Annotated in this window: 94 protein-coding genes, 1 tRNA gene and 2 riboswitches (2 of these 97 only partly in view); of the genes, 79 read left to right on the top strand and 16 right to left on the bottom strand. The window is 33.9% G+C overall.

Translation table 11 applies throughout. The features are described 5' to 3' along the window. From DW761_RS10180 to DW761_RS10145, 8 genes are all read left to right on the top strand, one after another. Window positions 1–111, top strand: the end of a protein-coding gene (locus DW761_RS10180; protein ID WP_117517992.1) for a hypothetical protein. The gene continues 456 nt to the left of window position 1, outside the view; the window shows 111 of its 567 coding nt (coding positions 457–567); its start codon lies beyond the left edge, outside the window; its stop codon occupies window positions 109–111. Next, window positions 68–787, top strand: coding sequence for a hypothetical protein (locus DW761_RS10175; protein ID WP_158553785.1), 720 nt, complete (start codon window positions 68–70; stop codon window positions 785–787). Before DW761_RS10180 ends, DW761_RS10175 begins: the two co-directional genes overlap by 44 nt. Window positions 788–934: 147 nt before the next feature. Then, a complete protein-coding gene (locus tag DW761_RS10170; protein WP_117517988.1) occupies window positions 935–1156 on the top strand; it encodes a hypothetical protein in 222 nt (73 codons plus the stop codon). Between the two features lie 296 nt (window positions 1157–1452). Then, window positions 1453–8094, top strand: a complete 6642-nt coding sequence (locus DW761_RS10165; protein WP_117517986.1) for an endo-alpha-N-acetylgalactosaminidase family protein — start codon at window positions 1453–1455, stop codon at window positions 8092–8094. Window positions 8095–8177: 83 nt separating this feature from the next. Next, window positions 8178–8840 carry a hypothetical protein gene (locus DW761_RS10160; protein WP_117517984.1) on the top strand — a complete coding sequence of 221 codons (663 nt, stop codon included), beginning with the start codon at window positions 8178–8180 and terminating at the stop codon, window positions 8838–8840. A 140-nt stretch (window positions 8841–8980) separates the two neighbouring features. After that, window positions 8981–10084: a DUF871 domain-containing protein gene (locus DW761_RS10155; protein ID WP_117517982.1), complete on the top strand. Its 1104-nt coding sequence runs from the start codon at window positions 8981–8983 to the stop codon at window positions 10082–10084. After that, window positions 10081–10983 carry an ROK family protein gene (locus tag DW761_RS10150; RefSeq protein WP_117517980.1) on the top strand — a complete coding sequence of 301 codons (903 nt, stop codon included), beginning with the start codon at window positions 10081–10083 and terminating at the stop codon, window positions 10981–10983. Before DW761_RS10155 ends, DW761_RS10150 begins: the two co-directional genes overlap by 4 nt. 121 nt (window positions 10984–11104) lie before the next feature. Then, the gene (locus tag DW761_RS10145) at window positions 11105–11398 is read left to right on the top strand and encodes a hypothetical protein (RefSeq protein WP_117455678.1); all 294 of its coding nucleotides are present in this window, start codon (window positions 11105–11107) and stop codon (window positions 11396–11398) included. Window positions 11399–11430: 32 nt separating this feature from the next. Here the strand turns inward: DW761_RS10145 and DW761_RS10140 are convergent, their stop codons facing one another. Together DW761_RS10140 and DW761_RS10135 are read right to left on the bottom strand one after the other, a co-directional pair. Further along, window positions 11431–12429, bottom strand: a complete 999-nt coding sequence (locus DW761_RS10140; RefSeq protein WP_158553784.1) for an alpha/beta hydrolase — start codon at window positions 12427–12429, stop codon at window positions 11431–11433. Window positions 12430–12507: 78 nt separating this feature from the next. After that, a complete protein-coding gene (locus tag DW761_RS10135) occupies window positions 12508–13662 on the bottom strand; it encodes an AraC family transcriptional regulator (RefSeq protein WP_117517976.1) in 1155 nt (384 codons plus the stop codon). A 149-nt stretch (window positions 13663–13811) separates the two neighbouring features. Between DW761_RS10135 and DW761_RS10130 the strand changes: the two genes are divergently transcribed. From DW761_RS10130 to DW761_RS10090, 9 genes are all read left to right on the top strand, one after another. Next, the gene (locus tag DW761_RS10130; protein ID WP_117517974.1) at window positions 13812–15128 is read left to right on the top strand and encodes a PTS sugar transporter subunit IIC; all 1317 of its coding nucleotides are present in this window, start codon (window positions 13812–13814) and stop codon (window positions 15126–15128) included. After that, complete coding sequence (locus DW761_RS10125) at window positions 15118–16263, top strand: GDSL-type esterase/lipase family protein (protein WP_117517972.1); 1146 nt, start codon at window positions 15118–15120, stop codon at window positions 16261–16263. The genes DW761_RS10130 and DW761_RS10125 overlap by 11 nt, the downstream gene beginning before the upstream one ends. After that, complete coding sequence (locus DW761_RS10120) at window positions 16260–17237, top strand: alpha/beta hydrolase (RefSeq protein ID WP_233513079.1); 978 nt, start codon at window positions 16260–16262, stop codon at window positions 17235–17237. The genes DW761_RS10125 and DW761_RS10120 overlap by 4 nt, the downstream gene beginning before the upstream one ends. Further along, window positions 17231–18628 (top strand): 6-phospho-beta-glucosidase, encoded by a 1398-nt coding sequence (locus DW761_RS10115; RefSeq protein ID WP_117517969.1) that lies wholly within the window; start codon window positions 17231–17233, stop codon window positions 18626–18628. The genes DW761_RS10120 and DW761_RS10115 overlap by 7 nt, the downstream gene beginning before the upstream one ends. A 28-nt stretch (window positions 18629–18656) precedes the next feature. Further along, window positions 18657–19538 carry an ROK family protein gene (locus DW761_RS10110; RefSeq protein WP_117517967.1) on the top strand — a complete coding sequence of 294 codons (882 nt, stop codon included), beginning with the start codon at window positions 18657–18659 and terminating at the stop codon, window positions 19536–19538. Window positions 19539–19692: 154 nt separating this feature from the next. After that, entirely contained in the window at window positions 19693–21357 is a 1665-nt protein-coding gene (locus DW761_RS10105) for an alpha-glucosidase (RefSeq protein WP_117517965.1), read from the top strand. An 18-nt stretch (window positions 21358–21375) separates the two neighbouring features. Beyond that, window positions 21376–22293 carry an AAA family ATPase gene (locus DW761_RS10100; RefSeq protein ID WP_117455658.1) on the top strand — a complete coding sequence of 306 codons (918 nt, stop codon included), beginning with the start codon at window positions 21376–21378 and terminating at the stop codon, window positions 22291–22293. After that, complete coding sequence (locus DW761_RS10095; protein ID WP_117517963.1) at window positions 22265–23293, top strand: DUF58 domain-containing protein; 1029 nt, start codon at window positions 22265–22267, stop codon at window positions 23291–23293. The genes DW761_RS10100 and DW761_RS10095 overlap by 29 nt, the downstream gene beginning before the upstream one ends. Next, entirely contained in the window at window positions 23286–25391 is a 2106-nt protein-coding gene (locus DW761_RS10090) for a transglutaminase-like domain-containing protein (RefSeq protein ID WP_117517961.1), read from the top strand. The genes DW761_RS10095 and DW761_RS10090 overlap by 8 nt, the downstream gene beginning before the upstream one ends. A gap of 40 nt (window positions 25392–25431) precedes the next feature. On the opposite strand, the gene DW761_RS10085 is transcribed toward DW761_RS10090, so the two are convergent. Continuing rightward, complete coding sequence (locus DW761_RS10085) at window positions 25432–25716, bottom strand: hypothetical protein (protein WP_117517959.1); 285 nt, start codon at window positions 25714–25716, stop codon at window positions 25432–25434. A 243-nt stretch (window positions 25717–25959) separates the two neighbouring features. Between DW761_RS10085 and DW761_RS10080 the strand changes: the two genes are divergently transcribed. Further along, window positions 25960–26211: a helix-turn-helix domain-containing protein gene (locus tag DW761_RS10080; RefSeq protein WP_117455650.1), complete on the top strand. Its 252-nt coding sequence runs from the start codon at window positions 25960–25962 to the stop codon at window positions 26209–26211. Between the two features lie 69 nt (window positions 26212–26280). Here the strand turns inward: DW761_RS10080 and DW761_RS10075 are convergent, their stop codons facing one another. Further along, complete coding sequence (locus DW761_RS10075; protein WP_117517957.1) at window positions 26281–26673, bottom strand: thioesterase family protein; 393 nt, start codon at window positions 26671–26673, stop codon at window positions 26281–26283. Between the two features lie 135 nt (window positions 26674–26808). On the opposite strand from DW761_RS10075, the gene DW761_RS10070 reads away from it, so the two are divergent. The 8 genes from DW761_RS10070 to DW761_RS10035 all read left to right on the top strand — a co-directional run bounded on the left by DW761_RS10070 (window position 26809) and on the right by DW761_RS10035 (window position 32927). After that, entirely contained in the window at window positions 26809–27462 is a 654-nt protein-coding gene (locus DW761_RS10070) for a manganese catalase family protein (protein ID WP_117517955.1), read from the top strand. 87 nt (window positions 27463–27549) lie between these two features. After that, window positions 27550–28605, top strand: coding sequence for a hypothetical protein (locus DW761_RS10065; protein ID WP_233513078.1), 1056 nt, complete (start codon window positions 27550–27552; stop codon window positions 28603–28605). A gap of 74 nt (window positions 28606–28679) precedes the next feature. Then, window positions 28680–29342, top strand: coding sequence for a deoxyribose-phosphate aldolase (gene deoC / locus DW761_RS10060; protein ID WP_117517951.1), 663 nt, complete (start codon window positions 28680–28682; stop codon window positions 29340–29342). Between the two features lie 37 nt (window positions 29343–29379). After that, entirely contained in the window at window positions 29380–30195 is an 816-nt protein-coding gene (locus DW761_RS10055; protein WP_117517949.1) for a YwqG family protein, read from the top strand. 65 nt (window positions 30196–30260) lie between these two features. Beyond that, on the top strand, window positions 30261–31598 hold the full coding sequence (locus tag DW761_RS10050; protein WP_117454849.1) for a hemolysin family protein: 1338 nt from the start codon (window positions 30261–30263) through the stop codon (window positions 31596–31598). Window positions 31599–31686: 88 nt separating this feature from the next. Further along, window positions 31687–32010 (top strand): helix-turn-helix transcriptional regulator, encoded by a 324-nt coding sequence (locus tag DW761_RS10045; protein WP_117454850.1) that lies wholly within the window; start codon window positions 31687–31689, stop codon window positions 32008–32010. Between the two features lie 117 nt (window positions 32011–32127). Continuing rightward, window positions 32128–32472: a helix-turn-helix domain-containing protein gene (locus DW761_RS10040; protein WP_117454851.1), complete on the top strand. Its 345-nt coding sequence runs from the start codon at window positions 32128–32130 to the stop codon at window positions 32470–32472. 128 nt (window positions 32473–32600) lie between these two features. After that, window positions 32601–32927, top strand: a complete 327-nt coding sequence (locus DW761_RS10035) for a helix-turn-helix domain-containing protein (protein ID WP_117454852.1) — start codon at window positions 32601–32603, stop codon at window positions 32925–32927. A 118-nt stretch (window positions 32928–33045) separates the two neighbouring features. On the opposite strand, the gene DW761_RS10030 is transcribed toward DW761_RS10035, so the two are convergent. Then, window positions 33046–33121: transfer RNA gene (locus tag DW761_RS10030), tRNA-Asn, on the bottom strand. Window positions 33122–33197: 76 nt separating this feature from the next. Then, window positions 33198–33497: an ArsR/SmtB family transcription factor gene (locus tag DW761_RS10025; RefSeq protein ID WP_117454853.1), complete on the bottom strand. Its 300-nt coding sequence runs from the start codon at window positions 33495–33497 to the stop codon at window positions 33198–33200. 164 nt (window positions 33498–33661) lie between these two features. Further along, window positions 33662–33840, top strand: a riboswitch (cobalamin riboswitch). A gap of 122 nt (window positions 33841–33962) precedes the next feature. Between DW761_RS10025 and DW761_RS10020 the strand changes: the two genes are divergently transcribed. From DW761_RS10020 to DW761_RS09945, 16 genes are all read left to right on the top strand, one after another. Continuing rightward, window positions 33963–35198 (top strand): hypothetical protein, encoded by a 1236-nt coding sequence (locus DW761_RS10020; RefSeq protein ID WP_117517947.1) that lies wholly within the window; start codon window positions 33963–33965, stop codon window positions 35196–35198. Between the two features lie 16 nt (window positions 35199–35214). Further along, on the top strand, window positions 35215–35946 hold the full coding sequence (locus tag DW761_RS10015; RefSeq protein WP_117517945.1) for a DUF4430 domain-containing protein: 732 nt from the start codon (window positions 35215–35217) through the stop codon (window positions 35944–35946). A 143-nt stretch (window positions 35947–36089) separates the two neighbouring features. Next, on the top strand, window positions 36090–36809 hold the full coding sequence (locus DW761_RS10010; RefSeq protein WP_233513077.1) for an energy-coupling factor transporter transmembrane component T: 720 nt from the start codon (window positions 36090–36092) through the stop codon (window positions 36807–36809). Beyond that, window positions 36785–38335 (top strand): ABC transporter ATP-binding protein, encoded by a 1551-nt coding sequence (locus tag DW761_RS10005; protein ID WP_158553783.1) that lies wholly within the window; start codon window positions 36785–36787, stop codon window positions 38333–38335. The genes DW761_RS10010 and DW761_RS10005 overlap by 25 nt, the downstream gene beginning before the upstream one ends. Window positions 38336–38454: 119 nt before the next feature. Next, window positions 38455–39000 carry an ECF transporter S component gene (locus DW761_RS10000; RefSeq protein WP_233513076.1) on the top strand — a complete coding sequence of 182 codons (546 nt, stop codon included), beginning with the start codon at window positions 38455–38457 and terminating at the stop codon, window positions 38998–39000. A 132-nt stretch (window positions 39001–39132) separates the two neighbouring features. Then, on the top strand, window positions 39133–40242 hold the full coding sequence (locus DW761_RS09995) for an AAA family ATPase (protein ID WP_117517937.1): 1110 nt from the start codon (window positions 39133–39135) through the stop codon (window positions 40240–40242). Continuing rightward, window positions 40229–40996 carry a hypothetical protein gene (locus DW761_RS09990; RefSeq protein ID WP_117517935.1) on the top strand — a complete coding sequence of 256 codons (768 nt, stop codon included), beginning with the start codon at window positions 40229–40231 and terminating at the stop codon, window positions 40994–40996. The genes DW761_RS09995 and DW761_RS09990 overlap by 14 nt, the downstream gene beginning before the upstream one ends. Before the next feature lie 297 nt (window positions 40997–41293). Then, window positions 41294–47197 carry a beta-N-acetylglucosaminidase domain-containing protein gene (locus DW761_RS09985; RefSeq protein ID WP_117517933.1) on the top strand — a complete coding sequence of 1968 codons (5904 nt, stop codon included), beginning with the start codon at window positions 41294–41296 and terminating at the stop codon, window positions 47195–47197. 180 nt (window positions 47198–47377) lie between these two features. Next, window positions 47378–48310: an ABC transporter substrate-binding protein gene (locus DW761_RS09980; protein ID WP_117517931.1), complete on the top strand. Its 933-nt coding sequence runs from the start codon at window positions 47378–47380 to the stop codon at window positions 48308–48310. Further along, entirely contained in the window at window positions 48297–49286 is a 990-nt protein-coding gene (locus DW761_RS09975; RefSeq protein ID WP_117517929.1) for a FecCD family ABC transporter permease, read from the top strand. Before DW761_RS09980 ends, DW761_RS09975 begins: the two co-directional genes overlap by 14 nt. Continuing rightward, window positions 49283–50293, top strand: a complete 1011-nt coding sequence (locus DW761_RS09970; protein WP_117517927.1) for a FecCD family ABC transporter permease — start codon at window positions 49283–49285, stop codon at window positions 50291–50293. Before DW761_RS09975 ends, DW761_RS09970 begins: the two co-directional genes overlap by 4 nt. Beyond that, the gene (locus DW761_RS09965; RefSeq protein ID WP_117517925.1) at window positions 50290–51069 is read left to right on the top strand and encodes an ABC transporter ATP-binding protein; all 780 of its coding nucleotides are present in this window, start codon (window positions 50290–50292) and stop codon (window positions 51067–51069) included. The genes DW761_RS09970 and DW761_RS09965 overlap by 4 nt, the downstream gene beginning before the upstream one ends. Window positions 51070–51191: 122 nt before the next feature. Continuing rightward, a complete protein-coding gene (locus DW761_RS09960; protein WP_117517923.1) occupies window positions 51192–51863 on the top strand; it encodes a response regulator transcription factor in 672 nt (223 codons plus the stop codon). Next, the gene (locus tag DW761_RS09955; protein WP_117517921.1) at window positions 51860–52870 is read left to right on the top strand and encodes a sensor histidine kinase; all 1011 of its coding nucleotides are present in this window, start codon (window positions 51860–51862) and stop codon (window positions 52868–52870) included. The genes DW761_RS09960 and DW761_RS09955 overlap by 4 nt, the downstream gene beginning before the upstream one ends. Before the next feature lie 84 nt (window positions 52871–52954). Beyond that, on the top strand, window positions 52955–53704 hold the full coding sequence (locus DW761_RS09950) for an ABC transporter ATP-binding protein (RefSeq protein ID WP_117454865.1): 750 nt from the start codon (window positions 52955–52957) through the stop codon (window positions 53702–53704). A 1-nt stretch (window position 53705) separates the two neighbouring features. After that, window positions 53706–55592, top strand: coding sequence for an FtsX-like permease family protein (locus DW761_RS09945; protein ID WP_117517919.1), 1887 nt, complete (start codon window positions 53706–53708; stop codon window positions 55590–55592). A 38-nt stretch (window positions 55593–55630) separates the two neighbouring features. On the opposite strand, the gene DW761_RS09940 is transcribed toward DW761_RS09945, so the two are convergent. The 3 genes from DW761_RS09940 to DW761_RS09930 are packed head-to-tail and all read right to left on the bottom strand — an operon-like array spanning window position 55631 to window position 58490. Further along, window positions 55631–56350 carry a helix-turn-helix domain-containing protein gene (locus DW761_RS09940; RefSeq protein WP_117517917.1) on the bottom strand — a complete coding sequence of 240 codons (720 nt, stop codon included), beginning with the start codon at window positions 56348–56350 and terminating at the stop codon, window positions 55631–55633. A gap of 39 nt (window positions 56351–56389) precedes the next feature. Continuing rightward, complete coding sequence (locus DW761_RS09935; RefSeq protein ID WP_117517915.1) at window positions 56390–56986, bottom strand: GNAT family N-acetyltransferase; 597 nt, start codon at window positions 56984–56986, stop codon at window positions 56390–56392. Window positions 56987–56996: 10 nt separating this feature from the next. Next, the gene (locus DW761_RS09930; RefSeq protein WP_117517913.1) at window positions 56997–58490 is read right to left on the bottom strand and encodes a carboxypeptidase M32; all 1494 of its coding nucleotides are present in this window, start codon (window positions 58488–58490) and stop codon (window positions 56997–56999) included. Between the two features lie 69 nt (window positions 58491–58559). Then, window positions 58560–58665: riboswitch (TPP riboswitch) on the top strand. A gap of 41 nt (window positions 58666–58706) precedes the next feature. On the opposite strand from DW761_RS09930, the gene DW761_RS09925 reads away from it, so the two are divergent. After that, on the top strand, window positions 58707–59360 hold the full coding sequence (locus DW761_RS09925; protein WP_117517911.1) for an HAD family hydrolase: 654 nt from the start codon (window positions 58707–58709) through the stop codon (window positions 59358–59360). Then, on the top strand, window positions 59345–60136 hold the full coding sequence (gene thiD / locus DW761_RS09920; protein ID WP_117517909.1) for a bifunctional hydroxymethylpyrimidine kinase/phosphomethylpyrimidine kinase: 792 nt from the start codon (window positions 59345–59347) through the stop codon (window positions 60134–60136). Before DW761_RS09925 ends, thiD begins: the two co-directional genes overlap by 16 nt. A 25-nt stretch (window positions 60137–60161) precedes the next feature. Here thiD and DW761_RS09915 read toward each other — a convergent pair whose 3' ends face one another. The 6 genes from DW761_RS09915 to DW761_RS09890 all read right to left on the bottom strand — a co-directional run bounded on the left by DW761_RS09915 (window position 60162) and on the right by DW761_RS09890 (window position 67078). Then, window positions 60162–61814, bottom strand: coding sequence for a J domain-containing protein (locus DW761_RS09915; protein ID WP_117517907.1), 1653 nt, complete (start codon window positions 61812–61814; stop codon window positions 60162–60164). Window positions 61815–61854: 40 nt separating this feature from the next. Next, window positions 61855–62727: a DnaJ domain-containing protein gene (locus DW761_RS09910; protein WP_117517905.1), complete on the bottom strand. Its 873-nt coding sequence runs from the start codon at window positions 62725–62727 to the stop codon at window positions 61855–61857. Between the two features lie 64 nt (window positions 62728–62791). After that, window positions 62792–63559: an ABC transporter ATP-binding protein gene (locus tag DW761_RS09905; RefSeq protein WP_117517903.1), complete on the bottom strand. Its 768-nt coding sequence runs from the start codon at window positions 63557–63559 to the stop codon at window positions 62792–62794. A 12-nt stretch (window positions 63560–63571) separates the two neighbouring features. Next, the gene (locus DW761_RS09900) at window positions 63572–64918 is read right to left on the bottom strand and encodes an ABC transporter permease (RefSeq protein ID WP_117517901.1); all 1347 of its coding nucleotides are present in this window, start codon (window positions 64916–64918) and stop codon (window positions 63572–63574) included. 114 nt (window positions 64919–65032) lie between these two features. Continuing rightward, window positions 65033–66427: a polysaccharide deacetylase gene (locus tag DW761_RS09895; RefSeq protein WP_117517899.1), complete on the bottom strand. Its 1395-nt coding sequence runs from the start codon at window positions 66425–66427 to the stop codon at window positions 65033–65035. 57 nt (window positions 66428–66484) lie between these two features. Beyond that, complete coding sequence (locus tag DW761_RS09890; protein WP_117454876.1) at window positions 66485–67078, bottom strand: LexA family protein; 594 nt, start codon at window positions 67076–67078, stop codon at window positions 66485–66487. 140 nt (window positions 67079–67218) lie between these two features. On the opposite strand from DW761_RS09890, the gene DW761_RS09885 reads away from it, so the two are divergent. Both DW761_RS09885 and DW761_RS09880 read left to right on the top strand, forming a co-directional pair. Next, the gene (locus tag DW761_RS09885) at window positions 67219–68475 is read left to right on the top strand and encodes a DNA repair protein (protein WP_117517897.1); all 1257 of its coding nucleotides are present in this window, start codon (window positions 67219–67221) and stop codon (window positions 68473–68475) included. Further along, window positions 68465–68809: a YolD-like family protein gene (locus DW761_RS09880; protein WP_117517895.1), complete on the top strand. Its 345-nt coding sequence runs from the start codon at window positions 68465–68467 to the stop codon at window positions 68807–68809. Before DW761_RS09885 ends, DW761_RS09880 begins: the two co-directional genes overlap by 11 nt. Window positions 68810–68812: 3 nt before the next feature. Here the strand turns inward: DW761_RS09880 and DW761_RS09875 are convergent, their stop codons facing one another. Continuing rightward, on the bottom strand, window positions 68813–69598 hold the full coding sequence (locus DW761_RS09875) for a C39 family peptidase (RefSeq protein WP_158553782.1): 786 nt from the start codon (window positions 69596–69598) through the stop codon (window positions 68813–68815). Window positions 69599–69861: 263 nt separating this feature from the next. On the opposite strand from DW761_RS09875, the gene DW761_RS09870 reads away from it, so the two are divergent. The 33 genes from DW761_RS09870 to DW761_RS09715 all read left to right on the top strand — a co-directional run. Next, window positions 69862–70686 carry an EFR1 family ferrodoxin gene (locus DW761_RS09870; protein WP_117517891.1) on the top strand — a complete coding sequence of 275 codons (825 nt, stop codon included), beginning with the start codon at window positions 69862–69864 and terminating at the stop codon, window positions 70684–70686. Between the two features lie 441 nt (window positions 70687–71127). Further along, complete coding sequence (locus tag DW761_RS09865; RefSeq protein ID WP_054322386.1) at window positions 71128–71955, top strand: ParA family protein; 828 nt, start codon at window positions 71128–71130, stop codon at window positions 71953–71955. Further along, window positions 71909–72853: a ParB/RepB/Spo0J family partition protein gene (locus tag DW761_RS09860; protein WP_054322385.1), complete on the top strand. Its 945-nt coding sequence runs from the start codon at window positions 71909–71911 to the stop codon at window positions 72851–72853. The genes DW761_RS09865 and DW761_RS09860 overlap by 47 nt, the downstream gene beginning before the upstream one ends. 220 nt (window positions 72854–73073) lie before the next feature. After that, the gene (locus tag DW761_RS09855; RefSeq protein ID WP_054322384.1) at window positions 73074–73787 is read left to right on the top strand and encodes a CAP domain-containing protein; all 714 of its coding nucleotides are present in this window, start codon (window positions 73074–73076) and stop codon (window positions 73785–73787) included. 76 nt (window positions 73788–73863) lie between these two features. Next, window positions 73864–78444: a SpaA isopeptide-forming pilin-related protein gene (locus tag DW761_RS09850; RefSeq protein WP_117517889.1), complete on the top strand. Its 4581-nt coding sequence runs from the start codon at window positions 73864–73866 to the stop codon at window positions 78442–78444. A gap of 94 nt (window positions 78445–78538) precedes the next feature. Then, complete coding sequence (locus tag DW761_RS09845) at window positions 78539–79102, top strand: YodL domain-containing protein (RefSeq protein ID WP_054322380.1); 564 nt, start codon at window positions 78539–78541, stop codon at window positions 79100–79102. A gap of 887 nt (window positions 79103–79989) precedes the next feature. After that, window positions 79990–80340, top strand: a complete 351-nt coding sequence (locus DW761_RS21850; RefSeq protein ID WP_082401695.1) for a TnpV protein — start codon at window positions 79990–79992, stop codon at window positions 80338–80340. Further along, window positions 80268–88256, top strand: coding sequence for a helicase-related protein (locus DW761_RS09840; protein WP_158553781.1), 7989 nt, complete (start codon window positions 80268–80270; stop codon window positions 88254–88256). The genes DW761_RS21850 and DW761_RS09840 overlap by 73 nt, the downstream gene beginning before the upstream one ends. Window positions 88257–88326: 70 nt before the next feature. After that, window positions 88327–88686: a hypothetical protein gene (locus tag DW761_RS09835; protein ID WP_117454883.1), complete on the top strand. Its 360-nt coding sequence runs from the start codon at window positions 88327–88329 to the stop codon at window positions 88684–88686. A gap of 56 nt (window positions 88687–88742) precedes the next feature. Further along, the gene (locus DW761_RS09830) at window positions 88743–89741 is read left to right on the top strand and encodes a DUF3991 domain-containing protein (RefSeq protein WP_207732762.1); all 999 of its coding nucleotides are present in this window, start codon (window positions 88743–88745) and stop codon (window positions 89739–89741) included. A gap of 14 nt (window positions 89742–89755) precedes the next feature. After that, entirely contained in the window at window positions 89756–89950 is a 195-nt protein-coding gene (locus tag DW761_RS09825; RefSeq protein WP_054322378.1) for a hypothetical protein, read from the top strand. A 295-nt stretch (window positions 89951–90245) separates the two neighbouring features. Further along, entirely contained in the window at window positions 90246–91598 is a 1353-nt protein-coding gene (locus DW761_RS09820) for an ATP-binding protein (RefSeq protein ID WP_054322377.1), read from the top strand. 36 nt (window positions 91599–91634) lie between these two features. Beyond that, entirely contained in the window at window positions 91635–92171 is a 537-nt protein-coding gene (locus tag DW761_RS09815) for an ATP-binding protein (RefSeq protein WP_317286378.1), read from the top strand. 91 nt (window positions 92172–92262) lie between these two features. After that, window positions 92263–92469, top strand: coding sequence for a hypothetical protein (locus DW761_RS09810; protein ID WP_054322375.1), 207 nt, complete (start codon window positions 92263–92265; stop codon window positions 92467–92469). A gap of 313 nt (window positions 92470–92782) precedes the next feature. Beyond that, complete coding sequence (locus DW761_RS09805) at window positions 92783–93013, top strand: hypothetical protein (protein WP_054322374.1); 231 nt, start codon at window positions 92783–92785, stop codon at window positions 93011–93013. Beyond that, window positions 93010–93336 carry a plasmid mobilization protein gene (locus DW761_RS09800; RefSeq protein WP_054322373.1) on the top strand — a complete coding sequence of 109 codons (327 nt, stop codon included), beginning with the start codon at window positions 93010–93012 and terminating at the stop codon, window positions 93334–93336. Before DW761_RS09805 ends, DW761_RS09800 begins: the two co-directional genes overlap by 4 nt. A 1-nt stretch (window position 93337) precedes the next feature. After that, window positions 93338–94747: a relaxase/mobilization nuclease domain-containing protein gene (locus tag DW761_RS09795; RefSeq protein WP_117454733.1), complete on the top strand. Its 1410-nt coding sequence runs from the start codon at window positions 93338–93340 to the stop codon at window positions 94745–94747. Next, window positions 94722–95495 carry a PcfB family protein gene (locus DW761_RS09790; protein ID WP_054322371.1) on the top strand — a complete coding sequence of 258 codons (774 nt, stop codon included), beginning with the start codon at window positions 94722–94724 and terminating at the stop codon, window positions 95493–95495. Before DW761_RS09795 ends, DW761_RS09790 begins: the two co-directional genes overlap by 26 nt. Window positions 95496–95498: 3 nt before the next feature. Beyond that, a complete protein-coding gene (locus DW761_RS09785) occupies window positions 95499–96398 on the top strand; it encodes a hypothetical protein (RefSeq protein WP_054322370.1) in 900 nt (299 codons plus the stop codon). A 9-nt stretch (window positions 96399–96407) separates the two neighbouring features. Continuing rightward, complete coding sequence (locus tag DW761_RS09780) at window positions 96408–96596, top strand: hypothetical protein (protein WP_054322369.1); 189 nt, start codon at window positions 96408–96410, stop codon at window positions 96594–96596. Further along, window positions 96583–98382: a VirD4-like conjugal transfer protein, CD1115 family gene (locus DW761_RS09775; protein WP_117454732.1), complete on the top strand. Its 1800-nt coding sequence runs from the start codon at window positions 96583–96585 to the stop codon at window positions 98380–98382. The genes DW761_RS09780 and DW761_RS09775 overlap by 14 nt, the downstream gene beginning before the upstream one ends. Window positions 98383–98491: 109 nt before the next feature. After that, a complete protein-coding gene (locus DW761_RS09770; protein ID WP_178695077.1) occupies window positions 98492–98809 on the top strand; it encodes a glutamyl-tRNA amidotransferase in 318 nt (105 codons plus the stop codon). Continuing rightward, window positions 98790–99401, top strand: a complete 612-nt coding sequence (locus DW761_RS09765; RefSeq protein ID WP_054322367.1) for an MT-A70 family methyltransferase — start codon at window positions 98790–98792, stop codon at window positions 99399–99401. Before DW761_RS09770 ends, DW761_RS09765 begins: the two co-directional genes overlap by 20 nt. Next, window positions 99382–100227 carry a hypothetical protein gene (locus DW761_RS09760; RefSeq protein WP_117454735.1) on the top strand — a complete coding sequence of 282 codons (846 nt, stop codon included), beginning with the start codon at window positions 99382–99384 and terminating at the stop codon, window positions 100225–100227. The genes DW761_RS09765 and DW761_RS09760 overlap by 20 nt, the downstream gene beginning before the upstream one ends. 21 nt (window positions 100228–100248) lie before the next feature. Then, the gene (locus DW761_RS09755) at window positions 100249–100518 is read left to right on the top strand and encodes a hypothetical protein (RefSeq protein WP_054322366.1); all 270 of its coding nucleotides are present in this window, start codon (window positions 100249–100251) and stop codon (window positions 100516–100518) included. Between the two features lie 92 nt (window positions 100519–100610). Further along, a complete protein-coding gene (locus DW761_RS09750; protein ID WP_117454731.1) occupies window positions 100611–100973 on the top strand; it encodes a PrgI family protein in 363 nt (120 codons plus the stop codon). Then, on the top strand, window positions 100966–103308 hold the full coding sequence (locus tag DW761_RS09745; protein WP_117454730.1) for a VirB4-like conjugal transfer ATPase, CD1110 family: 2343 nt from the start codon (window positions 100966–100968) through the stop codon (window positions 103306–103308). The genes DW761_RS09750 and DW761_RS09745 overlap by 8 nt, the downstream gene beginning before the upstream one ends. A 3-nt stretch (window positions 103309–103311) precedes the next feature. Then, window positions 103312–104079: a DUF6674 family protein gene (locus tag DW761_RS09740; protein WP_054322365.1), complete on the top strand. Its 768-nt coding sequence runs from the start codon at window positions 103312–103314 to the stop codon at window positions 104077–104079. A 38-nt stretch (window positions 104080–104117) separates the two neighbouring features. Continuing rightward, a complete protein-coding gene (locus DW761_RS09735; protein WP_207732764.1) occupies window positions 104118–104507 on the top strand; it encodes a DUF6075 family protein in 390 nt (129 codons plus the stop codon). 2 nt (window positions 104508–104509) lie between these two features. Then, window positions 104510–106180 (top strand): lysozyme family protein, encoded by a 1671-nt coding sequence (locus DW761_RS09730; RefSeq protein ID WP_117454729.1) that lies wholly within the window; start codon window positions 104510–104512, stop codon window positions 106178–106180. A gap of 256 nt (window positions 106181–106436) precedes the next feature. Then, window positions 106437–107048, top strand: a complete 612-nt coding sequence (locus DW761_RS09725) for a recombinase family protein (protein ID WP_117454728.1) — start codon at window positions 106437–106439, stop codon at window positions 107046–107048. 221 nt (window positions 107049–107269) lie between these two features. Continuing rightward, window positions 107270–107671 carry an RrF2 family transcriptional regulator gene (locus DW761_RS09720; RefSeq protein ID WP_054322364.1) on the top strand — a complete coding sequence of 134 codons (402 nt, stop codon included), beginning with the start codon at window positions 107270–107272 and terminating at the stop codon, window positions 107669–107671. Between the two features lie 23 nt (window positions 107672–107694). Next, window positions 107695–115343: the 5' portion of a Cna B-type domain-containing protein gene (locus DW761_RS09715; protein ID WP_117517885.1), read on the top strand. The gene runs 103 nt beyond the window's last position; the window shows 7649 of its 7752 coding nt (coding positions 1–7649); the start codon lies at window positions 107695–107697; the stop codon falls past the right edge of the window.

Here is a 115343-nt window from a genome sequence, read left to right as displayed (position 1 = left end):
ACACCAGGATATCCTTTAGTCACAAGAGGGATTTATTATGCAAGCAGACTGATATCAAGACAGAAAAATGCAGAAGACGGTTTTGCGTCATCAGAATTTAATTTTGTTTAAAGCAACGCTGCCGACAAAAAAAGGAAAAAAAGAAAGTGTGGGTATCTTTATCAATTTTGAGATACAAAAAGATGAAACACCGGGATATCCCTTAGTCACAAGAGGGATCTATTATGCAAGCAGATTGATATCAAGACAGAAAAATGCAGAAGACGGTTTTGCGTCATCAGAATTTAATGATCTACAAAAAGTATATTCGATATGGATATGTCCAAAGCATACAAAAGAAAAAAATGATGTGATCAATGTATATCATATCAAAGAAGAATGTTTAAAGAATGAATGGCACAATCAGGTAGAAGATTATGATCTGATGGAAGTGATCATGATGTATCCAGGAAATGAGTACAATTATGAAGATAAAAGTCACAGTGTATTAGAGATGTTGAATATATTGTTTACAACAAAGATGAAGGCAGAAGAAAAAAAGCGATTATTAGAGGAAAAATATGCTATAATAATGACAGAGAAGATGGATCAGGAGGTGGAGTTTATGTGTAATCTAAGCGAGAGCGTTTTGAAAGAAGGACTTGAACAAGGAGAAATCAAATCTGCAATCGAACATACAAAAAAACTAATGAAAAATTGTGATGTTGATGTAAACAAAGCATTAGACATACTTGAACTGCCAAAGGACATCCGAGAAATAGTCATCAAGGAATTAAAGAAGGAATAATATAAATGACGTAATCCAGTAGTTAAAGGGTTACGTCATTTTTTGTATACTATATGATGTCAAAAGATATACATTATAATGTGATGGACAAAAAAATAAGATTTGATACAATGATGATACAGAAGATAAATAAGGAGGTACACGTTTATGTGTAATCTTGGCGAGAGCATTTTGAAAGAAGGATTTGAGCAAGGTTTAAAACAAGGCTTAAAACAAGGCATCGAGCAAGGAGAAATCAAATTTGCAATTGAACTGACAAAAAACTTAATGGAATCAGCAAATATTGACATAAATAAAGCGATGAATATGCTGAAACTTCCAGAGAACATTAAAGAAGTAGTTATTAAAGAATTGAACAAATCTTCGTAAATGATATACTATAGATTTTCTAAACTTTTTATGGCAAATTTTAAATAAGTGTTTTTTTGCTTTTTTAAGTATTAATTTTCAATAATATATATTAATTTATTAAAATATCGTTTTATATATATTGTTTTGATTTATATAATAATGGTTTTTATTTTGTAACAATCTTGCAGAAATTTATAGTAATCTTAAGGATATGATTTGGAAACGTTTACAACACTATTTTTCAGGACTACACTCTGTAGTGATGGAACCTTATTCATTTGTTATTGGAAAGGTTTTAGAAAAGGAGGAAAGTTATGAAAAAAGTTGTAACGAGAGTATCCAAGGTGTTTCTTGTCATGGCTGTCGCATTTAGTGCTTTTTTTACGAGTGGCGTAGCAAATGTTTTTGCGGCATCATCTACAAAGAAAATGGCACATTTAGTATCTGGCGCTAACGATGCAAATGGACACTTTGGCAGTGTAAAACCTGAGGCATTTGTTTTATCTGATAAAAAAGATATTACAAACGAGAATTTTAGCTTTCAATTAAAACTTGAAAGTGAAAAGGCGGATACCCGATTGCGTTTTGTAACAAAATATGTGGATGATACCCATTGGGGTTATGTTGCATATGATGGCGCAACTGGATGGTTTTATGAATTTAAAAATGGTAATAAATCAGGATATCCGGGTTTAGATTTACCTGCTGTAAATAAAAACGATATCATCAATGTAAAGGGTGTTTATACCGATCAGAGTCTTACTGTTTCTGTGGAAAATACAACAACAAAGGAAACAAAAGAAGTATTGGTATCAAATACTGACTTCTTAGATCTAGCAAAACAGGCCGGACAAATTGGATTCGGTGCTGGTACCTATGGTACATCATACACGGATATTGATTTTTGCGATGTAACAATTGGTGATAAAACATATCAAGATGGTGATTATGACACATGGAAGCTGTATAAAACTACCGAGGGACAAAAATGGGAAACATCCATTGATGTTTTGATTAACGATGGAAAACCTGAACCAGAACCTTCTCAGCAAGGCAGAACATGGTATAGCATTACTGGCGGCGCAAACAATGGCGGAGGACATGCATATGGAAATTCTTCTGCGAAAGCGCCAATCTTATTGCTGGATAATGACAAACACTTTACAGATGGCTCAGTTTTATCGTTAACATTAAAGCCAAGTGATAACTGGGGTGTATTCCCAATTTATTTAGATGATAGTAACTGGCTGTATGTGGGTTATGATCCAACAAGTAAATGGTATTATCAATATAGCGTGAATGGAAAAGGAAATTATCCTAATATTTCTGGGTTGCCAGAACTAATCCCTGGAGAGGAATTAAATTTAAGCATTTCACTTGATCGTGAAGCATTAACAGTAATTGTGAATGGTACGAAAGTCACAAAGAATGATCAGAACCTTATGAAACTTGCGCAATTAGTACAGGATAAAAGTAGATTTGGTGTTAAGACCAATGGGTATTCTACAATTTCTTTTGCGGATATGACATTAAACGGCAAAGATTGTATGGAAGATAACTGGGTATTCTGTGCAGAACGTGATGGACAAAAAGTAGAAAAGAAACATACAGAACTATTCCCTGTGAATGGAACTGTTGTTGATAAAAATACAAAAAAACCAATTTCTGGTGCTGTTGTACGCCTGAATCTGAATCAGACAAAAACCGATGATCAAGGTAATTACAGCTTTGAAGCAATTGAACCAGGAGCTTATAATATGGCAGTCACAAAACCAGGATATCAAGCATATTCTCAAAGTGTTACGGTCAAAGAAGAAGCAACGGTATTAAATGTAGATTTAAGTTTAAAAGAAGAGATTAACTTAGATGATTATGATCAATTAAAGACAAGTGATATGACAGCTTATATTGGCAAACAGTTCCCATATGTAGCACGTTATATCATGAATGATGGTTCAATATTCCGTGGTAATGAAACGGCATTAAACAGTATCATGATCAATGGCAAAAAACTTACACCAACAGTAACTGTAAAAGAAACAACAGATACATCTAGAATATATTCTTTAGATGTAAACCAAGATGGTGTTAATCTTACAATGGATGTAAAAATCAGTCTAGATAAAAACACATTGACATGGCAGATTCTAAATGTTAATAAAAGAGATACTGAATTAAGAATCGAAACGATTGATATTCCTGATTTAAATTTATTAAGTGTAGATGCAGTAGATAAGAGTGCTAACTTTGCAGGGGCAAAAGCTTCTAATTTAACAACAGATACAGGAGATCGTTTTATAAGTTTTGATGAGGGATTTATTCCTTCTCAAAGTGATGGATATTTATATGGTATCTTAACAAATGATAAATTAAGTGCTGCTTTATTCAGCAACTCTGAAATTGAAGGCGACAAACGTATCATCTTAAATAATGGCGCAGATACTATGAGTTTGACAAGCGCTCCATATTATTATGAAGCAGGCGATAAGGGTGGAGCAAAACGTAATAATCTTCCTGCGTATCCAACCAGTGAATTACCAGTCATGAAAGTTGCAATCGCTGGAGATATCAATGGGGATAATGATGTAGACTGGAATGATGGTGCTATCGCATTCCGTGATATCATGAATGTACCTTATGGTTCTGAAGATATTAAAAATCTTGTAAACTATCGTATTGTTATGAATTTTGCAAGTATGGCACCAAACCCATTTTTGAAAACAGCTGACAATATTAAAAAAGTTTCACTAGCAACTGATGGATTGCCTCAGGCTTTATTGTTGAAAGGTTATGGCAATGAAGGACATGATTCCGCAAACTCTGAATATGCAGATATCGCAGAGCGTGAAGGCGGTGTTGAAGATTTCCAGAAATTAATCAAAATTGCACATGAGAATGACGCAGAAATCGGTATTCATGTAAACGCACAGGAAGCATATCCAGAAGCTAAATCATTTAATGAAAACATGCTTCAAAAACCATTTGCAGGTGGCTGGGGATGGCTTGACCAATCTCAGGTAATTGATAAGCAATGGGATCTTGCTACACAGGCAAGATGGAAACGTTTCGTACAACTATATGATCGTATCAATAATACACATCATTACGATCGTATATGGCCAAATGCTGTAGGAAATTCTCAAGGCAGCGTAGATGCTGATAAAGAAACGATTCAAAAGGAAGCAGAAAGTCTAAAGGACAACATGGATTTCATTTATCTGGATGTATGGTATCAGGATGCATGGGAAACAAGACAAATTGCGAAAGAAATCAATTCTTTGGGATGGAGATTCTCTACAGAATTCAGTTATGAAGGAGAATATGATTCTACATGGCAGCACTGGTCTACAGATGCTACATATGGTGGAGCAAGTGCAAAAGGATACAATAGTGATATTATCCGTTTTATCCGTAATGATCAAAGAGATTCACAAGTATTAAATTATCCAAAATTTGGCGGTACAGCAGATAACCCATTATTAGGTGGATATCGTTTATACGGCTTTGAAGGCTGGAGTGGTAATAATGACTTTAATAATTATATCAAACAGACATTTAATGAAAATCTTCCTACAAAATTCCTTCAGCATTATCAGGTAACAGATTGGGAAAATTATGCACCTGGTGAATCTCCTGTAGGAAATCACGAAAAACAAATCACTTTAAAGAACAAAGCAGGTGATACGGTTATCGTAAAACGTAATGAAAAACAACGTAAAGATTCTAATATTGAACGTAATATTACATTAAATGGTAAAACAGTATTGAATGATGTAACATACTTACTACCATGGACAGATGAAGATGGCAGTGTAAAACTATATCACTGGAATTTAGATGGTGGTACAACTACCTGGGATTTACCAGATGATTGGTCAGGATTAAGCAATGTTGTTATGTATCCATTATCTGATCAGGGTCGTGGAGAAGCAATTAATGTTCCTGTTGAAAATGGTAAAGTGACATTAAATGCGAAAGCAGCAACTGCTTATGTTATGACAAAAGGCGCAAGTACGAAAACAGTAAAAGCATTTGGTGAAGGCGATTATGTAAAAGATCCAGGCTTTAATGCGTATGCCAATGCATCAAAATTATCTCCAGAAGTATGGAGTGGCAATATTGATCAAAAAGGTGTACAGGTGGAAATAGCAAATACTGGCGATCAGCGTCTTGCGTTCAATTCTGTTGATACGAATACAGAAGTAACAACAACGATTTCAGGATTAACACCTGGAAGTGATTATGTCGCAGAAGTATATGTTGATAATGAAAGTGATGTGAAAGCCGCAATTACTGTAAATACAGGAAAAGACGCTGTCACAAATTACACTTTGCGTTCTATAGCGAAAAACTATGTACAATGTGATAATAAACATGGTACGAATATGCAGCGTATGCAGGTTGCCTTCAAAGCTGAATCTGATACAGCAAAACTGACACTATCAAGAGATGCCGGAGATGGTTCTACATATATGGATGATATTCGTATCGTAAAACAAAAATTAGACAACTTCCAGAAAGATGGCAGTTTTACGCAGGATTTTGAATCTGTCGTACAAGGATTATATCCATTTGTATTAGGACCAGCACAAGGAATCACAGATCCTGTGACACATTTATCTCAATTGCATGATCCTTATACACAAGCTGGATGGAATGGTAAACTTACAAGTGATGTATTAGGTGGCGATTGGTCATTGAAACATCATGGTGTAAATACTGGTATCATCTATCAGACATTACCTCAGAATTATCGTTTTGAACCAGGTAAGATGTATACGGTAGAATTTGATTATCAGGCAGGTGCAGATAAAGCATTTGCGATGGTAGTTGGAGATGGTAAAGAGTATAAAGTACCAACAAGTACACAATACCTTGCACAGGCACGTGGCACGACGCAACATGTGACAATGAACCTTATGACATCTGATAGTGGACAGACTTGGATTGGATTATATGAGAATGGAAATAAAGTCACAAAAGGCAGTAATGGTGAAATGGATTTCATTTTAGATAATCTGAAAATCTATGAAAACCAGAATGTAGAATTTGCGGAAATCGCTAATACGGATCTATATAAAGGTGAAACAAGCGCTATCACTGGCAATCATTTAGATAAGATTACATGGTCAAGTGATCATCCAGAGATTGCGAAAGTAGATACAAATACCATGCAGGTTATCGCATTAAGTGAAGGTACAGCTATCATCACTGCGACATTATCTGATGGAAGTAAGACGAATTTTAACATCACTGTAACAGATAAAGTAATTGAACATCTTGATAAAGATACATATGGTTCTTTATCAGTTAGCGCAAATACAGAAGAATTAACAGGAGAAGGTAAAGGTTCTGGTATCAAAGAAGCAGTTGTTGATGGTGATTTGAATACTTATTGGCATTCTAATTGGAGCGGTGAAGGCTTTGAGGTAAGTGTTGATCATCCAGCAATCATTTCTGTAACGATGGAAAATCCTTCTACAATCAATGCATTTGAATTTGTACAAAGACCTTCCAACGTGAATGGTTTAGTATATCAATACAGTTATCGTATCCTTGGTGAAGATGGCAGTGTTTTAGCAAGTGGTGAACACATACAAGTACCAAAGGATTTACAGGGAAATAAGTCTGTTATTACCGTTACATTAGATAAGAATGTAAAGGCTAAGACAATTGAATTAACTATTGAAGAAGGTCATAATAAGTTTGCTTCCTTAGCAGAAATTCGTCCTGTACGTATCGTTTCTGTAGCAGAAACAGCTACATTAAAAGATACAACAGTTATGGTAAATGAAACCAAGAAAATGGATGTTGAAATTCCTGACAATACAGTATTAAAGGGTATTGTATGGTCATCATCTGATGAAAACGTTGCGATTGTTTCTCAAGATGGTATTATTACCGGAGTACATGAAGGTGTTGCGACAATTACTATGCGTAATGCAATTGGATTACATTCAGAGGCAGTTGTGACAGTAGTCGCTGATACATCAAAATTATCCGCATTGATCAATGAAGCAAAAGACTATAAAGAAAATGAATATATACCAAAATCATGGTCTTTATTCATGAGCGTATTAAAGGATGCACAAAAAGCTGTGACAGATGCTTCTTCTACACAAAGCAAACTGGATGATATGTATACATCATTAAGCAATGCAATGAATGCATTAGTACATATCGCAGATACAACAGTATTACAATCCACAATCAAAGAAGTAGAAGCATTGAACGCAAAAGATTATACGGAAGCATCATGGAAAGCCATGTTGCAGGTACTCACAGACGCAAAAGCAGTTTTAGATGATAAAAATGCAACACAGGAAGCTGTCAATCAGGCAGTCATAAAACTACATGACGCAAAAGAAGCACTTGTAATTGTAGAACCAGAAACAAAACCAGACACGAAGCCTGATACAAAACCAGATGAAAAACCGGACACAAAACCAGTTGTGAAAGAAATGACGATTAAAAATCATACAGAAACCATCAGCGCAAGTGGTAAATTTGAAGAAGGTACACAGCTGATCACAAAAGAATTCACACAGAATGAGATTCAAAAACTAATCGATCAAATGAACGATAAGAGCTTGTTAAAAGATTATACCATTCAAAAAGCATTTACATTAGATTTCTTAAAAAATGGTGTAAACGTAAAACCAGATGGCAAGATGACAATCCGTGTACAAGTGGATGCGAAATTATTGAAGAAAGATGTAAAGGCAATCTTGATTGACAAAGATGGAAATGTCAGTGAACTGCCTGCACGCAAAGGCAAAGATTATATTGAATTTGATACTTCTCGTAATGGAACATTCGCACTTCTGTCAAAGGATACCTCAACTATAAACAACAATACAGATACAGCAGATCATACACATGCAGGATTGCTATTTGGCTTCTTATTACTTAGCGCAGGCGCTATCGTAGTTTTGATGAAGAAAAGAAAAGCTTAGTATAAACAAAAAGGAACAGTGATTGCTGTTTCTTTTTGTATCATTATCGATGAAAATAGTGTAAAATAAAACATGGTGATATTATGAAATATGTAAATGCAAATGAATTATTAATGTTTTTAAAACCTCCTGTGACAAGATTATCTGTTTTTGTCGCAGAAACAGTAGATGCCGCATTGATCATGTGTGCCAACGCCTTCCCAAAAATGGAAGAAGAATTTCAGACAACCATTGATTTTCCTACTTTCAAATTCCAGTTGTTGAAAACAATGAGTGAATTTATTGAAACATGCCGGGAACAGGAAGAAACAAGTTTAAAGAATCCCAGAGGACATGTGGAGGAAGCACGTTATGTAAATGCACATATCAATGTTTCCTTATGGCCAAAGCATATTCAGAAAAACAATGGAGAAAACTTCTTTATTATCGCTTATTGTACAGCGTATGGAGATATTATGTTTCGTTATTTGATGGATTGTGGAATTAAGGCAGAAACAGCACAACAGCTTGCCAGCCAGTCTTTATTGTCATTAGCGAAATGGATTGATGAAAACTGTATTAAGAAATGTGAATACGAATGTATTCGACGTAATGAGTCCAACGGATATTGTGCATTATGTTCCTTTATGATTCAGCCAATGCCATGTCCAAAGAAAAACGAAATCAGTTATATACGCTGTGGCTTATCAGAGGATGAGATCAATTGTAAACGTGAAGAAACGCTGATTGATAAAGTTATGATGTAAGAAATATGATATCTATAAGAGTGCGAAAGCTTCTGTAGATATCATTTTTTCTTAATTTCTTAACATAAAGATTAAAATTATGATAAAGTAAAAACGCTTTCTTTTTTATACTGTATATAGAAAGAAAGCGAGGATGTTTTATGAGAAAATTAGGCATAGCATTGTATCCTGATAAAACAGAGTTAATTGAAGATCAGGCATATCTGAAGATGGTAAAAGACATCGGATATGAAAGAGTATTCATGAGTTTTCTACAAATCGATGTAAATAATCCCATGCGTTCCATTCAACGTATCAAAGAAAGTGCGAAACTTGCACATGATATGGGGTTTTCTGTAACTTTGGATATTCATCCTATGGTATTTACATATTTGAAATGTAAGGAAGATGATCTATCTTATTTTCATGCTATGGGAATTGATGTATTACGTTTGGATAAAGGATATGATGGTTATACAGAAGCTATGATGAGTCATAATCCATATGGTATCATGATTGAAGTAAACATGAGTAATCATACACATTATCTGCAACGTATTCTGGATCATCAACCAGATACAGAGCATCTGTGTGGTTCTCATAATTTTTATCCACAGCGTTTTACCGCTCTTTCTTTATCCACATTTCAAACATGCAGTGAGATGTTTCATCGTCATCATATACATAGCGCAGCGTTTATCACTTCAAAGCATGCTTCTATATCTCCATGGCCAATATCTGAAGGCTTATGTACGTTAGAGTGTCATCGTGATTTACCATTACGCATACAGGCACAACACATGAAGATGTTAAATGCTGTGGATGATATTATCATAGGAAATGCGTATGCATCAAAAGAAGAACTAGGTGAAGTAAAACAGGTATTTGATACATCAATAGATGAACTTCATATTCATCTGCATGAGGAAACAACACCATTAGAAAAAGAATTGTTATTTCAGGGTGTACATGAATATCGTGGAGATGCCTCTGCATATGTAATCAGATCAAGTAAAAACCGAGCAAAATATCATACATACAGTTTACCGGCGCATGCTGTGACAAGGGATATTCATAAAGGTGACATTTTGATACTAAATGAAGCTTATGGACAATATAAAGCTGAATTACAGATTGCTTTATGCGATCGTTTAGCAGATTCTAAAATTAATGTTGTGGGACATATTGTGGAGGATGAAATGATATTGTTAGATGCCATGTGCCCATTTCAAAAGTTTCAGTTAAAGGAGGAAATTAAGAAATGAAATATTATGCAGGAATAGATATCGGTGGCACACGAATTAAAATGGGGATCATCGATGAAACAGGGCATGTTTGTGTACAGGAAAATGAAGCAACACAATCAACACGTTCTGATCTGATGAAACAGATTGGGGATTTTATCGAACAACATCAGGAATATACGATGGAAGGTGTAGGCATCAGTATGCCAGGCATTGCGAAAGATGATGGCTTTATGCAAACGAGTGGGGCAATTAAATGCTTTTTAAAACACAATATGAAACAGGAAATGGAAGCATATTTAAAATTACCTGTTGTGATTGAAAACGATAGTAAATCAGCATCAATTGCGGAAAAATGGATAGGTGAAGCAAAAGATTTAGATAATTTTGTATGTTTAACACTTGGAACAGCTGTTGGCGGAGCAATCTATATGGATGGAAAGCTTGTACGTGGCCTTGGTGGTATGGCAGGTGAATTTGGGATAGCGTTATGTGGAAAGGAAAAAGGTAATTATAATGAACAGTCTTTTTCTTACAGTGCAGCAGTGGTGGCAGGATTATGCCGTAATTACAGCTATCGTGTGAAAGAGCGTGTATTGGATGCGAAAGAAATTTATCGTCGTGCGCATGAAAATGATCAGGATGCAATAGCGTGTATTGAACAATTTTATCATGATGTAGCGTTGTTGTTAATCAATACTGCTGTCATTATAGCACCAGATGCTATTTTGATAGGTGGAGGCATCAGTGCAAATGAAGAAGCAATGCATGGAATCATTTCTGCTTATGAAGAAATCATACAAGACTATCATGTTTTAAGTCTTGTGGAAATGCCAAAAATCTTAGCTTGTAAATTGAAGAATGAAGCCGGAATGATTGGCGCAGCACGGAAATTGATGTTAATGAAAGAAAAGATCTAATTAATGAAAAAGATCTTTTTTTATGTAATATAGAAAAAACGTCCAGATGGGCTTTGATTTTCTACATACCTTATTATTGAGATACGACAACAGCGTATCTTAGAAAGATGAGGGATAACTTATGTGTAATCATGTATATTTAAACAATGAAGGATTGGAGTATAACGATTTTGACAACAGAGGTTTTGAAGGACGCGGATTTGATCGCGGTCACAAAGGATGTAGCTGTAACTGCAATTGTAACTGCAACTGTGGATGCAACAACGGATGTGGCGATTCAGGATATGATGATCGTGCATTTGAAGAAGCACAGCGTATTATCAATCAGGTAGCACGTCGTAGAGGCAGAGAAAACCGTTGTGCTCGCCAGTTTGTTCGCTGTATGAGAAGCATCAACAACAACTGCAACTGGTAATAAATAAAAGGAAGCGTCGAATAGACGCTTCTTTACATAGTTTGATCATATAAGAAGGCAACCACTTCATCAAATGTGTTTAAAGCCTGTGGTCGTTCTAATTGAAATTGATATTCATGTGGCAGTAGAGCATCTGGATAAACAACAAGTTTACAAGATACATCTAAAGTATCTAAAAAAGCTTTCATAGCTTCTGCCTGAGGCAAGAAGGAATCAACAGCACCATCTGTGAAAAAGGAGGGTGGAAAATCAGAGGTGATCCATGGTTTAAAATCAGCCTGCTCCATCAGCTTTGATGTTTTCCAATGCTTTTCATCGAAGTAAGCCCATGCACTTTGATCATATAGAAAGTTAGAGAACCAGCTGTCTGTATCATCATATGCTTTAATATCCAACAGACCACAAAAGGACAGGAAGCCTTTAATTTGTGAAGGCTTTAGACATGCTTTGATACCTGTAAATTCCTGATATTGTGGATTGATTTGTAAGGTGGTAAATTCACCAGCAATATGTGCACCAGCAGAATCTCCACCAATCAATATTTTCTGATAGTCTATAGGATATTTTTTCGTTTGTATATCTTGTATCAATTCCATCATTTGATAAATTGGAGTGGGGTAACTTTGTTCAGGAGCTAATGCATAATTCATAGAGATTACCGTATATCCATGGGATGCGATCATTTCCATATACGTACGATTATCACGCTTATCCCCTCCGACAAAGGCACCGCCATGTACCCATAGCAACAAAGGGTAATGGCTTTTTTCTTTTGGATAATAGATATCGTATGTATTTTGATCGTATTGTGAGGAATAAACAACATCCAGCTGTTTTTCTATTTGATGTATGCGTGTATCATATTCTGGATGATGGGTGTATTGTACACCGTTTTCTCCTGCGGAAAAACCTTTTCGTGTAAGCTTTGTGACAGGGATACAGGTAAACTGTATGATTATCAGACAAGTGATGATAGCGATAATCATCATGGTAAAGAATATACCGACACCAATACATATTTTTCTTTTCATAAAATCCTCCGTTTTTCTTTTAATATAAGAAAAATAAGAAAACTTTGTTATCATGAATTTTATGTTTGTGTCAGATATTTAATATTGAAAATTTTTATCCCGGAACGCTTTCGGTGTCTGTCCACATACTTGTTTGAAGCGCTGAGTAAAATGACTTTGACTGGTAAAGTTTAATAAAGAACTGATTTCCTGAAAGCTGTAATCTGTAAACAGCAGTAGATGTTTGGCTTCTTCTATTTTCTTTTTCAAAACATAATCACTAAGCGACTCTCCAACTTCCTTTTTAAACCGTGAGGAGATATATACAGTGGATTTACCCGTGGTGATACTTAAATCTTCTAATGTGATTTTTTCATATAAATGAGCATCAATATAACGCAGACATTGATTGATCAAGGTAGAACATTGCTTTGCCTGTGATTGAATCAGATCACAGAATTGATAACTGGCATATTTCATATAACGGATGCATTCTGGCACTGTATGGATATTCTTTAATCCCTGAATCAAAGCATCGGATAAACTAAAAGCACTGTCTAGGGGAACGCCACAGGCAATTGCCTGTCTTGTAAGCAGGGTCACAATCGTCACAAACTTCAGCTTGGTACTTTCAAAGAAATCCTCTGCCAGATGGACTTCATAGGTTTTATTGATTTTAGAAAAGATCCAGTCAATTTTTTCTTTTTGTCCTTTTTTCACATATTCTAAAAACCGCAGTTCAAATTGATAGGAATCATTGGTGGCATCATGACTTCTTCTTTCATACAGGTTTTCTTCAAAGGTTTCTTCTGGAAGTTTTTCCAGCTTTTCTTTATGCAGATATTGGATAGGGATTTGATGAGAATCTATCGTCTGTAATGTGATTAATTCATACAGCATCACACAATAATCCTTAAAGCTTTCTAATGTTTCACTAGATATATAAGCTTTGATATCAAAAGGAAAGCTTGAAGTAATTGATGCATTTAACAGTGCACAGGGACCAATCAAAATACGATAACGTTTTTGATCACTGGTATATAAAAAGGAAGCACCCAGCATTTCATAGGTATTTACGATATGTAAAGGAAATTCATCATTCACAAATAAATATTCAAATTTTTCTTTTAAGGACATAATCGGAGAATACCTTGGAAAAATCAGGCTACCTGCGTATTCATCTAATAAAGTGACAGGTACATACGTACGATGATATAAAGTGTCTATAGCGTGAATTAGATCAGATTGATTCATAAATACCTCCTGTGTTAATAATTTAACATAAATATTAAAATTATGATAAAACCATTGTGTAAATCATTATATAATAGCATTGTAACAAAGTAAAGCGGTTACAACCTTTGGCCGAGGTTACAAAATTGAAAAAGAGAAAGGATGTTAGTATGAAACGTTTTGAACAACTGTTAAATGACAAATTAATGCCACTTGCAGAAAAATTAACACAAAACAAAATATTGGGTGCATTGATGGAAGGATTTATTCGATGCTCTCCTATTACACTAGGTATTGCTTTTATCACGATTATTGGAAACTTTCCAGTTCCTGCTTGGACAAGATGGCTGACAGAAATTGGATTAATGCAGCATGTATCTGCGATTACCAATGGGGCAACAGGTGTTTTAACACTGTATGTTATCTATTCCTTATCTATGGCATATGCGAAACGCATTAATATCAATGAACGAAATTCCGCACTCATTTCCTTGGCGTTCTTCATTATGATTATGCCACAAACCATTACCACATTGGATGCATCTGGAAAAGAAACCATAGTCAATGCATTAAAGTTAGATTATCTGGGTGGTCAGGGTCTATTTATCGGTATGATCATTGCTCTTGTCATCACAAGGCTGTATGCTTACTTATCAAGTAAAAACCTGTCTTTTAAACTTCCACCAAGTGTACCTGCCATGGTATCACAATCATTATCTCCAGTATTTGTTGTAACGATTATCTTCGTTTTGGCATTCATTGTACGAGTAGCATTCTCCTATACTTCCGCAGGGGATATCATCAACTTCTTTATTCAGGTGATCAACGCACCATTAAATTCTGTGGTTGCCAATCCTCTAACGATTATTCTGATTATCTCTTTCATGGGATTGTTATGGTTCTTTGGTATTCACAATGCCGTTTTACAAGGACCTTTAGGCGCTATATCTTTAACCATGTTAGCGGGTAATATCACTGCATTTCAAAATGGAGAACCACTTCCATATTTAATGCCGGCGGTTGTTTATGCTGGTATGTCATCTGCTGGTTTTATGGGTATTATAGTTGGCATGATGTTTAAATCAAAATCACAAAAATATAAACAAATTGCGAAGTTATCCTTTATTCCATCCTTATTTAATATTACGGAGCCTATTATGTTTGGGATGCCAATCATTATGAATCCAATTTTCTTTATCCCACAGGTATTTCCACAATTGATTGCAGGATTTGTGACATGGGGATTAGCTTCCACAATCCTGCCAGTAACAATGAATCCATATATGTCATTAATGCCATGGACCACCCCAACTTTTATCAAGATGCCTTTGCTTGGTGGTGTAAACTTCACGATTATTATGATTATCTGTTTCGCCATTTCTATTTTGATTTGGTATCCATTCTTAAAGGTTGCAGATCGTCGTGAATATGAATTAGAACAACAAGCACAAAAAGCATTAGAAGAAGGTGAGGACAATGAAAACTGATTCATGGATTACATGCTGGAGTCATGCGCAAAGAGGATGCGGTCTTGTGCAAAAAAATGATGAATCCCATCAACGAATAGAAATTCATCATCTGCCTCACGCTTTCGCTATTCGCTTTCGCTTTTCCAATTTCTATGATATTCAGACAATAGAAATACAACATGCGAAAATTACATGGAGAAATAAAACAATCCCCCTGTATTTTCAACATGCATCAGCTTATCATTTGGCAAGTGATGAAACAATTTTAAGTAATCCATTAGATATTAATATCACATCATCAGATGTTTTGGTATTAGAATATGATATCATCTCAAGTCAGCCTTGTACATCAGGAATTGATGTATCAAGAGATAAGAACATTTCCACAAATGGAACACTGGTATATGTATTCCATGGAATCGATATTGTATCAGATGAGATAAAAGGCTGTATCTGTGTCTTTGGTGATTCTATTGTAGAACTGGATCAATGGACACAGGTACTTGCACCGATGCTAAAAGAAAAAGGCTATATTTTAATTAATCAGGGAATCAGTGGCAATCGGATACTACGTGATTTACAACATATCAAAATAGATGCATCTCATGCTTCTATCTTAGAAGGCACAACTGCTAAGCAGGAAATAAAAGAAACAGTTGTTTTTGACCAGATTCCTATTACCAAGCAGTGTTTTGGAAAGCCTGGGATCAAGCGCTTAAAGAAAGAAATCTTAGATACCCATTGCCATATGCGTGCTATGATCTGTGCCATTGGCGTAAATGATCTATATCAACCGGGAACCTTTTGCGCAGATATGTCAGAACTTCCAACATTGTTAGAATTGCAACAGGCTTATACATATATGTGGAAAGAAATCAAAGATGCAGGAAGTATTCTTTTGGCGGCAGGCATTACCTCCTTCTTAAAATCAGATGGTGGAAGTGAAGAAAAAGAAAGAATGCGTCAGGATATCAACACATGGATGAAACAAAGTACATTGCCGGATGGCTTTGTGGCATTTGATGATGTCTTATGTGATGAACATCATGTATTGCTGGATGAGGTTCATGATGGAGATCATCTACATCCCAATGTAATTGGAGGTAAGAAAATGGCAAAGAAAATCTATGAACAACTGGAGCGGTTTTTATGATATGGCTATGTGTAGGAATCATTATACTTGCGATTTTATGGTTTATCATCATGACACCATGGCCTTTTGTTTTATTGTTGCGTCATAAAAAAGAAGAGCCAAGAGAAAAAGGCAGAAGTGATCAAAAACAAATAGAAGAGCATTTAATGATGAAAAAAAGTCTGTCTTATCCATCTTCTTATCCAACATCCACTTATGATGTATACTATGATCCAACAACGCCACCTACTAGAGTTATGGTATGGGTACATGGCGGTGCTTTTATCGCAGGAGATAATCAAGGCACAAAAAACTTTGGGCCAATGATGGCAAAACAAAATACCATCTTTTTCGCAATCAATTATGCCTTAGCACCTGCGCATCATTTTCCTGATCAGATTCTTCAAATCGATGATTTTCTAAAAGAACTGCCTCAATTATTATCCAAAGAAGGACTCACGATGCCATCTTATCTATATCTAGGCGGAGATTCGGCTGGCGCCAACCTGGTCGCAGAATATGCGTGCATGAAATATAATTCTTCTTTATGTGAAAAAAGTCATGTGAAGCTTCAATCACCATTTGATATTACAGGTTTATTGTTATATTGTGGCCCATACGATTTTGCGGAAGATTTAACAAATCCAAAACTAAAAGATTTTGTGAAGATGTTTCATTATCTTGGCTGGTCTTATCTTGGGAAAAAGAGCTGGGCAAAACATGAAGAAAAATATCTTGCCTCTCCTTATCATCAGGTAAATGAAGCCTTTCCACCGGCTTATTTATGCGATGGGAAAAAATATTCCTTTTTATGGCAGGGAAAAAAGCTGGTAGAAAAACTCTCTAACATGCAGGTGTATGTGAAATCTGACTTCTATGAGGATATGCCACATGAATTTCAATTTGATTATGTCAAATATTCCAAAGAAGCGATGGAAGTATTTGAAAACAGTTGTGCATTTATGAAGGATATAGAAAGGAAAAAGAAATGTTAAAAAAGGATTTTTTATGGGGTGGTGCTGTTGCGGCCAACCAGTGTGAAGGCGCATATCTGGAAGGTGGAAAAGGAATGTCCATCATGGATATCGTTACTGCAGGAGATAAAGATCATCCACGCCGTTTCACTCCTGTATTAGAAAGTGATGCCTTCTATCCCAATCATGAGGCAATTGATTTCTATCATCATTATAAGGAAGATATCGCAATGTTTGCGGAAATGGGTTTTCGTTGTTTTCGTACATCGATTGCATGGAGCCGTATCTTTCCAAATGGAGATGAAGAAGAACCAAATGAAGAAGGACTTGCATTTTATGATCGAATATTTGATGAATTAAAACGTTATCATATAGAGCCAATTATCACAATATCACATTATGAAATGCCATTACATTTGGTAAAAGCGTATGGTGGATGGAGAAATAGAAAATTGATTGATTTCTATGTGAAATACGCCAAAACATTATTTCAAAGATATCGTGGAAAAGTAAGATACTGGATGACCTTTAATGAAATAAATTCCACAATCCACGTTCCTGCCATTGCTGGTGTGATTATATCAAAAGAGGAGGATAAAAAACAAGTAAGTTATCAGGCCTTACATCATCAATTTATCGCAAGTGCTCTGGCAGTGAAAGCAGCACATGAAATAGATTCAGATAATAAAGTTGGATGTATGGTCATGACAACGGTAGGCTATCCTAAAACATCGCATCCTCTAGATGTAGAAGCTGCCCAGCAATACTTACGAGATGGTATATTATTCTTTTGTGATGTGCAGGTAAGAGGTGCTTATCCATCCTATTTCCACAGCTATGGAATAGATATTCAAATGAAAGAAAACGATACACAGATATTAAAGGAAGGCTGTGTAGATTATATTGGATTCTCTTATTATTCATCCAATGTGGTAGCACATCATATGGAAGGGGAAATATGTGATGGCAACATTGTGAAAGGATTGAAAAATCCTTATTTAAAAGCGAATGCATGGGGCTGGCAGATTGATCCGGATGGATTAAAATATCTCATGCGTACACTTTATGAACGTTATGAAAAACCATTGTTTATTGTGGAAAATGGTCTTGGATATGCGGATGAAATCAGTGATGATGGAAAGATTCATGACGATTATCGTATCGCATATTTGCGTTCCCATATACAGGCAATGAAAGAAGTAGTAGAAAATGAACATATTGATTTATTGGGATATACAGCATGGGGCTGTATTGATATCGTTTCCGCTGGTACCGGAGAAATGAAAAAACGATATGGCATGATCTATGTGGATCGAGATGATGTTGGGAATGGCACCAATCAACGAATGAAGAAAGATTCGTTTGCATGGTATCAAAAAGTCATCTCATCAAATGGAGAAGATTTATCATAATGAAAGTTAATAGAAAGGACATCGGATTATGAAAATTGCTGTTTTTGATGTAGGTGGAACATACATCAAATATGCTTGCAGTGATGAACATGGAAATCTCACGCAAAAAGATAAACTAAAAACACCGCAAACGCATGAAGATTTTTATACTTGTATCAAACAGGTTGTGGATAAACTTGGAAAGGTAGAAGGATTAGCCTTCTCTTTACCTGGCTTTATTGATGCGAAGCAAGGGTATATATCGGTAGGAGGATCACTTCGTTATCATGATAACTGTCATTTTGTGAAAGATATGCAAGAACGCATGCATATACCTGTATCTATTCAAAATGATGCGAAATGTGCCGCACTGGCACAATTATGGAAAGGTGGAAAAGTTGATGAAAATGCAGTTGTACTGGTATTTGGTACCGGTGTAGGCGGAGCATTGATTCAGCATGGAAATATCTATAATGGCAGTCATTTTATGGCAATGGAACTGTCCTGTATCTTACAGGGAGATATCAAAACACATGGTTTAAAAGCGACACTGGGCAATCGTTTCAGCATTCCTAATCTTATGGATAGAATCGCAGATAAACTACAATTAGAACATATCGAAGGTGAAGAAGCCTTTACACGATTACGTGAAGGAAATCAGCTTGTGAAAGAAGAAATGATGGCTTATTATCAAATGCTTGCGTTACAGTTGTTTAACTTCCAATGTTGTTTTGATCCTGATGTGTTCTATATCGGTGGTGGTATCTCTGCACAGCCAGAATTTGTGCCATCTATTCAATATGCAGTGGATGAATTATTAAAACGTATTCCCTTTGCTTTACCTCAGATTCAGGTAAAACAAATGTGCCATCAGGCAGACGCTAATCTAATTGGCGCAGTTTATCAATATATAAACTATCATGAATCATAAATAGTGAATCAAATCTAAAATAATATAGGAAAGGATGATGCGAATCATTCTTTTTCTTTTAGAAATCAAACTTTTAAAAAAGCAATATTTCTAATGTATATTATATAGAAAACATGATACAATGAAGAAAACTAAAGAAAAGGGGTAACAAGATATGAAACAATGGTGGCAAAAAGAAGTGGTATATCAAATATACCCAAAAAGTTTTTATGATAGTAATCATGATGGCATTGGCGATGTGAAAGGTATTATTCAAAAACTGGATTATCTAAAGGAATTAGGTGTGACAATGCTTTGGATATGTCCAATTTATGCATCACCTATGGATGATAATGGATATGATATATCTGATTATTATGCGATTCATCCTCAGTTTGGGACAATGGAGGATGTAGATGAACTGATTCAAAAAGCAAAGGCTATGGGTATCAAAATCATTATGGATTTGGTTGTTAATCATACCAGTGATGAACATCAATGGTTTCAGGAGGCATTAAAGAATCCAGACAGCCCATATCGTGATTTCTACATATTTAAAGAAGGAAAAGATGGTCATGCGCCAACAAACTGGCGTAGTATCTTTGGTGGCAGTGTATGGGAGAGGGTGCCTAATGAAGATAACATGTATTATTTCCATGCATTTCAGAAAAAACAACCAGATTTAAACTGGGAAAATCCAAAGATGCGTCAGGCAATATATGATATGATCAACTGGTGGCTGGATAAAGGGATTGCTGGGTTTCGTGTAGATGCGATTAATTTTATTAAGAAGAATCAGGCATATCCAGATGGTAAAGTGGACGGTGCAGATGGATTATGCAGCTGTATTGATTATAGTCGTAATCAGGAAGGTATTGAGGTTTTCTTTCAGGAGCTACGCAAGAATACCTTTGATCAACATGAATGTATGAGCGTTGCGGAGGCATGTGGTGTACCATATCGACAATTAGCACCATTTATTGATGAAAAAGATGGCTGTTTCTCTATGATGTTTGATTTTAATTATTGTGATTTTGATATTGGAGAGCATGAAGAATGGTTTATCCGCAAGGCATGGACACCAAAGGAATATCGGGATATGTTATTTCTAAGCCAACAGGAAGTGAATGCTTTGGGATGGGTCGCAAGCTTTTTAGAGAACCATGATCAGCCAAGAAGTGTAAATAAGTTAATACCAGTGGATGAAGAACGAAATTACTTTAGTAAGACAATGCTTGCGGCTATGTATTTCTTCTTACGTGGTGTACCATTTATCTATCAGGGACAGGAAATCGGTATGGAAAATGCTTGTCGCCACAGTATAGAAGAATTTGATGATTGCAGCAGTATCAATCAATATCACAGAGCATTAGAAGAAGGTTTTACTGAAAAAGAAGCCCTTCATTTTGTGAATATGCGAAGCAGAGATAATGCAAGAACACCAATGCAGTGGAATGATACAACATATGCAGGATTTAGTGATACAGCACCATGGCTTGCGTTAAATGATAACTATCATATGATTAATGTGGAAAAAGACAGACAAGATGTGCATAGCATTTTTAAGTTCTATCAGGCGATGATTCGACTACGTCAAAATAGTGAATATAGTGATATATTGACATATGGTGATTTTAAAGGAATGAAGTACCAGGATGAAATACTAGCTTATCAAAGAAGTTATGAAGGACATGTTGTAGAGGTTATTTGTAACTATTCAAATACATCGCAAAGTGTGAAGTTGAATGGAGATATTCAGGTGTTATTAAGCAATGATGACAAGATTGATGAAGGGTTGCATTTACGTCCTTATGGATGTGTGGTTGTATCCATCAAATAGAAAACGAGGTGTGAAGGCATGAATCTGGCAAATCAGATTTTAACGGAAGTAAAAAAGGCAGTTGTGGGAAAAGATGAAGTATTAGAGAAAATATTAATGGTGATTTTATCCAAAGGGCATATTCTGCTGGAGGATATCCCAGGTGTTGGCAAGACGACCATTGCGGTAGCATTCAGTAAGGCAATGTCTTTGGAAACAAGAAGAATTCAGTTTACTGTGGATGTTTTACCAAGTGATGTTGTGGGATTTACAAGTATTGATCATGAAACGGGAAAGCTGCGCTTACATCCTGGAGCGGTATTTTGTAATATCTTTCTAGCGGATGAAATCAATCGTACCAGCTCTAAAACACAGGCCGCCTTATTAGAAGTTATGGAAGAAGGCAATATCACAGTAGATGGATATACGCAAAAGGCGAAAGATCCTTTTTGTGTCATTGCGACACAGAATCCTTTTGGTTCTGCGGGAACACAGCTGTTGCCAGAAAGTCAGCTGGATCGTTTTATGATACGTTTAAGTATTGGATATCCCAGCCTTGCGGATGAAAAGGATATATTAAAAAGAAAAAGTGAAAGAGATCCAATGCTGGAGGTACATGCGGCAGCAAGTCGTGAAGATATCATCCAAATGAGCAAAGAGGTAGAACAAGTTTATGTGCATGAAGATATATTAGATTACATTGTTGCGCTGATTGATGCGACAAGACATCATACTTCCATTTTACAAGGTGCCAGTCCCCGTGCAAGTATTTCCTTAATGCAGTTATCAAAGGCCAATGCCTACCTGCATGATCGGGATTATGTTGTGCCAAAGGATGTACAGGATATTTTCTTTGATGTGATTGGACATCGTGTGATCATGGGCACGAGTGCTTCAGAAACCAAAGATGTATTGATGGGAATTCTACATGAAACGAAAATCAAAAAATCGAAATAAAAACGGACTGGCATTTGCCAGAATCCGTTGGCTGTTTCTGTGGCTGGCAGCTTTTGTATTCTACTTTTTCTATCAAAGTTATTTAACCTTATATCTGTTTGTGATTGTAACATGTCTGCCAATCTTGTCACTTCTTTTAATGTTGTATAATTCATCTCGTCTTTATTTGGATTTATCATTTACAAAGCAGGAAATCACACAGAATATGCGTAGTGAATTTATTATGAAAATACAATCAGAGAATACACCTTTTGGTATATTGAAAGTAGATTATCAAATTGAAAACATATTCTATGAAAGTAAAAAGGTATATACAAACAGCTTGTTATGTACATCAAAACAAAAAGTGAAAAAAGCAATTACATTACCATATTGCGGTTGTTATAGTGCAAACATTACGCAGGTTACATTATTTGACATTTTGGGTTTATGGAAGAAGAAATGTAAGTGTGAGGGAAACCGTAAGCTATATGTATTACCCGTTTATAAAGAAGATACTTCACTGATGAAAACGATAAGTGATGGTCTTGAAAAAGAAACAGAAACATGGAAAAAAACTGGACTCATGTCAAATGACAGTTATGAAATACGGGATTATCAGGAAGGTGATTCTTTAAAATATCTACATCATAAAATGAGTTATAAACTGGATAAACCAATGGTACGTCAGTTTGCGTCTTTACAACAGGCGCATATGTTGATGATTTTGGATTTACAAGGCGATATTGATACTGTTGAACAGACATTGCAGACCTTTTATTCTATCGCAAAAACAATGCTTAAGCAGGGGGTAATCATCAAATGTGGATATATGGCAAAACAACATGCCACGATTCAGGAAATCATGACCCCCTTGATGCTGCAACAGGTGATGAAGGAAATTCTTTCTTATCCTAGATCTCAGGAAAAAGGAAACTGGCATACGCAGGAAGATGTTGTTTATCAGATTCATGGTGTGGATTGTCAGAAAATAGAAGATAAGGGGGTTGCTTATGAATAAGAAAAACGTACCTTATGATATGCTGCTGATTCTGTTTGGCATTATTTCTATTTTATTATGTTATGCCTTTGCTTTTCCACTTACGATAGATATTATATTTCTATTTGTTGGCGTGATGGTTGTATTTCTATTATTGTCGTGGATCATCAAAAGTGGCAATAAGAAAGCATTTTATGCCTTTTTGATATTGTTTATTGTGTTTCTGGTAATTACCCGTGATTCGCTGGTCATTGGTTTTCAAAATTTATATAACCAGATGACAGAGGTTTATTCTACTTATGATAACTATTATTTTCAGAAATATAATTTAGATAGATATACCAATTATCAAATGAGTACACAGTGGTGTATATTATCTGTGTTTACCATTTATATTCTTGCAGCATGTATCACCATCTTTGAACACAAAGGATATTTATTGAATTTTTTATTAAGTTTTGTATTATTCATACCTACGATTATGTATCATATACCCCAGAATTTTATTATTGATGCTCTGATCTTTATCTATTGGATTCTGCTTTTCTTTCATCATACGATGCAGAAAAAAGGTGTACAGATACAGCTGAATCAAACATTTATCGTGCGATTGATGATTGTATTACTGTTATTTGTATTTAGTTTTCAATTGGTATATCCACAATCAAAATTCGTGAAAAATGCTGCAATTGAACAGGCAAGACTGGATTTAGAAACCAAATATCGCCAGAAGATTCAAAAAGCATTTAGTGATAAAACAGGGGAAGTTAATTTGAATAACGCCAAAGATCGTTACTATTTTGATACCTTGCAAATGAATCTGTACAGTGAACAGCCGGATGATTATTATATCAAGACCTTTAGTGGTTCTGTTTATGAAGATAATACATGGAAGCTGTTAGAGGAAAGCAGTTATCACGAACGTAATTTAAATTGGCTGGATGTCTTTACATGGTATACAAGAATTCATCAACTTAACCCATCTATGCACAGCAATGAAATATATACATTGAAGATTGAAGATAAACGTGAAGCTAATGATTATGCCCCAATACCATACAATACAGCAGTATTACCAGCTGGCTTTTCTAACCAGTATGATGCTTATGGAATTGGTAAAAAAGATAGTTATATATATGATGTCTGGAATTCATATGAAGCATCTTCATATATTGATATTCCAATGGATTATGTGGCATTTGTGAATGCTGAATATTTACAGGTGCCACCAAATGTAACACGATTCTTTCAGAAAAAAAGTATATATATTAATCTTGAAGGTAATGATGTAAATGAAATCGTGGAGCATGTAAAAGATTATTTATCACACAATACCTCTTATACATTAAAGCCTGGGGCAACACCAACGGATGAAGATTTTGTGACATACTTTTTAGGAACCAATAAAAAGGGATATTGCGTACATTATGCCAGTTCTGCGACTTTGATGCTTCGCTATATGGGAATACCAGCACGTTATGTGGAAGGATTCCATGTGGATAAAACAAAGTTTGATGAAGAAAACGAAGCAGCCATCACAGATCGTGAAGCACATGCATGGGTAGAAATTTTTGACATAAACAAAGGCTGGATACCTGTTGAAGTAACACCTGCTAGTAGCCAGACTTCTACCACAACACAAAAAACAGAGGGCAATGAACAAAATAAGCCACAGAATACACAAAAACAAGAAACACCCAAAGAACAGACGAAGCAGGAAGAGCCTGTAAAAGAAAAAACTGATATGGAAAAAACAAAAGCAATTCATATGAACTGGAATGTGATCTTGTTTGGCTTTAGTACAATTGTTTTGGCAATCCTGATCTTATTGATTCATAAAATACGCTATCACAGATGGATGAAGGCGATGACACAGCGTAATTATAAAGCAGCAGTAAAAGCCTGTGATACATATTATCAAAAATGGATACCATATGGTATGCATATCTCATCCAGAAGTAAAGATATCATTGATAAAGCTAGATATTCTCAACATGATTTAACACAAAAAGAATATCAGGTTGTGTATTCTGAGATGATGAATGGTGTATACAGAATCTATAAATCTTTGAAGTTTTATCAAAAACTTTATTTGATTTTTATTCTTGGTATAAAGTAAAAAAATACAAAGAGTATCCCAATTGAGTTGGGATACTCTTTTAATAAACGATTTCTTCTTTTAAATACTTTTTCAACATATCAATGCATTTCCTTAATTTATTCTCAATTCTAATATTTACAGGATGCAATTGAGCATATGTAATATTACATTCTTTATCAATTATCAGATAAAACGTCGCAAGCCATTCATCATCAATCTTCATGATGACGCTTAATTGATAATGCTTATCCATACATTCTATGCTCACAATCTTTGCGTCAAATAAAAACAAAACAACATCATTAATCTTATCTTTGTTTAGCAACGATGACTTCAGCTTCATAATCTCATCTCTCTTCTGTATTGGACAAGCTTAATCTTAAAAATAAGTGTTTTATGATGGAATTTTAAATAGATATGAAGCAGGATATTAAATCTTTTTATTTTGTTTCATAAATAGTTGAAAAAATCTAATACTATTATAGAGCAATGCACTTCAAAATACAATAAAAATCGGAATATTTTATTCCGTTTTACAGTCTGAAAAGAAGGCCTCTTTTATAATGGTTTTATAGGTGGTGAGCGTGTGAGGTTAGATAGGTTAAGAGAATTACGCCAAGATAGAGATATGAGTTGTGCTAAACTTGCACGAGAGTTGGATATTTCAGAAAGAGTATTACGATATTATGAAAATGGAGATCATACAATGCCATTAGAGATTTTGATTAAAATCGCTGATTATTTTCAAGTATCCACAGATTATCTACTTGGCAGAACAAAAAATAAACGTGTATATAAACATGAACCAATGGACCATGATCGATATCTTTCTGAATGATTTTCATCATAAGACATTGATTCATCTTAAAATAAGAGCCTGCCCAAAATTATGGACAGACTCATTTTCTTATTGTAGTTTTGATTGTGCTTTTGCTTCAAATTTTTCTTTTACAACCACAAAACGATCGTGACTTGCTTTACCAATTATATCTTTCTCATCCTTTGCGATAATTGAAAAACTTACTTTTTTACGATCTACTGCAGTTATTTCTGCAGTAACACTGACCTTCATACCTGCAGGTGTTGCGGCATCATGTGTCGTATTCATCATCACACCCACACTTGTTTCACCTTCATCTAAAAATGGATTTAAACATTCACAAGCGGTATTTTCCATTAATGCTATCATCATAGGTGTGGCATAAACGTTCACAATGCCACTGCCAACATGGCATGCTAATAAATCATCTGTGACAGTTATTTCCTTTGTAAGAACACTCCCGATTTTTATCTCTTTCATAAACTACCTCCATAAGTCTGTTTCATTATATCATAGGAAAAGTTTCGATGTATATGGTGAGAAAAAGAAATTTTAGAAAATAAGATATAGAACAACCCAGCATGTGCATACTATAAGAGAATGGAGGTAATAGATATGTTTTTATATAATGAAAAGCTGCCGATTGATGTGAGAATTGATCGACCTGATCCACAAAGTTATTTTCTGTTAGATTCAACCTTACATGGTACTCATGCGGGATTGACGCAAGCTATGGTATATGTACGACAGGCATTTATGATTCATAATGAAACGTTTTCTAAGATATTGATGCGACTTGCGGCGAAACAGATTACAGATATGGAAATACTTGCTAAACTCATTCATTTAGAACATGGAGAAGATGATCGCTATTATGATGAATCTAATGATGATACACCAGTTTTTGAATATATTATGAGTGATGAGCGAAAAGCAGAAATCATGAAGGAGCATGAAGTTGAGCATCATGTGAATAATGATTTAACAGCAGCGATGATGCGTGATTTAGAATTTGAAAATATGCGAAAAGAGCTGTATGAAGAATTAGATAAAAAACTAAATGATGAAGGCGCAAAAAAAGTATTCGCTCATTTGATTGATAGTACGATGAAATCAATTGATATTTTAAAAAATACGTTAAATATCTTAACAACCCATACAGAATTGAAAGAGTTTGGTGAAGGCGATACCCATGAATCATGGGATTTAGATACCGGAAATTATTTCGATAAACCCAATCCTTATTTCTTATCCCCTGATAAAAAATAAATGGTCCATGGTGACTGTTTATTTTTTTTGTATTATTACCTGGGAAATATTATATATATCAGAAAGTAATTCATGTATAATAGAGTCATGAGAAAGAAAGTCACAAAAGAAAATTATCGATATATGCAAAGAAAAGGTCGGCAGAATTTAAAAGTGCTGCTGATTCTCTTTTATATGTTCTTATTATGTTATAGTGTAATCAATTATTTTATGGTAAAAATGTTATTTGTGCCAAAAGAAAAGGACGCAATGCTGATATTTATGGTGAAAACAATCAGTATGCTTCTCATATGGGGTATTATCATTCGCATGCTTTGGCGCTTTCGTAAGGTTGGAAGGACACTGTTTGCGGCATTTACTATCATTTCTTTATATACACTGGTCGATATGTTACAGGTATTAGAATATCCAATCGTTGATAAAACAGATAATATATTGCGATACTTATTTGCTATATTGCTTGTGTTGAAAACCATTTTAACGTGCAGCTGTATGTTAAAAATGCGCACAGACCCTACAATGCGCTGTATCTGGAGCAGATATATCATCTATGAAGATGCCTTGGATGAAGATGAACAACTACCTAATGATGATGAGGATGAAAATCCTATGCAGGGAATACCATTTCAAAATGATGAAGCGATCCCGTTGATATTACGACTGCCACAGAGAAGCCCTTTGATCATAAGAGCGAAAAAGCGTATACGTATCAATGCATTCCTGCTTGTGATGTTATGCTTTGGTGGATTTCTGTTTTGTTATTTGTTTCTATATCTGATGCATTTAAATAATCGTCATGATGCTGGTATTCCATATATTCAGCGTATGTTGATGCTGTCTACCTTGTATTCTATTTTGATCTGGATGTTTCCTATGGTAACCATGTTTTTCTATCATCGTATCACAAAGCCTTTACTATTTATCGCATGGCTGTGTGAGTTGGTACGTCAGGTGGCAATGCTGCCAGAAATTATTCAGACATGTATATCACAAAAATATTCTATGTTATGTATTGCTTTATTATTGATTATGGAAGCTGCACGATATCTTTGTTTCTATCGCTTAACCATGCGTTTATTAAAAGATCCCTTCATTCATGCCTATTGGTCTGGGCGCTTTAAAACAAAGGAACCATATGAATAAGAAAAACGATTTCATTATGGATGATTGTGTAAGATAATGCTATACTGATAGTAGTAAACAGGAGGATTTTTATAATGAAAATGAATAAATATATTGATCATACATTGTTGAAGGCAGATGCGACGTATGACAAAATAAAAGTGCTTTGTGAAGAAGCAAAAGAGTATGATTTCGCAAGTGTTTGTGTGAATGGATATTGGGTATCAGCCTGTAAGGAATTATTGGCAGGAAGTGATGTTATGGTATGCACTGTCATTGGTTTTCCATTAGGTGCAATGAGCAGCGATGCGAAAGCATTTGAAACAAGAGATGCCATCAATCATGGTGCCAATGAAGTCGATATGGTATTAAATATTGGCGAGATGAAAGCTGGACACTATGATGTTGTACTTGAAGATATAAAAGCGGTTGTAGAAGCGGCGCAGGGACATACAGTAAAGGTGATCTTAGAGAACTGTTTGTTAAGCAAAGAAGAAATCGTAAAGGCATGTAAGCTTTGTGTAGAAGCTGGCGCAGCATTTGTGAAAACCTCCACTGGTTTTTCTACAAGTGGTGCGACTGTAGAAGATGTACGATTAATGAAAGATACAGTAAAAGATGCATGCAAAGTCAAAGCAGCTGGTGGTGTGCGTACATTTGAAGATATGGAAAAAATGATTGAAGCAGGAGCCGATCGTATTGGCACGAGTGCTGGAGTAACACTAATGCAAAGAAAAACAAGTGAAGGCGGATACTAAGGTCAGAAATGACCTTTTTCAATTAGAGGAAACAAATATGGAAAAAAGAGAAGAAGCATTTGATGCAAAACAGATTTATGAGCATTTAAAACAGGCAAGTGTACGCCCTATCATACGCTTTGAAGTTGAAAAGAAAAATGAGATAAGTCCATTTGATATGAAGATTGGTGGTGCATATTATCTTCCAGAAGGTGAGAAGCCACCAGTGAATATAGAAACAGGAAAAGAATTGTATCTATTGGCACAATTAGATTTTTCTAAAATACCGCATATACAGGACTTTCCGCAGAAAGGTATTCTTCAAATATTTATTGCTGGGGATAATGATATGGCAGGTATGAATTGTGATGATCCATTTGATCAAACGACATGGTGTATACGATATTATGAAAATGTGGAACATCCGGATATCCTGAAAGATGTACATCACACCAATTGCGATGATTCAGATATATCACTGCCTTTTTCACCTTCTAATACCTATGCACTAACGCCTTATCTGGATGAACAGGTGATTAGTTTGAGTGATTATCGTTTTAATGATGTTTTAAAAGAAAGCTGTAAAGATATCTTGCCTGAAGATGTCACAAGATATTATGATTTAGATGATGACACTTTGGACCAGCTGTATGATATGTTAGAAACCTGCAATTGTCAGATGGGTGGATATCCTTATTTTACACAATATGATCATCGTGCAGGTATGCCGGAATATGATGTTTTGTTATTTCAATTAGATAGTATAGAAGACATCATGTGGGGAGATTGTGGAGTAGCAAAATTCTTTATGACATGGGAAGCTTTAAGGAAATGTGATTTTTCAGAAGTGATGTATCAGTGGGACTGTTGTTAAGGTACTTTACTTTTATATTGAAATCTGATAAAATTCATTCAAAATGAAAAAAGGAGAGATGATTTATGGATGACCCCCAAGGTTCATCGATCATGGTACAATTATTACTTATCGTTATATTGACGATGATTAACGCATACTTTGCCGCAAGTGAAATGGCAATCGTATCCGTTAGTAAAACAAAGATTCACCGTTTGGTGGAGGAAGGCAATAAGAAAGCGGAGCTGGTAGAAAAACTTCTACAAGAACCAACTGCCTTTTTGTCTACTATTCAGGTGGCAATCACATTAGCAGGTTTCTTTAACTCTGCCAGTGCTGCGACAGGAATTTCCCTTCGCTTTGCGACGGTTTTAAAGCAATGGCAAGTGCCATATGGAGAAACAATCGCAATCGTTGTGATTACTATTTTATTATCCTTTGTGACTTTGATTTTTGGTGAATTGGTACCAAAGCGTATCGCCCTTCAAAATGCAGAGAAATTCTCAATGATGTGTGCGAAGCCAATTGTTGTGGTATCAAAAATCGCATCACCATTTATTAAAATATTGTCATGGTCCACAAAGTTTGTCTTGCGCTTATTTGGTATGCATGATGAAAATGTAGAAGAATCTTTATCACGTGAAGAAATTCGTTCCATGGTAGAAAGTGGACAGGAAAATGGTGTGTTTAATGAAACAGAAACAGAGATGATCAACAGTATCTTTGAATTTGATGATATTCAGGCAGAAGATGTCATGACACCGAGAACAGAGGTTTTTTGTATTGATATCAATGACCCATTAGATTCTTATTTAGATGATTTAATGGAAATGCATTATACACGTATTCCTGTTTATGAAGATACGGTAGATGATATTATTGGTATTCTACATATTAAAGATTTCCTAATAGAAGCACATAAATATCATTATGATTATACAAAAGTGGATATCCGAAAGATTTTAAGAAAACCATATTTTGTATTAGAAACGAAAAATATAGATGAACTGTTTAAAGAAATGCAGAAGAAACGCCAGCATTTAGCAATTCTGGTGGATGAATATGGTGGCTTTTCTGGTATTGCCACAATTGAAGATCTAGTTGAAGAAATCATGGGTGATATCGAGGATGAATATGATGAAATCGAAGAACCCCAGTTAAAGAAACTGGATGAACATACGTATCTGATTGACGGCTTCATGAATGTAGATGATTTAAATGAAGAATTATCTTTAGATTTGGAAAGTGAAGATCATGATACCATTTCAGGCTTCCTGTTGGATTTATTAGGAAAAATTCTGGAAGATGGTTCAAAAACAAGCGTGGATTATAAGAATCTTCATTTTGATATATTAGAAGTAGAAGATAAACATATTGAGAAAATACGATTAATCATTCAACCAGAAGAAAAAACGGAAGAATAACTCTTTTAAGGGTTATTCTTTTTTTGTGAAGAAAAAGTAACTTGCAAATTTTAAATTATGTGATATCCTTAAAAAAAAGGAGGTTATTATGAATCATAAATCTGATGTTGAAGCGTGGGCGACAGCACTGATATTAAAACGTTTGCGTAGCGCAAAGGGTTTAAAACAATATCAATTTGCGGATGAAATACAGATGAGCTTACACAAATACAATCGTATAGAAAACGCAAGAGGAAAGCTGTCACAAGAAGATTTAGAAAAGATTGCAGAGTATTACCAGATGAGTGTAGAGGATTTATTTCTGAAAATTCATAAAGAAATAAAAATCTTGCAAGGTGAAGAAAAAGAATACTTCGCTAAAGAGAAAATAAACTATTTGAAGATCAGAGATGAAAGATATCAAAACAAATGATTTTTTTTGACCATGAAGTTTAGTGTTACGAAAACTATATACAAAAATGTATATTATCACTAAAATCGTATATCTAAAATTTTCTGATAACTCTATAATTTTATCATGAGGTAAAATATGGAAAATTTTGGAGAGTTAATACGTCAAAGATTAAAAGAGCTGAATATGACACAATCGAAGTTAGCTTATAAGCTTGGCGTTAGTAAAAGTCAGATATCGCATTATATCAGTGGGCATAATGAAGTGCCTTTTCAAAATGTCGCAAAGATATGTAAAATATTAAATCTGAATTTAAATAAATTATATGGAATATACGATGGCAGTATGAATGATGATGAAATGCGTATGGTTGAACTGATGAGATATCTAAACGAAGCAAACAGACAAGAGCTTGCTGACTACATGAATTATTTACTTTATAAACAAAGAGAGAAAAATGATTTCCATCAAAATAAGAAATGATTTTTCACTCTTTTTTGATGTATTGGTAAAGTATAAATTTACTTTTATTTTTCTTAGTAACTTATCAAGTTATGTATATATCTTAATCTTTTGGTACATCCTATAATAAAATTGAGGTAGATTAGAATATGAATACAAAAGATTTTGGTAAGCTGATAAGAAAAAAATTAAAAGAAAAAAACATGACACAGGCGAAGCTTGCTGAGAAATTAAATGTCAGTAAAATGCAAGTATCACATTATTTAAATGGGCAAAATGATATCCCTTACCAGAATATGGTGAAAATATGTTCTATATTGAATCTTAATCTGAATGCGTTTTATGGCATATATGACGCAAAGGTTTCTAATCAGGAAATGATGTTGATTGAATTATGCAGAAATCTTAGTGCGGAGGAAATGAATGAAGTGATTTCATTTGCGACATACTTGGCATACAGGCGTAAGAAAACATAATGTTTTTCTTTTCATGTTTCTTCAGAAATCATTTATATGAGAGATATTGATACATTGTCACATTGTCTAGAATTATACAAAAAAACCATTGAAATATTTCAATGGTTTTGTTTTTCAATGGCGCCTTAAACAAGACTCGAACTTGTGACCTGCCGGTTAACAGCCGGATGCTCTACCTACTGAGCTATTAAGGCATCTTTCTGAATGCCTTTTTATAATATCATATCTTTTTCATTTTGACAATATCAAAAATGAATTTTCTTGAAAAATTTATTTGCAGCAGGATGGGATACGTTCTTTAGTATCTTCAAAATAATGAATCAGCTCGATTGCTTCTTCACAGCCTGTTTTATTGATGCGATAATGCATCCATTTTCCATCTTTTTTAGATTCAACGATTCCACTGTCAATCAAAATTTTCATATGATGGGATAAAGTAGACTGACTGATTTGCATTTTATCTAATAACTCACATGCACAATGTTCTCCCTCTTTTAATATTTCAAGAATTTCCACACGATTTTCATCACAGAAAGCCTTGAATATTAACGCAATTCTACGATTATTCATACAACATACTCCTTCCTTGCCCCTTTTTCTATTATAATCATAGAAGAGTAACGATTTTTTGTCAATCATAAAAAAATAATAACAAAATAAAACTTTCTTATGGAAGTCATGTGATAAACGATGGCGCAATAAAGATAAACATGATACAATACACATGCTCATTGAAAAATGATAAGGATAATGGTTCACAATTTAGTGATGAAAAAGGAAGCAGGTGAAAGACCTGCGCGGTCCCGCCGCCGTAATAGGGAGTCTTATTCAATTGTCACTGTATAACTTATGGGAAGACGAATTAAGATGTTGAACTAGAGCCGGAATACTTGCCATTATCTATATGGATGTGATTAACGAGAGATTAAGCACACCATGATTGAGAAAGATAAGAAACTCTTTTCATCATGGTAAAAGAGTTTTTTTATTCAGTATCCTTATCTTTTTCTTGTGTAAGAAAAGAGGAGAAAGAAAATGAAGAAATTAATGAGTATCGCATTTGCGGCAGCACTTGCCTTTGGAAGTTTATGTATGCCAGTAAATGCACAGGAAACAAATGTAGTGAATGAAGCAACAAGCAATCCGATTGATTGGATTGAAGGTAGTTTTACTTCTTTGCAAGACGGTAGTATTCCATTATATACAGGAGATGATGCATTTATCGCATTATCTCAGACAGCTTATGGAATGAATGAGGAACAGCTGCAGAAAAGTGAAGCAAAATTTATTCCTTTAACACAGAAAAAAATAGAAAATCCAAGAGCAACGGCTAATGATGTTGAAAAGATGATTATGCTGGTAGAAGCTTATGGATACGATGCATCCGCATATGAAATGAATGGTAAGATTGTGAATCTTTATGATATGTTATCTGAATTTGAATTATCCTTCACAAACGATTATGTATTTGCATTAGAAGCCTTACATAGTGGAAATTATTCACCTGCAAAGGACAGTAAACTGGATAAAGACCAGTTAATCAAGGATTTGATCGCATTAAGAAATCCAGCAGATCACGCATGGAATTATACTGGAGATTATACAGGGACTTGGGGATCTTCTGATACAGACACGACCACAATGGTATTAACGGCACTAGCGCCATATTATAACCTGCCAGAAAGTGAAACAGGTATTTCTAAGGAAACCAAGGATGCTGTAAAACAGGCAGTCGAAGAAGGCTTTACATATCTAAAAGATTTCCAAGAAGAAAATGGCGCGATGAAAAGTGTTTGGTCAAATGGCAATTCTAACACAACCGCAATGATGATTGTCACTATGGCAGCATATGGAAAAGATATGAATACAGAATTTGTGGTAAATGGTAATACATTGATAGATGGATTAATGAATTTTGCTTTGGAAGATAAAAAAGGTTTTGGTAGTACCGATAAGAATGATTTGGATGGTTATGGTACGGAGCAGGCTGTTCGTGCATTGATTGCTTATAAGAATGCGAAAGTAGGTGTGCCATATTATTTATATCAGGCTGGAGTAAAACTAAATGAAAATCGTTTTCAGGTAAATCAACCAACCGTTGATGAAACGATAAATGAAAAAGATGATGTGAATACACCAGATAAAGAATTACAAAATGGTAATAAACAGGAACCGGTTATCAAAGATACCAGTAAAGGTATGAACAGTTCTTTATTTGTATTGGCATTATGTGCAGGTGCCGGCCTGGTGCTTGTAAGAAAAAAAGCTTAAGAAAGAAGGTAAGGATATGTTGAGCGATAAAAAGAAAAAACGTTACATACAAGGAATATTATTAGGTGTGATAGCCCTCATATCCTTTTCTTTTCTGTTTATATATGCAAAGCAGGATGATAAAAAAACACCTGTTGGTATATCTTCCATAGAGAATAAATTATATCTGGAATCAAAGCATACGGATACAGAAAAGAAATCTTCAAAGGAAGATACAAAAAAGGAAAAGCAAGAAGAAGTAGCATCAGATAAACAAAGTAATAAAGTACCTGATAAACAGAACCCTTCAGAAGATAAAAAAGAAGAAAAGCCTAAACAGGAAACCTCTACACAGAAACCACAAACAAATAAAGGAGAAACACCAGTAAAACAGCCTGAAATTCAGACTGTGACCTTTTCTATTGATATGAAAAATATTTTAGATCATAAAGGTGAAGTAGATCCCCGTTTTCAAAATTTTATACCAGCAGATGGTGTGCTGGTTGCACCTGTAAGTGTAGAAATACAGGATGGTGATACTGTCTATGATCTTCTTTCCAGGGTATGTGAACAACAAGGCATCCCTTTAGATGCAAGCAATGGATATGTAAAATATATAAATAATATAGGAGAATTTGATGCAGGGAAAAGTTCTGGATGGCTGTATGCAGTGAATGGGACAGTTTGTACGATAAGCTGTGCACAGTACAAAGTAAAAGCCGGTGATGTGATAGAGTGGCGTTATACAGTCAAAGTGGGTGATATCTGATGCTTGAGCTGAAACGATATCATCCTTTTGTCATTACCCTATTTGTGTTTACACTAATTGCATGGGATACCATTATTTCACATCCCTTGATTCATATACTTTTGTTTATCATGAGCTGGATATACATACTGGAATTTCCAAATATGAAAGTAAAAAGTATCCTAAAACAAAATATATTTTTGATGATTCTGATGGCAGTCAGCAATCCGTTTTTTCAACATCGTGGTATTTATATCTTATGCTTTATCTGGAATACCCCAATAACGTGGGAATCTATTTTATATGGCCTTGATTTAGGAATTATGCTTGCAGGTATCATGAATTTATTTCGTATATATTCCCATATGATTTATACGGATCAGATTTTGTATATGATCACAAAGATTTCTTGCAATGCCGCAATCTTATGCTCCTTAAGTTTACGTCAATTATCCAGCATCAAAAAACAATATGAGGATATTCGTTATGCAAGAAGTCTGATGATAACGAAGCATAACTGGTTTTCATCTATTAGAGAAAACATTGCGGTTGTATCCATGCTCATTACCTGGTTAATGGAATCAGGTGTAGAAACATCTTTATCTATGCGATCACGTGGCTATGGAGAACGAAAACGCAGTATATATCAAAGATATCCCATAGAGAAAAGAGATCGATGGGTGTTACTTTTTAACGTTGTCTGTATCATTTTGAGTGTGATTGGAATACATGGCATATCTTTCTGGTGGTATCCAAGTTTTTATCAAGAATTATCCATTCTGCAGGCGGCTTTATTTTTTATCGCATGTATAGGTTTATGTGCATTACCATTATGCTTATTTCAAAAGGAGGTGCCGGCATGGGAAGATATCGAATCGATATAGATTCACTTTCTTATATCAACGCAAAACAGCCAGTATTGCATGATATCCATATCACATTACCCATTGACAGCTTTGTGGTGATTGCTGGTAAAAGCGGATGTGGAAAAACAACACTGTTGAGAATGTTGAAAAAACAGCTTCGCCCTAAAATGGATGTAAAAGGAACAATTATATGGGAAAATCAAACAAAGACTTTAATTGAAGAAATGAACGATTTAGAAAGTGCCGCATCCATTGGCTATGTATCCCAGCAGACAGATTTACAGCTTGTAAGTGATCAGGTCTGGCATGAGCTGGCATTTGGATTAGAGAATCTGGGTATGAAAAGTGAAGATATCCACCAACAGCTTGCGGAAGTTGTATCATTTCTAGGATTGGAGGATATTTATCATACTCCTATTTCGCATTTAAGCGGTGGACAGAAGCAAATTGTTCAGCTAGCGGCAGTACTGGCGATGAAACCAAAAGTAATTTTATTAGATGAACCAACCAGTCAGCTGGACCCTATCGCAAAACAGCGATTCTATGATCTTTTGATACGTATTCATAAAGAGTTTGATATTGGAATTATTATGGTAGAGCATCAGTTAGAAAGCCTATTGGATGTATGTGAACGTATAATCTATCTTGAGGAGGGTACGATTGCATATGATGGAAAACCAAATTATTTATGTAAAGGACATATCACTTATGATGCCTTATTACCTTATCCTGCACGTTATATACAGCAGATGTATCCCGAAGAAAAAGAAAATCCAGTGACAGAAAAACAAATGCGTCAAATGATAAAAACGGTAAATATAGCTTTACCAAAAATAAAAGAAGATACAAATACCGTATTACGATGTGAACATGTTTATCTGCGTTATCAAAAAGATAGTCCGGATGTATTGCGTGATTTTTCTGTTGAGGTAAAGGAGCATGAGATTTTATGTTTATTTGGAGGAAATGGCAGTGGGAAAACAACATTCCTAAAAATGTTAGGTAGCAAATATGCGAATAAATTTGGAAAAGTAGATATCAAAAAAAGATTATTATATCTTCCACAAGATCCCAGAATATTATTTGTGAAGGATAGCTTGAAGGAAGAATATGCAATGTTTTCTAATCGTGATACATGGATCAAATGCTTTGACTTGGAAAAGCTGTTACTTATGCATCCTTATGATCTATCAGGAGGAGAGCTACAGCGTGCAGCACTGGCTTTATTATTGATGCATTGTGATGATGAATGTATTTTATTGCTGGATGAGCCAAGCAAGGGCTTAGATATGTATTATCGAGAACAATTAGCGAAGATTTTAAAAACATTAACAGAAAAACATACAATCATTATGGTATCTCATGATGTAGAATTTGCGGCATTATGTGCAGATCGTTGTGGCTTCCTATTTGATGGCACCATCACAGCATTAAAGCCTGTTCGCTCATTTATGATGGATAATAACTTTTATACGACCTATTGGAGAAGATGTACACGTCATCTGACGCCTTGTGCAATCACATATGAGGATATGATATCATGACGCATGTGTGGAAAAGAAGAATAGGTTTTCTGGGATTGCTATGTACATTTATACTTTTTCTTTTATATGGGTTTGAGGAACATTTTTTATTCTATGCTAATCTTGGGGCAATTTGTATCTTGTTTTTATGCTGGAATCAATATGATAAAAGAAGTCCAAGATTAAGTGAACTTGTATTATGTGCATGTATGATCACAATGGCTGTCGCAGGACGTGTTTTATTTTTGTGGGCACCCGGCTTTAAACCACTTACTGGAATCGCCATTATCGCAGGAGCCTTATTAGGCGGTTGGAATGGATTTTTATGTGGCAGTTTATCTGCATTACTGTCGGATTTATTTTTCGGAATCGGTCCATGGACATTTTTTCAAATGCTTGCATGGGGGATCATTGGACTAGGTGCAGGATTCATACATAAATGTTTTAAAAAACGTACCATACGGATCGTTTACGCATTATTTTCTGGAGTATTCTTTAGTGTGTTTATGGATATTTATTCCACAATGGCCGCAGGAAGTTTTGAATTTCAACGCTACATCGCCTTATTGATAACATCATTGCCTTTTATGGTTATTTATATGATTTCAAATGTGTTATTTGTGGAAATATTGTATCCCATTATGCATAAGAAAATTGAAAGAATACGCTTGAAATATGATTTATAAATTTTTAGTTTTTATGTATGAACGAAGAGAAATCATCTAAGATAATAACATATACCGTAATTTTTTTACGGTATGCGTTGAACTTAAAGCAAATATATGAGACAATGAACGAAGAAGATGAGGTGATTTCTTATGTTGGCGCAATTTAAAGTTAAGAATTTTAAGAATTTTAAAACAGAAATAACAGTGGATTTAGAAAGAATAAAAAACTATGAGTTTAATACGGATTGCATAAGGAATGGATTAGTTAATAAAGCTTTGATATATGGGCCAAATGGTTCAGGTAAATCAAATTTAGGACTTGCAGTTTTTGATATTGTTCTACACTTAAGTGATAAAGAAAAAACGATAGCGAAATATATTCCTTATTTGAATTTAGAAAGCGGTATGGATTATGTAGAATTCTATTATAAGTTTAGATTTGATGATCACGATGTTGAATACAAATATCAAAAAAGAAATTATGATGATTTAAAATCTGAAGAAATGTTCATTGATGGGAAGCAAATTTTATCATACGATTATGACAAAGGAAGTGGAGATGTCTTATTACAAGGTACGGAAAATTTAAACAAGACATTGCCAGATTCCAAATTATCATTTGTGAAATATGTGAGTAAAAATAGTGTTTTGGCAAAGAATGTAGAAAATGAAGTATTTATGCGATTTATTCAATTTATTGATGGCATGCTGTTATTTTATAGCTTATCAGATCGCATGTACCAAGGATTTACTCTTGGATCTGAAAGTATATCAAAAGGTATTATTGAATCAGGACATTTAAAAGATTTTGAAAAATTTCTTTCTGAATCCGACATTGAAATGCATCTTATTGAAAAAGAAATCGATGGGGAAAAGAATATCTATGTAAAATATCCTCATGGGGAAGCAAGTTTTTTCAAAGTAGCCTCTACTGGAACAAGTACATTGGCTTTATTTTACTATTGGTATATCAAAATGGAGCAAACCTGTTTTGTGTTTATTGATGAATTTGATGCATTTTATCATTTTGAATTATCTGAAAAAGTAATTAATTCTTTAAAAGTTCTCACAAATACGCAAATAATTCTAACTACCCATAACACGGATTTAATGAATAACGACTTGATGCGCCCTGACTGCTATTTTGAAATTGAAAATGGTGAATGTAATTCATTAGCAAATCGTACGAATAAAGAATTAAGAAAAGCACATAATCTACAGAAAATGTATAAAGCGGGTGCATTTAGTGGAAAACGGTAAAATTGCTATTATCGTAGAAGGTGCAGTTAGGGAACCAATGATTTTTCGTAATATCAACAGGGAATTTTTTGCATTTACTGAAATGGAAATTGTGACTTTATCAGCAAATCAGAATATTTATATGCTATCACAAAGGTTGAAAAATGATGAATTTGATACGGATATTATCGAAGTTATACGTGAGTACGATGACCATATGAGAAAAAAATTAGAAGGTTATACAAGAAGGTCATTTCAAGAAATATATCTATTTTTTGATTTTGATGCGCATACGAATAATCTGAATAAACAGATAAATATGATGGAACAATTGGAAGAAATGATAGATATATTTGATAATGAAACAGAAAATGGCAAGTTATATATTAGTTATCCAATGATTGAAGCGTTAAGAGATATTCCTACTGATGAAATGGGTTGTTTTCAACGATGTGTATTCAAAAATGAAGAATGTAACTCTTATAAGAAAAAATCTTCATATAATATAAAGTTCACTCAATTTAACAAATATGATAAAAGAAGTTGGAATTCTATCATACGATATTATTTAACTAGGTTGAATTGTTTGTTCCCTGAGAAGAATGTTAAAATGATTGAAGAAGCAAAATCTTTATCAACACGTGATATTTTTGAACAACAGTTGGGGTTTTTTTTCAAAAAAGAACTGGTATTCATTCTAAGTGGTATTCCTCAATTTATACTAGATTATTTTGAAATCAGTTTTCTCAATGATTATATTTCAAATATTGATTAAGTCTTGTGATTGCTTTGTTATTTGAATGATGGGTATCCTTAACTGGATACCTTTTTATATATATAATTATTAATATGTTGCTATTAATATATAATAAAATAAGCTGATTTAATTATATATTATAAAATTACTAAAAGGTGCACAAACAATACTAAAAAGTGCAAAGACGAAATGATGGATGAAATAAATACTAATAAAGTAGAAAGAGAGCGCTTTCTTATCACAATATTAAAAAAGGATGTGATACAGCAATTATTTGAAGAATATAAAGATTAATAGTATGGAAAGGAGAAAACTATGTTAAAAAAATTTGCTGCATGTTTTATATCATTCATGATGGCATTTACAGGCACGCTGCCTTTTTCTGTGCATGTATTCGCAGAAGAAGCTACGAATGATGAGGCATATAAAATATATCCTACTGTTCATTCCATAGAATATCAGGATGGTGGATATAACCTTCAAGAAAATGTAAATGTGATTTATGATAAGGAGATTGATGATGCCACAAAAGCTCGAATGAATGAGGTGGCGGCTTTAAAAAATTTAACCATTCAAACATCGGATCAGGCAAAATCTGGTATGACGAATATCTATGTCGGTGTTTATGGTTCTAAAGGCTTCGCTGATGCATATATCCGTCAAAATAATGAAATAGATCCATCATTATTTGAGAAGAATGATGCATACTTTTTGAAAAGCAATCAACAAACAATTGCTATTTTGGGTAAGGATAGTGATTCTGCTTTTTATGGTTTGACAACGTTGTACCATATATTTGCACAAATGGAAAGTTATCACATTAGAAATTTCACAATCAATGATTATGCAGATATTGTCAGTAGAGGCTTTATCGAAGGCTATTATGGTAATCCATGGTCAACACTGGATCGTATAAATTTAATGAATTGGAGTGGATATTATAAATTGAATTCATATTTTTATGCACCAAAGGATGATCTTAAGCATAATAAAATGTGGAGAGAACTATATAGTGATGAAGAAATCAATACAAAAATTAAACCATTAGCCGAGGCAGGAAATGCTTCAAAATGTCGTTTTGTTTTTGCCTTGCATCCATTTCAATCAGACCCTATTCGCTTTAATACAGATGAAAATTATAATGCAGATTTAAAGGTACTACAGGATAAGTTTAAACAAACCATCGAAGTTGGTGTACGTCAAATCGCAATCTTGGCAGATGATGCAGGTAATTCTGGTGCAGAAAACTATACAAGACTTCTAAAAGATATGACAGCATGGTTGAAAGAAATGCAGAAAACCTATCCGGATTTAAAACTTACACTGCCATTTGTAACTGCTGAATATATGCACTATGGGGAAAACTATTATCATGATTTTCCAGACAATGTTCAAATCGTTATGACTGGTGGTAAAGTCTGGGGCGAAGTATCTAATAACTTTACTCAGACCTTCACAAAGAATGCAGGTCGTGGACCATACTTATGGATTAACTGGCCATGTACCGATAATTCTAAAAAACACTTGATTATGGGTGGATATGATACATTCTTAGAACCAGGTGTAAAACCAGATAACATTCAGGGAATTGTATTAAATCCAATGCAGCAATCAGAACCAAGTAAAGTAGCCATCTTTGGTAATGCAGAATATTCATGGAATATCTGGCAATCTAAAGAAAAAGCAAATGAAGCATGGGAAGATTCTTTCTCTTTTGTAGATCATAATAATGCTTTAGCAAACGATGCTTCTAATGCTTTAAAGGAACTGAGTAAACATATGATGAATCAAAATATGGATACAAGGGTAAAACCTTTACAGGAATCTGTAGAATTAAACAAATTGTTAGCGCCATTTAAGGAAAAATTAGATAAACAAAAACCAGTCAGTATCGAAGAAACAAATGCTTTGATTCAAGAATTTGAGAAGCTGGCAAAAGCCTCAAAAACTTACAGAAATCATGCAGGGAATGAAGCTATAAAAGATCAGATGATCTATTGGTTAAACAGTTTTGATGATACAACAGCTGCGGCAATCGCATATTTAAATGGTGTAAAAGCTACATTACAAAATGATACCGCAAGTGTCATGGAGAATATGGCAGCTGGAAAAAAGGCATTTGAAAAATCTAAATCCTATGGTTTCCACTATGTAGATCATACAGAATATGCTGAAGTAGGCGTTCAACATATCGTTCCATTTATCGAATATCTGGATTCATACTTAAGCAAATATACAAAAAGTGCAGTGGATCCATCTATCGTCACAAAGCGCTTTATCACAAGCCGTCAAGATACACCGATAGGAAATATAAATAATGTGTTTGATGGCAATGTAGATACCAGTATAAGTTATCAACATCCAAACCTTATCTATCAGGGAGATTACGTTGGCGCAATGTTCTCTAAAAAGATATCTATCACGTCCATGAAGTTTATTTTGGGCGGTGGAAAGAATCATTTTGAGGAATGTAAGCTTCAATATACACAAGATGGAAAAACGTGGGTAGATTTAAATAATCAAACATATACAGGTGTTTTAAATAAGCTGCAGGAAATATATGTTGAAAATTTAGATATAGAAGCCATGGGTATTCGCTTGATTGCCACCAAAGATAATCTAAATGATGCTTATTTAAATGTGAATGAAATAGAAATCAATGATGAACATGAAAATTCAGATGTATGGGGTTATCATGTAATTAAGTCTTCAAGTTGGAATGTATATGCAGGTAGTGCTGCGGAAAGTGCATTGTATGATGGTAATGACAATACATTTGTGTGGTATTCTGAACCAGGAGATACCACATATGCAGGTGATTATCTTGGATATAATTTTGGTAAAGTCATTGAACTAAAGAGTTTACATTTAGTCGTCGGAAATAATGATGGCGATAAACTTGACAATTATAAAATTGAAACATCAGTAGATGGCAATACATGGGAAAGTGTAGAAGGATATGATAATTATCAGGGTGTCGCAAGTGGAAAAGATGTTTTAGATATTGATTTACATAATACGAAAGCAAAGTATATTCGTGTTGTGAATTTAAAAGATAAAAGGGCATGGTTAAAATTTTCTGAATTTACTGTAAAAGAGAATCAGACAGGGGATTTAAAACATGTATATACAAATATAACAGATAATCATATTTCATCAATAATAACACCACAAAAAGCGGCTTTGAATGATGGTTCGCTCGTATTGAAAAATCAAGAATATATAGGATTACAACTAGATAATATTAAGCATATTACAGATATCCATATCGAACAGATTCCAACCAATGTAGTATTGGAAACTTCTTTAAATGGTATTCAATGGACACCAGTAGAAAATACAAAGGATTCCTTCGATGCGAAATATATCCGTTTAAGAAATACGAAAGATACCGTAACAATGGAATTAAAAGATTTTTATGTAACATTGTATACAGCTCCTAAAGCAAAATTATTAGAATGCAATACACCAATTGCAGGTGGATGGGGACCAGCTGAAGATATGCGTTCTTTAGGCAATGATTTTAACATATTCGATCAGAATATAAATACAGGCGCAGAAATCGGCGGTTTTCCACAAGCTGGACAATATGCAATCTTTGATTTAGGGCAAACATATGATATTCATGATTTCCGTTACTATGTTGTGGAAACACAGCCAAACTACCTGCGGGATGGTGTTTTTGAAATCGCTGCAGCTCCTGATGCAAAGGATGATGAATGGACAGAATTATTGAGCGTTGGGGATGGCAAAGAAAATACAGAGCCAGAAGATGCCAGCAATACTGCCAAGAATTATTCTGAATTAACACATGACAGCAGTCATCCGGGCAATATGTATAAAGAAGCAACCAATCTGCAGGCATCAGGTCGTTATCTTCGTTTACGTTTTACAGCCTCCAATAACCATCGTGCAGTATACATGAATGAATTATTGATCAATGGTGGAGTTTATGTATCACCAGAAAATAACAGAGATGTTGTAGCAAGCGTAGTTGAAGAAAAAGGTAAAATCCCAAGCAATATGTTTGATGGTAATTTATCTACCACATACAAGCCAAGTGAAAAAAATGGTGAATTTACCTATCGTTTATCAAAACCTGAAAATGTAAAAACCATTCGTATTGTACAATCTGGTGAAATGTCAAATGCTGTTGTGCGTGCGATACTTGCTAATAAAAATGATTTGAGTAAAACGACAACTGTAACACTAGGAACATTGAACCTGCCATTAAATGAATTTGTTATTCCAGATGATCAGTATCTTTTAAGTATACAGGTACAATGGACAGACAAACTTCCGGAAATATCTGAAATGTTAACATTAGATAAAACAGAGGCTATTGATAAAACAGAACTGCAAAAAGTACTACAGGTACCTTTAAATGAGACGTGGACATCTGACACAAAACAAAAATTTGAAGATGCTAAAGCAAATGCTAGCGCAATATATGAAAATACATATGTATCTCAAAATAGTATTGATATGGCTGTCAATGCATTACAAAGTGTAATAAAAAATGCATTGATTCAGGCAGATACAACGGCCTTAAAAGCTTATGTCAAAGAAGAAAAACCATTTATGATAGATGATGTACAAGTCTATACAGGAACATCTTATGATCGTTATAAATCAGCATTAAACAATATCAAAGATGCTTTAAATGATGAAAAGAATATCAGTGAAGAGGATGCGCAAATATTGGAAACAGCAATCAAAGATGCGAAAGAACATCTGGTGTATTCTACCATGCAATCAGAATTAGCAGAGAATACATTAGTGAATGATGAAGGAAAGTTTATAGAAGCAAATTATTCTGTTGTGACTTACCAAGCATATCAAAAAGCTAAAGAAGATATGACAAATGATATTCAAAACAGTACAGATCCAGTCAATATGGCTAAGGCAAGAACTGCATATAAAGAAAGCGTTAATCAGCTTGCGGATATCACAGAACTACAAAATCTACATCATGATTTCAATAATTTGAATAAAGATTTATATGAAGCAACAACATATCAGGCATATGAAAAAGCAGTCAATGAAACAAAAGAACTGTTTAACACAGGAACCATTGATACTGTAAAGAAAGCAATTGATCGTTTACAGGAAGCAAAAGCAGGACTATTGTTTAAGGATAATGCAATGATGATAGATATGATCAAAGAATTAGAGAAAATTAGTCCAGCGGATTATACAAAAGCTTCATTTGAAGTATTAAGCAATGAAATTGAACTTGCAAAAGCTGATGTGAATAATTCTAATGCTGATATTATCCAGGCACATATTCAAAAGTTAAAAGAAGCACAAAAACAATTGGTGGATATCAGAAATTATCTACATGCTGTAGAAACAACAACAGCTTATCAAAAAGCAGATTATACGAAAGATTCCTTTAATGCTTTACAAAAAGTATTGCATGACACTGCAATCGTTAAGCAGAAAGCAACAGCTGCAGAAGTAGAAAAAGCATGTCAGGATATCCAGAATGCATTAAAAGCATTAGATCCTTTAGCAAAAGATTTAGAATCTTATCGTACAGCTCTAACAAAAGAAAAAGCGGATGTTTATACAGAAAGTACATATCAATTATATGCACAAGCTTATCAAAAACTTATGGCACTTGATGCAGAGAATACAAATATTATAACGTTCTTAAACGCAAAAGATGCTTATGAAACTGCTTATTCTAATCTGGCATTTAAACAGGCAGATTATCAAAAAGTAGATGCCGCAATACAAAAAGTTCCAACAAATTTAAGTGTTTACACAAAACAAAGTGTCGCAGCTTTACAAAAAGCAATCGATGCTGTACATTATGGATATATGATTCAGGATCAAAACAAGGTAGATCATTTCGCAGAAAGTATAGAAAGTGCTGTAAAAGGCTTGGTTTACCTGGATGGCGATTATACCAAAGTACATCAATTAATGGATCAGGTACCATCTGATTTAAATAACTATACAAGTGATTCTGTAAAATATCTAAAGAGTGTAATCCATGATATTGATTATCATAAAAATATTCTGGAACAGAATCAAATTGATGCTTATGCAAAAAATCTACAAAAAGCAATCAACAATCTTGAAGTAAAAACAGATGTACAGAATACACCTGATACTTCAGATCACAGTAATCCATGGATGGCATTTATGGCATTGTTAATTAGTGGTGGCGTATGTATCGGTTTATGGAAAAGAAATAAAAAACACGCATAAGTTATAAAAGGCTTAATTGGATAATTATTCCATAATTAAGCCTTTTTTTATGTTTAATAAGCGAGAAAAGGGGAAAACTATCTTATGGATTAGTTTTGGCTAACATAATGGTTGACAGCATAAAACAGGATATGGTAATATCTTAAAGCATTAGCTTAAGCTAACTTATTAGGAGGACATATGAAAAAGACAATATTTACATTATGTATGATGATTTCTTTATTAACATTAACTGCGTGTGGCAGTACAAATAACCATTCTAATACAGAAATGATAACAGTAAAAGATGTAAGAGGCGAAGTTGAAATACCAAAAGAAGCCAAACGAATAGTAGATTTAAGTGGAAATAGTGATATTCTATCTATCCTTGGATATCAGGTAATTGGCACAGCGAATAGCGATGCCTATGATTATACGAAGTTTCCAAGTTACCTAAAAGATACTTTAAAAGGCGCAAAGATTCTTGGATACAGTATGCAGGATACCATGGATATTGAGGCAGTGATGAATTTAGAACCAGATGTCATTGTGATTTCTACCGTACAAGAAAAAATGTATGAACAATTAACAAAAATTGCACCTACGATTATGATTCAAAATGAAGCCTTGGATTGGAAAGAAAATATTCATCACATGGCGGAAATCTTCCAGCGTACAAAACAGGCAGAAACTTGGTTATCTGCTTATGAAACAAAAGTAGAAAAACTATCTCAAAGCATCAAAAATAAATATGGAAAAGATACCAGTTATCTATCATTTCTTGCAAGTGGTGGACAGTTCTTTGTGTTCTCTGATGCTGGATTTGGAGATGTGCTATATAACGATTTAGGCCTTGCAAAACCAGAAGGCATGCCAAAACAAAGTGATATATCTTTACCAGTTGTGACTTATGAAGGTTTGGCTGAAATTGATGCGGATTACATCTTTTTGATCACAACGGATGAAATGCAGAAAGAACTAGAAAACAACCGTGTCTGGAATAATCTACCAGCAGTAAAAAATAAACATGTGATCACACTTCCATCCTCACCATATTTCAATCAAGGATACAGTCCTATTGGACGTGAAAAATTATTAGATGAAATTGAAGGGATGCTAAATGAAGCAAAATAAAAGATTTTGGATATGTATCCTGATATCGATCTTCTTATTGATCACTGGTACTTATCTTGCCTTAAAATCAGGCGCTAAAACCATGAATCAGGAAACGATATGGAATGCTTTATTCCATTATGAAGATGTGTTAGATCATCAATTGATTCGGGATGTCCGTTTGCCACGGGTAATTGCTACTATTTTGGTCGGAGGACTATTGGGAATATGTGGTGCGATGATGCAGGCAGTAACACGCAATCCAATCGCAGAGCCATCCATTCTTGGCATATCACAGGGGGCGACGCTGGCGATTAGTCTGTTATATATCCATGCAGCATGGGTAACGACAAACAATATCGTAATTGCATCTTTCATTGGCGCTTTATTAAGTGGCTTGCTTGTGATGTTCACTATGAAGAATCCTTCTCGTACATCTATGGGAAAACTATTGTTAGCCGGAACAGCCCTCAGTACATTTTTCCTATCCCTTTCCACGGTGATTTCCTTACTCACAAACAATTCACAAATGATTGCTTTTCTGGTTGGGGGCGGTTTTCGTAATACCGGCTGGCATCATGTCATACAATTAATAATCGCTACAACGATTGGTATGATCTGCGCAATGTTGTTATCCACAAAAATCAATGTATTATCCCTAGGGGATGATGTATGCATCTCTTTAGGTGAAAAGCCATCTCATATTCGCTTTTTTACACTATTGTTGATTATTCCCATAAGTGCGATCTGCGTCGCAGTTGCGAAAAATATCAGCTTTGTTGGGCTTATCATACCACAGGTGATATCACGTATCATAAAAAAAGATATGCGTTTTCTATTACCTTTAAGTTTTTTGGCAGGTGGAGTTTTACTGGTATTTGCGGATATATTAGCACGCATGCTGTTAAGTCCCTATGAAACACCAATTGGTATCTTTACATCTTTAATGGGGATTCCATTCTTTCTATATCTTGTTAGAAAGGAGCGAAGCCAATGAAGAAGAAAATAAAATACACATGGATCATCTTGTCTGTAATCTTATTGATTACGATTGTTTTATCCCTTGGCTGGGGAAGCTACCAAATAGCGTTTTCAGATATATGGAAAATACTTATCGGACAAGGTACTAAAATGCAGAATATTGCAGTATTTACCTTACGATTACCAAGAATAATAACAGCAATGCTGGTAGCTACAGCCTTATCTATCGCAGGTGCATTACTTCAAGGTATCACGAAAAATGATTTGGCAGATGCAGGTATCATAGGTATCAATGCCGGCGCATCCCTTGCTGTTGTGTTATTTATCTTTTCCCAGGGAAGCTTATATTATCAGGCAATGGGAAATGCATCCATCATGATATTGCCAATCATCGCATTGCTAGGTGCCTTTCTATCCGCAGGATTGATTTATTTCATATCTTCCTCACGTGGCCTTCATCCACAAAGATTGTTATTAACTGGGATTGGTGTGAATATCGCCATCAATGCCTGTATTATGTTTCTAACATTTCAAGGCAGTACACAGGATTATAACCGTGTATTGGTTTGGACAAGTGGAAGCTTATGGGGAAGTGGATGGATATATGCATTATCTATTTTACCAATTGTGATAATTGTGACAGGACTTGTCATGTATCATCATAAGACATTAGATATCTTACAGTTGAAAGATGAGCTTGCGATTAGTTTAGGAGTTTCTGTGGAAAAAGAACGAAAGCGATTCTTATGTTATGCAATCATACTTGCAGGAGGTGCAACAGCTGTCGCAGGAAATATCAGCTTTTTAGGATTGTTGGGTCCTCATATCGCAAAATCCATGGTTGGCACAAAGCATAAACATTATCTTCCTGTGTCCATACTGATTTCTATGATCATCATTGTTGTCGCAGACAGTGTATCCAGAAATTTGTTTTCCCCAATAGAAATACCAGCAGGTATTACCATATCATTGATTGGTGTGCCTTACTTTATATATTTGATGTTAAAGGAGAAGTCATTATGAATGCAATTTCTGTAAAATCATTAACAGCCGGATATGAGCATCGTATAATTTTAGAAGATATTCATGTGGATATACCAGAAGGAAAAATCACTGTGATGATTGGTCCTAACGGATGTGGAAAATCCACACTTCTAAAAAACATTGCCCGTATCCAGAAGCCTAAAAAAGGTCAGGTTTTCTTATATCAAGAGGATATGCAGAAAATGCATTCTAAGCAGATTGCGAAAAAACTAGCAATGCTGCCCCAAAGTCCTGTCACACCAACAGGATTATTAGTAAAAGAATTAGTAGCTTATGGGCGATTTCCATATCAAAAACCTTTAGGCTCACTATCAAAAGAAGATTATGAAATTATCAACTGGGCAATGAAGGAAACAGGTGTATATGATCAAAGAGAACAATTTGTGGAAAACTTATCCGGCGGACAACGCCAGCGAGTATGGATTGCCATGGCATTAGCACAACAAGGAGATATACTGGTATTAGATGAACCTACAACCTATCTCGATATATCTTATCAATTAGAAATATTAGAACTATTGAAAACACTCAATCAAAAAAAGAAACAAACCATTATTATGGTACTCCATGAATTACAGCTTGCATGTCGCTATGCTGATCATATCATCGGAATGAAAGAAGGTAAAATCGTATTTGAAGGTCATCCAAAAGAAGTAATTAATGAAGCACATTTGCAAGAATTATATGGAATCAAAGCACAGCTTCATTACGATAAAGATAAAAATTATCCTGTGATTATGGATTATCATATTTAGAGTCAATCAACAAGGATTTCCTTAGATTGACTTTTTTAATAGTATTATCTTATGTATTTCTCACAAAAATGTTAGATACAAGTAAGCAAACATACTTTATAATTATAGTAGAGGGTGATAATATGCGGATAATGATAATTGAAGATAATCGAGTATTAGGAAATGAGATAAAGCTTTATTGTGAAAAATGGGGACTAGAAGTCGTATGCGCCACAAAATTTCATGACTTATGCAAAGAGGTAGAGGTGCTACAACCACATTTGATTTTATTAGATATCAATTTGCCATATTTTGACGGCTTTTACTGGTGTGAAAAAATACGTAAAAATTCCACAGTTCCAATTTTATTTATATCTAGCAGAGATGGCAATCAGGATAAAATCATGGCCATCACAACTGGCGGGGATGACTATATCCAAAAACCATTTGCGTTAGATTATCTCATGGCAAAAATTCAGGCAATGCTAAGAAGAACCTATGAATATCAGGACCATGTACAGATGCAGTTATCCAATGATCTGCAGTATGATTTCTCACAGGGGCTTTTACGTTATCATCATGAAGTGATTGAATTAACAAAGATGGAAAACCGTATACTTGCGATTCTTTTAAAGAGTAGAGGGAAAATCGTTAGTCGTGAAGAATTGATGATGCAGATATGGAGTACAGATGAATTTATTTCTGATGGCTCTTTAACAACCAGTATCTCACGCTTAAAATCAAAGATACGACAGGAAACTGGTGTTGAGGATATCATTATCACAAAGAAAGGACAAGGATATTTAATACCATGAAATCATATATTAAACAAAAATGGATGTTGTTACTTGGCATTGTGATTGTCTGGATGATGAATCATGTGTATTATGTTTATTTGAGTCCTGTGCATATTCAACAAAGTGATATATATTATATGGATTTTTTAATAGCAATCATAATCTTAGGACTTATAGTTATTGATTATTATAGAACATGGAAACATCATAAAGAAATCGATGACCTTTTAGAATGTCAGGAGTATATCGTTTGTGATGATTTACACCAGCCTTTATATGATCATGAGGCGTTATTTATACATAATGAACAGATTTATCATCAGGATATTGAAGACAGCTATCAAAAACTTTGCGAATTACAGGAGTATATTTCCCGCTGGTCACATGAGATAAAATTGCCACTTGCCGCACTTCATATGATGAATGAGCGAAATGATGATGTCACATTGCGTATGGAAATCAAGGAACAGTGTGAAAAGATGGAACAATTATTACATACGATGCTGACAGGCTGTAAAACATGGAATTCTCATTATGACAAAAAGATAGAATTGTTAAGTTTAAAAGGAATTGTGGATAAAAGTATTCGCCATCAATCGTTTTTTCTAATCAAAGAACATTTTGAAATTGATAATCAAATAACGGATGAAAAGGTGTTAAGCGATGAACAATGGCTGGTCTATATGTTAGATCAAATCATTCATAATGCAATAAAATATCACAAGGAGCAACCAAAGTTATCTTTATATACAGAAATGAAAGGAAATCGTACGATTTTACATATTCGTGATAATGGAATCGGGATATGTAAAGAAGATATATTAAGTGTTTTTGAAAAGGGATATACAGGTAATAATGTTAGAAATGGTGAATATAAATCCACAGGAATGGGACTATACTTTGTAAGACAAATTGCCCGTATGTTAGAACATCAGATTGAAATAGTATCCATACCTCAGGAGTATACAGATGTATGTATTATTTTTGATCATCATCTTGATTTTTTCAATATTACTGAATTGTAAGGATATCATGGTATCTGTAAGGTGGATGAAAGGATTTTGGCTTTCATCTAAGGTATGCTATAGGTGTCAAGGAGGTATCAGTAAATGAAAGAAATCATGCAGGTAAAAAATATTAGTAAGGAATATGGCAAAAAAGGAGTCAAAACAAGGGTATTAAACAATGTGAGCTTAGAGATTTATGAAGGGGATTTTATCGCAATTATGGGACCAAGTGGTGCTGGGAAAAGTACACTTCTGAATTTATTAAGTACCATTGATAAGCCAACACATGGCTCTATCCTTATGGAAGGTGTGGATATCACAAAAATTAAAAATGATAAATTGAGTAATATCAGAAAGAAGCATATCGGATTTATTTTTCAAGATTATAACTTATTGGACAATATGACATTGATGGATAACATTGCACTGCCACTTTCCATTAATGGGAAAAATCCTAAACAAATTGTGGAAAAAGTTAAACAGTTGGCGGATTTATTTGGCATCAAAGAGCATTTAGAGAAGTATCCATACCAATTAAGTGGTGGACAGAAACAAAGAGGTGCTGCGGCCAGAGCTTTGATCAGTGATCCGGATATCGTGTTTGCGGATGAACCAACCGGAGCACTTGATTCTAAATCTAGTAAAGAACTGTTGATGAGTTTGAAGAAAATTAATGAACAAAAGAATGCGACAATTTTAATGGTTACACATGATGCCTTTTCCGCAAGTTATGCCAAACAGGTATATTTATTAAAGGATGGGGAAATTTCATGTAAGTTGAATGCAGGCGATTCCCGTAAAGAATTCTATGATCGTATCTTACAACTAATGGCATCCTTAGGAGGTGAGTAGCATGCGTGTCATGCGATTAAGTCTTCAAAATCTGAAGCGAAATTTTACTTCTTATCTGGCTTTTATATTCTCTTTATCCTTTTGCAGCTTTATTTTATATAACTTTTTAAATCTTATGGATTCAGGAGCATTGGATATCCTGGGTAAAAAAAATCAGGAATTCAGTGAAATCATCATTGCGGCAATCTCTGTTGTATTGGTATTCTTTGTTTTCTGTTTCATATGGTATGCTTCTAATGTATTCCTTGGGCAACGAAAAAAGGAAATGGGTACCTTTATCTTTATGGGTTTAGATAACAAACAATTAGGTAAAATGTATTTCTTTGAAATGATGATGGTAGGTATGATATCCATTGCTTCAGGGATTTTGGCAGGTATTGCCTTTTCAAAACTGTTTGGTATGTTGTTTTTTAAATTAAGTGATATTGAAGCATCTATTCCTTTTGATTTTCAATTTATCACGGCAATAAAAACCGCTTTGATCTTTCTGGTATTGTATGCGTTTTTGATGGGAAAAGGATATTTTAATATCGTACGCACCAGTGTAAAAGATATGCTTTCCGCAAACAGACAAAGTGAATTTAAGAAAGCCAATGGCTTTATGACTTTTTTTAAGGCATGGATATCTTTACTGATATTGTGTGCTGGATACTATTTTGCATTACAGATTGGAGATATATCAAGCTTCATTTACATGCTTTTAGCGACTGTTTTTGTAATCGTTGGTATCTATGGTTTATATGATTCCCTAATGCCCTTTGTCCTTACAAAGCTTTCTGATAAGAAAACGTTTCTATATAAAAAAGAACGAAATTTGTGGATCAATCATTTGATTTTTCGTGTGAAAAAGAATTATCGTACCTATGCCATTGTCACCATTATGATGTTATGCTGTGTGAGTGCATTGGGCGCTGGTCTTGCGATGAAACAACGCTATGATGCAATGAATCATTCTCAATCTCAATATGTATATTCATTTATGGGTGATCAAATACCAATTGATAAAATCAATCAAACGATTGAAAAAAATAATACGATGAAACAGAAAGCATCGATTCCATTCTTTTTCCATCAATATCGTGTTGAGAAATATACAAATGATCAGCTTGCTTTTGTGGTATCCTATTCAGATTATATCAATTTCTGTAAAGAAGCCGGGTTAACACCATTAAAAGCAAAGCCACAGGACTTAGAAGCAATAGAGCTTCATAAAAAATACCTAATATCTTTGTCAGATGATACATTGGGAAGTGTTCCTATAGATCAAAAAGAATTAAAGATTATTGCGGCTGAGGATACAGCTTACTTTGGTATGATGCAATATAATATGAATGCATTGATTGTAAATGATAAAACTTTTGCGTCACTTTCAAAAGGTAAAATGATGATGGATTTATATGTGGTAAACATTACGGATCAAAAAAATTATAAGGCAGGTATTGAAGAGCTTAAAGCATTCAATAGTGAGCATACACAAGTGATGATCGCAGATTTAGATAGTGGAGAAATTGTCTTTATCCGTGTTATTTATTCCTTATGTATCTTCATGTTTGCGGTATTTGCGTTCTCTTGCGGCGGGGTATTGTTTATGAAAACTTATAATGATGCTAGTGATGATCGCCAGCGATATATTATATTGAAAAATGTAGGTATCTCTAAACGCAGTATGCATCATGCAATTCAAAAGGAAGTAGCATTCACATATATTCTGCCAATTGCGATAACGGCATTCTCCAGTTATTTTATTATGAGTGCTTTACAGAATCTGATGAAAAGTGATCCTTTACGATTGATCACAATAATCAGTATTTCAGTTTTAGCAGTATTATTTTTCATTCTATATATCATTTCAGTGAAATCATTTGAGAAACGCTGTGAAATAGATTAATAGGATACAAACAAAAACAGGGCATGTGGCATGTCCTGTTATTCATATCGTTTTGCACATACGATGATGGGAATAAAAAATGTTGATAATACGATGATACAGATCATCGTTTTTTGTGTAATTAGGATATCTGAAAATGAAGTGTTTAAAGATATTCCAAAAAAGAAAGGGCAAATGATCATCATGAGGATGGACCAGATGACAATCGTCATACTGATGCGAAACCAGTTATTATTGTTGAAATGAATACCTGGCATATTCATACGCATGATACCGGTGGATATAAAATGTATTTGATTTTTATCATAATAATCCGGAAGCTGTTTTGGTGTGAAAAATACGAAGTAGCCTCCCATGACAATCGCAATCACAATATAGGTAAAATAATCTATCCGTTGTAAAGTATCCATGGTATATATATGTATCAAATACGCTGTAGCAAGTAGGCAAAAGGCAGTTGTGAGTATATAAATCATACGCCAATGCTTTCGCTTACTTTGGGAAATCTGTTTGATTTTCTGAATAACTTCATCATCCTGTTTAGAATCAAGAAGCTTTCCTTCCAATAATTCATTTACGCTTACATCTAATATATCCGCAAGTGGCTGGATCAACGATATATCAAATAAACAAATATTACGTTCCCATTTACTGATGGCTTTATCTGATACATAAAGTTTTTCCGCAAGTTGTTTTTGTGTAAGTCCCTTTGCTTTTCTTCGTTCTGCGATAAAATTTCCAATGTCTTTATGCTCCATTTGTGCACCTCCTGATATCAGTATACAGAGGTTTTCTTTTTATTGCACTCGACCTGTGGTAGAATCACTATCATCTTCCAGATTTTCGATTCTATGAGGATACATATTCCAATATTTTTGATAAACGAAATCACTTCCATCAAAGTTCATTTGATACATACGAAAGTTTACATCTATATCTTTTGGCATCCAGTGTTCTGTATACGTATAACAATACTTCATGCCAATCGCTTTCATCACATGACCACTTCTTGGATTCAAGACATCATGTGTCGCTGTGATATAAGGAATATTTGTTGTTTTCAACATTTCTATAAAAGCGTTTGCGGCTTCTGAAACGATGCCTTGACGCCAGAATTCTTTGCGTAATGCATAACCAAAATCAAAGCTGTCACCATCACCAACATGAATATATCCAATGGGCTTGTTGTCATCTTTTAAACAGATCGCATAGCGAAAGCCTTCCCCCTGATAATCTAAATAAAAGCTCTTTAAATATTTCTTTGTTTCTTCAAAACTTTTAAAAGGAAACCAAGGTAAAAAAGTATTTACTTCTTTATCTTTCATAATTTCAAATAAAGCTTCTGTGTCTTGTTCATGAAATGGGCGTAAAATTAATCGTTTTGTTTCTATCATAAAAATTCTCCTAAAGTTGATATAATGTACGATATTTATTCATTAAATAATCGATGTAGTATTGGGCACGAAAGGTGTCACCTGTTGCTTGTTTTAAAACTTCATTAGCGTTTTGATAGGCACCAACATAGTGGATATTGTCTTTTAACCATGCCGCGATTTTATCAAATTGATTGTTTCTTAAATAATCTGCCACTGGCAGCTGTTTTTCCATAGCACTATAAAACTGTGCTGCATAAGCACTTCCTAAGGCGTATGTTGGAAAATATCCAAAATTGCCACCGCCCCAGTGCATATCCTGTAAAATTCCTTCACGATGATTACGTGGACGAAGCCCCAGATATTTTTCATATTTATCATTCCACATGGTTTCTAACTGATCAAGAGGAATAGAACCATTGAAAATTTCTTTTTCTAATTCATAACGAATTAAAATATGTAATGGATAGGTCAATTCATCTGCTTCTGTTCGTATAAAAGAAGGTCGTGTAATATTGATCATACGCATGAAATCTTCAAAGGATACATGAGAAAGTTGTTTTGGGAAATAGCTTTGAAGGATAGGGTATTGTACCTGCCAGAAAGCTGGATGACGCCCGATATGATTTTCCATAAAGCGGGATTGACTTTCATGCATAGCGTAACCAATATTATCTTTTAAAGCAGTTCCATCATATTCTGGTTTTACCTGTAACGAATATAAAGCATGACCATATTCATGCATTGTGGAAAAGATGCCAGACATAACATCATGTTCATAATAATGTGTGGTAATACGTGCCTCATTCTCACTAAAGAAATCAGTAAATGGATGTTCCGTTAATCCCATAATGCATTTTTCTCGATCTATTCCTAAATAATCTAGTAATTGCGCATTGTATTTTGCCTGTTGATCAATATCAAAACTTTGATGTAATACGGAATCATCGATCTGTTCCTTCTGTTCATTAATTTTTTTGATGAAAGGTACCAGTTGTTCTTTGATGGAATTAAAAAATGCATCATATTGTTTCACATTCATCCCATCTTCGTAGCGATCTAATAAATAATCATAGTCTGTACTTTCTTTTTGTACATACGTCAGTGCTTCTTTTTGTTTTAGAATCACATCTTTTAAATAAGGTGCGAAAGATGCATAATCATCCTGATCTTTTGCGATATGCCATGCGGCTTCACTGTCGTTGATGCTTTTCTGCATTGCGACATATACATCTTTTGGCAATACCCGATCATATTCCATACCTTTTAGAAACAACGTGATTTCTCTTTTTTCTTCTGTGTCATTTGTGATTTTTCCTAATTCTTCAATCATCGCAAGAGCTTCCTTATCGGTTGCCTTACTGAATGCTTCACCACTTAAATATGCCATTGCTTCATTACGTTTGGCAATTCCTTTCTTTGGCGCAATCGTTGCGATATCATAATACATTGTACTCAATGCGAGTGTGTAGGCCTTTTGGATATCCTTATATTCTTGAAAAGCTTTTCTTAATGTTTCTACCATAATGTTCACCTCTATGCGAATATTGTAACATATCTGCTTTCATTTTTCGTCCCTTTATGCTATGATTACCATGGAAATCACGGGAGCTGGTATGACCGGCTGAGAGGAAGTTGAAAACTTCGACCGATACCTGATTTGGATAATGCCAACGTAGGGAATAATCATTAGTTATTGGAATATTCTCATGTTGGGGATATTCTTTTTTTTGGAGGGTCTATGATAAAAGGATGTATTTTTGATTTAGATGGCACACTGTTAGATAGTATGCATGTATGGGATGATTTTGCATTTTCTTATTTAATCAGTAAAGGAATACAGACAAATGAAAATTTAGATGAAGTATTTTCTACTTTACGCATGGAAGAAGCAGTCGCATATCTTCAAAAACATTATGTACAAAAGGAATCATTAGAGACAGTGCGTGATGAAGTTTATGCTTTATTGAAAAAACGATATATCCATATGGAGTTAAAACCTGGTGTAAAGGAATGCATACAGAAGCTTTCTACAATGCCAGTGACTTTATGTGTATTAAGTGCCAATCATAAAGAAGTGTGTGAAACAGCCTTGAAAAAACATGGACTATCAAATAAATTCTCCTATATCTTAAGTTGTGAAGATATCCATTTATCCAAAGATGATCCGGCTTGTTTCTATTACGCCTGTGAAAAGATGCAATTAAAACCAGCGGAGTGTGTCGTCATTGAAGATGCATTGCACGCTGTATCAGGTGCAAAAAAAGCAGGATGCTATGTGGTAGCCGTGAAAGAAAAAAGCCAGCAGAAAGATGAAGAAAAAATCAGAAGGATGGCAGATGCATACATAGAGGATATGCAGGAACTGGAGGAGGTATTATGCAGAAAGTTTTAACAATTGCAGGCACAGACCCAAGTGGTGGGGCAGGGGCACAGGCAGATTTAAAGACCTTTATGGCACATAAGGTATATGGGATGAGTGTGATCACCGCATTAGTTGCGCAAAATACATGTGGTGTACGTGATATTATGAATGTAACACCTGCCTTTTTAAAGGAACAGTTTGATTGTGTATTTGAAGATATTTTCCCAGATGCAGTAAAAATCGGGATGGTATCACAACCGGAATTAATCGAAGTCATTGTGGAAAAGCTGAAACAATATCAACCTAAAAATATCGTGGTGGATCCAGTGATGGTATCCACCAGTGGTGATCGGCTATTAGCGCAAAAAGCATTAACGATGCTGCAAAAAGAGTTGTTGCCACTGGCACAGATTATTACACCAAATATTCCAGAAGCAGAAGTATTATGTGAATTTTCTATTGAGTCGAAAGATGATATGGTTAAAGCAGCACAAAAGATTGCCACAAATTATCATGGCTATATTTTGATTAAAGGTGGACATTTTGAGGATTGTGCAGATGATTTATTGTATCATGATGGAGAAGAAGTCTGGCTGCCTTGTGTTAAGATACAAAATCCTAATACCCATGGAACCGGCTGTACCTTATCCAGTGCAATTGCCAGTAATTTAGCATTGGGTTATGACATGGTAAACAGTGTAAAAAATGCAAAGGCATATATCACAGGTGCATTAAAAGATGGCATGGATTTAGGAAAAGGCAGTGGACCTTTAAATCATTGCTGGAACTTGATGAATAAAGCATAAAAAGTCGCAAATCGCGACTTTTCATTTACAATAATTTTTTTACCAAAGACACATCAATATAAGGGGTAGTGACGCCATTTCCTATCATTTGCGTCGTGTTTTTTGTATACCATATCAAGCTATCATCATACAGCTTTTGGATATTCAAATCTAAATGTAAAGCCAAACGATAGAAATTGCCAATAGAAAGCTTATCATTCTCGACATGTACATCATTGTAATGCTTACCTAATATATCAATGCCGGAAGCATCATGAAGATATTTTTGTACATCGTCTTGATATTTTTCAGGTTGCCACAGTGTAAAATCTAAACGATAAGCAGTGATACTGAAAAACAACCAGTCCTTGATTTCTTTTTCATTCAGCTTTGATAATTCTTCGATTGTTTTTGAATATCTGGCATAATGTGCAAATTTCGCATGTTCTGGCAATCCATAAAACCGGATATCTTTACATATTTCATACAAAGGGGAAGCACATACTTTTTGTACTAGCAAATACAATTCCTTCGCCATCGCATCACCATTTTCCGCAGTAACTTTAATATCAAAACCTTCTGCGTTATCATACATGCGGCTGATAGGATAAATATCCTTCTGATGAACTGTAAAATTGATGTTCAACGAAGAAACAAAAGCCCCGGAAAGGGTATCTTCAAATACAGTTTCCCCTTGTTCATTTTCCTTTTCTTTTAGATAGAATGTGACATCATTTTCTTCATCATAGCATTTATAGATTTGGGTATCTTTGTACAAAGGATTATCTGTTTCTATTTCTTGATTCAATATTACATGATTACCATAACGCTCGCGTATTTTCTGGTCAATAGGAAATTCATAAAAATAAAGGTTATTTATATTCAGATTTCTAGCTTGAAAAACAAATATTAAAACTACGATAACAACCAACATTATTTTGATTTGTTTTATCTTATGTTGATTTGCTCTATTTAAATAAAGAAGAAAAGCACCTAAAATGATTAAGGTTATCATCATGCCAAAAGATCTGCAGATCCAGGCTAAATAGCAAAATATCAAGTATACAATAAAGACTAAGATTGCACGAATATTTTGAAATCGCTTGCCAACAATATCTTTTCTTCTTTGCATCAGCAGGTCTAATAATTTCAGTAATTGTTGTGTTTCTAGTGAAGAATCATCTAAATCGGTATAGTATTTATAAAAAGCTGTATTGGCTTCTGGAGATATTTTGCGATCAGATATGATTTCGTATAAGATATCTTTGAATAAAGTATCTTCTGCGACATAGACAAATTTTATATCCTGTGTAAATTCTAACCATTTGGTATAGGAAGTTCTTTCATCTAATAATGTGCAAATCTCCTTTAAAACAGTATTTCTAAGGTTCTCTTTTTGTTGTTCATTCAAATGATTCCCTTCTTCAAACAAAGCTTCAAAATCAAATTCATTTGATGTATCTTCATTGGTTTCCACAGGGGATACCTTGATGATATCCGATGGAACAAAGAAAGTTTGTGTATCCTGATGTTTCGCAATTGCCATCGCTTGTTCATATGCATCATGAAGTTGCATAAATTCTTCCGGATGATCTTCTGGATGTATTTCTTTAGAACGTTTTGCGTATGCACGTTTGATGTCTTTGATTTGATCAGTTGCTTCTATGCCAAGGATTTTCCAACAAGGATGCTGCCACATAATTTCACCGCCTTTTTTTGAAGTTGAAGGTCAATAAGCTTTATTTTATGATATTTTGATGCATAAGAAAGAAATAAGTTGAAAATAAAACAACAAGAGATAAAAGAATGGCAAGATAAGATAATGGATTTTTTAATTTCCTGTTTCCTACGCGTTTCTTTGAGAAAAACTTAATATAACAAGCATATAAACAGAATATGATCATGGAGGTAAGATGAAATGTTTCATTTTGAAATAAACAGGATAAGAATGCTCCCACAAACATTAGCATTGAACCACTAAAAAAAGCTCTTATTAAAGGTTTTTCAGCTTGTCTTTCCTCCCAATAGGTAAGTTGATGATTTAGTTCTTCTAGCAAATGCTTATAACGAGAAGATTCATCATATTGAGATAATTCACTAAAAAAGCGATGGAGAACTCTTGTGGATAACATGGAGAGTTTGTGTTTTTTTATGTATGTGCATAACTGTTCTAAAAATTCATCATCATTACTTGAAATATAGTAAAAAGAATCCTGTTCTATAAAATGCAGCCAGTCATCTAATGTAGCTGATTTATTTTTAAGTAATACGCATAATTCATGAAATACATGATCTCTTAATTGCTTAATTTGTTGTTTTTGTAAATGTTCAGATTGTTTGAAAATTGTATTGAAATCAAAATCATTAGATGTATCTTCATTGGTTTCCACAGGGGATACCTTGATGATATCCGATGGAATAAAGGAACTTTGTTTTTCTTCATGTTTTGCAAATGCCATCGCTTGTTCATATGCATTATGAAGCTGCATAAATTCTTCCGGATGATCTTCTGGATGTATTTCTTTAGAACGTTTTGCGTATGCACGTTTGATGTCTTTGATTTGATCAGTTGCTTCTATGCCAAGGATTTTCCAACAAGGATGCTGCCACATAATTTCACCGCCTTTTGTTTATTATAGCAAAAAAGCCCTGAAGATGAACAGGGCGATATTTCATTTATTGAAACAACAGTTCCATGGATTCCTTGCTGTTAGCCTGAACGATTTTGTAGAAATATTCCTTTTGATCAAGGCCTTCTCGTTCGATGACTTCATCAATGACGCCATCACGGATAAACAATAAACGCTTAGAGTAGCTAGCAATCATCGCATCATGGGTAACCATAATAATCGTCACATGGTCTTGTTCATTTAAATTTTTTAATAAGGCTAATAAATCATGAGAGTTTTTAGAGTCAAGATTGCCTGTTGGCTCATCTGCCACAATTAGTTTTGGATTGGTCACAAGGGCTCTAGCAACAGCACATCGCTGACATTGTCCACCAGAACATTCCGCAGGATATTTATCTAACAAGGCATTTATTTCAAGCTTGTTTGCGATTGCTTCTACACGTTCTTTGATTTCATCTTTTCCCACTTTCGCAAGTGTCAAAGGTACCGCAATATTTTCACGTATGGTCAGTGTATCCATCAAATTGAAAGACTGGAAAACAAATCCCAAATTTTCATAACGAAATTTTCCGGTTTCTGTTTCCATCATTTTACTTACACTTTTTCCATTGATGAATACAGAACCTTTTGTTGGGGTATCAATGGTGGAAAGATTATTGATCAAAGTAGATTTACCTGAACCAGAAGGTCCCATGATACAAATGAAATCTCCTTCATAAACTTCTAAAGATATACCGTGTAAAACTTCAAATTCATTTTTTGTATTGCGATTATATGTTTTCACAATATTTTTTGCTTCTAATATTTTTTTCATAATGGTTCCTTTCTATTCTTCATTTACGATTGGTTTATCTATTGCTTCTTTAAATATCAGATTCACATAAATGCGATACATGACAACACCTGCAAAGGAAATCATTGCCACAAATATCAACAGCATTCCAGCCATAAATGCCGGAGTAATGGTATCGAATAATACAAACATGAAAGATATAATAAACAATAATGGGAAACATGTAAGGATAATCAAAAAGAAGAATCCTGCCATTTCCTGAAGGATAATTGTTTTGATATCCGATTTAAGATATCCAATAGAAATCATATTGTGGAATATTAATTTCTTATTTAAAGCATCGGAAGATAATTTATAACCAATACATACACAAATCAATACCAACGATACAATATAAGACAGAAGCACAACCATAAAGGTAGCTGCATCATGTCGAAATTTACATAAATAGAAGAATAAAATAGATACATCAATTAATATAATCGTCACAAGCATACCACTGGTAATAATGCTATAACGCAGGTTGCCCGTAGATATTACACGATGATGATCTGTCGGAAATAATTTGTTTTTCACCCATGTGACTGCTTCTGGATAGATATATTTAAAAATGTTGGCAGGTCCACATGCAATACCAACGGACACATAAATCATGAAAAAGAAGTTCACATGTGTGAAGTCCAGTGTGCATAAAAAATATAGAATATATGCATAAATGACAACATAAAATATTTTAAAATAAACACTTTTTGATTTACCAATCGGATTCATTGCTTTTTTTGCTTTTAGTAATGAATTTAAATCCATACGATATACAAATCCAGCATCGACTAAAATCAACCAGAACCCAACCATGAACAAGGTAGTCACACAATATACCATTGCGTCCATACTAAATGCAAATAATGGTGCCGATATGGCCATTTCTTTATAGATCAAATAATTAATCATGGGGTGTAAGCCAAACCCGACAAGAGCACCAATAGGTGCAGATATCAAAAGCACAATAAAATTTTGAACGATTAGAAAATATCCCAAGCGTATGACGTTACAGCCACTAATCATCATAACACTGATATCTTCAACTTTTGATATCAAAAAGAATTTGTTGGAAAAGAATACCGTAATTACACAAATAGATATCATCATGAGGGATAATATCATTGCGAAAATACCGTTTCCAATTCCTCCATCAAAATCTGCTGAGCCAATCGCATAAGTTACATAATCAGACATGGAACTTATACCATAATAAGGATTACCCAATATTGAAAAAAACAAGGTAATCACTGCGGATGCTACGATAATCGAGAACGCAAAAAAATACGCATTTTTGGGATTGCGTTTCAGATTATCGTAAGCGAACCTTACGATTTCCATAAATCTCTCTCCTCCTAGTAAAAAAAAACTTTAGCCACAATAACGATATCACATTTTAGTTTGATTCACAAGTTATTTATGCATACGCTTACAAAAAGGCGTGGTTTCCCATGCCTAGTTATTGATACCATGATGATATCCGTTTGTATTTACATCAATTGTTTCAAATGTATATCCTAAATTTTGATAATATGAAATAATTTCTGGAAGAGCTTCAACGGAAGAATGACTTCCTGAATGATCATGAGTCAGCATCATGACAGAAGGATAATTTCCATATGATTTTGCAGTTTGTATCAAAGTGGATGCTGGCAGAGCACTGTTGCCATCACCACTTGCCGCATTCCAGTCAAAATATTGATAACCTTTATTCTGGACTTCTTTTGACAAACGACTCATGATGCCAGAATTATAATTGGCGGAAACAGTATTAGAAGAACCGCCTGGGAAACGAATGATATGAGAACGTACACCTGTTTTCTCATAAACAACGTCGCTAATTGCCTGTAAATCACTAAAATATGCAGCTTCATTTGCATAAACTTGCGCATAATTATGAGAATAGGTATGTAGGCCAATCGCATGTCCTTTCTCATGCGCAATCCGGATATAATCAAGATAACCAGGGGATTGTGCTGTCACAAAGAATGTTGCTTTTACATTGTATTGATCAAGGATATCTAAGATTGCCGGTGTATTTGCGCTGGGACCATCATCAATCGTTAAATAAATCACTTTTCCTGAAACTGATTGTGGTTTTGTGACTGTGACAGTAATTGTTTTTTCAGATCGATTATGATGTTTATCTTTTGATTCATATGTCACATGATACGTACCAGCTTTTTCAGTATCTACATCATTTTTTATGACAGTGATTTTCACTTTACCATCACGCGCATCATTGGCACTTACCCCATATAATGCATCAAAAGAATCACCTGCCTGTAAAGTGATATTTTCTGCTTTGATGACAGGGGGCGTTTTATCTTTTTCTTGTATTGTTAGTGGTATAGTGGCGATTGTTTCATTTCCGCCTTCATCTTTTACGATGATATCGACATTTTTCTTACCAGTTTTATCAAAAGCTTCATCTTTATTTTTCAATACAACCGTTGTTTTTGTATCATCTTTTATTTCTTTGATACCATCTTTTAAATCAAAAGCTTCTCCAATTTCAATAGAAACAGGTTTCGTTGTGACTTCTGGCTTTTTCGTGTCTTTTACCTGTACATCTAATGCAAAAGTTTGATCTTTGATTGCATATAATATTTGATAGGTGCCCAGCTTTTTATTATTTACTTTGTCATCTTTCACAGATACTTGTTTAATATCACTGTGTTCTACCTTTTTAATAAAGGACATCGCATCATATTTAGAATTGATTTCAATAATTTTCGGCTCATGAGAGAAGATGATATTTGGTGTAGTGAAATATAGATATCCCATAACAGCCAGTGCACAAGCAATGATTATGAGTAAAATATAGATGATGATGCGTTTCTTTTTCATAAAGAACACCTCTTTTCTTTATGGTACCATGAAAAAATCAAAAAAAGTAAAAATATGTTAGAGATAATGCTTCACAAATAAAACTTTGCCGATGACTTTAACAGGCAGCATTTCTGCTTCTTTACTAGTAAATACTCGTGGTTCAACTGTAGGGTTTTCCGCAACCAGTTCTACCTTTGTTCTGTCTTTATAATAACGTTTTATCGTGACTTCATCACCAATACGAATTAATGCGATATCACCATTTTTTACCGTTTCACATTGATGAACATAAATATAAGAACCATCTACAATACCAGCATTGATCATGGAATCACCTTCAACTTTTAGAAAATAATCTCCACGTTGATATTCTTCTAGAGATACACTTTCTTCACCGAGATAATCATTTTCAAGAAACATATCATAACCAGCCTTCGCCATGCCAAGAACTGGCTTTTTCAAAGTGATGGCGGTTCCCTGCAAAACAGATTGCACATCATAACCAAGCACACGACTCATATTTTGTGCGGTTTCTTCCTGTATTGTTTTAACCTCACCACGCAGCCATCGTCCAACTGTGATATGTGTCACATGAAACTGTTGTGCAATTTCTTTATTAGACAGCTGATAACGATTTTTGTAATCTAATATGATGTCTTTTAATTCCATAGTTACCACCTCTATTTTGATTATACCGTATTTTATTTCAATTGAAAAGCGATTTTACCAGAAAAAGGAAACATAGTATACATAATTTTGTTGATTATGTATATTTTTGGTGTTAAAATACAATTACGGAGGTGGCAGGAATGGAACGAATCTATCTATGCATTGATTTAAAAACATTTTATGCATCGGTGGAATGCGTGGAACGTGGACTTGATCCTTTTCAAACGAATCTTGTTGTGGCAGATCCATCCAGAGGCAAAGGTGCTATTTGTTTGGCAATATCACCAAAATTAAAACAGCAGGGCGTACGCAATAGATGCCGTATTTTTGAAATTCCAGATACAATCGAATATATCACAGCACTTCCCAGAATGAAATTATATATGCAATATGCCGCAGATATCTATGGAATCTACTTAAAATATATATCTAAAGATGACATTCATGTATATTCCATTGATGAAGCATTTCTGGATGTGACAGAGTATCTGAAATTATATGAAATGGATGCGAAAAGGCTTGCGAAAAAACTGACAGATGATGTATTTGATACAACAGGAATCACTGCAACTGTTGGTATTGGCACAAACTTATATTTGGCTAAAATAGCTTTAGATATCACTGCTAAACATACCCCTGATCATATGGGATATCTGGATGAGGAAACGTATAAAAGAACGCTGTGGCATCATCGGCCACTAACTGATTTTTGGCAGGTAGGCAGAGGGATTTCTAAACGGTTGGAGAAATATGGATTTGTAGATATGTATGATGTTGCCCACGCACCAGAAAAGGTTTTATACAATGAATTTGGGGTTAATGCAGAATATTTGATAGATCATGCACATGGTATAGAGCCAACCACCATCGCAGATATAAAAAAATATATTCCCAAAACGAATTCAATTTCTAATAATCAGATTCTTTTTGAAAATTATGAATATGAAGATGCGTATCTTGTGATAAAAGAAATGGTGGAATTGAATGTTTTAGATTTAGTAGAAAAACATGTGGTTTGTGATCATATTGGGTTATATGTTGGCTATGCTGAAGATGACGTTTCCTCAACCGGAGGCATGCGGAAGTTATCTGTTGTGACAAACTCATATCAAATTTTGTTGAAGGAATTTTTAAAGTTATTTGAAGAAACCACAAACAAAGAAGAACTGATACGTCAGATTGGTATAACATTTGGTAATGTTGTAGATGAAACATATGAGGCTTATGATATATTTACGGATTATGAAGATATCAAAGAAGAACGAAAGCTTCAAAATACACTTGTGGAAATTAAACAGAAGTATGGGAAAAATGCAATCTTAAAAGGAATGAATTTATGTGATGCAGCGACAACGATGAAAAGAAATAAATTAGTAGGTGGTCATAATGCAGAATAAAGCAGATAAAGCGATGCGGGCAAAACAGTTTCTGCCATTTGAATCTTTAAAAGGTTTTCATGAGTATTTGAAAAGCAAAGAACGGGTTGTTGTGGAAAGAAAACAGCTTTCTAGTGATGAATATGAAGAATTAAATAGGAAAATTCTTCAAGTGAAAAAAGGAATGATGATAAAAGTGATTTATTATGAAGGTAAACAAGCCATTGAAGTTGAGGGGATGGTCACTAAAATTGATTTAGAATTTACAAAAACAATCAGAATTGTGGATAATAATATCCTTGTGAAAGATATTGTGGAAATCAGTGGGAAAGATATTGTGGAAAAAATCTTATAGCTTTTACCAGATATAGGCAGGTTCTTCATTATGAATAATTGCCTGATAAAGCTCATGACGACCAACGATTTTTAAGCCACCATATATTTGATCTTGTACTGTATAGGAGGGATCAATGATATAGTAATAATCAATGACATCATTCGTAGATGCATAACCAATCACAATAATCATATGATTGCCATGATATAAATCAGGATAAAGTCCCATTACATCAATTGCGGTAAATACTGGATCATGAGAAGCAATATCTGATTTCACACGTTGTTCAAATAAGGCCTGGCTTTGAGAACTTTGGTCATTAATCGCAAGTGTCTGTACACGATAGCCTGGTTCGTTTCCTTCAATATGCTGTTTGTGGAAAAGATATGCATTTAAGGTATTTGCTAAATCAATGTATTCCGTACCTGTAACCGTATCTGTATGCATTTCTTTTGATAACTGTGTCTGGCTGACTTCTATATCATGATAACGTAAAACCATTTGTACGCATGCAGGAACACAAAAATAATTATTCTCTTGTACACTTTGTGGAACATCAAGTTTTATAACATTTTGTTTATCCTGTTCCTTATGTTGTGGCTGCTCATCTTGCTGATTAGGGTCTGTGATAATTATTTGTGTGTTTGTATGATCATCTTTATTTGTTTTATCATCTTTATCAGGTGTTTGTTGATCTTGTTTATTTTCAATTGGATGATCCTTTTGCTTCTGATCAGACTCATTTATATAGTAGAAAGTGCAGCCAATCACAATGATGATTATAATACTTACCAATTTGAATTTCATACACTTCACCGCCTTCATTTATACAACGAAAAAAGGAAGATGAATATTTCATACGACAAAGAAAAAGATGATTTTCCATCATCTTAGCTGATATGATCATTTCTAAACTGTTTCATAACTGTCGCTATCACGTTCTAGGATTTTACCAGCTGCATCTTTCACAACATGTGGCTTATTTATAAAATTAATGCTTGGTATCATCATAGCTTTTTTGTCTATGTTTGGCTATAATAAAAGAAATAAAGATACTATGGAGGATACATATGAACATAAGAAAAGTCTATGGTTTATTTTTCAGCCCAACAGGAAATACAGAAACAGTAGTGAAAACTTGTACTAATCAAACAGGCAAAGAATTAAATGTCACTATCGAATATGTAGATTTTACATCACCTCAGCAACGCAATATGGAATACAGTTTTTCATCAGATGATTTTGTAATCATAGGAATTCCTGTATATGCGGGAAGAATTCCTAATAAACTATTGCCATTTATTCAAACAAAGCTAAAAGGAAATAAGACTTTAGTGATGCCTGTTGTAACTTATGGCAATCGCTCATTTGATAACGCATTAAAGGAACTTTCCAATGAATTAACAGCACATGGTTTTTATAGTATTGCTGCTTTAGCTGTGCCATGTGAACATGCTTTTTCATCTCGAATCGCAACAAATCGCCCTAACAAGGATGATTTAAAATGTTTAGAGTCTTTTGTTGAAGAAGTAGTGATGAAGTTAAAAACATCAAAGAATCTTCCTGCATCACTTTCTATACCTGGAGATGATATAATTGATGCTTATTATACACCATTAGGTATTGATGGAAAGCCAGCAAAATTTTTAAAAGCCAAACCAAAGACAAAGGTGGAAAGTTGTACATCCTGTGGAATTTGCGCAAATAATTGTCCAATGGGTGCAATATCCTTTGATAATTTTATAGATGTTCCTGGCACTTGTATCAAATGTCAGGCATGTATAAAAAAATGTCCTACTCATGCAAAATATTTTGACGATGAAGCATTTTTATCTCATGTGAAAATGTTGGAACAAAATTATAAAAGACGCTTAGATATTCAATGCTTTTACTAAATAGAAAATAATACGTTTATAATCGTTGCTTATATATAAAAAAAGAGGCTTTTTCAGCCATTCCTGATATTCTTATCTAAATTGGCGCCCTCTGCAGGAATCGAACCTGCAATTAAATCTTAGGAGGGAAAAAATCACGATTTTACCTCATCTTCCCTTTTCGTCTAAAATCACGAATTATCCTTTATTTATGGGCTTTTTTTGAATTGGTGAACACTTTTTTCTTTCCTAATTTTCCTTTAAATATTAGCTATTTTTTAAGGTCAAATTAGCAAGTCATTAGCAAAACTATTCAGTAACCATCAGTGTTTTTTAGCACTTTTAAAAAACGAAATTAGCAAATCGGGTACTTTTTTAAAAATTTTGTGTAAAACTACATGAAATAAGACCTTTTTACATATCCATTCCATGCGATTGGTTATGTAGAAAGGAGGTTTTTTTATGCCATATGGAAAAATTATTGCTATCGCAAATCAAAAAGGCGGTGTCGGTAAGACCACAACATCTGTTAATCTATCTGCAGGATTATCATTAAGAAAAAAGAAAGTTCTTTTAATTGATTTTGATCCACAGGGTGATTCTGCAAAAGCGTTGGGTTATACAGAGCCTAATAAGATGAAAGATACAATATCTAACATCATGCTTGAAATGATTGTTTCTGATGAATGTGATATTGAAAATCGAATTATTCATACAGAAGAAGGATTTGATTTAATTCCTGCTAATGAAAAACTGTCAAATATTGAAAAGACGCTAGAAAACATTGAAGATAAAGAAACGGTTTTAAAAGATGTTTTGAAACCAGTTAAAGACAAGTATGATTTTATTATTATTGATTGTAGACCATCTTTAGGTATGCTTACCATCAATGCCTTTACTTGTGCAGATAGCGTAATTATCCCCACACAGCCTGAATATTTATCCGCAACAGGAACACAACAGTTATTGAGTAGAATACAAAAGACGAAAAATGATCAAAATCCTCAATTAGAAGTTGAAGGAATCTTAATAACGATGACTGATGAAAGAACATTATTGGGAAAAGAAATCAACAGACAGATTCATGAGAATTATGGAAAACATTTTCATGTATTCACAAATAAAATACCTCGTCGTGTATCCATTGCAGAAAGTTCAGCAGTAGGAAAAAGTATTTTTAAGTATGATTCTAAAAGTGATGGTGCAAATGCCTATCATGTACTTGCAAGGGAGGTGGACTTAAATGCCAAGAGAGAGATTAAACGGCATAGAGATTCCATCGCTCGATGATGATGTGTTTGAAAGTGATGACAAGAAAGCATTAGATCAAGCAGAAAAGGTAATTGAAATCAAATTAAATAAGATTGTTGATTTTCCTAACCACCCTTTTCAAGTGAGAGAAGATGAAGAAATGTTAGAATTGATTGATTCTGTCGGTAGAAACGGTGTACTTATGCCTGCGATTGTTCGCCCAACAGAAGATGGCAAATATCAAATGATTGCAGGACATAGACGAAAGTATGCGAGTGAAAAGAACGATAAAGCAACTATGCCTGCTTTAGTAAGAAGTTTAACTGATGATGAAGCAACCATTATAATGGTGGATACGAATTTACGTCAAAGACAAAATATACTTCCGTCAGAAAAAGCATTTTCATATAAAATGATGTTAGATGCATTAACTCATCAAGGAAAACGCAATGATTTAACTTCGGTCCCACTGGGTCCGAAGTTAAGAGCAAATGAAGAACTTGCTCAAAAAGTAAAAGAAAGTCAAACACAAATTAAAAGATATATTCGCCTAACCTACCTATCAAAAGAATTGTTAGAGTATGTAGACAACAACAAAATTGCACTTCGTCCAGCAGTTGAAATCTCTTATTTAACACAAGAAGAACAACAATCTTTACTCTACTACATTCAATTAAATGATTGCACACCTTCACATGATCAAACAATCAGAATGCGTAAAATGCACGATGATGACACACTTACTGATGATACAATTCGTAACATCATGGAAGAAGAAAAACCAAATCAAGTTGAGAAATTCAGAATTACTAAAAATCGAATTGAAAAGTTCTTTAAGCCTTCGACGTCAGCTAAAGAAATGGAAAACGAGATTATAAAAGCACTTGAATATTATCAACGATATAAAAATCGCAATAAAAACAGAGGCGAGAGATAAAATTATGACGTACAAGGGGTTAGTGTCGATGATAGATGATAGCCACTTTTTTGCTTCTCCCCCTTTCCACACCTAACCCCCTATACCAACTCTTATTACCAACTCAAAAAGAAATATGGGGATATATCTTAATACTATATAGAGATGTAATATAGTAAATAGTACATTTGTTTTCAATTTCATTCATTGATAAACTGAATGCAAGAAACGAGGTGTGTGTATGAAAAAGAAAATTCTTTATGTTATTGCTTTAATTCTGTTATGCAGTGCAGGTTGTTCCAATGCTCAAGAAAAAGATCATCCAAACAAAGAAACAGTAAAAGACAAAGTTACAGTAACAAATCAAACAAAAGAAGATAAAACAACGCAACAAGAAAAAGAAGAAACAAAAAATGAGGATAACGATGATACAAAGAAAGAAGAACAGCCATCATCAACTAAGCAACAATCTTCATCTAATACAAAAAAATCTTCCCCTAAAACAGAAGTGCCTCAAGTGAATCAACCTAGCAAGGAGAATACAAAAGATACTTCAAAACCAACAAACAAACCAAGTAATCCACCTAAACAGGATATTCCTGAAACTCCACCAAAAGAGGAAGTTAAGAATACACCTGTCAAACAGTCTGCAATGGAAGTGGAAGTTTTAAACAAAATCAACAATTACAGGGCAGATAACGGATTACAACCTTTAAGCAGTTCTCAGTATTATCAAGAAAAAGCCAATGCTCATGCATATGCAATGGCAGAAAAAAGAGCATTATGGCATGAAGATAATGGTGAGTGTATTACCAACTCGCCTGATCCATTTACTGCTTGGATCAATTCATCTGAACATAAAAATATTGTCCTTACTCCAAACAATACCGTTGGTGTTGTCGCAATCTATTATGTAGATGGATATTATTATTCTGTATTTAGAACTTATTGGTAATAAAACAAAAAAATATATGATCAATCAAGGCACGAAATAACATCGTGTCTTTTTTTTGTGAAAGGAGAAAAACAACATGAAAAAAATGATAAGAAAACTCACGCTTTGTTTTGCGACTTTTGTCTTAATGTTTACTTCTGTTTTTTCAAATATTGCAACACCTGTTTATGCAGCAAGTGAAACAACGTTTTTTGAAGTAAACAAAGCAGATGAAGTGATTAACGAAGCAAAGAAACATATTGGTAAACCATATGTATGGGGTGCAAGCGGTCCAAACAGTTTCGACTGTTCAGGATATGTTAGTTATGTATTAAAACAAACGGGATTATCTTTAGGTGCAGACCGTATTACAACCTCTAGTGCTATTTCATTTTTAAATGGAAAAGGAGTTACTGCTTATCAGTATCCTACCAATGAAGCCAATCCAAAGAACGCTAAAAAAGGAGATTTAATTTTCTATTTTGATGCAAGTGGTGAGGCTATTCATATGGGAATTTATATGGGAAATGGACAAATTATTCATTGTGCAGCAAGTATGCCTAGTGGTCCTCAAGATCAAGTTATGATTAGCGGTGTTGATGAACTAGGAACAAAACATGGTACAAGCATTGTTACCTATAAAGTCTATCGTGTCTTTCCACAAGACGGTGGAATGCGAATTAAAAAAGTTAATGAAGATGGACAACCACTTGCAGGCGTTGTATTTGAAATTACCATGCCTAATGGTACAAAAAAAGATGTAACAACAAACAGCAGCGGTATTTGGGATAGTGATGAAGCTGGTGTTCGTTTAGAAGTTGGAACTTATACAGTAAAAGAAAAATCAACGATTCAAGGATATTTATTGGATAGTTCAGTCAGAACGGTAGAAGTCAAAGCAGGACAAAAAGCAAGCGAAAATGTTTTAGTCGTAACAAATAAAGCACCTACTGGAGAAATTACGCTCACAAAATACAATGATGATAAAAGTGCAACTGTTGCAGGTACAACTTATCATGTAACAAGTAATACAGGCTATGTGAATGATGTAACAACGAATGAAAGTGGAAAAATTCATTTAACCGGATTAAAATTAGGAACTTATACTTTTGTTGAAACTCATGCTGCTGATGGGTACTTGTTAAATGGAGAGCCTATCACAGTAACTCTATCTTATAAAGATCAACATACTGCAATCATTACAGCTTCAACAGAACAAATCAATAAAGAACCGACAGCAAGCATTTCTTTGAAAAAAGAGGATAACGAAACAGGTAAAACACCACAAGGCGATGCGACACTCCAAGGTGCTGAATATCAACTTATTGCCGGAGAAGATATTTACAATAAAGCACATACAAAGAAATTTTATTCTAAAGGTGAAGTCGTTGCGACTCGTATTACTGATGAAAAAGGAAATATGAGCGATGTGAAAGGATTGCCATTAGGTTTTTACCAATTCAAAGAAACAAAAGCAAGCAATGGATATTTAATTGATCCTACGATTTATGATATTCACTGCGATTACGAAGGACAAAATGTTGAAGTTGTTTTAAGAAATCAAACATCAAAAGAACAAGTCAAAAAACAAGCATTCCAAATCATTAAAGTTTCGACAGAAGGCAGTGAAGAATCTGATTTAGTTGCAGGTGCTGAATTTACAGTAAAACTAACAAGCGAAGTCAATCAAGTTGGTTGGGACAAAGCAAGAGTTTATGATGTTTTAACAACAAACAATAAAGGATATGCTAAATCAATCGAACTTCCTTATGGAACATATACAGTCAAAGAAACAAAAGTTCCAAATGAAATGATGCCAGTTGATGATTTTACAGTCATTGTTGATGAAGATAATCGTGAACCTCAGGTATGGCGTGTATTCAACGATGCGCCTTTTAAAGCACTGATCAAAGCAGTCAAAGTTGATGAAGAAACAGGAAAAACGGTTTTGCTTCCTGATACAACATTTAAAATCAAAAACTTACAAACAAATGAATATGTCGGTCAATGGGTTTGGTTCCCTATTCCTCATTATGTAACTGAGTTTAAAACTGATGAAAGTGGTACAGTAACGACACCAAATACTCTAGAGGTCGGAGAATATCAATTAGAAGAAATTCACGCTCCTTATGGGTATGTCTTAAATAGTGAACCTATTAAATTTAAAGTATCTACATCGACTCCATATCAAATGGCTGAAGATGGAAAAACACCAATCATCATGGTTACAAAAGAAAATAGATCTGTCAAAGGAAACATCGAGGTATTTAAGATCGGTGAGCAATTAGTTGGTACAAAAACCGATGAACAAGGAAACATTCAATTTGTGTATGATAAACTTCCGGTTGATGGTGCTACATTTATCCTTGAAGCAGATGAAGATATTTACTCAGCGGATAATCAAAAAGATTTGATTTATTCAAAAAGACAAAAGATTGAAGAACTTACCACAGAAAACGGTTATGCAATATCTAAAGATCTTCCTCTAGGTAAATATAGTATCTATGAAAAAACTGCTGGTGATGGTTTCGTATTAAATAAAGAAGTCAAACACATTGAGTTGAAATATGAGAATGAAAACATTCCGATTGTCTTTGAAAATATTGATTATGAAAATCAAAGACAAAAAGTAGATTTGAATGTTATCAAAAAAGATAAAGAAACAGATACCTTATTAAAAGGTGCAGTTTTTGGTTTATATGCCAGTGAAGATATTTATGGTATTGAAAACGCCACACGTTCAATGACATTACTGATTGAAAAAGGAACATTGATTGAAACAGCAACTACTGATGAAAATGGAAAAGCTGTATTCCATGCAGACTTACCAATCAATGCGACCTTTGAAATCAAAGAAATAAAAGCACCGATTGGTTATGCAAGCAGTGATACTGTCATTTCTATTGATACCAAGTATCAAGGACAAGATAAAGAAGTGATTGAATTTGAACCTGTATTCAAAAACGAAATCACAAAAATCGAAGTATCGAAAAAAGATATTACCAACGATGAAGAAATCGAAGGTGCATTTATGTGCGTGTATCCAAAAGATGATAAAGGTGCAATTTTTGATTCATGGATCAGTGGACAAGATGGTAAAAATGAAGATGGGACAATCAAACCGCATATGATAAAAGGTTTAGAAGTTGGCAAAAAATATATTTTAAAAGAAATCAGTTCCCCTTATGGATATGCAATTGCCAATGAAATTGAATTTACTGTTAAAGATACAGGCAAAGTACAAGGTGTAGAAATGAAAGACGAAATGGTCTTTGGTCAAGTAAAATGGAACAAATCTGGTGAAATCTTTATGTCTACTGTAACAGGACAAAATGAATTTGGTAAAACGGAAAGTCCGGTATGGGAAAAATCAAATTTATTAGGTGCAGAAATCACGATTTATGCTGCTCAAGATATTACGATTGGCAACCATACTATCTATAAAGCAGATGAAAAGATTGAAACTTTAGAAAGTGATTTAGAATCTGTATTAAGCAAGAAACTTCCAGTTGGTCGTTATTATTATCTTGAAACCAAAACACCACATGGTTATATCAAAGATACAAGCAAACATTATTTTGAAGTCAAAGACAATCAAATCAATGAACTTCAAACAATAGAATCAACTTTAGAAAACAAACGCCCTACGGTTGATATTGATATGACAAAAGTATTAGAAGAACAAAAGAATTTTAAAAATCCAAATGCATACAAAGATGTCGTGTTTGGTATTTTTGCTCGTGAAGATATTTATAACTATAAAGGTGAAATTGCAATTCAACACGATACCATGATTTACACTTCAGGAATCAATGAAGATGGACATTTATCTTTAGCAGATTCTTTTGATTTACCGAACGGTGTTTATTATCTCAAAGAATTATCTACGAATGGACAGTATGTTCTAAACGATACGGAATATGATTTTGAAATTGCCTATCATGGTGAAGATGTTTCTAAATATACTGTCATGATTGGTGTAAATGGAACCATCAATAACGAACTTGCACGAGGAACGATCCAAGTGAAAAAAGCAGACAGTAACGATGTAGAAAAAATCTCGTCAGGAATAGATTTTAATATTTCTGTAAAAGATGATATGAGCGAAATCATTCAAACCGTAAAAACAGATGATAATGGTATTGCGACTTTTGATGATCTAGAACTAGGCGTTTACTACATTCAAGAAGCCAAACAAGTTGATGGGTATGTACTAAATGATCATATCTATAAAGTAATCGTTACAAAAGATAGAGATATATTAGAAGTTACTTGTGTGAACAAACCGACCGAAATGGTATTCAGCAAACAAGATTTCACTACCGGTAAAGAATTAGAAGGCGCTCATATGAGTGTTACAGAGAAAGAAACAGGAAAAGTCATTGATGAGTGGGTATCTACAAAAGAACCACATCAAATCAAATATCTTGTTGAAGGAAAAGAATATATCCTTACTGAAAAAATAGCACCAAAAGAATACGAAATAGCAGAAAGTATTACATTTACTGCAAAAGACGGAAATAAGATTGTCATGAAAGATAAATTAAAACCAAAAACTCCACAAACAGGCGATGAAACCAATGTTAGATTATGGGCAACCTTAGCACTTAGTACAGGTGCTGTTTTAGCAGCAGCGATAATGTTGAAAAAACGAAAAGATATGAAAGAAGATAAATAGATTAAAATGGGCAGAACTTTGTTTTCTGTCCTTTTTACATAGGAAGGAGGTCAAGTATTTTTATTTTTTAAACACCAAATATAAGGAGGTCAATATGAAAGAAATCAATTTTAAAGATACAAGAGGATCATCACTGTTTAAAATCAAAAATGGATCTTCTATTATGTTGCAAGCACTTGATAATAAACCTGTAAGCATCACTTGTCGATATATTGATGAACGCAGTTTTTATTTAAAGAACGCTCGTTTTTCATTTAAAGAATTTGCCGAACTGGTAGAACAAAACAGTTGTATTTTTTATCCTGAACATGGAACTGCAAAAACATATGAAATTTATCAAATTCATTCAGATAAGGAACATGATTATAAATTTATGCACTACTCTTATGCAAAACATCAATTTCATGCTAAGCACTATACAAAGGTTTATATGGGCATGATGTCAGAACAGACTTCATTAGAATCGATATTTTATAAGCACAATCTTGATTATCGCCCTTTTGCTCGTAAAATGCGTTCTCTTAGTGTGAGTAATGTTATTGTTGTAAACGATCATGGAAAAAGCAAAGCCTATTATGTTGATAGTTTTGGCTTTAAAGAAGTTCCACAGTTCCTGCAACAACTTAATCAAACAAAACACAAAGAGTATGCAAGATAATAAACTGCTCATGTAAAAAGCAATTTAAGGAGGTGTTATCTATATGGCAATCAGTTATTATCAAGCAACGAAACTTTACGAACAAACACTCAAAGATATTTCCAAAAACGAATTTACTTGGAAACAATTCTTAACATCTTCATGTAAAAATTATCGTCTATCCTTTGATGATATGGTTATGATTTATGCTCAAAGACCAGACGCAATCGCAGTCTTAGAGATGGAAGATTGGAATAAAAAGTATGGATTATGGATCAAACCAAAATCAAAAGGAATTGCAGTATTTGATCCACATCATGACGGATACGCAAGACTTCGTTATTATTTTGATATAAGTGATACAAGAAAAACAAATAAATATCGTCCGGTTCCTATATGGTCAATGAAATCAGAATATGAAAAAGATGTTATTGACACATTGGTGAACCATTTTGGTGTAGAAGAAACAAATAATTTATCTTTAGCAGACGCAATTATTCAAGCCGCTGATACGATTGTTGAAGAAGGAATTGGAGATTACTTTTCAGAATTAAAGTATTATGTCAAAGATACTTTTCTAGAGGAATTAGATGAACTCAATTTACAGTTGGTCTATACAAGCCTTTTAAAAAGCAGTATTTCTTATGCTGCTCTTACTCGATGTGGCATTGAAGCAGATGACTATATCAGTGATGACGCATTACGATTGGTAGCACAATTTAACTCTCAACAAGCACTCAATGCAATTGGTGTTCCTACACGAGATATGGCACAAATGCTCATTGGTGAGATTAGAAAAACTGTATTAGAATGTATCCGAAATCAAAATCGCACATTTGAATTGGATCAATTACCGTTATACAATGAGCCTGAACAAAAAATACCAAACATAGAAAGGAGTCAGGAAAATGAAACTAGAATACATTCCAATGGGAGAACAATTGATTCCCAACTTAACACTCAAGGACGAAGGGAAAATCACGCTTGGGAAATACGCCTTGATGAGAAAACATTATCTCAAAGAACATCGTCCGATACAATTCACAAATTATTTGACAACACAGACACTCAATCAACACTTGATGGAGATCGACCAGATCGCCACACAACGACACGATCTACTGCTCGAACAGATGATGAAACAACAAGGAGTGAACGAAGCGTTGAAAGAATCCAATCAGATGGAATGGATTCAAAAGATGAACAGTATCGAGGAAACGATTCACGAAATTCTCCGTCAAGAACTGATTTACGATTAGAAGAAACACAAAGTACAGGTAATCCATTTGGAATACCTGCTTTTTTATCTCAAGAAACCTTTGAAAAATTATTAAAGAGGGATAAATTTCATGCTCATAAAAACAAAGACATTATTGCTGTATTTGAGTTATTTGAAAACCAAGAAAAACGTATCGCTTATGTGAAAGAATCTTTTAAAAAGATGTATATAGAAGAAATCATTTCAGATACTCGTTACGGTTATTACAATGATACTGAGAAAGATGTATTAAGAGTATGGAAAGGTAATTACAGCAATACTGAATTTAAAGCCGATCTATCATGGGAAGATGTAACCCGATTTATAGAGGATATGATCGACAGAAATGTATTTTTATCCATTCCATTAAAACCGTTACTTTCTTCTGATGAACAACAATTAAATCTTTTTGATTTAGAACCAATTGAACCTGCTCAAAAAGAACATACGCCTAAGATTTTCCAAATGCCACAATCAGCCATTGATACGGTGCTTAGCGATGATATGAATATAAGAGATTTAAAGATTCGAGTTGCAGCATTCCTTTCTCACGATCGACCTTTAGAAGAAAATGCGGCATTTATAAAAGAAATGTACCGTAAAGGATATGCAGGTTTTATTCAACAAAATCGTCATATTTCAGTACAATGGGATCAAACAGGAATGATGATGACTTGGGGAAAAGGTATTATCAACTCCTTTGAACATCAGTTATTTTCTTGGGAAGAAGTCGCAAAAGGAATTCGCCGATTGTTAGATACCGGACGTTATTTACCTCAAGAAGAATTAAACCAGTTATCTGAATATGAATATCGTCAAGGTGCCCAAATGCTTTGGTATATGGCACAAGACATGAGCGATGAAGCCGATGAAAAGTATATGCTGCCAAAAGAATATCATTTTCAACAAGGTTTTCCTAATGATACAAAAGAACTTGCTGCATTACTGCATGACAACGATTTTTTACAACGTACCATTGAATATTTAAAAGAGTTTAGTAATGCCTATCGTCATGACCATGAACTCATGCGATTTAAATTGTATAATCCAATCAAAGTATTATCATTTATTGAACATTTAGATGATCATCGCTTATCCTTTAGCGCACCACAATATCAATTATTAGAATCTAATTACTTTATTACACAGGACTATATTGATCATGTGATTTGCCGACATACAGATGCTAAATACAAATTATTATCTTATTTTAGCCAACATACTGATGTAAAAGAACGTGTTCAGTTTATTAAAAATGAATGGGGAATCAGTGGTTCAAATTCCTACTCTGCCGATGGAAAAGGTATCAAGATACTCTATGGAGATTCAGTAACAAAACCAAAAGCTTTCTTCTTTATGAAATGGAAAGAGGTTGAACAAAGAATTTCTTACCTTATCCGTCGCAATCAATTTTTAACACCGGAAGAAGAATTAGGAAAAAGTCATTATGAAAGACAACAAATTGCAAATGCTATTCACTCTTTCTTTTATCGACTCCCGTTTTCTAATCTTAGACCATATATGGTAAATGAATTTTATCACTTTGATTCAGATAACTTAGCAATAGCATTACGCAACGATGATAATGTAAAGCATATCTTAGATTTAATGAATATAGCATTAGAAAATACAGCAGATATTGATGAAAATTATCAAAACATGAAAGATATTTTTCAAAAGGTTCAACAGTATTATTTAGGTACTTACAGTGCTTTTAATGAAAGAAAAGAAACACAAAATAAAGTTTATACCCCTATCCTAGATACACAATTTAGCCTTGCAGTTCGTTTAAATTCATTTTATAAGGAGCATGATCCTTATGAATACAATGATAACAGTCATTCAAATGAAGAAGAAAATATCCAAAACTTCATAGATTCTTTTCATGATGTTGGTGCGTTGGTCGATACCATAAAACACTTAAACCTTTTGATTGATGAAAGTGATGATATAGAAGAAAAAGGCTCTGCAATTATGCTTCGTGAAGAATTGTCCATGCTTTATACTTTTCGACACGAAAATGAACTGATCGATAAAAATGAAATCAACTTCTCTTTTGCAAGAAACAATTTTTCAAGTACCCCACGATACAACACAGGTGATATGGTTTTCTTTTCTTCCTATGATGAAACATACTATGGTACGATCGAACTGATTGATGATGAAAATATTGTTTTGAATCTATATCAAGGAACAGAAACGATCGATCCAATTGATGTAACACTTGAAAGAAAATGGCTTGATACTGTAATTCGTCAGGATCTGAGAAATCAATATCTATATGATAAAGATAAAGTCATGTATCAAAACGATCACTTTGAAACTGTTCAAGAAGTTGAAAGCAGTATTCTTATTTATCAAACAGTGGCAATAGAAAACTATGAACAGCTTCATAAAATCGCTCCCCTTCTTTTCGAACATCAAAGTGATTACATGGCTTTTCAACATACAAAAGAAAATAGACTGTTGGAATTTTTTATTGAAAACAATCAACTTGTGATGGAAGAACATAATCATGATGATGTTTTGTTATCAAGTTATACACTAGCAATCGACGATGTCGATCATCTATTAAATATTCGTGAATATATCATTGACGGGAAATCTTATCAGTTAGCATTAACTGATGGTGAGCCTGACGATTACGAAGAAGAACTACAACTTAATGAAATGGTTCAAAATTATATACAAACATTGAACTACCAAAACTATCGCTTTTCAAAAGGAAGAATTGATGATAATGGTATTCAAATTGATTTTGAATTTGATAAACATGGAAATATGGTAAGTTTTAGTGGAAGTGATATACAGTTAGAACAATTTAAACAACGGTATTTAAAAACTCCACTCTCCTCTCTTTCCTCACTCATTCCAAAAGAAACATTAGAAATTCAAAAGATAGACACATCAAATTCTTATACAGAAGTTGAACAAGAAAGTGATGATTTAGTTTCTGATAAAGATAAGGAAACAACAAAAACAGTTGAGATTTTACCTGCTCAAAAAGAAACAGAGCTGAAAGTTAAACAAGAGCCACCTCAATCGACATCACAGTTTTCTTCTCATAAATTACTTCCTCAGTATGAAGATCATGAGCGAAACAATTTTCACATTACCAACATGGAATTGGGAGTTGGAGGTCCAAAAGCAAAATATCAAGCTAATATCCATGCTATTCGCTTATTAAAACAGTTGGAAAATGAAGGTCGTTTAGCAACAACAGAAGAACAAGAAATCTTGTCCCAATATGTTGGTTGGGGATCGCTTGCCGATGCCTTTGATGAAACAAAAGAAAATTGGAAACAGGAATATCAAGAATTGAAAGAACTATTAACAGATGAAGAATACAAAGCAGCCAGAGAATCAACTTTGACTGCTTTTTTTACACCGCCTATCGTGATACAAGCCATTTACAAGAAACTCAATGATATGGGACTTGTCGAAGGAAATATTTTAGAACCATCATGTGGTATCGGTAACTTTATTGGTATGCAGCCGAAGGAAATGAATTGCAATTTCTATGGTGTTGAACTTGATACGATCTCCGGACAGATCGCAAAACAGCTTTACCAAAAAGAAATCGTTGCAATCCAAGGATTTCAAGATTTAGATATTCCTAATCATATCTTTGATGCAGTCATAGGAAACGTCCCTTTTGGGCAAATTCCAATCTTTGATCCACAGTACAAACAAAATAATTTTATGATTCATGATTATTTCTTTGCTAAGGCATTAGACAAAGTCAAAGTCGGTGGTGTCGTGATCTTCATTACTTCTCATTTTACAATGGATAAGAAAAACAGCAATGTAAGAAGATATATTGCTCAACGAGCAGATCTGTTAGGGGCAATTCGTTTACCAGACAACACTTTTACTGCCAATGCGGGAACAAAAGTAACCAGTGATATTTTAGTTTTGCAGAAACGAGAAAGACCTTATGTGCATGAACCCGAGTGGTTGAATGTAGAAAGCAATGACAATGGTTTGACAATGAACGCTTATTTTGTCAATCACCCACACATGATACTTGGTAAAATGGTAGAAGAAAGTTCCCCTTATGGAAAAGCATTTACCTGTAAAGCCATAGAAGGACAATCTTTATCGACTCAACTTGAACAAGCATTTTCACATATCACTGCTCAAATTGACCAACGATCTGTTCTTTTTGTTGATGAAGAAGATCACTCTATTCCAGCTGATCCAAATGTACGAAACTTTAGTTTCTGTGTATCTGATGGAAAATTGTATTATCGAGAAAACAGTCGAATGTATCCGCATGAAACAAACAGAACAGCTGAAAATCGAATACGAGGACTGATTCAAATTCGTGATTGTTTGCACGAATTGATTGAAATGCAGACCAAAGGTTTTCGTCATGAAGATATTGCAGCATTACAAAAAGAACTCCATATGCACTATGATATGTTTACTTTAAAGTATGGACTGATCAATGACAATGCTAATAAGCGTGTGTTTCAAGAAGATGCTTCTTATGGACTGTTATGCTCATTGGAAGTGTTAAATGAAGATAAAACATTAAAACGAAAAGCCGATATTTTTGATAAACAGACGATACGACCTAACAAAGAAATTCATTCTGTGGAAAACGCCGATGAAGCACTAACAGTCAGCATGGCGGAAAAAGGACGTGTTGATTTAAAGTATATGTCAGATTTATCAAAACTGTCTGAAAAACAATTGATTGAAAACTTAAAAGGCGTGATTTTCCGTAATCCTAGACTTCTTGATCAAGATGGCAATCCTGTATATGAAACTGCTGATGAATATTTAAGTGGAAATGTGCGTGAAAAGTTAGTCTTTGCAAGACACGTCGCAAAACAAAATCCTGAGCTTTATACGATCAATGTCAAAGCCTTAGAACAAGTGCAGCCTGAACCTATCAAAGCCGGAGATATTAGTGTACGTTTGGGAAGTACATGGATACCAAAGCATTATTACGAAGAATTTATGTATCAACTCTTGGATACTCCTCAATGGAAACAGAAAAATATTAAAATACTTTATGTTGCTGCTACCCAAGAATGGACAATTACAAGAAAAGGATTAGATTCTAGTATAAAATCAAATAAAACTTATGGAACAAATCGAATCAACGCATATAAGATCATAGAAAATACGCTTAATCTTAGACCTTGTAAAATATTTGATAAGGTGTTAGATGACGATGGAAAGGAAAAGCGTGTACTGAACAAAAGAGAAACTGCTATCGCTCAAGATAAACAAGAAATCATCAAACGAAACTTTAATGAGTGGATATGGAAAAATCCTGAGCGTCGTGAAGATTTATGCCAAATTTACAATGAACAATTCAATTCCATTCGAAATAGAACATATGATGGAAGTCATTTAACACTTGCAGGAATGAATACGGATATTCAATTAAGACCACATCAGTTAAATGCGATTGCTCGTGTGCTATATCATGGTAATACATTGCTTGCCCACTGTGTTGGTGCAGGTAAAAGTTTTGAAATGATTGCATCTGGAATGGAAAGCAAACGGTTAGGTTTGTGTAAGAAACCCATCTATGTAGTGCCAAACAATATCATTGGTGATTTTGCTTCTGATTTCTATCGCTTGTACCCAAGTGCGAATATTTTAGTATCTACCAAAGATACATTTTCAAAAGCCAATCGTCATAAATTTTTCTCTAAAATCTCAACTTGTGAGTGGGACGGAATCATCATTGCCCATAGTCAGTTTACCAAGATGCCCATTTCCCTTGAACGTCAACAGGTTTTGATTGAACAACAAATCAAGGATATTAGTGAAGGAATACGCCAAGTAAAAAACGATAACGGTGAAAATTTCACCATCAAGCAGTTAGAAGCAATGCGAAAAAAGATGGAAGAACGATTGAAAAAGCTCAATGATCAATCAAATAAAGATGATATTTTATGCTTTGAACAGTTAGGGATTGATATGATGTTTATTGATGAGGCTGATATTTTTAAGAATTTATTTATCTATTCCAAGATGACAAACGTATCTGGTATTTCGCAAACCGATTCACAAAGAGCTTCCGACTTATTTGCCAAAACACAATATCTCAATGAGATTACAAATAATCGAGGTGTTGTCTTTGCGACAGGAACACCTGTTTCTAACAGTATGGCTGAGCTTTATACAATGCAGCGTTATCTTCAATATGATTTATTAAAAGCAAAAGGATTAGAGTCTTTTGACGCATGGGCTTCCACATTTGGAGAAACAACCACTGCAATGGAATTAACACCTGATGGCACAAAATTTCAATTAAAAACTCGCTTTGCCAAGTTCTTTAATCTTCCTGAACTGATGACCATGTTTCGAGAAGTTGCAGACATACAAACTGCCGATATGCTTGATCTTCCAACTCCAAAGGCAAATTATAAAGTTATATCTGTACCTGCTAGTCCCGAACAAAAAGAAATGATTCAGTCTTTAGGTGAAAGAGCGGAACAAATCAAAGGCGGTAATGTTGATCCACATATTGATAATATGTTAAAAATCACTTCTGATGGAAAGAAACTAGCCCTTGAGCAGCGATTGATCAATACCTTATTACCAGAAAATAAAGAGAGCAAAGTAATGGCTTGTGTCAATAATGTGTATGAAACTTGGAAAGATACGAAAGAAAATCTTTCTACTCAACTGATTTTTTGTGATATGTCTACTCCAAAAAACAGTTCAAAAAATATCAATGAAGAAAGCATTACTAACGAAACAGAGCCGATATTTACAAGTGTATATGAAGATATAAAACGTAAACTTGTAGAGCGTGGCATTCCAAGTCATGAGATAGCATTCATTCATGATACAAATAATAATGAAGTTTTACGAAAAGAATTGTTTGCGAATGTACGCTCTGGAAAGGTGCGAATTTTGATTGGATCAACAAGCAAAATGGGTGCAGGTTCTAATATGCAAGATAGAATTATTTCACTTCATGATCTTGATTGTCCTTGGCGTCCACGAGATTTAGAGCAACGCTCTGGTCGTGCAATTCGTCAAGGAAACATCAATCCCGAAGTCAATATCATTCGATATGTTACCGAAGGAACCTTTGATGCTTATATGTTCCAAACAATAGAAAAGAAACAATCCTTTATTTCACAAGTCATTACAGGGAGAGTTGTGCAGCGTTCGATGGACGAAGTTGATGATATGTCTATGCGTTATGCTGAAATCAAAGCAATCGCTTGCGGTGATCCTAAGATTATGGAACGATGTAATTTAGATATAGAAGTTAATAAGCTCAATGACTTGAAATCTAATTATCTAAATCAAAAATATGAATTACAAGATAATATTTTAAAAAGATTGCCACGTGAAATGACACGAATACAAGAAGAAATTTCAGGATTAAAAGAAGATATTATCTTGAAAAATCAGAATCCATTATCAGAAAATGATGAGTTTATCGGAATCGAGTTGGACGGTGTTTCGTATAAAGATAAAGCAGAAGCAGGAACCATGCTCATTGAACTAGCACGACAAAATCCAACGGAAAATCTTGTCTATATTGGAAAGTATCGTGATTTTTCACTCTACACTCATTTTTCTATGTTAGCAAAGGAATGTTGTTTGACGATAAAAAACAAGTCTAGTACAACGATTACTTTAGGAACAGATAAACTAGGAAATTTTTCTCGTATGAATAATGCTTTGAAAAATCTTGATAAAAGATTAGTTGAAGCTGAGCATGAACTCCAACGCTTAACAAATGAATTAAGAACTTCAAAAATTGAATTTGAGAAACCTTTTATTTATGAAAATGAATTAAATGAAAAAACAAAACGCTTGGCACAATTAACGATGGAATTAAAATTAGATGAAAAAGATCCTGATATTATAGATGATACAGAGATCGATCCAGCAAAAGAAAAGATTACAGAAAGAGCATTAGCACGATAAATGAATGTCTATCGCACATTTGTTTCCATCAAAATATCTTTTTATAATGATGGCAAGGAGGAATGGTATCATGGAAAATTATGATCAACTGCTTGCCTATCTTTGTACTAGACTAGAACATTTTGATAATGACTGCGTAACTTTTTTAAGAAAGCATTCAAAAAAATATGTAGAAACCGAACAAAAAATGAATGAAATCTTAGAACACACTGCAATCAAAAATTTCCTTATCAATGAGGATAGTATCTATCTAACTGAAGAAGAACACAAATTATTTATAAGATATATGGGATTAGAAAATTACCTTTATACTTTAGAAAATGCAGTCATCTATTTGCTAGGTTGTCATGATACAACGATATTGCAAAGCATATTTCATGAATTTAAAAATGAAAAAGAATCAATGTTTCAAAAAACAGAAGAACAATAAACGAAAGATCACAAGTGAAAAAACATTTGTGATTTTTCAATTTTATGGAGGTGTTTATGATAAAACATATCAAACCAAAGGATTTAGCAGAAATAAAAAAGATAGATCTGTTGACCTATTTAGGCAATTATCAACCCGATCGATTAAAGAAAATATCACATGATACCTACTGTATTAAAGACCATGAGAGCCTGCATATTTCAAATGGCTTATGGCACTGGCAGTCAATGGGCATCGGAGGACGAAGTGCATTGGACTTTTTAATGAAGGTGGATAACTACTCTTTTTTAGATGCAGCTGAGATCTTATTACAAAAAACAAAAGCAAAAGAGCCTGTTTATGTTGCCTATTCAGCAAAGGAAGAAAATAAAAAACTTCACCTTCCTACTCCATCTTCTACCAATGAAAAAGCAATTTGTTATCTTGTAGAACGTGGAATTGATGAAGAAATCATTCAAGACTGTATCAATAATCATGTCATTTATGAAAGCAAATATATCAATCCAAATACTAAAATCATATATACACATGTAACTTTTATTGGCTACGATAAACAAAATCATATCCCAAAGTATGCCAATATACGAAGTGTTGAAAATGATTTTAAAGGCGATGTCTATGGCAGTGATAAACGGTTTTGTTTCTCTATTCAACCTCATATTTTATCAAAAGAGTTGCATATTTTTGAGTCAGCCATTGATACTTTATCTTACGCAACATTATTAAAAATGAATGGAAAGGATTATCGAAGTATTCATCTTTTATCATTAGGTGGGGTTGCGATTCCACGAAAAGATACAACAGAGGATTTAAAATTACCGGTTGCCTTGACACAGTATCTTGAAGATTTTCCAGAAATAAAAAGTCTTGTACTTCATCTTGATAATGATAAAGCAGGACGACTTTCTGCGAAAAATATTCAGAAAAAATTATGGTACATGGATATAAAAGATTGTATTTCTTGTTATGGAAAAGATGTAAATGATGAGTTGATCGTGCGATTAGGAAAACAAATTCAATCGAAAAATCAACAAAGAATGATGCAAGAACGATGATGGGAGGTGCTACAATGATAAAGAAAATCGAAAAAGAAATTAAAAAATTGGAAATATTGAAAGAACAAAAAATAAACAAACGAAACCAACTTGATGAAGAATTATCAGAGATAACAACGCAGTTAAAAGAACTTTATTCATTAAAAAATCAGTATGAAAAACTGCAAAATAGTACACTTCACTTCTTTGAAAAAAGTGAAACAAGCTGATTTCTTTTTGAGGTGGTCATATGCACATGCCCTTACATTCGTGTAGAGGGATTGTGCTATACACTATACCAGCAAGCACTGGATACGGATAGCCACAAGGCTACTCCTATCCTTTTTCTAGGGATAATCCCTAGTACCCTTTCTTATTTATATTGCGGAAATTGGATATATGAGAACTTTTTTCATTGCGGAAATTGGAGGTTTTTGTGATTTTTTTATTGCGGAAATTGGACATATATTATTGCTGTTATTTTATTTTTTGGGTATAATATTTTTGTGGAGGTGTTAAACCTATATGTTTAAAAGAAAAATATATTCAAAAATTAAGGAATGGAAAAGTAGTTCTGATGGGAAAACAGCATTATTGATCGAAGGGGCAAGACGTGTAGGAAAATCAACAGTTGTAGAAGAATTTGCAAAAAATGAATACGCAACTTATATTCTAATTGATTTTTCGACAGCTTCAAATACTATAAAAGAATTATTTGAAGATATGTCCGATCTAAATTATTTTTTTCTACAACTTCAGTTACAATATCATGTTGAATTGGAAACGAGAAAATCAGTTATCATCTTTGATGAAGTTCAATTATGTCCAAAAGCAAGACAAGCAATTAAGGCATTAGTTAAAGATGGAAGATACGATTATATAGAAACCGGATCTTTGATCTCTATAAAAAAGAATGTAAAGGATATTTTAATTCCAAGTGAGGAAAGAAAACTTCAGATGCACCCAATGGATTATGAGGAATTTTTATGGGCTCTTGGTGATTCAACGACAATGAAATTATTAAAAGGTGTCTTTGAATCTAAAAAGTCATTTGGCGATCAATTAAACAGAAAGTTATTACGAGATTTTAGACTTTACATGCTTGTTGGAGGTATGCCACAAGCAGTGCACGAATTTATAACCACAAATAACTTCAAAAAAGTAGATGATGTAAAAAGAGATATTATCAATTTATATGAAGATGATTTTAGAAAGATTGATTCAACAGGACGATTAGCAATGCTATTTGAAGCAATCCCCTCACAGTTAAATAAAAATGCAAAAGGTTTTCAAACTAAAAAAGTATTAAATTCTTATAAAACAACAGATACCACTATTTTAAGTTTAGTATCAGAATTAAAAGACTCTAAAGTAGTATCGGTTGCATATCATGCAAATAATCCAGATATTGGTTTATCGGCATATAAAGATTTAAATCAATTTAAATTGTATATGGCAGATACTGGCTTATTTGTAACTTTACAATTTAAAGATAAGGATTTTACAGAGAATATCATTTATGAAAAATTATTGAATGATAAGTTAGCAACAAATTTAGGCTATCTTTATGAAAATGCAGTTGCACAAATTTTAACCGCAACAGGAAATGATTTATTTTATTATACTTTTTACCAACAAGAACAAAAAAGAAATTATGAGATAGATTTTGTAATTTCAAAAAGAAATAAGATATGTCCAATTGAGGTAAAATCCTCAAGATACAAAGTTCATGCTTCTCTTGATGTATTTTATGAGAAATTTTCTGATCGAATATTAAATCGCTATATTATTCATACCAAAGATGTATCTAAAGATAAGGATATTTTATGCCTACCAATTTATTTGACACAGTTTATTTCCCAAAAAGAAGAAAATTAAAACAAACATAACGAGGCTAAAACAGTTTACAATGCTATCTTACACAAATTTTATCCTTCATCTATTCCTATTCAAATTCGTGTTGAAGATGATGCTATGTATATAAGTAATGATTGCGTCTTTCCAAGTGATTGGACAAAAGACAACCTAATGCGTCGCCATGCATCAAGACCATATAATCCAAATATTGCTAATACATTTTTTAGAGCGGGCTATGTGGAAGTTTGGGGAAGAGGTATTCAGAAAATATGTGAAGCATGTGGTGAACTTGGAGCACCTATGCCTGAATACGAAATTACGTCTGAGTTCATTACAATCAGTCTAAAAGCTCTTAATAATAAAAAACGAGATGTCGGTCTAGATGTCGGTTTAGATGTCGGTTTGGATGTCGGTTTGGAAAATAAAATATTAAGTATTATTCGCTCAAACCCTCAAATAACACAAAAAGAAATTGCTATACATTTATCAGTAACAGAGCGTACAGTTCAAAGAATTTTTAAGAAGTTAAGTAAGGATAAAACTATTGAACGAATTGGAGGAAAACGCTTCGGTCAATGGATTATCAAAAAATAATTTAAAATATCATTAGCAAAAATTTAGTAAAGTAACAGAAAAGTAATCTAAAAAAAGAAACTCATAAATATAAGAGAGGAGTTGAACGTCGATGACTACAATAAGAAGTGAATTCTTTAGAAATGATTTTATTCAAGCACTTATAAATTTTTCTAATGGTAGAATATCAGAAGATGAAGCTAACAACATAGCAAATAAAAAGTTACGTTTAACTGATTTTTCTGATGACAGTCCTTTAGCCCACAAAGGTCCTAGATGGCTTGCAAAACGTATTGTTGGATCAATGAACTTTGAATAGAAATTATTAAGTAAAGTTATAAGGAAGTCGCTCAAATTGAGTGGCTTTTTCTTAAAAAAAAGAAATGTAATGTTAAAGAAAAGAACTTCTAAAAAAACAATCGAAAAAATGAGCCAAAAATTGAGCCCAAAAATGAGCCGAAAAGTGAGCCGAAAAATTTATTGACTCAAAAATAACAAAATAATTGATTTATATGAGCCGGAACTATATTCGGCTCTTTTTTACGTTATTCACGCATTGACATTATGAGTGATGTTTATGTGTGTTGTGGTAATTAAATACGCTATGCAAAAGAAAGCGAGGTTGATCCTTGATGAACAATGATATTTTTGAAGATATGTTTGATCTTTTGAAATGTGAATATCTATCAGATTTACATTTTAAAGACATACAAGTATTTCAAAAACTAAAAACAAGCAATTATGAAAACTATACACTGCTTAACTTAAAAGACTTTTTTCAATATGTATTTCAAATAGAAATTCATAGTTATGAAGATATTAAAAAATTTTTAAATCAAGAAACAATGGAGGAAACAAAATGAGAAAAAGAAACATTTCAGTTATCACTAGACTGAATAAAAAAGAACAACAACATTTAAAAGCGATGGTCAAAAGATCTGGTTTATCTCAAGAAGCCTATATTCGTCATCTGATAAATGGTGTCATTCCTAACGATGCTCCATCACCTGATTATTTTAGTATGATGAAAGAACTTCATGCGATTGGTAATAACTTAAATCAGATTGCATCGAAAGCACATCGCTTAAATGTGATTGATGTTCAGGAATATGACAAAGCAGTTCGTCTGTTTGAAAAAACAGTAAAAGATATTACGAACGCTGTTATCACACCTAGAAAATATTGATATGGCTACTACTGCAATTTGGAAAGTGAAAGGCTGGTTAGGAAAAGTTTTGATCTATGCAGAAAATCCTGAAAAGACAGATAATCCTGCTTTTTACCAAAATGATAATTTAACCCAAGAGGAAAAACAAGGACTGCATGATGTTATCCATTATGCAATGAGAGAGGAAGCAACCACTTCCACTACTCTACAAGAACGATTTGTCAGTGGTGTGAATTGTTCACCAAACACCGCAAGAGAAGAAATGCTCGCAGTAAAAAATCGTTATGGGAAAAACGAAGGTATCGTTGCATTTCATGGGTATCAATCTTTCGCAGAAAATGAAATCACTCCAGAAATGGCACATGAAATTGGTGTAAGGTTAGCCAATGAATTATGGGGAGATCGTTTCCAAGTAATTGTCGCAACACACTTAGATAAAGAAAAGCATTTGCATAATCATTTTGTCTTAAATTCAGTTTCTTTCATTGACGGATACCGATACAACGATTGTAAAGCTACCTATCAAAAAATGCGTGATACTTCAGATCGATTATGCAAAGAATACAATTTATCTGTCATTGAAGATCCAAAAAGAAAACAGTCAAAACATTATGCTGAATGGAAAGCTGAAAATGATGGTGTTCTTACTGCACGAGGTATGATTAAAAATGATATAGATGAAGCAATTGCGACTTCCATTAGTGATAAACAATTTTTCTATAAGCTAAGAGAAAAAGGTTATTACATTAAACAAGGAAAAGACATTACCGTTCGTCCTATTGGAAAAGAAAGAGGAATCAAGATTGCTCGTCATTTTGGTGAAGCATACACTTATCAAGCTATTTGTCAAAGAATATTAGCCAATCCACTGCCTACTCAAAGAAAAACACCAAGTATGAAAAAATCTGTCCATGTACTAAGACTGCATGGCACTTTGTCAAAACAAAGGAAAATCGGTGGTCTGAGAGGTCGTTATCTTTATTACTGTTTTAAGTTAGGAATTTTACCTAAAAACAATTCCATTTCCCCTGCAAGAATGCACTTCTTATTAAAAGAAGATATACGGAAAATGGAAAATATCAGTCAGGAAACAAAGCTGCTTTGTGTCAATAAAATTGATACTTCTGAGCAGCTTTTTTCATATCAATCACAAAAGAAAGAAGAAATGCAAGACCTTATGACAACTCGCAAACATCTTCGTTATCGTTTAAGAAGAAAAACACTAACTGAAGAAGAAAAGCAAGAGTTAAAACATGAGATTGCAGATCTTTCTAAACAGATTGAAGCATTACGAAAGGAGGTGATACTGTGCGACGATATTGCCGATCGTTCGCAAGTGATCAAAGAAAAAATAGAAATTATCCAACAAAATGAACAACCAAAAAGAAAGGAGGAAAAAGTCAATGAACACAGGCGGAGAAGCAGCTGATCAAGTCATTCGTATTTCTTTAAATGGAATGGAAGTTGCGGCTAAAATAAGTGGAAAAGCAGCACTTGAAATTGCCAATATGCTCTATGCAGTAATGAAAGATCAAAAGAAAACCAAAGGCAAGACAAGATTAGAAAACCTGATTAGTACAGGAAAACCTTTATCAGTGTTTACTTTAAAATCTAGTGATCTTGCTAGTTTTCAAAAAGAAGCCAAGAAGTATGGAATCTTGTATTATGCAGTGCGTAATCAACGTTCCAACTTTGATGGCATGGTGGATATTATGGTAAAAACCGAAGATTCATCACGTATCAATCGTATTGTTGAACGCTTTAAATTATCTGATGTCAGTCAAACGGCTCAAGTTAAGACAGATATTGAAAAAACAAGAGCTACGAAAAAACAAAAAGCAGAACAGGAAATTGTCCGTCCAACCAAATCACCACAAACGATTCAAAAGGAAGAACAAGAACTGTCATCACTGCAAAAAGAGGAAAACAGTGTAAACCCCAAAGTGGCAAAGACGACAAAATCCCGTCCGTCCGAGCCTATCTTCAATCCTGTCGTGGAGGGTACTAATGACAAACAAGAAAAGCCCAGTGTACGTGCTGAGTTAAAACAAATCAAAAAGGAATTAGAAAAAGAAACGACACTCAAAGACAAAGACAATGTGAAAGTGAACAAGAAACAAATGCTCCCGAAACATCAACAACCCAAAATCAAAAAGAAAAGAACAAAGGAGAGATAACATATGAGTAATTTTGATGATATTTTTATGGCTGCTGCAAAACAGCGTGAAGAAGAAAAAGAGAATTTTATTAAAGAAAGCAAGGAAAATCGTGAGAAATGCTATCAAATGGCAGATGATAAAGCCAAAGAAATTGCGACAAGCGGTACACAGTTACAAGCCTATTTAGATACTCAGGTAAAATTTCCTATGCACACACCTAACAATGTCTTACTGATCATGCAACAACGACCAGATGCAATCCAAATCGGTGATTCGAAATATTGGAAAGAAAAACATCTTTTTGTAAAAAAAGAAGAACTAGGAAATCCTATTCTCATTATGGAACCGGGGGAAAAATATACAAGAGAAGATAACAGTGTAGGAACGTATTATAATGCGAAAAAGAATTATGATATTACGCAAACAACCGCTAAATATATCAATCGTCAAGATCGTTCTTATGACATCAATGAACTGATTACAGCGATTGCGAAAAACTCCCCTATTCCATTTAACCAAGTTGGTGCAGCTGAATTACCAGAAGGCAAAGGCGCTCTCTACGATCCACAAATTGGCGTGATCAACTTAAGACAAGGAATGGAAAATGGGACTGCAATTTTTCAAGTTGTTACGATGGAACTATCCCATGCATTACTTGCACAAGGAAATCCTGACTATGACAGAAATGTCAATGCACTTACTGCTTTTGCATCATCTTATATGCTTTGTAAAAAATATGGTGTTGATACCAAAGCCTATCATCTTAGTGAAATGAATTCTATTTTTCCGGATATGGAACCCAATGAAATCAAGCAAGAACTTTATACGATTAAAAGAACTGCCAATGATCTTGTTCAAAAATTAGATAAAGATTTAAAGCGTCAAAAAGCACCGATTGAAAAATCACATGAAGCAAGATAGGTATTTGTTATGAAAGAGCCTATCTATACACTTCGATTAAATCGGTTTGAATATGGTGCTATATTCAATTCACTGAATGATAAACGAAATGAACTTATTGCTAATGAACAAGATACAGAACTTGTTGATAACGCATTATTGAAAGTTATTGAAGCCAAAGAACGATGCAAAGGTCGTGATCGCAGTGAAGGAAGATAAGAATGAAACATATCTTGTTCTTTTTCTTGCCGGAGTGATTCCTGTTGTTTGGTTAGCATTGTTATTTGCACCTTATCTTTATGGTGGTTTATCTAATAACTTTTCACAACTCACATTTGCACTTAATCACCCTTTTCAAATTCAATGGGTTAAGGATAGTCCCCGCACTATCCTTTTCTTTTTGGGAATTTATGCAATGGGGATTGCCATATACTACTCCACTAAGAAAAATTACCGACGTGGAGAAGAACATGGATCTGCAAAATGGGGATCGGTGAAAAAGGTCAATCAAAAATATGCCAGTTCAAAAACAAGTGATGATAAAATTTTTACCCAAAATGTTCGTGTCAGTTACAACAGCAGAAAACATCGAAGAAATTTGCTTTCTATGGTAGTGGGTGGTTCTGGTGCTGGTAAGACAAGATTTTATGCCAAGCCTAATTTACTGCAAGCTAACACTTCTTTTGTCGTACTAGATCCAAAAGGAGAACTCACTCGTGATACTGCTTATATGTTGGAAAATCTAGGATATGAAATTCGTGTTCTTGATTTAATCAACATGGATAAGTCATACTGTTACAATCCCTTTGCTTATCTTAGAACAGATAATGATGTACAGAAATTAGTAACAAATCTCTTTAAGGCAACAACTCCCAAAGGTTCGCAAAGCCAAGATCCGTTTTGGGATACAGCTGCTAGTATGTTACTGTTATCGTTGATCTTTTATCTTAAATATGAAGCACCTGAAGATGAACAAAATTTTCCGATGGTTATGGAAATGCTTCGTGCTGGCGAAGTCCACGAAGATGATGACTATTATCAATCTCCACTAGATCAGTTGTTTTATCGTTTGGAAATGCGAGAGCCTGATCATATCGCAGTGAAGTATTATAAAGACTATCATTCCGGTTCAGCGAAAACTTTAAAAAGTATTCAAATCACACTTGCGGCTCGATTAGAAAAATTCAATCTTGAAGCAGTCGCTAAACTGACCGCAACCGATGAACTTGACTTTACTTCCTTAGGAGAACGAAAAGTTGCATTGTTTGCGATTATCCCAGATAACGATACTTCCTTTAATTTTCTTATCAGTATGCTATATACCCAACTGTTTCAACAGTTGTTTTGGTTAGCAGATACCGTTTATCAAGGGACATTGCCTGTTCATGTTCATCTGCTTATGGACGAATTTGCCAATGTGAGTTTACCTGATGACTTTGATAAGATACTTTCTGTCATGCGTTCAAGAGAAGTATCCGTATCCATCATTCTTCAAAATATGGCACAGTTAAAGGCTTTATTTGAAAAACAATGGGAAAGCATAGCAGGCAATTGTGATGAGTTTTTATATTTAGGGGGAAATGAGCAAAGCACCCATAAATATGTATCTGAGTTGTTAGGAAAATCTACGATTGATACGAATACCTATGGGAAAAGTACAGGACATAGTGGCAATTATTCAACCAATTATCAAAATACAGGACGTGAACTATTAACGCCTGATGAAGTGCGTATGTTGGATAATGAACTGGCAATTTTATTTATTCGTGGCGAACGACCGATCATAGATAAAAAATATGACATTATGAAACACCCTCATATTGATATGACTCCAGATGGACATGGAAAGGAATATCATCATGGTGTTGTAAGTGAAGCAGTCGCAGCAATAACTTTTACAAAAGATCTCTCATCTGCAAAAGAAATAGAAACAGAAGAAACGTACATTCTTTTGAGTGATGAAGAAATTGAAGAAATACAAAATAGACAATCAAACAGCAATTAACTTCTTTATAAAAAATTGCTTTATCAGGTGGAGTTGGCAAGTATAGATATACAAGATAACTCCACTTTTTATTTATGAAAACAATAGAAATATGGAGGAACTAATGAAAATGAAACATTTAAAAATGTCAAAAAAGATGAAATGTCTTTTTACTGTTTATGCAGTTTTGGTTTGTTGCATGACATTTGGTGCATTACCTGTCTATGCAGCAGATGATCCACTTACCGTAGTCAATAATCTAAGTGATTTTATCTTTGGATTGATTCGTGCAGTGGGCATGATTTTATTAGGTTTTGGAATCGTACAAATTGGTCTTTCTTTAAAGAGCCACGATGCCAGTCAAAGGGCGAATGGGTTTTTAACACTTGCAGGAGGTGTAATTATTACCTTTGCAAAAGAAATCTTAAATATCATCACAGGCGGATAAGAAAGTGGAAAAACAAAAGAAATATCAAGTCATTTATGCTGATCCACCTTGGAAATATTATGTCTATTCCAAAAAAGGACTAGGAAGAAGTGCAGAACATCATTACCCTACGATGTCGATTGATGAAATTAAAAAGTTGCCCATTCAAGAGATTGCAGAGAAAGACTGTATGCTTTTTTTATGGGTAACTTTCCCTACTCTTTTAGAATCTTTTGAAGTCATTCGTGCTTGGGGATTTCAATATAAAACAGTTGCTTTTGTTTGGATCAAACAAAACAAAAAAAGTGATGGTTTATTTTGGGGTATGGGCTATTGGACAAGAGCAAATGCAGAAATATGCTTGCTTGCAACCAAAGGACACCCTAAGCGAGTATCCAAAAGAGTACATCAAGTTGTCATATCTCATATCGAAGAACACAGCAAAAAACCAAATGAAGTGAGAAACCGAATTGTTGAATTGACCGGTGATGTGCCACGCATTGAATTGTTTGCTCGTCAGACATATGAAGGTTGGGACGCATGGGGAAATGAAGTACAAAGTGATATTGCATTTGACAAAGAGAATGGAGATGATGAAATTGGAATCGGATAATTGGATTGTACAAAACCTGCAAAATGCACTAGATACATGGAACGAAAAACTAGCAGAAATATGGCAGATCATTACGCAATCCCCTGAAAATTTTAAAGGTGGTGGCATATGGGACGTTATCGTACAGATCAATGGTGCATTGATGGCAATCGGACTTGCACTGCTTGTTTTATTTTTTGTGATTGGTGTTATGAAAACCTGTGGCTCTTTTGCGGAAGTAAAGAAGCCTGAACACGCCCTTAAAATATTCATTCGTTTTGTGTTGGCTAAAGCAGTCGTAACCTATGGACTAGAACTGATGATGGCAGTATTCAATATTGTGCAAGGCGTTGTATCAACGATTATGAATGCTGCCGGTTTTGGTGGTGCTACACAAACAGTGCTACCACAGGAAATGGTAAGTGCGATTGAAGATGTAGGATTTTTTGATAGTATTCCGTTATGGGCAGTAACGCTCATTGGTGGATTATTTATTACAGTATTAAGTTTTGTCATGATCATGAGCGTTTACGGACGCTTTTTTCGTTTGTATCTTTATACAGCAATCGCACCGATTCCTCTTTCCAGCTTTGCTGGAGAGCCAACGCAAAATGTTGGAAAATCATTTTTAAAATCATACACTGCTGTATGTTTAGAAGGTGCGATCGTTGTATTAGCGTGTATCATCTTTTCTTTATTTGCAACCTCACCACCAGTAGTAGATACAAGTGCAGCAGCTATTACGCAAGTATGGAGTTATATAGGTGAAATTGCGTTTAATATGCTTGTGCTTGTTGGTGCAGTGAAGATGAGCGATCGAGTTGTTAGAGAAATGATGGGAATATAATTTAGAAAAGGAGTTTATATCATGAAGAATAATAAAAATGAAATCAATATAGAAGATTTTGGTTTTATAAAATATGGTGAATTTTACCATGATGTTCATATTCATCTTGTAAATGGCGAAATATTAACAACTTTGGAAAATGAAGATCTACCAGAAAACAAAACGATATTTCATGAATTTAGAAATACAAAAAATTGCTTTCTTAATATTGTTGTAGGAATAGATGGTTTTGCCTCTATTCCAAAAGATAAGATTCTTTATATAACAGTATGCAATGTGCGTAAGATTTAATTTTCTAGTTAGGAATGATTCATTAAAAATCAACAACAAACTTATCAAGGAATTACTCTAGGGTAGTTCTTTTTCTTATTATGGAGGAGTTTATGGAAGTAAAAGTAAATAAAGAAATACGAAATTATACAGAGTCCATGTATTTTGGACTTTCCTTAAGACAATTTATTTTTTCAATATTAGCCTGCGTATGTGCCGTAGGTTTTTATTTTATCTTTAAACCTTATTTTGGTTTGGAAACATTGTCATGGTTATGTATTCTAAGTGCTGCTCCTTTTGCGGCACTTGGATTTATTAGCTATAACGGTATGACTGCCGAAAAATTTATATGGGTATGGTTAAAGTCAGAAGTCCTGATCCCTAAACAAATCAAATTTGAAAGCAATAATTATTATTGGGAATGTATCCAACCATTTTTAGAAGAAAAACGCAAGGAGGAGTTGAAACATGATTAAGACGCTTTCTTCAATTAACAAACAAGAAAAAGAAAAATTTAAAATACCGAAAAAGGTACAACATATTATCCCTATTGAAACCATATGGAAAGATGGCATATTCAAAGTAGGCAAAAACAAGTTTTCTATGACTTATAAATTTACGGATATTAACTATGCGACCGCTTCTCGTGAGGACAAGGAAGCCATGTTTTTGGAATATTCAGAATTGTTAAATTCGTTTGATAGTGGCGCTACAACTAAGATTACGATTGCCCTTAGACGATTAAATCAGATAGATTTTGAAAAAGAAATCTTACTGCCTTTAAAAGAGGATCGTTTTGATATTTATCGCAAAGAGTATAATCAAATGTTACTAGATAAAGCGATGGGAACAAATGGTATGGTGCGTGAAATGTATGTAACTATATCTGTATTTAAAAAGAGTTATGAAGATGCAAGAACTTACTTTCGTCGAGTAACAACAGATTTAACTTCTCATTTTGCACGATTGGGTGCCAGATGTACCCCACTAGATACCACTGAACGACTTCGTATCTTACATGATTTTTACCGTTTAGGTGAAGAAGTCAATTATACAATGGATTTAGCAAGGCTCATGAAACGAGGACATGATTTTAAAGATTATATCTGTCCTGATAGTTTTGAATTTAAAAAAGATCATTTTAAAATGGGAAATCGTTATGGACGAGTTTTATTTTTAAAAGATTATGCTAGTTATATCAAAGATAATATGATTGCGGAACTAACGGATATGAATCACAATATGATGATGTCCATTGATGTGATTCCAATTCCTACCGATGAAGCAGTACGAGAAGTTGAAAATCGTATATTAGGTGTAGAAACAAATGCGACAAATTGGCAAAGACGACAAAATGCAAATAATAACTTCAGTGCTGTGCTTCCTTATGATTTAGAACAACAAAGAAAAGAAACGAAAGAATTTTTAGACGATTTAACCACAAGAGATCAAAGAATGATGTTTGCAGTTTTAACCTTTGTATTAACTGCGGATACAAAGAAACAACTTGATACTGATACCGAAACTCTACAAACGATTGCACGAAAACATCTTTGCCAAATCGTACCGTTGCATTTTCAACAAATGGACGGTTTGAATACGGTATTACCAATCGGAGTGAGAAAAATTCATGCCCTTCGTACTTTAACAACAGAAAGTTTAGCGGTGCTATGCCCTTTTAGGGTACAGGAAATTATGGATAAGAATGGAATTTATTACGGTGAAAATGCCATTTCTCATAATTTGATTATGGTTAATAAAGAAAATTTATTAAATCAATCGGCCTTTTTACTTGGTGTTCCCGGTGCCGGAAAATCATTCAGTGCAAAAGAACTGATCGTCTTTTTAGCCCTTGCGACCAATGATGACATCTTAGTCTGCGATCCCGAAAATGAGTATAGTTCTTTAATAAAAGCATTAGGTGGAGAAGTAATTCATATTGCCGCTGGAAGTGATGATCATATCAATGCTTTGGATATGGTAGAAGGCTATGGTGATGGAGGAAATCCAATCGTCGATAAGTCTGAATTTGTTTTATCTTTATTTGAGCAGTTAGATAAAAAAGGACTTGGATCAAAAGAAAAATCAATCATCGACCGTTGTGTAGCTTATGTCTACGAAGATTATCAAAATGGTGGAAAACTTCCAACTTTATGTGTTTTAAGAGAAAAATTGTTAGAACAACCGGAAAAGGAAGCAGAAAGTCTAGCTTTATCTTTAGAATTATTTACGAACGGATCATTAAATGCGTTTGCTCATAAAACGAATGTTGATACGAACAATCGTATCATCGTATATGACATCATGGACTTAGGTAAACAGTTAAAGACAATGGGATTATTGGTCATTACTGATGCGATGATCAATCGTGTAACAGATAACTGGCGTAAAGGGATTCGTACTCACTTGTTTATTGATGAATTTCATGTTGTTTTTGAAAATGAATATTCAGGTGCATTCTTCAATAGTGCATGGCGAAGATTTAGAAAACGAAATGCATATCCAACAGCCATTACACAAAATGTTGAGTATTTATTAGATTCCGTATTAGCAAGTACGATGTTATCGAACAGTGAATTTGTTGTGATGTTAAATCAAGCACCACAAGACCGTCAAAAACTTGCGAAACTGTTAAATATATCTGATGAGCAGATGTCGTATATTACCAATGCCGATGCAGGTTGTGGACTGATTAAGTACGGAAGCTCATTAGTCCCATTTATCAATCGTTTCCCTAAAGATACGCTACTCTATCAGTTAATGACAACCAAGCCAACAGATACCCATCATCAAAACAAAGGAGTGAAATAATCTATGGAAAATAAATCATTAGCCGAATATGAAAATATCAAGGAGTTCTTAGAACTTCTTGATTATCATGGCATGAACAATGAAAAGAAGCAGTTAGAATTTATTATTGAATATGTGGACAGTGCTGAAAGACAATTCAATGAAGTTTTACAAGAATTAAAAGATGTTAGAAATGAACTCAATACGATTCAAAGTAAAACGATCAAGGCAACTGCAATACGAGCAGTGGACAATATAACCGATAAAGTTAAGTCGGCTAAAAATACATTGCTTGATATGAAACACCAAATTAAAAATACCATTGATAAAGGACTAAAAGAATTTAAAGAAAAAGGCAAAGACGCTCTCACTTCAACAATGAAAAAGTTAAATATCAAAGGTATGCTGCAAACGATGAAAAACAGTTTTGATCATATCAATCAACAGGCAGATAAAGAAATCGATCATCTTACAAAGTTGGGTGATGAAATTCATGCGGTCAATCATCATTTTAAAAATATTGGTCATGTGATTATGGGAAAACAAGTTCCTAGTGTAAATCCTAGAGATAGCAACAAAGGTATGATCAGTCATGTTCAAAATGCTTTGTTTCATGTCATGGATAAAATGACAACCCTATCTCAAAAAACACAACATGGAATTGAAAAGATAGAAAAACGAGAAACAGAGTTCAAAGAAAAATATTCAGTGAAACAATCCTTGCATGAAATCAAGAAAAATATGACATCTGCCAAATCATCATACAAAGAAATCAATCATGAACGAGGGTAGAGCTTATGCTCTCCCCTATTTTTTAGGAGGAATACAACATGAAAATACAGTTTAAATCAAAAGAACATAAAATGTTTTATGAAAACATGATGAAGCAATGTTCAAAAAACGATTCTTATCATCGTTCTTTATTCTATACACTGGGTATTAGTCAAGATTGTCGAAAACATATACAAGATTTATATGATGTTCATAATGATAAGATTGTACTTGATGGACTTCATCAAGATTGGCAAACATCAGGTTCTATGCGTACCACACTGCTTGCTTTTAATCTTTGGAATGGTTTTACATTAGAAAATACGGTAGAAAGTACACCTTATGATTTGTTTCAATCAGAGGATTGTACTTTTTATTTTGAGGCAGTCAAAGTAAGGTATCCTGAGTATTGTCGTGAACATCAAAATCAATTAAGAGAAGAACGATAATTATGTCAAAAGATATCAAGACAAGAACAGTTTTTAAAGATGTCAAAACGATCGATAAAGCAAAAATAGCATCTGAACATATTCATCATGCAACAATAAAATCAAAAGAACAGTATGAAGAACATACTTCGCAAAAAGAACATACACCGCACGATTATGCAGTGAATAAAACGAGTGAAAAAGTGCCACGATATACAAAAAATATCGTTATCAATGCGAGGGTTAATGAAAAATGCTATCGAAATCACAAAAAAGAAAAGAATACGATAAAAGCACTACAAAAAGAATATCAAAACAGTGTTTCACCTGTTATGCAACAAGATAAGCAAATCAAAAACAAAGCACATAAAACACAATCTGTTTTTACAAAGAATCGTATTATCAAAACTAGACGAATAAATAAAAAAGATATTAAGACAACAGATAGCAAAGGAATTAAGCAATTTATCAAAGCACCAAAAAAAGATAGAAAAGTATCGGTAAAGATACCCTCTCAAAATAAAAATGTAGCCAAACAATATGCAATACAGTCTATGAAGAAATCAAAAGAATCTGCTTCTGCTATGAAACAGGTTGCCATGAAATCATCAAATTATGCAAAGAAGATAAGCAAAGCAACAACTTCAGCATTAAAGAAGATGATAGAAAGTGCTAAAGAAGTATATCTATTTTTATCGGCTATTGGCAGCGTTGCCTGTTTGTTTATCTTAGTGATTGCACTTATCGGTGGGATTTTTATGAGTAGAGGAAATTCATCTTCTGGTAATGCTCAATTATCACAAGAAGTCATTGCCTATACACCTCTTATTCAAAAGTATGCAGATGAATTTGAAATTCCTTTATATGTCAATGCCATTCAAGCTATCATGATGCAAGAATCTGGTGGTAAAGGAAATGATCCTATGCAGTCATCGGAATGTGCATTTAATAAAAAATATCCAAATACACCAAACGGAATTACTGATCCGGAATATTCAATCAAGGTTGGAATCGAAAATTTTGCGGACTGTATAAAACGAGCAAAGTGTAAAGATCCATTTGATATAGAAAATCTTTCTTTAGCATGGCAGGGATATAATTATGGCAATGGCTATATCGAATGGGCAGTTAAAAACTTTGGTGGGTATTCGCAAGCCAACGCACAAGTATTCTCTGAAGAACAAGCCGCAAAACATGGTTGGAGCAGTTATGGTGATCCTGAATATGTTCCTCATGTCATGCGTTATTATCAGTTCGCACAACTTGGAACGGGAAATAGTCAGTTAGTCAATATTGCTTTAACACAGTTAGGTAATAAAGGTGGTATTCCTTATTGGTCTTGGTGGGGTTATTCATCACGAGTAGAATGGTGTGCGATCTTTGTGAGTTGGTGTTCTGAACAATGTGGAATGCTTCAAGATGGTTCGATGCCTAAGTTTGAAAATGTTACTGTTGGTATGAACTGGTTTAAAGAAAGAAATCAATGGTTACCACGAGGAACTGTACCAAATGAAGGAATGATTATTTTCTTTGATTGGAACAATGATAATCATTGTGATCATGTAGGTATGGTCGAAAAAGCAGAAAATGGTATTGTTTATACTGTGGAAGGCAACTCTAATGATGAAGTAAGAAGAAACACTTATTCAGTTAATAGCAATGTCATTATGGGCTATGGAACCATAAAAAAATAGTTCTAGGAATGTGCCTAGAATTATTACATAGTATCAGGTTTGGTATTATAAAGTTTGAAAGAACAAAACAGTAAATAGTAAAGCCTGTCGAAAGTTTTCTTTAAAATAGTATGTATAAAAAGAGGATTTAACATCAAATTGTAAAGTGTCTACTCTATTGTGTAGAAATATTTTCGTTTTATGATATTTGTAGTCTTATATAGTACAAGTGAATTTATAATTTCTCCTATAAAATTAACATTTAGGAGGAATTGTTATGACAAATAAATATGCATATATTCGAGTTTCAAGTAAGGATCAAAATATTGATAGACAAGTAGAAGCAATGCGTAATATAGGGATTTTAGAGAAAAACATGTATATTGATAGACAATCAGGTAAAAATTTTAATCGCAAGAAATATCAATCGTTATTAAAAAAATTAAATTCAAATGATGAACTGTATATTAAATCGATAGACCGATTAGGAAGAGATTATGATGAGATACAGGAACAATGGCGATACCTTACAAAAGTAAAAAATATCGATATCATTGTTTTAGATTTACCATTGTTAGATACGAGAAATCAAGTGAATGGAATAACGGGTAAATTTATTGCGGATTTAGTGTTGCAAATTCTCTCTTATGTAGCACAAGTAGAGCGTGAAAATATAAAACAACGACAAGCAGAAGGAATACGAATAGCAAAAGAAAAAGGCGTTCAGCTTGGTCGACCACCGCTTCCTATTCCAAAAGAATTTGATGAAATTTATCAGTTATGGAAAAATAATAAAATCAGTAAACGTGAAGGTGCAAGACTGTTACATACAAATCATAATACTTTAACTAAGTGGATAAAAAAACATGAAAAAAATTATAAATTATAACATTTTTTGTAAATAAAAGTACACAATTTTTACCAAATTATTGTTTTTTGGAAAATTATGTATTATCATATTAAATGACTTAATAAGCCATATATTTAAGCTTAGAAGATACTGGTAAAAAATGTGTACATTATGAACCATTAAATAAAAGGTTGAGAAATCTTTTTATTTTTAAATTTAAACACACCTTACCTTATCAGGTTATATAAAGGGGGAAGTCAATGCAATTAAACATTACAACAGACTATGCAATTAGAATTATTTTATATCTATCTACAAAACAAAAAAAGATTACATCAAAAGAATTATCAGAAAATCTATGTATCCCTCAACACTATATATTAAAAATAACAAAGAAATTAGAAAATGCTCAATTAATTCATACATATAATGGAAAAAATGGAGGTTTTTCTATTGCTAAGGATAAATCTGAAATTAGTTTATTGGATATTATAGGTACGATGGAACCTACTACTAAAATTAATCGGTGTTTAGAGCCGGATAAATATTGTAGTCAACGCGCAACAGATTATTGTCCTGTTAGAAAGACTTATTGTTTTCTACAAAGAATGATGGAAGAAAGATTATCTTCAATTACTGTTAAAGAAATATTGGATCAATAGTGCATTATAAGGAGTATTAAAAAATGAAAAAGACAAGAGCGACGAGATTATTATTGGTGGTGCTAAGTTTAGTAGTAACTTTCTCTTCATTTACTGTATATGGAATTTCAGATAAAAAAATATATGCTGAAGTAAATGAAAATGAAAACTATGTAATTCCGGTTGAAATATCAGAGAACTATTCCCATATATATAAGGAAGAAACAATTCACATTTATAATCTTGAACAATTAAAAGCAATTGGTACTAATCAAAAAGTTAAAGATTTAGACGAAACAAAAGAAAGTTTTGGTTTAGGAAAAGATGTTGTAGTAGATGATGAAACTATTACTTATTCTTTAGATGCTAATTATGTTTTAGAAAACGATATTGCATTAAATGGAGAAAAATGGAATTTACCAGAAAGATTTACAGGTTCGTTTATTAACAAGCAAGAAAGTGAGTCTTCTCCATTGTATGATAAAGATACAGATACGATTTATGTTTATAATTCATATCAGTTAGATTTAATGCAAAGTGATAAATCTTCACTAGAGCCTGTATTAACACTAGATTATGATGTCACTCAATTTGGACAAGGACAACTTATCTACCCAAATGAATCACAAGACTATTTAACTTATAGTAATGAACATCATTATGTACTATCTAAAAGTTTTACAGCAGAGCGTCCAGTGACAGAAGCAATAAAAGTACAAAAAGTACAAGAAGCAAAGAAACAAGAAATAGAAGCTTTAGCAGATTCTAAATGGGAAAATGCAGAGTTATCTGGTAGAGACTACATAGGACAAGTTTATAAAGAATTAGATGGTGTTAAATATATTTTAATAGGGAACAAACAACAGTTGGCTGCTATTGGTCGTAAAGATAAAGATGGTAATCTAATGCAGGTGACACCAACATTAGTTCTCCACAAAAAACCAGGGCTTTTAAATCCTACGAACAAATATACACCTCTTTATCCAGGAGATGCAGATTTCAAAACGGATATAGCATTAACTTTAGATAAATCTGACAGTAAAAATTTTAAATATTTCGAACAAAGTACAACTGAATTGATGAATGTAAATTTTTCAAAAGGTTTACTAGGAAGTGTTAATGATATTTTAGGAAATATATTAGGTAGCTTATTAACAGGAAATTATGAGATTTTAGGATATGATAGTCAAAGTGGAACTTATATTTCAGAATCTGATTTAAAAACCGAATATTCAAATTTAAAATATTCAAGTGATGCGAATTATATTATTTTTAGAGATATTGATTTAAGTAATGTTGATTGGAAACCACTGATGTTTAGTGGAACAATGTTGGGAGCTGTTTCTAATGAAGGAAATAGTTTATGGAATGATAATGGAATTGATAATAACACTACTCGACCTGTTATTTCTAATGTTACAGTTAATCAAACCGCTCCAATCGATACCAAAGAACAATCCGGAGTAGGATTCTTTGGAAGTATTATGTCAAAATCTACTAAGAATTTAGGAACTGTAGACCAACAAGTTGCTGTAAAGAACATAAAACTTCAAAATGTTTCAGTAACGAATTCAACTAGTGAAATTAAAGATAATACTGGATTGATTCAAGGTCTATTAGATCTTTTAAAACCAATTTTAGGGGGCTTATTAGGAAATCTTGGAGAGGTATTGGGAGATTTATTGAATCCTAATGGTGAAGGAGATCCAAGTGTCTTCGCGACAGGAGCATTTGCTGGAAGAATTAGTGGAGATGTTACTGTTGAGGATTGTGTTGTTGAAAATGTAACAAAAATTAGTAATGTAAATGATTTAACTGGTGGTTTTGTTGGTCATGTAGAAGGTGTAACTGAATATGGTGGTCTACAAGATGCGTTAGGTAATCTTACAACCATCTTGGAAAATGTTTTAAATATTATTCCTTTTGTAGATTTAGGAACATTAATAGAAGTGCTTTTAGACGGGAATATTATCGATTTAAATAAACTTATTCCAACCGGCTATAAAAGTCCAACAATTTCTAATAGTCTTGTAGACAATACAGGATCTGATTTATCTATTGAAAATGAAACACATAATTTTCAAGGTGGATTTGCTGGAAAAGCAGTGGGAACACTGATAAAAAACAGTACAGTAAAAGCAAATAACTTGAATGTAACTGCTAAAAATATGGCAGGTGGATTTACAGGATATAGTGCGAATGCTGAGTTAGTTGGTGTGTTAAGTGGTTTAGGTATTGAATTGTTTAATGCATTTCAACTTAATACATTTTTATTGAATTGTGAAGTAGAAACAACAAGTTTAAACGTTCAAGCAATAGAAAAATATAGTGGTGGAATGAGCGGTGCACTTGCAAACAGTTTTATCGTTGATTCTAGTATATCTGGTACAACAAATATTACAGCTGATTCTTATGCTGGTGGAATGAGTGGAATTGCAGCCTTAGGGCAATCTATCTCTTTAAAAGATTTTTATGATGGTAGAAAAGACTTAACAGGATTATTAGGAAGTTTATTAAGTGGAGTTTTATCGCAAGACCAAGAAAATGTCTTACTATCTTTAACTGGTATTAGTCCAAGTGTCCTTGCCGGAAATGAAATAACAGGTTCCTTAACTGTTACAGTTAAGGATAAGTATGCCGGAGGTATGATAGGTCAAGGAGATGGAGTCAAAATAATTTCTTCATCTGATTTAGAATCAAAATCTTATGTTTGGAAAAATGTAATTGGAAAACTAAATTATGCAATATTAGGAAGAAAAAATACAATCTCTAATTTAAAAGAAATTTCCGGTCAATCTCACATTGGAGGTGTGATTGGAGAAGTTAAAACAGCAAGTGCTGCTGGAATATTGAATAAAACTTTAGGAATTGGAAATTTCTTAGGGTTTGAAATTGCAAATACATCAGTATCAAGTATTGATACACCGGGAATTATTCACGCAACCCAAGATTATGCCGGAGGTTTTGCTGGTAAGGCAATGGGTGGTACTGTTTCAAATGTACATATTAGTGAACTTCAAAAAGTAGACGCAAACAATTATGCAGGTGGTTTCGTAGGTTATGGTGGAACTGGAAGTTTAGCTGAAACCGAAGCACTAGATATACTTGGATTAAATTTAGTTAAAATATCAAACTTGCTTAACCTAGCACAAGGACTTGTCTTGGATATGAGTGAATGTGATGTACAAGGAACAACAAGTGGATTTACAGTAAAAGCATTCGGAACACAATCGACTGATGTTGATGTAACAAAATATTATGCTGGTGGGTTTATTGGAAAATCAACAAGCGTACACATTCGTAATTCTCAAGTAAAAAGAATAAAAGATGTTACAGCCGATGAAACAAGTGGCTATGCAGGTGGATTTGCAGGTGCAACTGAAACTGGTGGTTTAGCCGATGCAGCGAATGGAGATACAGATGCATTAGAACTTTTAGGAATTAATGGATTGTTGAATGCTGTTCCGTATTTAGTTTCTGACTTTAAAAATACGACAGTTGATTATCAACCAGAATCTGCCGATGTTTCTCAAGTTAGTGCAGCATATGCAGGTGGTTTCATTGGAGAAATGCAAAGTGGATATATTAATAATAAGGAATTAGATAATCCATATGCAGTATCTAATATATTAAATGTAAAAGGATCGTATTATGCCGGTGGTTTTGCAGGTAAGATTTATTCTGGTGGTTTAGCAACTGCTGGTGATTTATCCATTTTAAATGGACTATTAAATATTAGTGCAAGTGATTTATTAAGTGTTTTAAATGTCTATATCCCAGTTATTAATTCAGCAGGGGTTTCTTCAAAAGGACTTATTGTTGAAGTTACTTCAACAAATAAGGATGATAGTAATTCTGGTAGTGCTGGAGGATATGTCGGATATGGTAGTGGATTAAAAATCAGCAATTCACATGTTGATAAATTAAGGCATACAACAGTCAAAGCACCAAGTGATTTAAGCAGTAATGATGGTTCTTCTTATTTTGGAAATGAATCTAATTATGCTGTAAAAGGATTACGATATGCTGGGGGATATGTTGGTAAGTTGGATATTGGAAGTTCTGCTTCATTAGGTTCAGGTTTAGGTGTTTTAGGAGATATTATTGGATTAAATGATGTAACACAAGCATTAGATGTCGTTGCTTCAGAAATTGAAAATTCAGATGTTACTGGTGCAGTAGGTGGATATTCTGTACTTGCTAATTACAAAGATGGTAGTGATTTACAAGGTCATGCAGGTGGATATGCAGGAACGATTGATGGTTCAGCACTTCAAAACTGTAATGCTTACAATTTTGAGTACATTATTGGACAAGAAAGTGCTGGTGGATATGTTGGTAGAATGCAACCTGGTAATGTTGCAAGTGTTGTAGGAAATGCTGATGTATTAGGCGGATTATTGAATGTTGAAGGAAACTTGTTATCTGTTCTTCAATCATTTATCCCAATGATATATAATTCAGAAACGACATCTGTTCCTTGTGGTGGTGCAGTTCGTGCTGATGCAGCAAGTGATGCAACAAGAGAAAGAGGATTAGCTGGTGGTTATGTAGGTCATAACATTGGTGGAAGAATAGAAGGAAAATCAGAAAGAGAATGGAATAACGAGCCCCCTACTGTTTTAAAAGAAAATGCAGCAGTGCGTATTCGAAATGTTTATGGATATGAATTTGCAGGTGGATTTAGTGGTAGAACAGAAAATGCAAATGTTGCAGATACAGGAAACTTAAATATCTTATTTGATGTCATTACGATAAGTAATCCATTATCTGCTCTTGGAGCTGTTTATTCAACAGAAACGAATACAGCAGTATATGGACCATTAAGAAAATTAACAGTTGATGTATGGAATTCTTGGGTTGGCGCAGTTGGTATCAATGGTGCTTATGGTCAACAACTACAAGAATTAGGAAAAGTAGAAACACAAGAACAACTGAATGAAATTATTGAGAAATATGCTTATGGATATGATGTTAAAGCTGCTAGAGAAGAAGTTGGTACATTAGCAACACAAGGTAGTGCAGCTGGTGGTTATGTTGGTAGAATGGATGGAGGAGTTGTTACTTCTGCTCATGCTTATGACATAAAGTTAGTAACAGCATATCGAAGTAGCGGCGGATTTGTCGGAGAAATGACAAGTGCTGGTGTTGCCAATGTTGGAGGTATTACAATAGGAGATCTTGATGTTGTAGGATCTTTACCAGTATTACAAACATTTGTACCAGTCATTAAAACATCATCTGCTCGTGGTTATCAATCAGGAGCGAGTGTTATCGCAAGTGGTACTGATTTGAAAAATCAACAAGGAAATGCCGGAGGATTTGCTGGTATTATTATTGGTGGACAAATCGAAGGAAATGAAAATGAATTCTGTTCGATTGAGAAGTTAAAAACGATTAAAGGAACGAATACCGTTGGTGGCTTTGCAGGAAGTATTATTTCAGGAAGTGCCGCTGAAGTGAATGTTGGTTCCAATAGTGGATTACTTCCAATATTGTTAAAACCTATTTTAGGTAATCCAGATAAGTTAGCTTCTTTATTAAATGCTACTGTATCTACTGTTAAATACGCCAAAGTAGATGCATGGAATAATTGGGGTATTACAATTGATGGAAGATATCAAATTGATAACAGTCCCAATATTCAATATGCTTATGCAACGGGTGGATTTGTAGGAAGTATGAGTGGTGCAGTTCTAGGAGATAAAGATAGCAATAGCGATTCGTTAATTGTCAACAACATAAGAAAAGTCATTGGTGGAGAACACGTTGGTGGATTCTTTGGACTAGCTGATGTGGCTGCGGTTGCTGAAGTTGGTGATAATGAGTCCAATGGAATATTAGGTCTTATAAAAATAGGAGAATTAGATGTACTAGATGCATTTAGATCATATATTTATCATGGATTAGTGAATGGTTCAAATGATCAAGGACTAATCGTTAGTGCTAATACACAAAATGAATCAGGTGCATTTGAAAACAAAGTTCAGACAGGAAATGCAGGTGGATTTGGTGGAAGCTTATTAAATGGTTCTGTAAAGAATTCAAAAGTAACGAAATTAAATCAAGTCAATGCCTTAAATTATGCAGGTGGATTTATTGGTCATCTTGGAAAAAGTGGTGTTGTTGATTTAGATAAAGCAGAAACTGGAGGAGCACTTGATGGTTTATTAAATGCCACTGCAGGTGTTTTAGATAACTTTGGTTCACATTGTGATAACTGTAACGTTGATGGTATCAAAGAAGGCTTTATTGTAAATTCACAAAATGGAAAAGAACCGATTTCAGGTGGATTTGCAGGATTTGCTGACCTTGCGAAAATAGATAATAGTCATGTTACTAATATTAAAAAAGTAAACAGTGATCAAATTGCTGGTGGATTTGTTGGAAGAACAACATTCTCCTACTTAGCAGATATTGATGCAGGATCAACTACATTATTAGATCCTATTTTGGGAATTGTAAATGCATTACTAGATATTTTATATATCGGTGATTTACAAGATCTGGGTGCCATTGACATTGGTCTAGGAAAACTTTTAGAGGTTAAATTGTTAAGTGATGGAAAAACACTTTCTGTAACACTTCTAGGATTACCGATTTCTGTTGCATTAGAAAAAAACAATGGAAATGGAACAAGCGATGTAGCTCAAATCCATATTGGAGATAGTTATATTGAAGTGCCTTGTACAGATACAACAGGAGATCATATTAATAAAGATGATGTTAAAAACATCAATATCGGATTGATTAAATCCAATCGTACAAGTATTAAAAATTCTTCAATTACCGGAATTTCTATTGGTTATGATGTATTTGGTGGCGGTGCTAATGATGACAAAGATGGCACTGATAAAAATGGTTATGCCGGTGGATTTGTAGGATTTAACGATGAAGGATTGTTTGAGAATAATCAAATGTATTATGCGGATACCATTCGAGGTACGAAAGATAAAGTTGGTCCTTTTGCAGGAGTTACCTCTTTAGATTCGGTATATGATTTTAATACAGTTGAAAATATTGAAGGAAACAAAAATATATATCGTGTTTATCGTGATCATGATGAGTTAACTTCTCTTATTGTTCAAGATAAAACAATTCAAGCAGAATTATCTAATAGTGATTGGAATGAGTTTGTGATCTCACATATCAAAGATGTTGAGACATTTGATAAGTTCAAAAAAGCTAAACTTTCTAGCGTTGATATAAATAAAGATGCAGATGTGTATATTTCATCAGCAAAAGCAGTATTGATGAAATATACCAAAACATCAGATAATGAGGAAAATTTAACCCCACCTCCATCTGATATGCAAGACCCTTGTGATGAGTTAATAAATTTAACGATCAACAAGGTATGGAAAGATTTTGGCAATTTTGAAGGTATTCGTCCAGATGAAATTGAACTTTATTTAACAAGAACATATACAAATAGTAATGGTGATATTGTTAAAGATGATCAATTTGCACAGACGATTAAAGTGAAACCATCAGATGATATGAAAAATGTATGGCAAACAATTGTCAAGGGATTGGATGCATATATAGTATTAGATGATGGTACACATGCTTATTATACATATCATGTAGCCGAAAAAGAGGTTGATGGTTATTCGACAACAATAGAAAGTTCAGAAGATGGATTTACTATTACGATAACCAATTCACATATTCCATTCTTACCTGATGTAGG

The organism is Absiella sp. AM29-15 (genome assembly GCF_003434225.1).
Taxonomy (GTDB): Bacteria; Bacillota_I; Bacilli_A; order Erysipelotrichales; family Erysipelotrichaceae; genus Hoskinsella; species Hoskinsella hominis.
Note: the sequence above shows the minus strand (reverse complement) of the source record. Positions and strands in the feature narration are given on the sequence as shown.

What these genes read in the sequence shown, in the direction of transcription:
- DW761_RS09790 (WP_054322371.1), top strand. Translation starts at nt 94,722, where the DNA reads ATGAACACAGGCGGAGAAGCAGCTGATCAAGTCATTCGTATTTCTTTA.
- DW761_RS10110 (WP_117517967.1), top strand. Translation starts at nt 18,657, where the DNA reads ATGAAAATTGCTGTTTTTGATGTAGGTGGAACATACATCAAATATGCT.
- DW761_RS10170 (WP_117517988.1), top strand. Translation starts at nt 935, where the DNA reads ATGTGTAATCTTGGCGAGAGCATTTTGAAAGAAGGATTTGAGCAAGGT.
- DW761_RS10020 (WP_117517947.1), top strand. Translation starts at nt 33,963, where the DNA reads ATGAAGAAATTAATGAGTATCGCATTTGCGGCAGCACTTGCCTTTGGA.
- DW761_RS10065 (WP_233513078.1), top strand. Translation starts at nt 27,550, where the DNA reads ATGAGAAAGAAAGTCACAAAAGAAAATTATCGATATATGCAAAGAAAA.
- DW761_RS09965 (WP_117517925.1), top strand. Translation starts at nt 50,290, where the DNA reads ATGAATGCAATTTCTGTAAAATCATTAACAGCCGGATATGAGCATCGT.
- DW761_RS09885 (WP_117517897.1), top strand. Translation starts at nt 67,219, where the DNA reads ATGGAACGAATCTATCTATGCATTGATTTAAAAACATTTTATGCATCG.
- DW761_RS09950 (WP_117454865.1), top strand. Translation starts at nt 52,955, where the DNA reads ATGAAAGAAATCATGCAGGTAAAAAATATTAGTAAGGAATATGGCAAA.
- DW761_RS09825 (WP_054322378.1), top strand. Translation starts at nt 89,756, where the DNA reads ATGATAAAGAAAATCGAAAAAGAAATTAAAAAATTGGAAATATTGAAA.
- DW761_RS09890 (WP_117454876.1), bottom strand. Translation starts at nt 67,078, where the DNA reads ATGGAATTAAAAGACATCATATTAGATTACAAAAATCGTTATCAGCTG.
- DW761_RS09900 (WP_117517901.1), bottom strand. Translation starts at nt 64,918, where the DNA reads ATGGAAATCGTAAGGTTCGCTTACGATAATCTGAAACGCAATCCCAAA.
- DW761_RS10130 (WP_117517974.1), top strand. Translation starts at nt 13,812, where the DNA reads ATGAAACGTTTTGAACAACTGTTAAATGACAAATTAATGCCACTTGCA.
- DW761_RS10070 (WP_117517955.1), top strand. Translation starts at nt 26,809, where the DNA reads ATGTTTTTATATAATGAAAAGCTGCCGATTGATGTGAGAATTGATCGA.
- DW761_RS09725 (WP_117454728.1), top strand. Translation starts at nt 106,437, where the DNA reads ATGACAAATAAATATGCATATATTCGAGTTTCAAGTAAGGATCAAAAT.
- DW761_RS10010 (WP_233513077.1), top strand. Translation starts at nt 36,090, where the DNA reads ATGAAAGTAAAAAGTATCCTAAAACAAAATATATTTTTGATGATTCTG.
- DW761_RS09960 (WP_117517923.1), top strand. Translation starts at nt 51,192, where the DNA reads ATGCGGATAATGATAATTGAAGATAATCGAGTATTAGGAAATGAGATA.
- DW761_RS09975 (WP_117517929.1), top strand. Translation starts at nt 48,297, where the DNA reads ATGAAGCAAAATAAAAGATTTTGGATATGTATCCTGATATCGATCTTC.
- DW761_RS09925 (WP_117517911.1), top strand. Translation starts at nt 58,707, where the DNA reads ATGATAAAAGGATGTATTTTTGATTTAGATGGCACACTGTTAGATAGT.
- DW761_RS09810 (WP_054322375.1), top strand. Translation starts at nt 92,263, where the DNA reads ATGACTACAATAAGAAGTGAATTCTTTAGAAATGATTTTATTCAAGCA.
- DW761_RS09970 (WP_117517927.1), top strand. Translation starts at nt 49,283, where the DNA reads ATGAAGAAGAAAATAAAATACACATGGATCATCTTGTCTGTAATCTTA.
- DW761_RS10040 (WP_117454851.1), top strand. Translation starts at nt 32,128, where the DNA reads ATGGAAAATTTTGGAGAGTTAATACGTCAAAGATTAAAAGAGCTGAAT.
- deoC (WP_117517951.1), top strand. Translation starts at nt 28,680, where the DNA reads ATGAAAATGAATAAATATATTGATCATACATTGTTGAAGGCAGATGCG.
- DW761_RS09745 (WP_117454730.1), top strand. Translation starts at nt 100,966, where the DNA reads ATGATTAAGACGCTTTCTTCAATTAACAAACAAGAAAAAGAAAAATTT.
- DW761_RS10100 (WP_117455658.1), top strand. Translation starts at nt 21,376, where the DNA reads ATGAATCTGGCAAATCAGATTTTAACGGAAGTAAAAAAGGCAGTTGTG.
- DW761_RS09905 (WP_117517903.1), bottom strand. Translation starts at nt 63,559, where the DNA reads ATGAAAAAAATATTAGAAGCAAAAAATATTGTGAAAACATATAATCGC.
- DW761_RS09860 (WP_054322385.1), top strand. Translation starts at nt 71,909, where the DNA reads ATGCCAAGAGAGAGATTAAACGGCATAGAGATTCCATCGCTCGATGAT.
- DW761_RS09930 (WP_117517913.1), bottom strand. Translation starts at nt 58,490, where the DNA reads ATGGTAGAAACATTAAGAAAAGCTTTTCAAGAATATAAGGATATCCAA.
- DW761_RS10005 (WP_158553783.1), top strand. Translation starts at nt 36,785, where the DNA reads ATGGGAAGATATCGAATCGATATAGATTCACTTTCTTATATCAACGCA.
- DW761_RS10115 (WP_117517969.1), top strand. Translation starts at nt 17,231, where the DNA reads ATGTTAAAAAAGGATTTTTTATGGGGTGGTGCTGTTGCGGCCAACCAG.
- DW761_RS10050 (WP_117454849.1), top strand. Translation starts at nt 30,261, where the DNA reads ATGGATGACCCCCAAGGTTCATCGATCATGGTACAATTATTACTTATC.
- DW761_RS10095 (WP_117517963.1), top strand. Translation starts at nt 22,265, where the DNA reads ATGAAACGAAAATCAAAAAATCGAAATAAAAACGGACTGGCATTTGCC.
- DW761_RS09755 (WP_054322366.1), top strand. Translation starts at nt 100,249, where the DNA reads ATGAAGAATAATAAAAATGAAATCAATATAGAAGATTTTGGTTTTATA.
- DW761_RS09735 (WP_207732764.1), top strand. Translation starts at nt 104,118, where the DNA reads ATGAAAATACAGTTTAAATCAAAAGAACATAAAATGTTTTATGAAAAC.
- DW761_RS09730 (WP_117454729.1), top strand. Translation starts at nt 104,510, where the DNA reads ATGTCAAAAGATATCAAGACAAGAACAGTTTTTAAAGATGTCAAAACG.
- DW761_RS10125 (WP_117517972.1), top strand. Translation starts at nt 15,118, where the DNA reads ATGAAAACTGATTCATGGATTACATGCTGGAGTCATGCGCAAAGAGGA.
- DW761_RS10175 (WP_158553785.1), top strand. Translation starts at nt 68, where the DNA reads ATGCAGAAGACGGTTTTGCGTCATCAGAATTTAATTTTGTTTAAAGCA.
- DW761_RS10120 (WP_233513079.1), top strand. Translation starts at nt 16,260, where the DNA reads ATGATATGGCTATGTGTAGGAATCATTATACTTGCGATTTTATGGTTT.
- DW761_RS09805 (WP_054322374.1), top strand. Translation starts at nt 92,783, where the DNA reads ATGAACAATGATATTTTTGAAGATATGTTTGATCTTTTGAAATGTGAA.
- DW761_RS09895 (WP_117517899.1), bottom strand. Translation starts at nt 66,427, where the DNA reads ATGAAAAAGAAACGCATCATCATCTATATTTTACTCATAATCATTGCT.
- DW761_RS10150 (WP_117517980.1), top strand. Translation starts at nt 10,081, where the DNA reads ATGAAATATTATGCAGGAATAGATATCGGTGGCACACGAATTAAAATG.
- DW761_RS09750 (WP_117454731.1), top strand. Translation starts at nt 100,611, where the DNA reads ATGGAAGTAAAAGTAAATAAAGAAATACGAAATTATACAGAGTCCATG.
- DW761_RS09855 (WP_054322384.1), top strand. Translation starts at nt 73,074, where the DNA reads ATGAAAAAGAAAATTCTTTATGTTATTGCTTTAATTCTGTTATGCAGT.
- DW761_RS10135 (WP_117517976.1), bottom strand. Translation starts at nt 13,662, where the DNA reads ATGAATCAATCTGATCTAATTCACGCTATAGACACTTTATATCATCGT.
- DW761_RS09850 (WP_117517889.1), top strand. Translation starts at nt 73,864, where the DNA reads ATGAAAAAAATGATAAGAAAACTCACGCTTTGTTTTGCGACTTTTGTC.
- DW761_RS09840 (WP_158553781.1), top strand. Translation starts at nt 80,268, where the DNA reads ATGGATTCAAAAGATGAACAGTATCGAGGAAACGATTCACGAAATTCT.
- DW761_RS09845 (WP_054322380.1), top strand. Translation starts at nt 78,539, where the DNA reads ATGAAAGAAATCAATTTTAAAGATACAAGAGGATCATCACTGTTTAAA.
- DW761_RS10160 (WP_117517984.1), top strand. Translation starts at nt 8,178, where the DNA reads ATGAAATATGTAAATGCAAATGAATTATTAATGTTTTTAAAACCTCCT.
- DW761_RS10145 (WP_117455678.1), top strand. Translation starts at nt 11,105, where the DNA reads ATGTGTAATCATGTATATTTAAACAATGAAGGATTGGAGTATAACGAT.
- DW761_RS09830 (WP_207732762.1), top strand. Translation starts at nt 88,743, where the DNA reads ATGATAAAACATATCAAACCAAAGGATTTAGCAGAAATAAAAAAGATA.
- DW761_RS09795 (WP_117454733.1), top strand. Translation starts at nt 93,338, where the DNA reads ATGGCTACTACTGCAATTTGGAAAGTGAAAGGCTGGTTAGGAAAAGTT.
- DW761_RS09740 (WP_054322365.1), top strand. Translation starts at nt 103,312, where the DNA reads ATGGAAAATAAATCATTAGCCGAATATGAAAATATCAAGGAGTTCTTA.
- DW761_RS09995 (WP_117517937.1), top strand. Translation starts at nt 39,133, where the DNA reads ATGTTGGCGCAATTTAAAGTTAAGAATTTTAAGAATTTTAAAACAGAA.
- DW761_RS09800 (WP_054322373.1), top strand. Translation starts at nt 93,010, where the DNA reads ATGAGAAAAAGAAACATTTCAGTTATCACTAGACTGAATAAAAAAGAA.
- thiD (WP_117517909.1), top strand. Translation starts at nt 59,345, where the DNA reads ATGCAGAAAGTTTTAACAATTGCAGGCACAGACCCAAGTGGTGGGGCA.
- DW761_RS10085 (WP_117517959.1), bottom strand. Translation starts at nt 25,716, where the DNA reads ATGAAGCTGAAGTCATCGTTGCTAAACAAAGATAAGATTAATGATGTT.
- DW761_RS09785 (WP_054322370.1), top strand. Translation starts at nt 95,499, where the DNA reads ATGAGTAATTTTGATGATATTTTTATGGCTGCTGCAAAACAGCGTGAA.
- DW761_RS10045 (WP_117454850.1), top strand. Translation starts at nt 31,687, where the DNA reads ATGAATCATAAATCTGATGTTGAAGCGTGGGCGACAGCACTGATATTA.
- DW761_RS10055 (WP_117517949.1), top strand. Translation starts at nt 29,380, where the DNA reads ATGGAAAAAAGAGAAGAAGCATTTGATGCAAAACAGATTTATGAGCAT.
- DW761_RS10090 (WP_117517961.1), top strand. Translation starts at nt 23,286, where the DNA reads ATGAATAAGAAAAACGTACCTTATGATATGCTGCTGATTCTGTTTGGC.
- DW761_RS09780 (WP_054322369.1), top strand. Translation starts at nt 96,408, where the DNA reads ATGAAAGAGCCTATCTATACACTTCGATTAAATCGGTTTGAATATGGT.
- DW761_RS21850 (WP_082401695.1), top strand. Translation starts at nt 79,990, where the DNA reads ATGAAACTAGAATACATTCCAATGGGAGAACAATTGATTCCCAACTTA.
- DW761_RS10105 (WP_117517965.1), top strand. Translation starts at nt 19,693, where the DNA reads ATGAAACAATGGTGGCAAAAAGAAGTGGTATATCAAATATACCCAAAA.
- DW761_RS09875 (WP_158553782.1), bottom strand. Translation starts at nt 69,598, where the DNA reads ATGAAATTCAAATTGGTAAGTATTATAATCATCATTGTGATTGGCTGC.
- DW761_RS10025 (WP_117454853.1), bottom strand. Translation starts at nt 33,497, where the DNA reads ATGAATAATCGTAGAATTGCGTTAATATTCAAGGCTTTCTGTGATGAA.
- DW761_RS09915 (WP_117517907.1), bottom strand. Translation starts at nt 61,814, where the DNA reads ATGTGGCAGCATCCTTGTTGGAAAATCCTTGGCATAGAAGCAACTGAT.
- DW761_RS10075 (WP_117517957.1), bottom strand. Translation starts at nt 26,673, where the DNA reads ATGAAAGAGATAAAAATCGGGAGTGTTCTTACAAAGGAAATAACTGTC.
- DW761_RS09760 (WP_117454735.1), top strand. Translation starts at nt 99,382, where the DNA reads ATGAAATTGGAATCGGATAATTGGATTGTACAAAACCTGCAAAATGCA.
- DW761_RS09820 (WP_054322377.1), top strand. Translation starts at nt 90,246, where the DNA reads ATGTTTAAAAGAAAAATATATTCAAAAATTAAGGAATGGAAAAGTAGT.
- DW761_RS10155 (WP_117517982.1), top strand. Translation starts at nt 8,981, where the DNA reads ATGAGAAAATTAGGCATAGCATTGTATCCTGATAAAACAGAGTTAATT.
- DW761_RS09770 (WP_178695077.1), top strand. Translation starts at nt 98,492, where the DNA reads ATGAAACATTTAAAAATGTCAAAAAAGATGAAATGTCTTTTTACTGTT.
- DW761_RS09880 (WP_117517895.1), top strand. Translation starts at nt 68,465, where the DNA reads ATGCAGAATAAAGCAGATAAAGCGATGCGGGCAAAACAGTTTCTGCCA.
- DW761_RS10140 (WP_158553784.1), bottom strand. Translation starts at nt 12,429, where the DNA reads ATGAAAAGAAAAATATGTATTGGTGTCGGTATATTCTTTACCATGATG.
- DW761_RS09945 (WP_117517919.1), top strand. Translation starts at nt 53,706, where the DNA reads ATGCGTGTCATGCGATTAAGTCTTCAAAATCTGAAGCGAAATTTTACT.
- DW761_RS09940 (WP_117517917.1), bottom strand. Translation starts at nt 56,350, where the DNA reads ATGGAGCATAAAGACATTGGAAATTTTATCGCAGAACGAAGAAAAGCA.
- DW761_RS10035 (WP_117454852.1), top strand. Translation starts at nt 32,601, where the DNA reads ATGAATACAAAAGATTTTGGTAAGCTGATAAGAAAAAAATTAAAAGAA.
- DW761_RS09835 (WP_117454883.1), top strand. Translation starts at nt 88,327, where the DNA reads ATGGAAAATTATGATCAACTGCTTGCCTATCTTTGTACTAGACTAGAA.
- DW761_RS10015 (WP_117517945.1), top strand. Translation starts at nt 35,215, where the DNA reads ATGTTGAGCGATAAAAAGAAAAAACGTTACATACAAGGAATATTATTA.
- DW761_RS09935 (WP_117517915.1), bottom strand. Translation starts at nt 56,986, where the DNA reads ATGATAGAAACAAAACGATTAATTTTACGCCCATTTCATGAACAAGAC.
- DW761_RS09865 (WP_054322386.1), top strand. Translation starts at nt 71,128, where the DNA reads ATGCCATATGGAAAAATTATTGCTATCGCAAATCAAAAAGGCGGTGTC.
- DW761_RS10165 (WP_117517986.1), top strand. Translation starts at nt 1,453, where the DNA reads ATGAAAAAAGTTGTAACGAGAGTATCCAAGGTGTTTCTTGTCATGGCT.
- DW761_RS09870 (WP_117517891.1), top strand. Translation starts at nt 69,862, where the DNA reads ATGAACATAAGAAAAGTCTATGGTTTATTTTTCAGCCCAACAGGAAAT.
- DW761_RS09985 (WP_117517933.1), top strand. Translation starts at nt 41,294, where the DNA reads ATGTTAAAAAAATTTGCTGCATGTTTTATATCATTCATGATGGCATTT.
- DW761_RS09910 (WP_117517905.1), bottom strand. Translation starts at nt 62,727, where the DNA reads ATGTGGCAGCATCCTTGTTGGAAAATCCTTGGCATAGAAGCAACTGAT.
- DW761_RS09720 (WP_054322364.1), top strand. Translation starts at nt 107,270, where the DNA reads ATGCAATTAAACATTACAACAGACTATGCAATTAGAATTATTTTATAT.
- DW761_RS09955 (WP_117517921.1), top strand. Translation starts at nt 51,860, where the DNA reads ATGAAATCATATATTAAACAAAAATGGATGTTGTTACTTGGCATTGTG.
- DW761_RS09980 (WP_117517931.1), top strand. Translation starts at nt 47,378, where the DNA reads ATGAAAAAGACAATATTTACATTATGTATGATGATTTCTTTATTAACA.